A 115,343-nucleotide genomic window follows, 5' to 3' on the forward strand; every position below is an offset into this window, starting at 1 on the left:
CAACAGGGAGAAATGCGAGAATTGCCCTGTTGAATATTGCGAAATTGAAGATGCCAACAGTGAGAAATACTGGAATTTCACTGTTGAATATTGCAAAAACGAGAATATCAACAGTGAGAAATGCAGGTGTCTACCTGTTGGCTATTATGAAATCATTGGCCAAAATAAACGTTTCAATATTGAAGTAGCTTTACGGACATTAGAACCCGAAAAATGATGTGTACACGTAGAAATAATTGAATGTGTGAATGGCTTTACGGGCATAGAATCTCGGAAATCGATGTGTACACGTAGAAATAATTGAATGTGTGAATGGCTTTACGGGCATAGAATTCCGGAAATCGATTTATACCCGTAGAACTAAGCAAATGAGAGATGGATTTTACGGGGATAAAGTTTGCAATTGAATTTGAGTAACGTAGGGGAAGGTCAAAAAGAGTCTATTGGGATTATAAAGTTGTATCTCCGAGGGGGAATACAGCTCAAATGGGTATGTGCAAGACTAATTGCTACATTGCTTTATTTTGTGACTAAAATAGCTGAATTTATAATTATACATTCTTGAACATGAAGTTCAAGAATGCATCAACCAAGCCAATTTGAATCGACTTCGTCGATAGGGCTTGGTTGACTCCTGAATCATGTTCTCACGAAATCCGCAGCCAGTGCGGATTTCTGTAATTTCATTTAAGATGTCATACTTTACGCGAAATCAATAATTGCAACAGTGAGAAACGCAGGAAATTCCCTGTTGGTTATTGTGAAAACAATAATTCTAGCAGGGAAAAAGGGCTTGGCGACTGCGGAAAGAATGTTTTTACAATTCTGCGGTTTGGGGTTACTTTTTAACTATAGTGGTAAAAGGAAGATTATGTGACCGGAACGAAGAAGTGCGGAATGGCATGTGAGAATAAGCAGGTTTCATGAAAATGCATATAAGATATATACGTATGAACAAAGGAAGGTACAAATCCATGATAAATAATATTTCACTCAGAGCAATGCTCTGCCTAGTGGCTGTGCTGATCTGCGCGGGGCTTGCAGGGTGCGGGATAGAAAATAACAGGCTTGCGGGTGATGAGACGGCGGTTCTTGTGGCGACGATAAGTGAATGGAACGAATTTGGCGGAGATGATGCTGAGCCGCAGGAGCTTGTCCGGGTAAAAAAGGGAGATGTCATCTTTGAAAAATATAGTTACAAGCTTGTGGTAAAAAGCGTATCCTCTGAGAAAATCGTTATCAGCTCCGCAGGTGGAATTGTGGAGAAGGAAAAAGGCGGCGGAATAAATCTTAATAGCAAAGCGCCAAAGACAATAACGATAAACAAGGGCGAAGAGAAGTGCTTTGCAACTCAATCAATGGACGGAGGCGTGAATTTCGTATTTAGATATGAAATCAGGTAATGAGATGCTATTTGTGCTGTAATCCGATTCGAAATAAATATGTCTGCTATGATATTATCTATATAGAACCGCAGAACAAGCATCATAGGAAAGACAGGAACAGAATGACAACAATAATAAAGACTAAAAAAATAAAAATAATCGACACCGGCAAGCATTTGGAGCTGTCAAAAGAAGCAGAGCAAAAGATAAGAGACCACTGGAAAGAGCTTTTGGAAGTGCATCCGTGGCTGTTTAACGGACCTGTTTATTCGACGGTGAAGATGGAGAATAATGATGGGGAAGTGAGCCTTGAATGCGAGCTTTCCGATTATGCAAATTATAAATGCGGGCAGGTACAAGACCTGGGGCGCTATGCCTGCAAGAATACGTACGCGGGCGGGATTTTGAAATCGACGGACGGGAAGTTTTTTGTTTCACTGAACGGGAACGGCTCGGAGAATAAGGGGAAGATTCAGTTTATCGGCGGAGTTATCGATCCGGACGACAGGAATGAGAGCGGTGACCTTGATCCGATAAAGGCGGCGTTTAGAGAGTTTGAAGAGGAGGCGGGAAGCGCTATCAGGGACAGCATCGTTTCTACAGGCGATACGTACCTTATTACCGATGAAAAGAAATACGGCGTCCAGACAGTTTTTTTCTCAAGCATGAGTTCAGATGAGATTTTGGATGCATTTGAGGCGTTCAAGAACAGCTCTGACAATACCGAGATAGCGAGGATCATTTCTTTTGGAAAAGAAAATATAGAAGAGCTTAAAGAGTATTCGGAGAGGCATGATATAGGAGTTATAGATCTTTTGACGAATCTTATTACTGAAGAAAAATGACTAATACAACGAAAAAACAACCGGGGAGGCTTGAAATGGATAAATACTCTGATATAAAAGGCAGAATACTTGAAAGTGCAAAAAGCGATGATGATATCAGGGCGATAATTGCGATCGGCTCTACGACAAGGAGCGATGTTAAGGCCGATGAATATTCGGATCTGGATCTTTTTATAATAACGACGAATGTCGAGCCGTGGTATTCGGGCGAATATCCTGAAAAATTCGGGAATGTGGCGATTTCGTTTATTGAGGATACTTTGGGCGGCGGAAAAGAGAGAAGATGCATCTTTGATGAAGATAAGGATGTTGACATGATCGCACTGACTCCGGAGCAGTTTGAAACTGCGGTTAAGGAGGGTGTGGCGCAGTGGGTCATGAACAGAGGATATGAGATTCTGTATGATGAAATGAATTACGGGGATTTTCTGAGGGAGCACATAAAGCACAGTGTCACGGCGCCTTCTATGAGCGAGGATGAGTTTCTGAACATGATAAACGATTTCTTTTTCCATAATATCTGGGCGTATAAAAAGCTCAAGCGAGGCGAGATCTGGGCTGCCAAGATGAACGTCGACAACTATCACAAGGCGCATCTTTTGAAAGCGATAGAGCTGTATCGCTACAAAAAAGAAAGCGTGGATGTTTGGCACGAGGGGCGCTTTATAGATAAGTGGGCTGGCGACGAGATTGTTTCTGAACTATCGGAGTGCTTTGCACATTATGACAAAGAGGATATTTTGAGAGCGCTGAAAAAGACGCATGAACTGTTTGTAAGGATTACCAGAGAATTGGCGCAGATGGAAGGGTATAAGTATCCTGACGAGGCGGAGAGGTGTGCGAAGGCGTATCTTGGGATGTGATGAATCAGAGGTGATATAAAAATGGATGTAAATATAAAAGAAAACCATTACAGATGGATGTCGCTTAGGCTCATCGTTGTGACGTTTGCTTCGGTGGTGTTTGCGATAAATATCAAGTCTTTTGTCAGGACCGGAGGTATATTGCCGGGAGGCGCGACGGGACTTACATTGCTGTTTCAGGAAATTGCGGACAGATTCGTGGGAATCAAAGTTCCGTATACACCTATCAATGTTGCCATCAATTTGGTTCCTGTTTATATCGGCTTTAAGTTCATAGGAAAGAAGTTCACCTCGCTTTCGTGCATTGCTATCGTGCTGACGGGTATTCTGGCCGATCTGATTCCGGGATATGTGATAACCAACGACATTATACTGATAAGCATATTTGGAGGCATCATAAACGGAGTGGCGGTGAGTCTTTGCCTTCTGATGGATGCTACAAGCGGCGGAATCGACTTTATAGCGATCTATCTGTACAAGAAGGGCGCGGATGGCTTTAATGTGGCTTTATATGTCAATGCCTGCATCCTTATTACTGCGGGCGCGCTGTTTGGATGGGAAAGAGCTCTTTATTCCATAGTATTCCAATATGTGTCAACGACGGTAATCCATGTGCTATACCGCAAGTATCAGCAGACCACGTTGTTCATAGTGACGCAGTTTCCGGATGAGATCAGCGCTCTTATATACGACATGACAAATCACGGCTCTACGATAATCTATGGCCGTGGTGCCCACGAGGAGGAAAAAGAAAAATCGGTAGTATACTCGGTTATCTCTGCAACGCAGGTAACCAAAGCTATCAATGCCATAAAGATAAGAGATCCCGAGGCATTTGTGAATGTCTTTAAATCTGAGAGGATATCGGGGAAGTTTTATAGGATCCCGGAAGATTAGAGGGGAAATAGTTATATAGCAGGGGATTGTTATGCAGCAAAGAGTACTGAAAAAGATAATACTTATTGTGTTTTGCGTCTTTATTATAGCTGTAACATTATTTTTTATAATGAACTATCGGTATGAGGCGATATTAGAAAAAGCTTATAAGGCGGGTGAATCCGCGGAGTTCTCGGGGTATAGGAACTTTTTTGTAAAAGAGGGGCCTGTTACATATTTTTATAAACTGGGAATTGCAGATGTGAAATTTGTAAAATATGAAATTGTTGTTGAGGAACCTGATGTTGAAGTCAAAAAAGGAGAGCTTATTGTAAGTGTACAAAATAGAGATAAGAATGGTAAGCAAATTGAAGGCAGTTACCATGATAAACGAGTTGTAATAGAAGAGGATGGAACAGAAAAAGCTATGTATTCGGGCATGTTTTTTATAAGCAATAGAAATTTTGACAGATCATCTTTGGTTACTACCGGATGGATAGATGCTGAGCAGAAAGCGATTGAAGCATATGAAGCTGTTACGGGATATGTGCCTATAGAAGAATTAAAGCAATATTACAATCGTGCTTTAGAGATTCGCAATCAACTGAACGAATGATTGTAAAATAGAGGAATTTGAACATGGAAAGTATTAAAGATATTCTCAAAGCAATCGCTTTTATTATGGTGTTGCTTATTATTTTGGTTGTGATCAGGAATATTCCTGAACCTGCGCATAACATCAGTACATCGTATAAAGAGTGGACAGAGCAGATTGGCTTGAACGATACTGAGAATGTCAAAGTGTTTTGCTATGATGGTGATAATTCAATAACTGTAGGATTTGAAGATGAGAATGGTGTAGAAGGATATAAAGAGCTGTGCAATATTATTAATGCGCATAACAAATTCGTAGATGAAAATTCGGATTATTTTCCTGAAGGAATAAAGATTTCATTTGAAAATTCGGATGGCGACAATCATCCGACAAAAGCAGTTTTTTTTAATGACTGGAGTGAAAATTATGGAATTAGTGATTATTTAGGTGATTTAAATCGTCCGTACACTGCGAAGATACAGTATGCGTTTATTGATATGTCTTTCGCAGATACATCCTTAATAAAAAACGGGGTAGAGATAGATGTTCCAGTCATAATTTTACTTGCTGATTCTTATGCGCCCGGTGGAAGTTCGCTTGCATTTTTAAATAAATTCAAAAACGCTGAACAAGTTATAATGGATTTTCGAAGTGTAGACTATGATAAAGGTGAAATTTGCAAAGAAATAAAAGAATACAGCCCTAATATTGAAGTATATTCGGTTGGTTTTACGGGCGATAGATATTGTTTAGAAAAATGTCCATAATTAAACATATGGTGGTTCGGCCAGATCATGGGATTTGGCCGGGCTACTTTTTGCATATTTGTTTATTGTGGGGAGTATTGTGATGTGATAAAATGTTAATGGTTTGTTATATATGTGTTTGCAAATACGAGAAATAGCTTTTTATGACGAAAACAACAATGAAATATCGGCATATGCCGAAGAATACTGTGATGATGAATATTTATTAACTGTAGGATTTGTTTATGATGACAATGATAATGTGAAAGTTCTATATATAGGCCCTGGGCCGAATACTTAATAATCAATAATAAAAGACAGAAATAGAAACCCACAGGAGGTAAACGCAATGGCATTTAACATTGATAAGATTTTTGAGAGCATGGAATCTTTTAGCAAGATATCTACTAAGAAAGAGTATGAGGATAGGATGAATATGTTCTTGTCCGAGAGATATGGTGAGCTAAAAGAGCTGATTGAGGCTGAGGATACGGCAGCTGCTTCAAAGATTTTTTGCGATGGAGTGCATGAGGGATTTAAGAGGTTTGGAAAGGTTCGAATCGGGGATCTGATGTACCTTAACTATTTTCTCATTTACTACATTTTTCCTGCTATTCTTAAGAATGAGGGAGAAAGAGCTACGGAGATCTGTGACACACTCAAGGATACATGGAACAAGCGCTTTAAATGCACTATAAACTATACCGATTATGCGAGCCTTCGAAAGGGCTTCCAAAGCAGAATTTTGGGAATTCCGGTTGGAGACGACGAGTGACGGAAGAAAAGACATATTTGCTCCAATTGTCATAAAAAACTTGCAAAAGATCATCTGTAAAAATGTAAGAAAACTAAAAAGTTCGTCCGCAAAAATGTAAAAAACTCAAAAAGATCGTCCGTAAAAATGTAAAGAGGCTTGTTTTAGAAAGCTCGGAGGCAGCACGAACACTTGATTTAGCAATGAAACATAAATAACGCACTTATACAAGGAATAAAAACAATGTTTTGGTTTGGAAAGAAAAAAGACAACAATATAGAAAACACCGCAGCTCCCAACTTAGCCCAAGACCCCACCCCCATCACCTTCACCCTCATGAACAACTTCGATAACGATATCGAAGCCCCTTCCTGGGAGCAGATACAGCTCTATATAGGCAAGATGGCGGAGGATGCGCAGGAGTTTGTGACGCTTTCAGTAGACAGGCCGGTCGGGAAGGTGAGCTTTGTGCAGGCTGCACTTGACAATATGCATGACTTTGATCTTGAAGTGGGGCTTGGAGACGGCGTAAATAATAAGGTTATGCAAAAGAGAGCCGATATTGCCGAAGTGACGAAGACTTTGCTTGAGTTCTATAATACGGGTGATATCAGCGATACCAAGTCTTTTTGGAGAGAATTAAAGATGCTTCCTGCGGCAATCGGAATAGGCGCACTTGCTGATTGGGAAAAAGATAATTATGAAACAAGTCCCTGTGAGTACCTTGTCGCTATCGGCGGAGGCGGAGCATGCGGCGTTGGAGCAAGCGATAAGTTTTCGGCTTCGGTTCCGATATTGGGATACATTAATCTCACAACAGGCCAAAAGTGCGACGTAAGGTCAATGATGAAATTCGTTCCCACCAAAATAGAGCAGGAACACCGCGGGTATTTTGATGAGTTTAATAAGCTCACGGTATATAAGATAAAGGCTCTTGCGCCAAAGTATATAGAAAATGCAGAGCCCTGGGTTAATAATGAATTCAGGATGAGCGGTCTTTACGCGCTTTCGATGCTTTCTGTAAATGAGCCGGATGAGTTTCTTGACGGGCTTATTTTGAAGTACAAGGCGCCTGTTGTCATACATACCGAGAACTACGGTGAAATGACACTTGATAAAGACCTTGGCCACTTTGAGGGAGAATGTGACTGGCTTGGAGAAAAGGCCAAATTATTTCTTGAAGTGGAAGACGGGCAGGAAGATGCCGGTGAAGCACTGGCTCATATGGATTTCTTTTACAAGGATCTTGCTGAGCGGGATAAGAGTATGCGCGAATTTGCGGCAAAAGAGCTCACGGAACTTGCAAATGAGTGGCAGTCAAGTGACTGCGAGATTGATGAGGACGGCGAACCCATAAACTACACAGAATTAACAGAAGCTGATTTTGCACAGAAAATTTCGATAGACAGCATGTCGATGGACAGCGACGGCAATTTCTCGGTTTTTTATTATGACGGAGATCTTTTCTTCGGACATTCTGTAGTTGTGGAAGGAGATTTGGAAAACGGACTTGATTCTGCAACCATGCAGAGGTAAAAAATCTATGGAATTCCCTGGGATATGAAGAAAAATGCGTGCGACAGGTTTTCAGATGATATACTGGAAGTACTTGGGGAATTTGGGAGGTATGTAAATGGTTCTGACAAATGAAGAATTAAAAGAGATTTATTTTGGCGCATATGAATTTGGGGAGACAAAAGACGGATATCTTCAGGCTTTTCAGTATTCCAAAAAGCAGATTGAATATTTTGAAGGTGCTTTTGAAATGTGGTACGAAAGATGCACTGCATCGACAGCCAAAACGCTTGAGTTCACTACATCCGCAAATAAGCTTTCATTTGATTACAAGATCATATGGAAGGGATCGCCTGATTCTTTTGAGATTACCGTTGACGGACTGGTAACCGGTATTAAGTATGTAAAAGACATCATGGATGTCGGAACGATCGAATGGGAACTTCCGGAAGGCGAGAAGAATGTAGTGATTTATCTTCCTGCCGATGCAACGGCTCTTATAAAGAACTTTACGATAGATGGTAAGGTAGTACCCGCTGTCAAAGGGGAAAAAGTTTTGTGGCTCGGTGATTCGATAACTCAGGGCTACGGACCGCTTCGTTCATCAAATACATATGTGAGTGTAGCCAACAAGATTCTTAATTATGACATATTGAACCAGGGAATCGGCGGCTATGTGTATGACAAGAAGTCGCTAATGAAGATGGAAGGATATACTCCCGACAAGATAATCGTTGCACTTGGAACCAACCAGTACGGCGACGGCGATATGAGCGTAGTGGAAGAGTACTACGAGACTTTAATTGGAATTTATGGAAAAGAAATCCCGATCCTTTGCATAACACCTCTCTGGAGAGGCGATTCAGTCGACGGACTTCCCGTGCTCACAGATTTCTGCGAGAAAGTAAAAAAGATAGCAGAGAAGTATGAAAACGTAAAAGTCGTTGAAGGAATGAAACTGGTTCCTCACTTTTCTGAATATTTCCTTGACAATCTTCATCCCAATTGCCTTGGATGTGAGATATACGGAAGAAATCTTGTAGATGAGATAAAAAGAATAGGATTTTAAACAAAAAGAGCAATTTGCTATGATATAAAGAAGCACTCACTGCATTCATTTGAATTTGAATGAGGAGCGCTTCTTCTTTTTATCATATGCTGAAGATATCAGTTTTGTTCACAGGGAACGCCGAAGGCAAAGCAGTTTTCCTTGTCAAAGAAAACTCTTTTCGCTCTGCGTTCACTTACATATTCATCGGGCTCTTCTATAAAGTATCCGTCTTCGGTAACAGAATCTTCATAAGGTGAAAATGCAAGATAAGCATATACTTTGCCGCCCTGAGCCGACAGGATAACGCGGTATTCTTTGTCATTATCTGAGTATTCGTTATGTTCACCTATATAGAAGATGCATTCGTATATTCCGTCTGAGTTTAGATCGGCGTAAGTTGTTCCGTTTATTTCACCGTCGCCTTCATAATATTCGTATATCTGACCTTTGTCTAAGAGCTGACTGAAAGGTATTTCGCCCGGTGTTTTCATGAAACTGTCGAGTGATGCGGCGTTTACGGTGCCGCCTTCTTGCATCAGTTCGTTGTAGAATTCGGGATTATTATCAGGATAAGTATAGGCATCAGATGCGGCTTTGGCAGTTCCTTTAGAAAAATCTGCAATGACTTCATACTTTTCAATCGGATACGTGTTGTTATAGTCGTATTCCTCCAGATAATATGAACCCGGAACAACGTCGTTTATGTCTTTGGATTCTGCGTCTTCTCCGGACTCTGACTGTTCATTGATATCATCTTCGAACAATTCTTCATACTCAGCTTTTCCGTCTTTGAGCATTAGTTTGTAACAATCTATGACTCCCATGTGTCCCATATAAAAGAGGACTCCGTTTTCATCGGGAACTGAATGTAATGAAGTGTGCGACATGCCGGTTTCTTCTACAAGTTGTGCTTTGCCGTCTGCATAGGTATACAGCTTTCCGGTAAAAGAAGCTTCGCAATGACCAAATCTTATAAAAAGCTCAGGAATGTTATCCTTGTCGATGTCATATATAGTGTATGAGTCAATGCATTCCTCATATTCATCGGACTCAGGCGAAGTGGCAGCTATTTTTTCCGCTTCAGCTTCTATTAGTTCCTTATAAGCCTGCTTATAGCCTCCATCGGAAGATGATGCATCCGCGCTTTCCGAAGTAGAAGCCTCAGAAGAACTTACAGTATCCGCACCGGTATCACTTACGCCGCTTGACTGCTCAGTCGAAGCGCTGTTTGCGCAGGCGCTCAATAAAAAAGATGCAATGATCACCGGTAAAAGTGTTTTCTTTTTCATAACAGTACTCCATCTCTCTTTTCTTAATAGAAGCCTATTTTAGCATATAAAGAAAGGTATGCTCAACGATTGGTATGTGGTACATTTAAATACAGAGTTACTATTGCGAAAACGGAAGGAGTGAAATTATCGTGAAAGAAGCATATTTTGCAGGTGGATGCTTTTGGTGCGTCACACCTATTTATAAAATGTACGGAGTAGATGAGGTTATCTGCGGCTATGCCGGCGGAGATGAGAAGGATCCGACATATGAGCAGGTAAAGCACCAGGAAACAGGACACAGAGAGACAATAAAGCTTGTATACGATTCCGAAAAAGTATCTTACGACAAGCTCCTTGATATCTATTTTGCCAACGTGGATCCGTTCGATGCGGAAGGTCAATTTATCGACAAAGGCTTTTCCTACACGCTGGCCATCTTCTACATGTCCGATGACGAGAAAAAGACAGCTCTTGAAAAGATCGCCAAAATAGAGCAGGAATCAGGAAAGAAAGTTCAGGTCGAAGTCCTGCCGTTTAAGAATTTCTATGAGGCGGAGGAATACCATCAGGACTATTATCTCAAGAATCCTGAGGCGTTTGAGAAAGAGCTTATTGAGTCGGGGAGAAAAAAGAATTCGTAGAGGGAGCATATGAACATACAAGTAATAAGGGCAACGGAAACATGGCAGCAGGCAGGCGCGTACTACGTCCGTATACAAGGAATGGCGAAACAACACAATATCACACTAAGGCGCGAGTTTGATGAACATGATACTCCGGATACAAAATACATCGTTCTAACAGATGATGATTTTCCTGTAGCAACCTGCAGGTTGTATGGCATAGATGCGAAGTCGGCCGTAATTGGGCGCGTTGTCGTACTGCCTGAGTATCGCGGTAAGGGGCTTGGAAAGCAGGTTATGGGGGAAGCGGAGAAGTGGCTTGCGGAGCTTGAGTACACGAACGTGGTGATAGAGAGCAGGGATGTTGCGGTTGGTTTTTATGAGAAGCTTGGGTATGAAGTGACGGGGGAGAGTGTTGTGCATGGGGATACGTTTGATTGTGTGAGGATGGAGAAGGGGATAAGAGAATAAGAAGCAGGTATCATCATGAAAAAAAGTGATATTTTAAAACAAGTAAGAGGTTTGATGTATATTACATGTTCTAAAGGATTTGCACGACATAAGGAAGCATTGGATGATATTTTTGATAGATCCACTTGCTATGATTTACATTCTAAAATTGACTTTCGAGATGATGGATCAGCTGAGCTGTATACGCATGAACGTGGCAAGAAAATTGTATCTTATATTACCGATGATGAAAAAGTTGTTGTTTTCGTAATCCTTAGCAAACTTATATGGGAAGATGCTTACAAGATGCATGAAGATAGTAAACAAGAGTATTACGATAAGGCTTTTGAATTGATTGGAGAACCATATAATACATGGAATAAGCAGGGGATTAATATTTTTACTTTGGATAGGATTATTGATTAGAGCATTTTCTATAACAAAAGAGTTTCATGAAGAGTTTCTTTACGATGATTAAGGAAAAATATGAGCCTTGGCTATATTTGAAAACTGGCTGATCTCAATAATATGAGATCAGCTGAGGGAGAGTTTTACTGTTTCTTTTTATTAATGGTTGAGATAATCTAATACATTCTTGCGATAGCTCTCAACATTTCCGACATTATCATACATTTTGGCAATTCTGACGCTTTTTTCTAATTCAGTTCGTATTTCATCACTGAACAGATCTGGATTATGTTTTATTACTTCAGAGATGTAATTATTCAATTCTGCGGCATTTTCAAACTTATTTATATCTTTGATGATGCGGGACTTATCTAGATTATCAAAGTTGATAGGTGTAGCTTTGGGTACTTGAGTTACAGTTTTATCCGGTGATGGAGTAATAGAACTTGTTAAATGCTCCTGTGATAAAGATGATAGAGGCTGAATATATTCCATTTTGTTTTTGGTTTCATTTAATAATCTAATACTGTCAGATATTTCTGTAAGTTTATTCAGGATTTCACCTATAGCATAGATAAGAGTTGCACTTATGGCAACTGAAAAAAATATGCCGACGAATATGGCAAATCCAAATAAAGCACTGTGTGCGTCACTGCCTATACTTGCGGCTATTATAATGCTTCCAAGCGTTCCTAATATAAGAAGTTTTGATAATATGCTAGTAATCTGAGAGGTTTCCATAGAGAGTCTACTTTCTAATAGAAATACTTATTAAAATTATACTACTTATTTATTCGAGATTACCGGGCTTTTTTACGTGAAATTTATGCGGCTTTTAGTTGATGGTTACTGTGAATTGATGCAATATCTTAGGTTCTGTTGAACTGATTTAAATCTCGCATATTGGTTTTGATGGTATAATAATTAATGTAATAGCGATAATTACAAAATGACATTTTCGGACGATGTTAAGGAGTACCTATGGCCTCATTAACACATGTATACATGTGGTCGCCCATTGATCACTGCTGGAAGCCAATAACTGCAGAAGAAGCTTCAAAACTGTTTCCAACTAAGGTGTCGGCTAACAGTGCTCTTTTCATGTGCAGTTGTTGCAAGCAGTTTGTAACGCTCACTAATGGGAAAATACAGGCGAGGGCATTTAAGCATAGTAGAGGGGAAGCAGATAAAAGCTGTCCTGAGAGGCAAGAAGGCGCAAATTATTATTATGTATATAAAGCTAGCCAGTATGATCTTCCATTAAGAATTAGAAATATTACAAGTAATGATTTTTCTCTGGAGCTAGGACTTATAAGGATTCCTCAGGATATATTGGATGAACAAAATAACAAGAAAATAATAATAAGCACTGATTCAGAGCAATTTATATATTCTATTGAACGTATAAGAAATGATGCAGTAACATATTTGCCTGTGGGCGGAAATCCTTCAGTAGAATATAGGCTTAATACAACAGGAAAACTAATGTCATTTTGGCCTGAAACTAGCAAAGGGGTATCCTTCTATGTGGGCAGAACCAAAAGAAAAAGATACGATCTATATTAGTGAAGCATATCTTGATTATGCTAAGCCTCTGGCATTAAAGAGGATAACGGATACGTTTTAAGATATGTGTTCTTAGCATGAGCTGACAGGATAAATCAAATTCTCCATAGATTGACATAGAAAGGAAAGAAAATGTTTGCTATTGAAGCAGTTATTGAAGATTTGAGAAAAAGAAGGCCTGTATTTGTTTCGGAAGCTGATTTTCAGCTAGAGTTTGCATGGTCGATAAAAAGACTTTATCGTGACAGCTACGATATAAGGTTGGAATATACTCCATCTGATCTGGCTTTAAGTGGTCAATCCAAAATGCATATTGATATCTTGCTTAAGTCAATTGATACGGGTAAGTGGATTCCTATAGAGCTTAAGTACAAAACAAAAGCCTGTATTTTACAGCATAATGGTGAGGTGTTTGATTTGGCTAATCATGGAGCTAAGGACATTGGATGCTATTTATATTTGAATGATGTCCAGCGTATAGAAAAGATTAAGGCATCAAAAAGAGACGAATTTGAAAAAGGATATGCAGTCATGCTTACGAATGAACTGTCATATACAAAACCTCCTAGAAAGAATGATTGTGTTTATGCAGCTTTTTGTATTGATGAAGGCAGGATTAAGCATGGAACGATGGGCTGGAGTGTAGCGGCGAGCGCAGGAACAAAAAGAGGAATAGAGTCAGATATAGTATTGGATGGTTCTTATTTAATAAATTGGAAAGATTATTCAGAACTAGTTGATGGTACAGGAAAGATTATCCGGTTTAAATATTTAGTTTGTGAAGTATAACTGCCCTTTATATGATAAAGCGGCTAGCTTTTTAGGAATTGTAGTGAGCCAAAAGCATGTTGATAGAGGAATTTCTATTCTTATATTTCGTGGCACAGATGCGGATGAAAAGGAACCTAGACCGTCATGGTCGTTGGATTATAATGTTGCTGAAAAATTCAACCACGGCAAAATGATGAAAGCTAATATTTCCAAAGAAAGAATTATGGCTTATTTTGATACAGATGAACGAGAAATTTTGGTATGGTTGAATCAAGATGAGGTGGAAATAATATAAGGAATTTTGAGTTCTGGATATGTAGTGAAATTCATGTTTTGATAGATGGTTTCAGAAAGACGAAAAACGATGATGATATAGGATAATATATTTCGGGCGAATATATGAATGAGAGATATTTGGAATTGGTAAGCAGAGTACGTGCTTACTATAAGAATAATTATAGAGATAATGGTAATATCAGCTTGACATGGGTGTGATATAGATGCGGCTGACAATCTGTGTAGAGAAATCAATCTTTGGACTTACTGGCAGGGATGGCGGTATGCTGTAAGAGAAGATAAGACGAAGATTCTTTTGCTTGGACAAGATTGGGGGAATCCCAATAGTATGCAGAGTCTTAAGTTGTGTGAGAATATTAGAAAGATGAATGAAGGGATTGATGTTCCATATATGTTTGGGTGTCATCTTGAATCAAAGGTATCGCAGACTGATAGGAATCTTATTGCTTTATTTACAGAGATAGGTTATTCCAATATTGATGTAATCAGATATCCGGATTTGTTCTTTTGTTATTTTTCTCTTGGGTATAGAATCGGCGCGGACGCAGGCGGCATGACCGATGATTTGCTGGAATCTGATTCGGAATATATTTGTGTCAACGTTAAGTATTAAGTTTAACATAGCTGTTTTGGCGTAATTTAATTAGCAAAATAACACATTTGGCGCGATAATAGTATTAACTGATTTTTGAAATTATCAGGTTATAATAATGCAAATAGAACAATGTTTATGCTCTTTATGATGGACTTCTGACGGAAGAAAATATGCAATTGTTTGTGGAGAATTAATTAATGATTGATGATTTATCTTCGATTGATATTGAAAAATTACGAGAAGATATGAAGGACGATTGCCTGGGGGCTTATTTTGGTGGCGGATTCGGAGCTGCATTAATAGAGTCGTTTGATGTGGAAAAGGCTAGCTACGAAGAATTAGTGAAGATGGCGCAAAATAAAGGAATTGATTTACGAAGATATTGTCAATGATTTTAATGAGTGCAATGAGCCACGGAGGTGTAGAGCGTGCTTAAGATTGATTTAAATAAGGCAAACAAGGAAGAAGTGCTCGACTGTTTTTTTTCAGAATTATCGAAAATGTATTTGCATGCGATGGGCGTGTTGGAGGGAAGAGAATCAACATATGAGAGTGAAGATTATGCATTGATTGAGAAGGGGAAATTGATTCTAAAGGAACATATGAAAGTTAAGCATAGGAGTAACACAATCAGCATTGATACTTCTTCAACTGACGATATATGTTTTTGTATTGCAGGACAACTATTAAACCAGGATAGTTATTCGGACTGTTATGGGCATGATGAACAGAGCTCCATAAAGTATGCTCTTCAAACAGTATTGGAAAAAAATCCGGAAATTGTAATTAAAGGTGATTTTGAGGTTCAAGGTAGTAGCTATTTTTATACAGAGACTATTGAAACAAAGGGGAAGCTGGTATTTGTTTCTAGAGATGATGACGATGATATCGGCGAAAGGGAAGCCGAAGACAAGAGAAAAATATATGATGAAAAAGCTTTTTTGGCTGATGTGACCAATAAATATTCATATTCAAGATTTATGGAAACTTTCAGGGTAAACAAGCAATTTTCAGAGAAGATGTATAAAGAGTTTTTATTATCGAATTTTCTTTATAAGACTACAACTTTTTATAGAGAAGGTTATTCCTATGAAGATTTTAAAATGTATATATTCCTATGTGTTTTCGAAGATGAAAGCGTAGGAATAGGGGAGGATGATTATAAAAGGCTTTTTGGAGAATTTATAGTAAGTATCGGAGATATTAAGCAGTACGAGAAATGTACTTGATAAAATAATCGAAGAGTTTTGTAATGATTTAGCCCTTCCGTTATCGTTATAACAGAAGAATTTACACTTTTTATAAGGCACTCATAAAATATGTTTTAATAAGAGGATGTTCATATGAAGTTTTTACATTTAGGTGATTTACACTTGGGAAAAGCCTTAGGTGATTTTGACTTGATTTATGATCAGGAATATATTCTCAATCAGATATTAAACTTGATTGATGATGAATCAGTAGATGCAGTTTTAATTGCAGGGGATGTATATGACAAGGCCGTTCCTAGTGAGGCTGCGACGCGTTTATTGGATTCTTTCTTAAGCCAGCTTGCGGCTAAAGATGTGAAAACATTTATGATCAGTGGAAACCATGATTCGGATGACAGATTAAATTATGGCAGTACACTTTTTGCAAGTAATCAAATCTATATCTCCGCTATTTATGATGGGAATTTGGATAAGTATATTATTAGCGATGAAGATACAGATATCAATATTTACCTACTTCCGTTTGTGAAGGCTTCTCAGGTAAAACATTTTTTCCCGGAATCTGATATAGAATCATATGAAGATGCAGTAAGAGTAATACTTGAAAATGCTGATATTGATGAAGATGAAAATGAAAAGAACATATTAGTTGCTCATCAGTTTGTGGCCGGTAAAGGTGAAGATCCAGCTTTGGGCGGATCTGAAAGTGCCGGAACACAGAGTGTGGGCCTTGTAGAGAAAATAGGATATGATTTATTTAATATATTTGATTATGTTGCGCTGGGACATATTCATTCTCCTCAGAGAGTTGGGCGGGAAGAAGTGAGGTATTCAGGCTCGCCGCTTAAGTATTCATTAAGTGAGGTTAATAATGATAAATCAGTTCCTATAATTACAGTTGATAAGAATGGAGTAGCTATAGATTTAGTTCCTCTAAGACCGATGCGTGATATGCGCCACATAGTAGGCAAAATGGAAGAACTGTTAAATAAGGAAAATGTAAAAGCACCAGAGGATTTTATTTATGCGACATTGACGGATGAAGACATAATCAATGATGCAATGAGTATCTTCCAACAGGTGTACCCTAATACTGTGAAGATTGATTATGACAACTCCCATACAAGAGAAATTGAACAGGTTGATATATCAAAAATAGCACAAAATAAGTCGTTTTCAGAATTAATAGGAGACTTCTATAAACTTATATATAACAGTGAAATAAGCGATGAGGAAATGGAAGTAATGAGAATGGCTGCAAGAGAGGCAGGTGTTATTGATGAAACCAATTAAACTTATTATTAGTGCGTTTGGCCCATATGCAGACAAAATGCCTGAGATATGCTTTGACCAATTTGAAGAGAAAGGTTTGTTTCTGATTTCAGGAGACACAGGAGCAGGAAAGACCACTATTTTTGATGCGATATGCTTTGCACTCTACGGTACTACAAGCGGAACATATAGGGATACTAAAAATCTTCGTAGTGAATATGCTAAGCCTAATGTAGATAGCTTTGTTGATTTTTATTTTTCTCACCAGGGGCATGAGTATCATGTTTGGAGACAACCTGAGTATGAACGAAAAAAACAGCGTGGTGAAGGTGTAATTACAGAGAAACAAAAGGCTATATTGTATAAGGACGGAGTAACGCCTATTGAAGGTGTTATTCAAGTTAATAATGCAGTAAAGGAGCTTTTGCATATAGATGATAAGCAATTCAAGCAAATTGCTATGATTGCGCAGGGCGAATTCTGGGATTTGCTTAATGCAAAGACAGAGCAGAGAACAGAAATTCTTCGTACTATTTTTATGACTAGTGGGTATAAAAATATTGAATATAGGCTCAAGGATCGTATGGATGCTAACAAAGGTAAGAAAGTACACGCAGAGCAGAGTATTGTTCAATACTTTAATGATGTAACGGCGGATGAAGATGATGATATTTATGAGGAATTAAGAGAACTTCAGATAAGAGCACAGAGATCAAGTAGTGCGTGGAATCTGGATGAATTACTTGCTGTTATTAAAATAGTTATTGAACTTGATAAAGCAAAGAAAGTTGAGATTAAAAAAAAGCTGAAGGATGCGGAAGATAAACTAAACAAGAATAAAAATTCGCTTGCTATTGCTGAGACTAACAATAATTTTGTAGTTAGGTTGGCTAATCTTGAAAAAGAGCAAAATGAATTAAAAGAAAGAAAAAAAGAAGTTGATGAGTTGGAAGAGCTATTAAATCGTCAGAAAGTGGCAACTCATGATGTTAATCCAGCTTATGTGGCATGGAACAAAAAGGCTAAAGAAATATTGCGTACTGAAGACGGTATTAAGATTAAAAATGATAGAAAGGGTGAAGCGGAAAGAACTGCTAAGGAAGCAGAAAAACAACTGATGTATGCTGAAGAGCGGCGACCAGAATTAGAAAATCTTAAAATTACTATCAATAAGATTGCTGAAGAGGAACCAAAGTATAAGCAGAGAGATAACCTTCTATCAAATCTTGCTATTCTTGAGGATACTAAGACTTCAATTAAAGAAGAGGAATTGGAATTAAAAATCAGAGAAGAAGATTTAAAGAAAAAAATTACAGATTTAAAAAATACTGTAGCACAGCTTAGGGATAGACCTAGTGAGTTGCAAAAGATTCAGGCTGATGGCAGAGATATAGAGAATCTTAGGCGTGATATTGCTGATATTCTTGATACTCAGGTTAAAGAGCGTGCTAAAAGGAAGAAGACTTTTAGTGCAAAACAGGAGAAATTTCAAAATGCTTTTGCAGAATATGAGCAGGCAAACGCTGAAAGAATAAAAGCGGAGAAGATCTTAGACGGATGCAGAGCAGGTATATTGGCGCAAGGACTTTCTGATGGAGAGAAGTGTCCTGTTTGTGGATCAACACATCATCCGGAACTGGCCAAATTACCAGTTACTTCAATTTCTGAAGAGGATTTTGAGAAATTGAAAGTAGCTGAATCAGAAGCGTATGAAACTAAGTCTATTGCAAATACTGATGCAGAGAAAGCTAAAACTGCTCTGGAAGAATATGAAGATCAGATGAGAGTGGCTATTCTTGAATGTCTTGAGAATAGTATTCTTGGCATAGAGACAAAAGGTGAGAAGCTTGATGAACTCGTAAAAATACTTGAGAAAGCTAATGTAACTATAGGTAAGCAAATGGAAGAGAATACTCAGTTACAAAATGCAGTAACAAAAGATTGCAGATTACTTGAGAATGCATATAAAGAATTAGAAGAAGCTTCTGACTATGAAACTAAAAAAATAGAATCAGACAAAGAAGCGCTTCTCCATAAGAAAAACGATACGGAAGCACAAATTACTGCAAGCAAGGCTACTTTAAAGACATTAAAGGAATTGAGTTTTGATGATTGGGAAAAAGCATCTGCTGAAAAGGAAAAAGCAGAGAAACTAAAAAAAACTATTTCAGATTTACTTGAAGAATCATCAACTGCAAAAAATAATGCAGATAAAGCATTAGCGGAGATTAAGGCAGAAATAAAAACATTGGAAGACAGTTTGGAAATACAAAAAATAGATGAGAAGAACTTAAAAATAAATCTTGATAATAAACTTGAAGCAAAGAAGTTTAATAGCGCTGATGAGATGCTCGAGTTTGTTGCCTCTGAGGATGAACTGTCTAGGGCTGAAAAGAATATTAATGAATATAAGCAGGCTGTATCGACTAACGAAGCTCAATTGACTGAAGCAAAAGCTGATGCAAAAGGCAAGAAGATAGTTGATATTGATGCTCTTAAGGCTCTTTGCGATGAGCAGAATAAAAATGTAAGAGACATTAGAATTTCAGATAACACGGTTTCGAATCGTATTGCTAATAACACCGAAAAACAAAAGAATATTGTGGCTCAACGTGAGAATCTTGAAAGCGCTAGAAAAGAATTTAGTATTTGCAGTAAATTATACAATCTGGTTAAGGGAACTACCGGTAATGGAAAGATTACACTTGAGCAATATATCCAAGCTGCAGGGTTTGATGGAATTATTGCGGCAGCAAATAGGCGATTACGTCCAATGAGTGATAATCAATATGAATTGTATCGTCAGGAAGATTCTGTTGGAAGAAGGAGTAATACATTCCTTGATCTGGAAGTCCTTGACAATTATACAGGACACAGGAGGCCGGTAGGTAATCTATCAGGTGGAGAGAGCTTTAAGGCATCATTAAGTTTGGCTTTAGGATTGTCAGATACTGTAGCTACAAATCTCGGTGGCGTTCAAATGGATGCATTGTTCATAGATGAAGGATTTGGTACTCTTGATAGAAAATCTATTGATAGTGCAATGGATATTCTCATAAATCTATCAGGTGCAAACAAGCTTGTAGGTGTAATAAGCCATAGGGAAGAATTGATAGAAAATATTCCTCAACAGATAAAAGTTGAAAAGAAGAAAGATGGTAGCCATATGGAAATTGAACTTGGGATATAAGTAATTTGGATGAATAGATAAATGATGGATTATTTGATACGACCATATTATGAAGTGGCTAATGATATAGCAAAAAAATTTGGGCTTCAATAAATAAGAATTGTGGATTGGGAAAATAATAATTGATATTGCTTGAATCATTTCAAAAAAAGGAGTGAAAATCGATTATGGCATGTGAAAAAGTTAAAGAGGCACTTAAAACATTAACAAGTGAAGATATTTCTGCTGGGGTAGTAGCAACTATTCCTTTTTTTGCACAGATGGAACATGATCCAGAAAAGCAATTATTTTTCGTGTTGTGTGAAGATGGTAAATCTGTAAAGTACAAGATTTTTGATGCGATTGCAAATTACGCAGCGGAAGAGGGAGTTGCTATATATGAGGTTATTAGTAATCTTTTTCCAAATGACCAAACAGTCGTAAAACAGCTAAAGATTTCGAAAGAAGAAATAGATTTATGCTGTCTGCTTAAAATTGCATATGGGACAAATTGCAAAGATTTCTGTTGGAATGTTCAGCGATTTAAAATTATGAATGCATTATTGCACAGAGGAAAAATTGATCTGGACGCAGAACAAGCTGTTTCAAGAATGATGGAATGTGGGTTCTCTTCAGAAGAAGACTTGTGTTTGTTTTGGGAAAAAATGAAAGAGGCTGTTTTTCTTACATTCGAGCAGTTTGATTATTCACCTTCAGAATATAAAAGTAGAATAGAGCAATATAGGTCAGTGATTGAGGCAATAAAAAAGATAGTTACTGGAAAGGATTTCACTAGGACGGTTGAGAATGTTATTGGAGTGCTAAAACAATCTAATAATCTTTCCGATGAAAGCTCTATTGAAGAGTTAATTTCTGCTAAAAATAATGAGATTATCTATAAAAAGATGGTCTCTATGGCTGAAAATAATGATAAAAGCTCTATTACGATGGTGTTTGAAGCATTATGTAATTCTCGTGACTATGCTGAGATTGACGTTCGCCATTTTATAGACTTTATTGTTGATGAAGAGAAAGATCTCCCGATTTTCTTTGATGCTATCTTGTGTAGCAAGAGGGTAAGAGATACTATTTTTGAAAAGAAATTTATGTATAGCTCCAATAGATGGCTGATTCTTCATGCATTGTGCGGACAAGATAGTGAGCTAAAAGATGAAATTCAGGGCAGACTTGACGATTACTTGGTGAAGAATGCGGGAAAATATCTATGTAATCCTGAGGGAGTTGTAAATCAGTTATTTGGAATGATTAACAATAGGATTGAAAAATGGAATAAAAATGAAAATGTAAATGTTTTTAATTATGCTGAGGATGATGACTCAGAGTGGGAAGAAAACGTAGTGGGAACATATTCTGATGATTTTGTTAGTAAAAGGGAGCGGTTGAAGAAGTATTACTTAGCAGCCAAAGAGCTTGCAGACAAGCTGGGAGTTTCAAATTCTAGAAATGCAAGACAGCTTGAAAGGTTTTATAAGTAAAGTACACATAAATCAAGGAATGGCAGTTCTATGACTTTAACGCTCATAAAAGCTAAAATCCTGTATGAATATATTTGTAACAGGTGTCCTCTTGCAATGTAGAGATAATTGTAATGTTTTTTCCGGAGGTGCCATATGACTGTAGATGAAGCCAGGAAGATAGTTGCGGATTTTGATGAGAATCAGGGGATTACTGATGAAGATGAGTTTATGTTCATAGAAGCCATGAATTTCCTTATTGAGGAGGAAAAGAATCCGCAGGACATGATGTATCTTGGCGGTTATTACTATGAACAGAAGCACTTTGATCTGGCGCTTAAGTATTATGAGATGGCGGCGTCTATGGATCATGATGCGGCATATGAGTGTCTGGGATATATCTGGTACTATGGCAGGACCGGGGAGCGGGATTACAAGAAGGCTTTTGAGTATTTTTCCAAGCTGATGGATAAGGTGACATTGATGATGCAATAGGTCTTTATCTTAGCGCAAAGGACTGGCTGGCTCAGAGGATAAGGTATAATGCGTTCTTTGGGAATCTCAACATAATGAAATGGCTGATCGACGACTTGTATAAGCTTATCGAATTTGATGAAGAGATGTTTGATTTCTATGACATGTATTATCTTCTTAAGTCTCCGCACAAGATCAGATTTTTTTACAATAAAAAGGAACTGCAGCTTGAATCGGTGATGGAAGGCGATGAGTGCGTAGTGTGCTTTAATGACAAGTGGTATCACTCAAGAGATGATTTCTTTAAGGGAGCTATGGCAGACGGCGTGAAACTTACATCTGTCTATGACGAGCTTTATCGAAAGTTGCGGACTTTAGCGGATTTGCTATAATATAAGTGAGTATAATTTGTTTTTTTAACAGCTGAATATTTCCTTAAATGGGTTATCTTCTGGGATTTATGAGAACAAAAAGTACGTTATGAAAGGGAGATGATCCATGAGACAGAAAAAGTTTAAAGACCTGACTTTTGCGGATGATTTCATGTTTGCGAAGGTAATGCTTAATGAAAAGCTGTGTAAGCAGCTGCTTGAGATTATTCTTGAGGTAAAAATCAAGAGGTTGAGCTATCCGGAGGAACAAAAGGTTATTGATCCGTCATATGACAGCAAGAGCGTAAGACTTGATGTGTATGTGGATGATGAAAATGGCACGATTTATAATATTGAGATGCAGACAACCAATCCTGGCAATATTCCGAAGCGTGCGCGTTACTATCAGGCAATGATAGATCTGAATTTGATAGAGAAAGGCAAGGATTATTCACAACTTGCAAAGAGCTATGTAATATTTATCTGCACAAATGATATCTGCGAATTAGATAAACCTGTATACAGATTTGAGAATTACTGTAAAGATTATGATATTTCTCTTAATGACGAAACATACAAGGTTATTCTTAATGCAGATTGTAAAGAGCTTCAGAATACTGAGCTGGGAAATTTCCTAAAGTTTGTAAAGACCGGTGAGCCTATGGATGAATTTACAGATAGTCTACAAAACGAAGTAAATGTTGTTAAAGGCAATGAGAAATGGGAGGTGGAGTATATGACACTTCTAATGAGAGATAGAGAGAAAATTGAAGAAGGAAACAGGTATGGTGATGCTAGAAGACTTGTTCGTGCAGTTCGGAAAAATATGGAAAAATATCATGTTTCACTTGAAGATGCATGCGATGGTTGTGATGCAACTTTAGAAGAATATAATGCAGCCATTAAACTTCTTGAGGAAGAGGATGAGATTTAAAAGTCGATATCTATGACGCGAAAGATATAATATTAAAGCTTGAACAACAGCTTTTTCTGTATTTGCGGAAGAAGCTGTTTTTTATAGAATATGTAGGGGAATAAAAGACATAGAAAACATAGAGGTTTTACAATGATAAAGAACATAGTTAAGGATCCTTTTTTTCTCAGACAGAAGTCTGAACCTGCAACTGAAGCGGATGCACAGGTGGTGGAGGATCTTATTGATACGCTTGATGCCAACAGGGAGAGATGCGTTGGGATGGCGGCGAATATGATCGGGGTGAAGAAGAGGATTATAGTGGTGGCTATGGGACCTTTTCTTTTCCCTATGATAAATCCTGTTATTACTAAGAAGAGCGGGGAGTACCAGACGGAGGAAAGCTGCCTGTCGCTTGAAGGTGTCAGGCCGTGTACGCGGTATAGAGAAATCGAGGTTGATTATCTGGATCGTGACTTTAAGCCGCAGCATGGGAAGTACAAGGATTTTATAGCGCAGATCATCCAGCATGAGATAGATCATTTTGAAGGGATTTTAATCTGAAGCTTGCGTTTCAGAGTTTATGACTGGATGGTTTTGCTGTTGAAAATTATAACATAAAGGAGATTGGCTAAAAGTATGATGACAGTAGAGAAGGCTATGAAAGGAATGGACTTCATAAAAAGTGAGGTTTACAAAGAGTTTGCGCAAAGCGATGCGGATGAGATATGGAAAAATGCTACAGATAAACTTGAGAAGATAATGACAGAGCATTCGAATCTTCCCAAGGGTGTGGCAGCGCACACCGACAGAGTAATATTTCCCGCGGCAGCGCTATATCTTTCCATGAAGGAAAAAGATGCGGATAAAGCATTTGAAGTAATTAGAGTTGCTATGAAGAATAAAAGTGAGCAATCTGGAGCATCTTTGGCAAGGGCTGCCAAGTTCCCCGGATTTACAAGATTCTTTCTTGCTATGTGGGGACCGGTGGCTCGTAAAAGCTTTGGGGAAGCTTCGGGATTTAAAAATGTTTTTTATCCAAAGAAGAAAGGTGAGTTCTGCATGGATATAACACAGTGTCCATACCACACATATCTCACTGAACTTGGCTGCCCTGAGATAAATAAGCTGTTTTGTGATAACGATATCTATAATTACGGTAATATTCCGGGGCTTGAGTTTATAAGAACTAAGACAATCGGCAATGGAGACGAGCTGTGTGATTTCAGGCTAAGGCTTAAGTAAATATGATTATAGAATATGTAGGGAGAGATAGACACAAATGCTAGACAACATTGAAGTTTTTACTCAAAACAGCATAAGAATTAGGAGTGACAGCGGGACGATTTATGTGGATCCTTTTCGCATGAAGGAGGAGCCGCATGATGCGGATTATGTGCTGATCACGCATTCGCACTACGATCATTTTTCAATTGAGGATATCAGGAAGGTGGTAGGGAAAAAGACGCTGCTTGTTGTTCCTGAGAAGATGGAGGATGACGCCGGGGAGCTTCGTCCTGATGTAAAAGATATTGTGACGGTTAAGCCGGGCATTTACAAGGAGATAAACGGGCTGGAGCTTGAGACGGTTCCTGCTTACAACACGATTAAGCCGTTTCATCCAAAGCGCGCTGAGTGGGTTGGTTATATCCTTAGGCTTGATGGTAAGCGCATTTATATTGCGGGAGATACGGGAGCTACGAAGGAGGCAAGGCAGGTTAAGTGCGATATAGCTCTTTTGCCTATTGGAGGGACGTTTACGATGGACGCCAAGAAGGCTGCGGATCTTACAAATCTGATAAGGCCGGAGTATGCTATACCCGTTCATTACGGCAGTTCAGTCGGGAAAAAGAGTGACGGACAGACTTTTGCTTCGCTCGTAAAGGGACCGGTGAAGGTTGTGGAGAAGATACAGTATTTTGAGTAATTGCATGAAGAAAAAGATAAAGACAGCATTGGTGATATTGGCAGCAGCTTTTTTTATGGCCGGGTGCGGCGGTGAATCCACGGAGGATTTGACTGACAGCGAATTAAAAGAGTTTACTAATAGGTTTGACAGTAACGGAGAGCTTTTTGGATTTCTTTTGCCCGAGTACGAAAGTCCCGAAGAGATCAGGTGGGACCGGGTTGTGGCTTACAGATGGACTTATTATATATCTTACAAAGCCACGGGGGATGGGGAATATTTGACCGATGAAGAGAAGATGGAATTCTATGGTACTACGGAAAAGCAAGTGTTTTGGGAGGATTCTGTAGTACGAAGATCTAAGCTTGCAGAATATATCAAAAGGCATACGGGGCTTGATTATTGTCCTGAGCCCGAGGATGTACCATGCTGGAAGTATAACGAGAAATATGATTGTTATCTGGTAAGTGCGAATCTTTGGGAGACCTATTCGCCTATGTTTGGCGGTGAATTTGTATCAGGGACAAAGACGGGGGATCTGTGATCTTAAGGAGCCGGATGATCATAAGGTTGATTATGATGAGATTTATGATATGTATACTGTAATAGACGGCGAATTTAAGCATGTTTTTTCAGCATTCTCGGAAAGATATCGCTATTATCTGTGCGAAAATGGTGCGATAGCACATGAGAATTCCACATCCGCAGCTGATTCTTTATGGTTCTTTTACCGGTATCATGGAGGAAAATTGGATTTTATAGAAGGACTATATACGGCGCTTCGTAGTGAGGATGATAGTATGCGGTATTGCATGTTTTATCGCAAGGATGGCGCCGAAGAATATGAAGTGACCGATCCGAATGTTGAAATAGGTTCTTTTGATTCGCTTGATTTTGCCAAGTATAAGTATCAGAAGATTGATTATACGCCTTTTGCGGAGTGATTTGTGATTTTACGCATTAGGATTTCCTGAGAAAATTGTTTAATGTTTTATTAAAATAGGTTAACCATAAATTAAGAAATAGTGCTATAATAGAGTGCATGGGAGTTTTGGGACTTCCATGTGCTTTTTAATTTAACAGGGTAGAGGAGTAAAAAGAAATGAAGAAAAGAATTGTTTATTTAATTATGGCGGGAATGCTGACACTTACAGGATGTTCGGGACTTAGCGCGTTTGGTCTTGGGGATGAGGCAGCAGAGACAGCCGAAGTAGAAGAGGCAGAAGATGCAGATGATGCAGACGTTTCAGAGGCTGAAACAGCTTCTGAGGATGATGCACAGGCTTCTGATGCAGAGCAGGGAGGCGAAGCAGAACTTGATTTTATCCCAAGTTCATTTGTTGAGACTAATGCGGGAACGGATCAGTTTAAGAGCTATGATGATATAATCTCTAATCTTAAGAAGGGTGAAGGATATGCATATATCAAGGTTAAGGGTTACGACGGAGATCTTCTTGCAATCACGGAAACAGTTAACGCAAAGCATTCAATCGATGTAGCAATCTATGGTATGAAGGATGGAATGGCTAAGTGCTTCGGATGCGCTATCGGTGAGGAGGATAAATATCCGGTTGCAGTAGGAGACGGTATAGTTTATGTATGCTCTACAGATGCTTACGAATCTCTTTTCATGAATCCTGACGGAGATGGCCTTATGGTAAAAGATGACATCACGAAATCCGATGATACTTCATACGTGGGATTCCTTAGAGAAACCAACAGTTTTGATGACGCTGATACGAAGGAATTTGAAGGCGGAGAAAAAGAGTTTAACGAATACTGGAAGAAATATGAGGCTGCAACGCCGATTGAATTTACGGTTGTAGAGTGATATTGATGGCTCTTTGATACATAAATAACCTCTATCTCAAGATGATGGTATTATCAAAAGAGATAGAGGTTTAAATTATTAATTCTATTTTTTTAACGAGTCCTGACCGATAAGCATTCCTACGCGCAGCGCTTCCTGGGCTTCTTCTCTGGAAATGGCATCGTACATGTTAAGAAGACAGGCAAGAGTGTCGCATTGATCCAGGGTAAGCTCTCTTCTGAAAGCAGCAAAGAGGCTGTTGGCTGCTGAAACTTTTTGTCTGTATTTTTCTGAGCATAGGTAGGAATCCATAGCTTCGTCGTAAGATTCGGTAATATTCTGAGTTGTGACTGTAACATCCATTTTTTATCCTCCTGTCGTATTTTAATATGTCGATTCAATAGGTTAGTATTGGAAGGATATATTAAATCCGTCTTCGGAGGCACTTTTGTTGTGAGTTCCCTTTAAATACACATCCCGGATGCTTGAGCTGTTGTTCTCGTAGAAGGATAGCAGAGAGCTTATAAACGGGATGAGATTAAGGACAGTTGTTCTTGCCTGGGCGAGTATAATCCTGTTGTTTGAGTTTAGGCATTTTCTGATGAATCTTTTGATAGTGGAAAAGACATGCGATCTAAAGGAGCGCATGGTACCACGGATCACGCCCATCAGGATAGCAGCAACTTTGCGAATGGATTTCCGACAAGAGTCTATGGCGGGCTTAATAATCTTGTGAATGGTCCTGATTGCCCGGGACAGATCATGCTGCTTTATATTATAATGGATTTCTTTGGTAACAGTTGTGTTGATAATATCATTGCTGTCTATACTGTCATTGAAGTCTAAGCGTTCATCCAACATTTATAGTCTCACCTCTTTTCCCGGATAGATTCTTGTTACCAATTATATAAGATTGTGCTGCTATAAAGGTGCCGATAGTTCTTTTGGCACTAGAGCTCGACTCCCATTAGCGCATTTACCAGGTCGGCTTTCTGTTTGGGCGTCCAGTTCTTTGCATTTCGTGCGATGGCACGCTGAGTCCTATAGAACTCAAGCTCTGAGTCGGTGTCTTCATTGCTGATGCCAAGGAGGTACCCGGCGTCTACATGGAGGGCGGTAGCAAGGCTTGCTATAACAGGCCCCTTCGGAATACGGTCTCCGCTTATATATCTGGACATTGAGACATAGGTTATTCCGACTTTGTCGGCAAGTTCTTTCTGTGTGAGTCCATTTTGCTTCAATAAATCAGAGATACGCGTTCCTAATTCGTTACTCATAGTTTACATCCTCTCTAATTTTTGATTTTGCTGCGCCGCGGAAATCCGGGGACGAATCCTTGTTTGACGAAGCAATAATCTTATTTACCAAAAGTATAATACAAATTACCGTTTGTGTCAATGAGAGTGGGTGTTGTTTCCAAATGTTTAATTTGCGCGTGTGATTTTGCGTTGGGGCGTGTGTCGATAATAAATTTACGGTATAATGATTATATGGATGCAAACATTGAATATGCGATGTTATATCTGGAACTGAATGTCTTTTCTCTGATCCTGATATGGATAATCCTTCGCAAAACCCAGGGGTTATCCAAGATGGAGGCGCAGAGAAATTTTGTTATGTCCATTATTTCCGAGATGATTTTCTTTATTTCCGACACTTGGTTTTTGGTGGTGTTTACTAATGTCATCCCGGGTGATGGATGGATTCTTATTGCCTGTAAGACGGTCTATTTTTTCTCTACATCAAGTATGTGCTTTTTCTGGTTTCTTTATTTTGAACATGTACGTGAGACGAATTTTGTTAAGGATATTTGGAAGATTAGGTTTTCGTCTATACTCATGGTAATCATGGGTGTTTTGCTCATAGGAAATCTCTTTTTCAAATATCTGTTTTATTTAGGCGACGACGGAACATATCACAGGGGGCCGCTGTTTATACTTAATTATGTATTTTCGTATTCATATGTTGTACTGGCATGGATCAGAATCATCATAAATATCATCAAAAAAGACACCAAGAAGAGTAGGAAGCAGCTGATTAGATTAGCTTTTTTGCCTGTTGCGCCCGGTGTGGCGGGGATAATTCAGTTTATATATCCGAGACTCCCTGTGGCCTGCGTTGCTATGTCTCTGGCGACACTTATCCTGTATCTTGTGTGGGTGGATGAACTTATTTCTCTTGATCCGCTTACGGGGCTTAACAACAGGAAGCAGCTTAATCTGTCCTTTGAGCAGATTAAGAGGGGAAAGAGTGATCATGAAAAGATCTATCTCCTTTTGGTGGACGCGAATCATTTCAAAAATATCAATGACACTTATGGACATCTTCAAGGGGACAATGCGCTTAAGCTGATTGCCAGGGCGCTGCGCGAAGGCTGCAAGGTCTCAGGCCGCAGGACAATCATTGCAAGGTACGGCGGCGATGAATTTGTTATTCTTGTGTCTTCTGAAGGCGGCACATCCAACGAGGAGCTCAAGAACGCCATAAATACAAGGCTCGCCGAGCTTGTGAAGGAGGAGAAAATTCCATTTGAGCTGACAGTCAGTATCGGCGTCGCCACCCTTGAAGAGGACGATTCGCTGAAGGAACTGATAGTTAGGGCGGATGAGGCGATGTATGATGAGAAAAGAGAGCATGGGGGGAGATAAAGGGGAGATGTGATTATTATGCCTAAGGAGGAAGAAGTAACTCGCCTGAGGCAAATGATTCTTGGTTTTTAAGAAAATAACAGGAGAAAGTTGCGTTTTTACCCTGTTGGAAGTCTTGCTTTTCAAGAAAACAACAGGAGAAAGTTGCGTTTTTACCCTGTTGGAAGTCTTGCTTTTCAAGAAAACAACAGGAGAAAGTTGCGTTTTTACCCTGTTGGAAGTCTTGCTTTTCAAGAAAACAACAGGAGAAAGTTGCGTTTTTACCCTGTTGGAATTCTTGTTTTTCAAGAAAGCAATAGGAGAAAGCAACTTTTTTTGCCTGTTGGAATTCATACTCTTAAAATAATCAACAGGAGAACTTTGCACAATATGCATCGCAGAATCAACAGGCAAACGCTGCACAATGTGCCTTAGCGCACAGGTTCAACAGCTTTTATGGCAATAGTCCAGTGTTTGATATAGAATAAGTGGGGAAATAAAATTTTGCAGTTAGTATCAGACGAGATAATGGTTTATGAGATTTTGTGTATTGAACAGTGAAAGGCATGGGACATGCTATCATGAGTTGTATAAAGGGGAGTGGGACTCTGAGAAATTGGAGTTCTGGAGTGAGGATTCTTTGTATATTCATGATGATACTTTTTTGAACTATCCGGAACTGTTAAAGGCAATAATGAAGGTGGTTCCGGCATATGATAGCTACGGCGTGACGGTTATGACAAAGAGGTGCTGGGAAGAAATTGGAGCACTAATAGCAAATGCTAATCAAGACGCGCATGATTTTTATGATGAGATAGATGAATGGGCTAAGCCGGTGTTGGAGGCATATGGGATGTTTACGATGCTGGGGATTTGAGGAAGGAAAATATGGATTCAATTTTAATTAAAGACACTACAAGAGAAGAAAGAGAGCGCATTGTTGCTGAATCGATTGGCAATATCGACGGAAGTTGTGACGGTTGCAGTGCGGGACTGATCGAGATGTATCAGCCATACATAGATGGCGTTAAGGAAATTCGTGAGATAAATATGGAGTTTAGGGCGCATTACGAATCGGGAGTTGACGGACCTGTGAAGGCGGAGTGCGGATATAAGAGGTGACGAGTGTAGTGTGCTGACATGTTGACAATTAGATGAATTATTTCACTTCGCAATTGATCAAAAGTCAGCAAGACATCACACTTGCAAGGAGTTTACAATGCCTTTTCAGATTATTAGGAATGATATTACAAAAGTTAAAGCAGATGCCATAGTGAATACGGCTAATCCGGAGGTTGCTGTCGGAAGTGGCGTGGATACGGCTATATATGAAGCGGCGGGGAGGGATAAGCTCTTTTCCGCGAGGGAAAAAATTGGTCCTATTGCGCGCGGGGATGTCGTAATTACTCCGGCGTTTAACCTGAATGCAAAATATATTATTCATGCTGTCGGCTGCCCGTGGGAAGGCGGAGATAAGGGTGAAGCAGCTCTTTTACGAAGGTGCTATGACAAGGCGCTTGCGCTTGCTGCTAAGAAGAGATGCAAGTCTGTTGCGTTTCCTGTGATGGCTACCGGGAGTTATGGATTTCCTCAGAAAGTTGGAATGGAAGTTGCAGTTGCTGCTTTTACAGCTTTCCTTGAAGAGCATGACATGGAGATATACCTGGTTGTGTTTGATGGCGAAACTGTCAAAGTATCGGGGGAACTTGGGGAAGAAGTCCGCAGCTTTATTGACGATGAGTATGTTGCGGGTGCATTTGATCACGAGTATTCCGGCATTAGATCTCGGATTGAAACGTCTATGCTTAAAAGACCGTCATGGAATTACGACTTAGATCAAAGCGAGGCAGAAGAGTTAACGAATCTTTCCGCTGACGGACTGTTTCATGGAGCGACTTATGACGGGAAAAAGCTGAAGGATTTCAGATCGGAGTCTCTTGATGATGTGCTCAAAGGTATTTACACAGAGTCTTTTGAAAAGCATCTTCAGCAGATGATCAATAAGAAAGGCCTTAAGAATTCTGAGGTTTATGCTGCTGCAAATATTAACAAGCAGTATTTTTCCAAGCTCCTTAAGGGCAAGGTTAAGCCGTCAAAAGAAAAAGTGCTGGCCTTGGCAGTGGGGCTTCGCCTTAACATGGATGAAACGGTAGATTTCCTGAGCCTTGCGGGGTATGCGTTTTCGCCTATTTCACAGACTGACGCTGTGGTCAGATATTTCATTGAGCATGAGACTTACAATGTTATCAAGATAGACATGGTGCTCTTTGATTACGGACTTGATCCGCTTTCGAAGGAAGCAAAATGAGATTTTTTATGGTCGCCTTCCGTGCGACCTTTTTTCTTTTGCCCTAAAGTATTATTACCTTACAAACAAGAACAGCTCGGCCGCGGGAGCACATTTCAGGAAAGGTAAGGTAATTAGGATGAGCAAAGGATATACGGAGATTGTTTACATACTGGATAGATCGGGGTCTATGAGCGGGCTGGAGGCCGATACGATTGGGGGATTCAACTCTATGATGGAGAAGCAGAAAAAGACAGGGGAGAAGGCGGTTGTTTCGACAGTTCTTTTCGACGATGAGTGCGAGGTGATCCACGACAGGGTGCCGATTGAAAAAATCGAGAAGATGACCGACAAGCAGTATTATGTCAGAGGGTGCACGGCTCTTTTGGACGCTGTCGGCGGATCCATCGATCACATCGGAAACGTTCACAAATATGCCAGGGAAGAGGACAGACCTGCGAAGACTATTTTTGTAATTACTACAGACGGCATGGAAAACGCCAGCAAAAAGTATTCGCGGGGGAAGATTGCGAAGATGGTTAAGAGGCAGCAAAAGAAATACGGCTGGGAGTTTATCTTTATCGGCGCCAACATTGATGCTTACGCCGAAGCGCAGAAGTATGGGATTCGTAAGGACAGAGCCGTGAATTATGTCTGTGATGACATCGGCACTGCGAAGGTTTATGCAGGGGTATCTACGGCAGTTTGTTCCGTTATGATGGCCGAGAACGCCAAGGATGTTGAGGCGAAGATGCTCGGGTGCGGATGGGCTAATGCGATTAGGGACGATTTTAGGATGAGAGGAAGGAAGTGAAGAATATGGCAGTTAAAGGAGCGGTTTTAGGAGATATATTAGGATCACAGTATGAGTTTAATAGGCCAAGGGATTTGGATTGGAAGGCAGTTCCATTGATTTCAAGCCGTCGTCCGATAGGTTTTACTGATGACACGGTTATGACTTTGGCAATCAAAAAGGCGCTGGTAGAGGGAAAAAATCTCGTGGAAACTATGGTAGATATTGGAAGGAGATACCCTGATTGCGGATTTGGCGGAAGATTCTATGGATGGATTTTTGGATTCGACCATTCACCTTATAACAGTTGGGGGAATGGCTCAGCTATGCGAACGGCTTATATCGGCGAGGCTTTTGAAGATTATGATGAGATGCAGAAGATGGCTGCAGAGGTGGCAGCAGTATCTCATGACCATCCTGAAGGAATCAAGGGAGCAGTTGTTACTTCGACCTGTATCTGGATGGCTCGCCATGGCAAGACTAAGCAGGAAATTTACGATTATGTTCTGGAGCAGTATCCGGTAAAAGATTATGAGTACAGCATTGGTTATAGCCTTGACGAAATCAGACCGCGCTATACGTGGAATGAAAGCTGCCAGGGCTCTGTTCCAGCAGCTATGAGATGCTTTTACGAGAGCACGGATTATGAGTCGTTTATCAGGAATGTTTACAGCCTTAACTGTGACAGTGATACTTTCGGAGCTATCGCAGGGGGTGTGGCAGAGGAGTTCTATAACGGTTTTGGGGATGTTGAGGCGGATGAGATATTGAAGAAGTATTTGACGGAGGAGTTGGAAGGGATATTGGAGATGTGAGTTTGGAGATAGGGGGAAAAGATAATAGTCTATGAGACTTTTGTGTATTTAACAATGTGACAACCTCGGTTTATGCCGAGGTTTTTTTCACACTTATATTATCATTTTGAATTTAGAATTTATCCCAAGTTAAGAGCGATTTAAGTTTTCACTGATATCATTAAAATGGTTTCATTGTTAGAGTGAAAGGTTTTTTGATGAAGAAAGTGCATTCCTTGATAAACAAAGTACTTGCGATGGTTGTGCTTGTCGGCATAACTATGAATACACCCGGAATATCAATTAAGACGGTCAGTGCGGATGGTGGGATTCCTAAATATTCAGATAAGGCTTCGATTGTACTTAATGGCAATAGTCCGGCGTTTGATGTTGGTGAGCTGACAACGATTTCTTTTGAGCGTTACGGTAAACTTGATAGACTTGGCAGATGTACTACGGCAGAAGCATGTATTGGAAAAGACCTGATGCCTACAGAGGCACGTGGTTCTATTGGCTCTGTTAAACCTTCGGGTTGGAAACAGAATAAATATCCGGGACTTGTAGATTCGGAGCCGCCTTATCTTTATAACAGATGTCATATGATAGGTTATCAGCTTACAGGAGAGAATGCTAATGAGAAAAATCTGATAACCGGCACCAGGTACATGAATGTTGAGGGGATGCTTCCATATGAAAACATGGTTGCTTCTTATGTTCAGCGCACCGGGAATCATGTGATGTATAGGGTTACGCCGATTTTTTCCGGAAACAACTTGTTATGCGATGGAGTTCAGATGGAGGCGCTTTCCGTTGAGGACAATGGGAAAGGGATACGCTTTAATGTTTTTTGCTATAATGTGCAGCCCGGCGTGATTATAGACTATGCGGATGGAAGCAACTACGCCGATGAGAATTATGTTTTTTCACCGAAAACACAGGATTTTAAGATTACTTCAGATTCGGCGGATCAGAATATTGAGAGAAACGCGCCTTCTTCAAATAGTGGTGATGGACAGACAGTTACATATATAGCAAATAAGAATACGAAGAAGTTTCATTATCCTTCATGCACAAGTGTGGACGATATGAAGGAAAAGAATAAATTGTATCATTACGGGACAAGAGATGAGTTGATTGATAAGGGATATGTTCCCTGCAAAAAATGTAACCCATAAGATTTATAAGAATGAATTGAGAGCCTTGCGGTGGAGAGAGCCGCGAGGTTTTTTATTTGGCAGTGTAGACCATGCTTCTTATGCGGTACTTTTTTCATAAGGATTGATATAATAGAACAAAGGCTTACCATAGAATGAGTTGGAAGTATTGACCTGGAATTGAGATGACTATATGGATAAGAATAAATTACCTAAGTTTAAATACCATCCCAATGTTTATGAATGCGGAGAAGTAAAGTTTAGTAAGGGCATTTGTAATTGTTGTGGCAAGGAAGCAGACGCTTATGTTCAGCATATGTATACAAGGGCGCATGTAGACTGTATCTGCATGGATTGTGTTGCAAGTGGCAAAGCAACAGAAAAGTTTGATGGCTCTTTTATTCAGGATGCTGATCCTATAGATAATGAAGCTGCTACAGAAGAATTATTTTGCAGGACTCCGGGATATTTGAGTTGGCAAGGTGAAAACTGGGTGGCTTGTTGCAATGATTATTGCGAATATATTGGTACGGTGGGCACAAAAGAATTGGAAGAACTTGGTATTGCGGATGATTTTTTTGAAGCAGACGGCTCTTTTGATGGGTATGATTTTGCACGTGAATGTTTGGGAAAAGATGGAAGTCTTTGTGGTTATTTGTTTCGGTGTTTGCATTGCGGAAAATACTATTTGCGGGTAGATGCAGATTAAGGAGGTCAACTAATATGAAGAACATCCAAAATTACAATGCAGCTAAATATGGCACTGACGGCACAGGTAGTAGCGAGTATAAGCGAGTTGCAGATGGCGTCTTTGAGAAGGCAGACGCCGAAGAATACGCAGAGGTAGAAGATCAAACAGAGGATAAAGATATGGCTGCAACGCTTCTTTATCAGGGACACGGCAGTGTAAGGATCGTCACAGGCGAAGGGAAAGCAATCTATATCGATCCGTTTATGGGCGATGGCTACAATCTTCCGGCGGATCTTGTCCTCATGACACATGGGCATTATGATCATACGCAGGAAAATCTGATTACTTCGAAGAATGAGGGATGTACTGTTATAAAATGGTCGGATGCTCTCAAAGATGGGGAGTGTCAGAATTATGATCTTGGGTTTGTATCCGTTGAAACTGTGGAAGCCGGCTACAACAGTAATCATGACGTTTCGGAGTGTGTCGGGTTCATACTGACATTTTCTGACGGCGTAAAGGCATATTTCTCCGGAGATACGTCAACGACGCCTTCGATGTCCGGATTTGTGGAAAAGAAGCTTGATTATGCTTTTTTGTGCTGCGACGGAGTCTACAACATGGATGCCGCGGAGGCGTCTGAGTGTGCAAAGATTATTGGTGCCAAGCACACGATTCCTTACCATATGGAACCTGCGAAGGATAAAAGCGGCTTTGATATGAGCGTGGCTGAGAGCTTTGATGCGCCTGGGAAGATAATACTTAAGCCCGGGGAAGAGCTGGTTTTGGAGTGATAGAAAGGTCTGACATTATGTCGGATCTTTTTTCACTTTGATAACAAAAATAATCATTGAAGAAAATAAAAATTGTGATATGATAATAAAAAAAGATTTTGCAAAATGTAATTGTATAAAATCGATGTATCTGTGAACAATTGTAGTTGGAAATAGTAGCAAGAGGTAGTATTTATGAAGGAATTTGATATTCAGGAATATATGACACGCGGAGTCGAAAGGGTGGTTTCGGATGCGATAAAAGCTACGCTTAAGAATCCAAAAGAAAGTGCCTACATGGCGAAATTTGCCATGGCATCAAGAGCTGCGTCAAAGAAAAGAGCAAGGCTGGAAACAGAGGGTGAGCATATTCCGCCGTTTCTCATTGCAAGTATAACAAGCAGTTGTAACCTTCATTGTGCGGGCTGCTATTCCAGATGCAACAATGCTACGGAAGATACTGAGCCTGTTCAGCAGCTTACAGACGATGAGTGGCTTAAGGTATTTGACGAAGCCGACGATCTTGGAGTCAGTTTTATTCTTCTTGCAGGCGGAGAGCCGCTTCTTCGCAAAGGAGTGATAGAGGCTGCAGGTAAGAAGCAGAATATACTGTTCCCGATTTTTACGAACGGAACATACATGGCAGATAAGTTTTTTGACATGTTTGATAAAAACAGGAATCTTATCCCGATAATGAGCATTGAGGGCGAAAAGGAAGCTACGGACAAAAGACGTGGCGAGGGAGTCTATGACAAGCTCGTTTCCAATATGGATGAGCTGAACAAGCGCGGGCTTATTTACGGTGCTTCAGTGACTGTGACGACAGATAATCTTAGGGATGTCTCTTCGGAGAGCTTCATTGGCAAACTGTCTGATAAGGGGTGCAAAGCAGTGATCTTTGTTGAGTTTGTTCCGGTGACGGATGATTCGGCACATCTGGCGCCGGGAGATGAGGAGAGAGAATATCTGAAAAAAGAGATCATGCGACTTAGGCAGGAACATCCGGAGATGGTATTTGTATCTTTTCCCGGAGATGAGAAAAGCTCAGGCGGATGTATTGCGGCCGGAAGAGGCTTTTTTCATATAAATTCTCATGGTGGGGCTGAGCCGTGCCCTTTTTCACCGTATTCTGACATAAACGTAAAAGACACGTCTCTGAGGGAAGCCATGAACTCAAGTTTGTTCAAGGCGTTGCAGAAAGAAGGCGTGCTTATTGACGATCATGACGGCGGATGCGTTTTGTATGAGAAGAGACATGAAGTGGAAGCGATTCTTGGAGACTTTTTAATTTTGTAGAGAAGTAGTATCATAATTCAATAAAAGAACTGTTGGAGGTTGATAATGGCCTAATTGTTCGCAACCCCCGTCCTTAGGGCAATAGGACTTACCGGACACACCTTGTCCGGTGCCGAAAACACGGCATTTCTCGCTTTGTGTCGTGGTGGCCTGAGGACATTTTTTTTATACTTCAATTATCCAAGGAGAGGAGGAGAGCAAATAATTGGATCAGCAAAAGGCAGGCAGATTATTAAAAGAGTTAAGACATGAAAAGCAAATGACACAGGAACAGCTTGCACAGGTTTTTAATGTGAGCTCAAGGTCGGTTTCTAGATGGGAGAACGGAACCAATCTTCCTGATATTTCGTTGCTGGTTGAGATTGCGGATTTCTATGATGTGGATGTCAGAGAAATAATTGAAGGAGAGAGAAAAAGCGAGATGATGGATAATGAAGTAAGAGAAGTGGCAACCAAGATGGCAGATTATGCCAATGAAGAAAAGGGGAAGCTTTTAAGAAGTATACAGATAATAAGCTTTGTCGGGGTGTTGGTTTTACTCTTGTCTATTGTGATACAGACAGCAGGCAATGCCGATAAAAACGAGGTCAATTATGGCGTTTTGTTTACAACATCAGTCGCATTGATCATTATGGGCGTCATTACTTTATATGTCACAGGATTACTTGAAAAGATAGTTAAGCATAAAAGGCTGGTTCTTTTTATGAAGATATCGACAGTAGTCGGAATGATCGTTGCGTTTTGGCGGGTGATTGCACTGTTTGGGGTTTTGGTGGTGTTGATTGTGGAAGTCTTTTTATCGCCGATCGAAGTATATGATGACGTGACACATTACAATGAATATATGTCTTTTTCCCATAACGAAGCTCCGTTCAAAGATGAAGAAAATAAATGGGATAAGGAAATGGACGAACATATATGGCCGGATAAGATCACGGACGATATGAATGTCGCGGATTATAAAATGGTTTACTATAATCCGTGGGATGCGCAGTATCTGGGGTATTTGGTGGTGGATTATTCTGCGGATGACTATGCGGAAGAGATGAAGCGGTTAAAAGAGTATGAGTCTACGGAATATGTAGGATATTACTGCGTTGAAGAGGAAAAAACTTATGAACTTCTTGCAGTAAACGCGGATTCATATCATGGATTCGTATATGCCCTTACTGATGGAAATGGCAGAATTATTTATGGTGAGCAGATATTCTGCAATTATTTTATGGATCTTAAGTATAATAAGTACATTCCTAAGGAGTATCTGCTTGATGGATTTGATGCCACCATAGAGTCGGATTATCGTAAGAAAATGATGGAGGGCAGATAGGGCTCTTTACGTAATATGACAGCATTTGTTACTTATATCTTGCAAAGCTATTAACTTTTTGATAACATATTCTCGATATATTAATGTATTTCGAGGAGTATTATTATGAAAAAAAGAATGGTAACTATGCTGATGGTAGTTGCATTTGTATTTAGTTCAACAGCATGCGCAAAGGATACAGGCGAGACTGTAGAGGAAGAGGCAGTTGTGGAAGTAAGCATAGATGCAGATTTGGCAATCAATGTGGCTGCGGAAGAGGCGTCTGTGGAAGCAAGCGTTGAGGCATCTGGCGAGGATGAGGCCGTTGAGGAAGAGTCTGAGGAAGTCTCCGGGGAAATAGGCATTATAGAGAACATTGATGATATTGACCAGAGCAAAGTTTATAAGAATGATGAATTTGGTGTTGCTATCGTTATCGATGATGATATGAAATTTGAACCCGAAGATGAACTTGGCGAAGGCGGAGATTCATTGGGTGCAAACAGTGATAATGTAATGCTTGAGTCTTTTAGCTATTATAACAGCGTTTATGTGGCACAGGCAGAATCTGCCAGTAGCCATAAAATTATAGATGCGTTTGTAGCAGACTTGTCTGAAAAGATGAAATATTCTGAAGCTGCTTTTGTAGAAATGGTATCTGTGCGCCGTAAGATTGAATTTGAGAAAGAATACAGCGAGGTAGAGGTACATACAGAAGATGCGGAAATTATGGGAGTTAAACACCGTGTTGTTTGTGTCACGATTACAGAGAATGGCCGTAATGCCTACATGACAGAGGCATATCTGATTAAGGACGGACGTCTTATGACAGTTTCGGCTTTTTCTGCTGATAAGGAAACTGCAGATAAGCTTCTTGGAAATCTTAAGAGATTTAAATGATAAAGAATATAATGATGGTGGACAGCCTTTTCCGGTACATAGGAGGTTGTTTTTATTTGTTCCGAAACTGTTAATTTGTATGGAAATCAGAAGCTTAATTGAGTAAAATTATAAAAGCATTGTAAATCGACATAAATATTACAGGCAGAAAGGAAAAACAATGATGAAACTCAGAAACAAAATTATAAGCATTCTTTTGCCGCTGACACTTAGCATTTCAGGCTGCTTGGGCGTGAACGTTCAGACAGTACAGGCTAAAGAAGTAACAGAAACTACTAAAACTACTGATAGCAAATTCTCTTTTAACCCGCATGTATGCCCGGAAGGCTTTTACAAGGCGTACGGTGAGGAGTATTGGACATCGTTCTTTAATCTGTGCGATGCTCTCAGAGAGGGAAAAGATACGTTCAAATGCGCGAGCGGAGATGCGTATGTGTGGTGCATGGTGGGAGGAGCGTTACCGAATCTTTTCCCTGCCGAAAGAAATTGTACTGAGTATCTCGGCCTCTATGACGGATATTCCAATGGCGTTGGAAAGATTTCTTACTCCATTCCCAAGGAAGAGTTTGTAAAAAGAGAACGTGAATTTGAGAAGAAGATTGAAGACGTATTAAATGCAAATGTCAAAAAGAGCGACACGGATTTTGAGAAATGCGCTGCTCTCTATAAATATATAGTGGACAATTATGCATATGATCATGATTATTTTGATGGCATGACAGCCGGCACGGTAAATAACTGGGAGTATGGCATATATAGAACATTCATGACAGGTAAGGGTATCTGTGGTAATCTTAGCGGATTGTATAATTATCTGCTTCTTCAGTGCGGAGTGGACGCGTATGAGTTCAATGATGCAGGAAGGGTACATGCGTGGTCTTATGTTGTAGCAGATGGTGTTGGATATCACGTGGATCCCACATGGGGCTTTTCACTGGAAAACTTCATGACTCCGAGCAGCGTTCGCAAAAAGAGATTGGAAGAAGGTAATATCACAGGTGCACTTGAGCCAATGTATTATTTAGATGATGTGCCGCTTAAAAAAGCAGGCATAGATTTTTCTGCAAATGACGACAGATTCGCGCAGCTTCGCAAAGGCTGGAAGATATTGGAAGTAGACAGAGACAGGAAAGTCATAAAATATGATTCTGAAGACGGAGTTAAAGAGTTTGCGTATGGAAAGTTGAATAAATGATCCGGTAAAAATATAGGCCTTCTATGATAAAATAAAGTGTCATAAGGAGGCCTTTTATGATGGAAAAGGAGAATGAGAAATGATTAAAATACCGAATCTTATTGGGGATGAGAAGGCAGATGCAATTGTGTCGAGATTCATCAACGATAGACTTATAAGAATAATGGAAGACATAATCCTCGATGAGGTTGTCTGGAAGATGGCGGAGCGTGGAGAGCTTGATCCTGAGGCGGCGTCAAAGAGTTTTGATGAGCTTGTTGATATATCGAAGCTTATTCCGAATATGGACTTTGCGGAGATGGTTTCTACGGATTATTTGCCGGAAAACTACCCGATAGAGCAGGCAAATGAGGCGTTTTTGGGTGTTTATAAGTTGTTGAAGTCAGAGGAGGAGTATGTTCCGAACAAGCTAATGGAATTTGTTCTTTTTTGCATCATTAATAAAGAGGTTGGCGAAGTTGATCTGATAAATTCCGATATGCTTAGCGGGATGTTTGATGGTATCGATGTGGAGTTTGATGGCTTTGAGGACTTTGACGATGATATCGAGGATAATCTTATTGATGAAGATGATGTCGAAGAGATCACAACGATAGAGAGACTTCCCGAGGCGGACCGAATCATTGTAAAGAATGCTGTTTTGGAGTTACATAAGGGCGGGCACGAAGGCGAGGAGCTTGAGAGTTTTGCAGAGAACTCTGTTGAAAAATATGAGGATCTTCGGGCGTACTTTGATATCTGTTTCATAGATACGGATTGCCTGAAGCTTGGTGAGTACACGGAAGATGAGCTTAAGAGTTTGGAACTCAATTAATTGCCGGGAGTTTTATCGATGGATTTTATTGTAAAGCATTTTAGTGAGCTCAGCGTTGAGGAGCTCTATGAAATATTGAAGACGAGATTCGAGATCTTTGTAACAGAGCAGGAATGCATATATCAGGATCTTGATGATAAAGATAAGGATGCGCTGCATGTCTTTTGCCTGAACGAGTCGGGAAGAGTTGCAGGGTGTCTTCGCGTCTTTTGGAGAGATGAAAAAAACGGAGTGGCTCAGATCGGAAGGGTGGTCACTCTTGAACACGGTAAAGGCGTCGGAGGAGCGATGCTTAAAAAGGGCGTAGAGGTAGCGAAAGATGTCTTTTGTGCAAAAAAGATATACCTCGAAGCTCAGGTCTACGCTATCGGATATTATGCAAAAGAAGGTTTCAAGGTGGTATCCGATGAGTTCATGGAAGATGGGATTCCGCATGTGAGGATGGAGCTGCGCACTAATAAATAATTAGTGCGACAGCCCTTTTCTGTTTTGGCAGTTACTGCCTATTCTTGGAAGATTGCTATTTTTATAGGATGAGAGGACCATTTGCTGAGTAAGAGCAGAAGATTATTTAAAGAATGAAGTTTTTGTGAGGACAAGTTAATGCGATACGAAAAAGAGCTTATAGATGCTATTTCTTCCGAGGACTTTGGGTTAACAGAACAAGTGCTGGAAAATATTATCGAAGAAGATGATTCTATCGAGTATGTCAAAGTGATTCTAAATCATATGGAAAAGAATCTAAACGTTTATTATGGCATGCCGGGGCCGGCAGTTCATTATGCTGAACGGTTCTATTTGAATGGCTATGAGAAATTGTTATATGAATCGCTTAAGCGAAAGCCTACACAACATACATTATGGATGCTAAATAGAATTCTTAATTCGCCGCAATTGGATGATAAAGATAAATATCTTACGCTTCTAAACGATATAGCTTCAGGTGCTGGTATTGATGCGGCTGTCAGTGCAGAGGCCCGAAGCTTTTTGGAGTATCATAAGGGTATTAATGGAGATTTGAGATGATAGAAGAATTTATTGAATGGACACAAAATAATGGATGGGATATTGAATTATCCGAAAAAGAAAATGATTTTCCTGAAGAAGAAAGAGCGAGGTATGGGAAGATACCTGAACAATGGTTAAACTTTGCATCAAAGTTTAACTATATTTCAAATTCTGAGGGAAATATATGGTTCCTTACCTGCTTTGATTTTACGGATTTTTGTAATGATTTTGAGGATATGAGCCTTGAGGCTGCATCTGATGATGATGAATGGAAAAAAGAATTACGAATTTTTGGGATAAAACAATTCCCATTGTCATGAGTGTTGGCGGTGATTATTACTATTATGGTATAGATATTGAAACAGGAAAGATTGTTGTAGCATATGAACCTGAATTTGAAGAGGTAGTTGAAGTTGCAGATACATTTGATGTGTTTATTCGGAAAATCATTGCAGGTGAAATATTATTAGTGTAGATAGAGTTTAATAATTGGAGATTTTGAAGTGAGTAGAGTGCTTGTAATTCCGGACGTACATTTAAAGCCATGGATTTTTGACATGGCAGACAGAATAGATGAGAGCAGTTATGATGATATCGTCATTCTTGGAGACTTGGTAGATGATTGGGGAAAAGGAAATGATCTGGACGCATATAGACAGACCTTGGACAGGGCTGCAGAATTTGGAAAAAAGCATGATAGGTCTTTGTGGTGTTATGGCAATCATGATGTATCCTATCTTTGGGATGCGATGGAATCAGGATACTCGGTTCAGGCAAGAATAACAGCTATTGAAGGTATTACAATGCTGGAGAATGTCATAGGAGAAAGATACAGATTTGTGCATAGGATAGATGATGTGCTTTTTAGCCATGCCGGCCTTACTGAGAATTTTGTGTTTTACTCATGTGGGTATCATGTGAAGGAGATTGATGATATTCTTGCGAAAATAAATCGTATGGGACAAAGAGAATTATGGAGGGACAGCTCACCGATTTGGGCGAGACCTCAGGCTGATTTCTACAGGATGTTCAGAGACGATATCTTTTATCAGGTAGTAGGACATACTCCTGTAGAGGAACCTCTTGATGTAGGAGGTGTGCTGACGTTGGATCTTTTTTCCACATATTCAAATGGAGAGGCACATGGAAACCAAAAGCTTTATATCGTGGATACTGCAACTCGTAAATATGAAGAAGCATTGTTTTTATTAAAGAGTAAATAATGAAGGCGCTTTCAGAAAAGGATCCGACGTTGATTTTATCAAAAGAAATGATATCTATATCATTGTAATGCAGATGAGGTATGTGTAGGATATTTAGTGAAATAGAAAAGGTCTCCGTAAAATGCGGAGACCATAAATTAAATCTTTTCGAGTTTGACTTTATATCCTAAAGAATTAATTACTGCTATAAAAGTTTTGTAATTGATTTTTTCTGCAGTTTCAGTATTTCTAAGTTTCTGTATAACGGTAGGGGATACATCAGCTTTCTGTGCAAGTGATCTTACAGAGACGTTTTCTTCCTCCATTTTTTGTATTATGAACTCTGAAAGGAGGAATTCTTCATATTCCTTATCAAAAAGTTTCTTTTGTTCAGGGTTATCAGTTATAAATTGATCAAATGTAGATTTCATATTTAGGGGTGCTCCTTTCATTACACATTATCTTGAGATGAGTTGTAATTGGCCATGTTTTTTAATGCAGTATCTTTTTTACTTTTTGGAAGCTTGTCGGATTTTTTTTGAAATGCATTGGTAACTATTATTTTCTTTCCAACAAAGAAAAAACATAAATATCTGTCAGGTTGAGGTTTGAAAGCGTAAATACCGTCGCCTTCATTTCTGAATTTAGTCTTATCGAAAATTACTCCAAAATCTCCCATTTTTTTCACGAGCATAAGAAATTTTCGTTTTTGAGAATCTGATGATTCGAGGAAATATTCATATGCTTGACTATAACCTTTTTTGTCATAATACCATTCAATGGTGTGGGATTCACCTTAGTAAATTAAGCAATTATCTTTATTCATATATATAGCGTATCATAAATGTGGTACAAAGACAATATAAATATATTATGCGATGCAGGCCCCGTTTTTTGAGCAATATATTTATCTGAGAATCTCGTTCAAAACGCGACTAACTGTAATTAAGGATTATAGAACACAACTCATATATGCATGCATACATATTGTACCAATATGGCCAGAGCAGGAATGAATCCTAAGACGCTACAATATCTGATGGGGCATTCGGACATAAGCATCACGATGAACGTATACACCCATCTTGGGCTTAATGATGCAAAAGAAGAGATGATCAGGATGCAGGAGTTTAACATGGCAAGGGGAGAGCTAAGAAAAGAATCAAAGATACAACCACTTTCCCAGAAAGCGTTTAGAGTTGTGTGAGTGGGGAAGAAGGAAAAGATAAGGAAAAAAGGGGAAAGAAGATAGGTGGGTAAAGAAAAAAGGATAGGGAGGCAAAGCGGATAGCCAAGCAATGTATCAAATAGGCAGCCTTTTGGCGTGGGCAGGGAATTAAGCTCATTCCAGAGGCTGTTTTTTATTGCGATTTGCAATTATAAGAAAATGATTATTTCGCTTTAATTGGGGCTTAATAATTGACTGGTAGAATAAGGTAAGTAATTGTTTGTATTAAATAAAATTACATGCTGTTGAATACGTTAAAAGAGTAACATTGTATCGCTTTTTACTATATGATGTGCTTACATTGTGATTAAGATTTTGAAAAGGGGCAATAGTGCGGCTATGATAAGAAAGCTTTTAATAACCTTACTTATTATCACAATACCTGTAGTTTCTGGATGCAGCCAAAATACTGTAAAAACACAAGCTGTAAATGGGAATGAATCACAAATTACAGATGGATTTGAAAAGGCTGAGTATAGCAAATATAATTCTTTAGCTAGTGAAAACGGATTAGCAGGCGCGCACATATACATCGAAGGTAAAATCACAGAAATTAACTCTGAAAATGAATTTTTTATTGTTAATACTAGCGATGGTGATTGGATAGTAGCTTTTCCTGGTGCTGGGGATACCTTCCGTACTAAGTTGGATTCATTTGCAAATCATAATGTTAGAGTGTTGGGAGACTATTTGGGATTGCAGCTTCAAATGAAAATACCGGGAATTACGCTAGCAAATCAAAACGCCATGGTTGTAAGTTTAGATGGGAATGATGAAAAGATAACGGCAATTGATTATGCTGAAAGTGGAATTAAAGAGAACTGGACTTCTCCACAAATGGATAAAGAAAAAATAGTAGGAGACATAATATTTAAAGAACCATCTAATTGGAAAACTGAATCAAGCACTTCAGATGAAGGGGCGGAGAGAATATATTATTATCCATATGGCGATAATGCAGTTGGTTTAGTAATGGTCCAAATAGGTGACGATTCTGAAGATTTAAAATATGACTCTGTACTGACTGGGTTAGTAAAAAAAGATGAGGATAGGATTGAGAGCGAATTTACTACAATTTCTGGTCAAAAGGGATTTTATGTAAAATACAAAACTCAAATAAATGATAATCCCTATATTGTCAAATGTTATATGTTAAAAAGTGGAAAGAGTTTTTCAATGTTTTCCTTTGGCGAATTAAATACTTTATCTAAAAATATGGATAAGTTTTCAGATAAATTCGTTTCATGGATAACGATCAAAAACTCGTTGGAATATGTTAAGTCTCATATTACTGTGCTTGATGATGCTACCCCGGTGATCTTTTATAAGTGCAAATATGAGGAAGCAGACAGTAATGATTTCTTCTTCTCTGCGTCAGGCATAGTAAAAGATATTTCCATAATAGGAGATAAAGTATCGAGTTTTAAATTTTGTGAAGTTGATAATAGTGGAGAATTATATGAATCCACAGTTTTTGTTGAGGGAAATGAAATAGGTATATCAAGGATAAAAAAAGGAGCTTCATATGAGATAAAAGGTTATGTTGATGAAGAAAAAGAGTTACATGTCTATGCATTTCAAGATATAGAGCTTGACTACAAAAATGAAGATCTGGAGCAGGTTTATAAAAACAATTGCTCATCATATACGTATGAACAAATTGCGAGAAATCCAGATAAAGTGTTAGGAGAAAAAGCTAAGTTATCAGGACGAGTTGTTCAAGTAATGCAAAATGGAAAGAAATTTACATTAAGAGTAGCACTTAAGAATAACTATAATAATGTTATATATGTCGAGTATGAAAAAAAGTCCGATGACGAGGACAACATTTTAGAAGATGACAACGTTGTAATATATGGGGAACTTTATGGGACAGAAACATATACTTCTGTGTTACAGGCATCTATAACTATTCCAAAAGTCGAGGCGGAATATATAGAAATCAAATAATACAGTAATAATAAAGGGAGATTTATTTATGCCAAGAATCCACTATACAGTTTATAGAAACAGTTCACTTGCCACCACAATTGACGTCATCGGCTCTTTTTCTGCAGGCATAGGTTTACTCTCATTATTAAGGATGCTATTTAAATGGGGATCCTACTATTTTTTTTCGATACCTATTGATGTTCTGATTTTTATAACTATGTTATTTCTTGGAGTAGGTCTAAAATTTTTAGCATCAACTATTGCCAACAAGAAGCAGCGAAAAGAAATCGAAAAAATGAGAATTGCTGAACAAATGAAGCGAGCAGAACGACAGAAAAAGTTTCTAACTAATGATGAAAAATCAATACTACTTACAGATTTGCAACAGCCGGACAGATCATACCTTACTCATTCAAATATTATGAAAGAATCAGATGATGAATATATAATAATATTCAATAATCAAGGATGTTATAAAAAATATATTGAAAATGATTTTTCTCGTCAAACTATTGTAGATTATTTCAAAAGAAAACTTGGTAATGAGGTAAAGATATATTTTCGCTTTGAACAACAATATTAAGACATACGCAATAATAATGCACCAAATAGGCAGCCTTCTGAACTGGGCAGGGAATTAAGCTCATTCTGGAAGGCTGCTTTTTAAGAGTTATTTATATGGTTCAAAGTGTTGCATATACTTTTCACATTCTTGAGGAGAAGATCCTGTAACCATAATGTATCCAATGTAATTATCATTAAAAATTATATATTCATATTCATATAATGTGAGATGAGTATCAAAATTGATGGTTACAATGACACCTTTGTATTGTTTCTGACAAAAAATGCCAGAGATGTCGGATACGTTCACTTCTGTTGCATCAAGTTCTTTCTTTGTTTCTTCAGCGCTAACATAATCCAGTATGTTGAATTCATTAAAGATATCTTCGGTGAGTTTTCCGGTATATAGGATTCTGACAGAGATTGTAGTTAATCCGTCTTCTGATTTTGCTAACATTTCTGATCGAGCAATACCATTTTGGATATCTCTGCATAAATCGGAGTAGAAGTCTGAAGAAGAAACTCCATCAAATTCTATCATCTCATCTTTAGTATTGTATTTTAGGTTATTTGGTAATTTTAATTTTATATTTAATGAGTGACTTATGAAGGATTGGTCGTTATATTCTGGTTGTATATAATTAAAGTTAGAAGGAGAACTGTCTTTTGCGGAGTTGTTTATTTCAGTTGTAGATTCACTTGTGCCGGTTGGCGTATTATCTGAAATAATGGAGCTGGTTTCAGTTACAATATATGATTTGCTTGTTGGAATTAAAATACAGTAAGCAAAAGAACTTATGATTGAAGCAACCAATATGCTTATGGTAACATAGCTGTATTTTTTATTAGGAGTATTGAACAGTTGCTTTCGATGTCTAAAATAGATGGAATTTATTATGATATGTATTGTGCCTGCTAAAATTTTTGTTACAGCATTTGATTGGACACTATAGTCGGCATAGAAAAATAAAAGTTCATTCAATGCGACAACTACAGTTATAGCAAAAAAGAAAATTAAATATAAAGGGGAGGATTGGATATATTTTCTTAAGCCATAATGAATACAACCAATGAGGGCTATCAAAAATAGTGTCATTAGAGCATTAAAGTAATATGCTAACGGAGTATCAGGCGCTCCAAAGTATGATAATAAATCAAATAATTGTGGAAGGCTTACTAAAATACTTGCTGGAAGAAAAAAATAGATTAAAAATATGAACCAGCCCATTTTTTTTGAGTAAGGATTATCACATTGATATGTTGGAGTTGAAGAAAGCTTATTACGCTCTTCAGTTTTATAAGAGACTGATTCATTTGTAATAGAACTAATTGAAGCAGCTTTGTTATTATCGGCTCCTTCAGTGGGAAAGTCTGTGGCTGGGGGGACGGTAGTGGTTGGAGAGTTGATTTTTTCGTTGGTGGAAAAATATTTTGAAGAACAACCACAGTTTGGACAATAGTCGGCTCTAATCGAAATTTTTTTTCCACAATCGGGGCATCTGATTAAACTCATATTAGCTGTCTCCCTTCTATATTACTGTATCGAGATGTAGTGAATAGTAAAGAACACATCTAAGTAGTTTTTTGGATGAAGTTGCATTTTTATTATAATGCTTTTGGATTGTGTATGACGAAAAAGTTTTAAATGCAATGTGGATTTTAGTAAAAAAAACTTCTTGATAAGTTTATTTATGCCTGTACATAATCATGCAGCATGGGACAATGCAATCCTGTGCTGCTTTTTATTTGCTTTTTTGCCAAAATACGGCACAATCCCAACTCCGAATATCTCCGAATGGCGAACCCAGGGTGACTACTTTATGACTACCTTTCATGTCCATGATATTCCGAAATATTCCGTAATATTACACGATTGTGTTATTATTTTAATGTCGCGTGATAGAGTAAACACTTTTGTAATCCACCGGTGGTGCGCATTTCAGCGAATAACTCGGAATATCAAGGAGTAGGAATATATGATTAAGATACTATTCGTCTGCCACGGCATACCCCTCTAAAAACTCTTGAAACCTGCATGAATACTGAGTTTCGACTTTTGCGTGATATAGCTTTAACCCCCGTTTAACCCCTGTTTTTTAGGGTAAATAATCTCATTTTATAATTAAGAAAAAACGAAGAAACACATGATTTTTGCGCTACATAGAGCAGTTATTCGAATGGATAGCTGTTCATTTTTTTAAAACGGCATATGTTATGAGAAGATGTGACGCTATGAAAAGTGAGCTTACATAGAACAGCTATTTCGAAAAAGGTAGCTGTTCTTTTATTCTATGACCTTAAAGGATATGATAAAATCTGTTATTAGATAGTAGTGAAAAAAGAGGGTGCTAATACTTATGGAAAAGAACGATATAATTTTGAACACAAATAGAGATATAGCTAGCGAGGATACATATAAAGCAGTTCGCGGATATGTTGTTGATGCACAGAAACAGGTTACTGTAGCTGTAAACTCTGCGATGGTTATTGCATATTGGAATATTTGGTAAGCAAATTTATGAGGCTTGTGGCGAAAACGAACGTGCTGAGTATGGAAAACAGCTTCTCAAATACTTGTCGGATAAGTTGACGCGGGAATTCGGCAAGGGATTTGATGAAAGTAATTTACGTAATATGCGTCGTTTTTATAATATATTTCCAATTCGTGACGCATTGCGTCCTGAATTGAGTTGGACTCGTTATCGAAGCCTTATGCGTGTAGAAGATGAAGAAGCGCGTGCATTTTACTTTGATGAGGCTGTAAAGTGTGGTTGGAGTTCCAGACAGTTAGATAGACAGATTAATTCTTTTTATTATCAAAGAATTTTGGCAAGTAAAGATAAGAAGAGCGTTTCAGAAGAGATTAATGAATTAGAGCCAAAACCAGAATATGAAAAAATCATAAAAGATCCATACGTTCTAGAATTTTTAGATTTACCGGCAAATGAACATTTTTATGTTGAAGGACGTCATTTTTATATTGATTTGGTTTTCTACAATTATATTCTAAAGTGCTTTGTGCTCATAGATTTAAAAATTGGGGACTTGACTCATCAAGATTTAGGGCAAATGCAGATGTATGTAAATTATTACACTCGTAATATGATGAATGAAGGGGATAATCCTCCAATTGGAATTGTATTATGTGCAGATAAGAGCGACACACTTGTAGAATATACTTTGCCGGAAGACAATAAGCAGATTTTTGCTGCAAAGTATTTGCCGTACATGCCAACAAAAGATGAACTTAAACGTGAATTGAATATTGAGGATTTCGAGAAGAAAGACGTAGATTAATCAATTAAAATAGTCCCGATTACATAGAACAGTTATCTCAAAACTGAGGTATCGAGGATACGGAGTTCATAAGAAAAAACACCAGGATGGGAAAAGTTTATAAAGAAATGGGAAGGGTGAGAATTAAGTGAAGGTAAGTGAGAATCTGAATTTATTGGGAAAAATCATATTATTGTTTTTGCTGCTTTGTTGTACCTTTGGCCTTATCGGATGCGGTTATACTCCTGAGGAGATTGCAACAATCAATTCGTATAAGACTCAAGGGGAAAGAAATGCAATTAATTATATACAGCAAAAATATGGCTTTACTCCAACTGTTACAGAGGTGGAAAACCAATATGGTGAGGGCGGCCCAATCCCAGATTTTACACCCATGCCAAATGGTTCGGTATTGGTCACTATGAATTATAACGGTAAAGAGTTTAAAGTAGAGATTACCGGAGAACAGGAATCACTTGATGGTGCGGATGATTATCAAAAAGAAGAAATTCTCATTTATCTTAATGCTCATATTAAAGAAGACTATCCAATGGTTGAAGAGGCGGTGTTCTATTATTTTGAAAAAGACGACCACTTCTTTTCTCCACTTTTCACCGGTGATAATTTTTATGATTATGTAAAAGATTCGTATGTTGTTTTAAAAATATGTAATAAGCAGGTTACAGATTTTCCACTTAATGCCTTTGTGTCTGATGTACAGTGTGAATCGGTAAATATCATAGATTATAAGGATAAAGAGAAAATGCCGCTTATGTTTAATTCCGGTATATGTACTTTATCGAAAGGACCTGATATGGATACAATCTTACCTTATATCGATCAATATCTGTATTATGACAGATTTAATACTGAGGAGCCTTATGCAAAAAACGTTTACACCAAATATGATAAGGATTTTGTTGTTTGTACGCTTGAAGACGAAAATGTTATTGTCAGTGAAGAAAAAATGACTGCAGCTGATTTCGTAAAGAGAATTGGTTTAAGATATGTGTCGTCTTATAAAATACAGTCAAATGCTGAAGAAGTATATGTCTACATTCCTCATGATATGGTGAAGAATAATGAGAAAATTGTGGTCTACGCCGGAAAATATGAGACTTTATCGTATGAAAGCCTTGACTATACTTATTTTGATAATTTTGTGATCAAAAATGATCATGATAATTTTGAGACCTCTTTTACATTCAAGATTTATGCCAAGAAAGACAAATAATATTTTTTTCAAATCAGCCCTAACATGGTAAGACATATCTTGCCTTATTAGGGCTTTTTTATTGTAGATAATATTAGTGTTTAAAGGAGATAAATACCATGAAGTTGGGAATCGTTATTTGAAGTCCTATTTCATATATCTCCATAAAGAGCCATAAAACTCTATGAAACTGCATATTTACTGGGCTCGTGGTAATTTGTTCTCACATGTAACTTGTTATAAATTATTATAATTTATAGAAAAATGGTACTCCAGTGGTACTCGGTATGGTACTCGATATTCGGGAGACCAAGAAAAAATATCAACATTATTTCATTTTGTAACAAGCTATATTGAGACCCAAGTTAGCAGATAAAAAAACAGCATCGGATAGTCAAATTATGCTCATTCCGTAAGGCTGTTTTTATTGTGTATTTTTGGGAGGATTACCATTTTTATATTTGCATCCCCAGGGGATACAGGCTCTTGAAGAAAGATAATTTTTCGTGATAATATGTTAAAAGCATATTTATAATTGAAAAACGATTTACGGAAAATAGATAGGAGAAGAAGTAATTTGGGGACCAATAAAGAAGTTTTCATGGACACGCGAGTGTTTACAGACATTGTTAAAGATATAGGCGGCGCTGCATCTGCCTGCGTTCTTTCGAATGAACCGCTTTCAAAAGCCGATTTCTTGGATGATTCTGATGTCGGAAAAGAACTTCATTTTCTTTTAAAGGAAGCATATAAGATGACCGAGCTTCATCGAAAGGAAACATCAGAATCTTTACCAAGGGCACTTCTAAAACTTCGTGACAGTATGGTCACTGTAGATGATGTTCTTAGCAAGAGTCTTGTAGTAGAATCGCCCGGAGGGAGCAAAAGATAAGTATGGATCACGAGAGAATATCACATCTTAGACATAAGATCAGAGAGTATGAAGGATATATAGCTGAACTTGAGGAAGCATGCGCCGTTGTTGACAGAACAAGGGTGGAGATACGAAATGAGAATGAAGAACCTTTGAAGCAATTTGACATTTCATCAGCCGGAGCATGGGAAGGCGTGCTTGAAGATGAGGCTGAGGATCAAAGAAATGAGATTGTTTATAGCATTGAATTAAGCTTAGAACAAGCTTCAGATTTTATATCGGATGCACAAAGAATTATTGAAACGCTTAGAGACAGGATTTCAGATTTTGAAAGTGAGATAGAAAGTCTAGAATCGGTGCAGGATGAGTATTACGGATAAAAGATAGAGAGAGTATATGGGGAAAAAGTACGACGCAAGGAAAATGACCGAGCTATGCGACACAATAGGATATGTGGTCGAAAAGTATGCTTCACACGCAGAAATGCTCGAAAATGAGTATGAAATATATAACAGCAACAACACTTATAGGGGTGAAGCGGCTGATGCTTCGAAAGAGTTTGTATATAAAGGACAGGGGAGACTTACCAAAGAGCAGGTCAGAGTTCTGACAAGACTTAGCAGAAAGTTTAATGAAACGCAAAATTCTTTTAGCTCAATGGTCGATTCTTCGCCAAATGCCAAGATAGACACAGATGTCATCGAATACGATAGGAGGTATTTTGAGAGGCATAAAGAAAGCTTTGAAGAGAGAGCATATAAGCTTGAGCGTATTACGCGGGAAATGGCTGATAAGTTTGAGCGGTTTGGATACATTACAAGTATAAGCTGTGACAGGGCAAGGTACGGATTTGAAGATATGTGCGGCTATAGTGGCTTCATGAATAAGTGTCTGCGGAAGTTTGAAGAGTTTGATGAAGGTATAACGTCACATCTGAAAAGTTCCGGGATTGACAGTTACATGTATGATCTTGAAAAAGATACCAAAGCTACAATAAATGCTCTTGACGGAATGACGGTTTATAAACCTGATGTTGAAAAGATTACCGTCACTCCGATAGCTCAGATGGCTTCGAAGATGATGTACAGTGCAGGGCTTATACCTATACAGCAATCGGGGCAAAGTCAAACGGTTCTAACCGTCCCCAATTGGATAAAAGATATTTTGAGTGATAGCGAGATTCGTCAATATTTTAAATATACAGATGATGGTTTCTTTATTTGTACATTACCGATGGATAAGTTGTTTGAAAAAGCTGGATTGACAGACGCAATGCAAACAACTGTAGAGAGTTGGTATCTTATTGGAGTATACGATCCTGAAAAAAAACCTCCAGAAGTTACCTATGGAGCAGCAATAATAAATCAAAAGGGAAATCAGGGCTCAATAATTCCTTTTACAGCTATAAATATGGATTTGATGGAAGAAACAATTACGGCATATCAGAAGGGAGAATCGCTTGACATGGATAGCTTATATACTTCTATTGCACCAATATTACTTGCTGATGATGAAGAACAGTATTATAAGCACCCAAATGAAAAAATGATGAAATACTTTTGTGATGCAGGTAATGATGGGAGCATATTGGTTGCAGATCTTGTTGTACAGGACAACCTTAAGAGATTTTCATCATCTTCTTCGTTAACAGATACAACAGTTGTTGTAGAATTTGCCTACAAGTATGATGAGTACTGTTCACAAAGTCGTAATACTATCGATTCTTTGATAGACAAAAAAATTTGTACAAAGGATCCAGTAACAGGAACAATCACGATGACCATACAAGATTCTGATAATCTATCAATGGATGAATACAATGCTCTTTTGATGATGACAACTGACGATCCTGATATTTATGCTTATATAGCTGAAAACAATGCCCATGCCAAAGCCCTTAGTTTTAATTTTCAACCAAAGGAATCAATCCAATCTGATTGCTGGCCTGGAGAAAATGCTAATGCAGATGGTGATGGCAACCAATCGTCAAGTGGAAGTGAACATTCCTATAAAGATAAAGACGGAAGATATTATAAAAAGGCGGTAAAAGAGCATAAGGATCAATTTACAAATTAATGATTAGGAGTATGAAATACAGTGAATAAATTTATTAGAGCAATAGAAATAATCATGGTAGCCATAATAACAGATTATATTTTCCTTCTATCAGCTTTAACGTGTGGATTGAGGCCTATTTTCTATCTACTTCTTATCCTGCTTCCGTTTTTGTGCAGTATTTTGTTTTATATGATCATTCAGTTTCCGTCGTCAAAAGAGAAAGTGGCTTTCACTTTATTTAGGCTAATATTATTGCTTGCCTTGTTGAAATTTTTTGATATGAGATTTCTTGGAGGCGACGCAGATGTAATGTTCTTAAGTTTTGTTTTGATAATTATTTTCCTGGATGCAGTTTTATCTGTATTGATTTTTTATCTGATCGGATGGTGGATGACAAGAAAACAATTAAGTGTTTCCTTGGATATTCGTTGCAAAAGTGTCGTAGCGGTCTTGCTGACTTGTTTTATGATCATTACAATTCCAATTTTGCTAAAAAACTATTGGCATTGTTTTGATGGTTCGTGGTCGGCAACTTATGTTGGTAGATATAGTAATGATAAGGTGGTTCTTGATCAGCATTATTTTTGTTACAACGACGTAGTTGAAGCTGATTTTAAGGTTAGAGACGGTTTGATAGTATTGGATAAAGATTCTATTCGAATAAAAGAGAATTCATCAGATATTTATTCAGATTCTCAAAAGCAGCATATGTTAAACGAAATTATTTTCTTGGCTGAAAAAAATGACATTAGCCTGAGATCTTCGAATTCCGAAATGTGGTTTAACCATGACAGTATACATTTGGATTCTACCATTTTAGATCGAGTACGTGACACAGTTCCTGCCTTTAGCTATTTTGATGGCCCGTGGTCGGGGACTTATGTTTCTGATGATAGTAATAATAAGGTGATTCTTGATCAGTATTATTTTTGTTACAACGACGTAGTTGAAGCAGATTTTAAGTATGGAGACGGGGCGATAGTATTGGATATAGATTCTATTCGAATCAAAGAGAATTCATCAGATATTTATACAGAATCTCAAAAGCAGCAAATGTTAGATGAAATCATTTCCTTAGCAGAAAATAATGGCTTTCACCTGGCAACTTGGAAGGGGGAAGTGTGCTTATACTTATACCATCATAGCTTTACAAATTTTGACGTTTTGCATCGAGTAGTTGACTAAGTGCAAATGCGTCCAAGTAAAGAGGGTGTATTTGTAATACAGAATTGTTCTGCATCGATGATTGGCATAGGCGCTGCTTTGACATTTGGCACTATTGCAGAGATTGGTGCAGGAATATTAGGTTGGAAGAAATTAAGAGTTGGGTTGAACCAAGTGGAGTTAAATTCTTGGTATAAATGGTAAGAACTCTTCAGTTGCAGCATGGGACAATGCAATCCTGTGCTGCGTTTTCTTTGCTCTTTTTTGCCAAAATACGGCATAATCCCAACTCCGAATATCTCCGAATCACAAACCTCGCCTGACTACTTTTTGACTACTTTTGATGTCCATGATTTTCTTAGATATTCGTAGTTATTACACAAACTGTGATATTATAGGTTTGGCACCGTGATACATGAACACAATTTTTATCCCGCAACGGTGCGCATTACAGGGAATAACTGGGAATTATAAGGAGCCAAATTCAATGATAAGAATTTTATTCGTCTGCCACGGCAACATATGCCGTTCTCCCATGGCGGAGTTTGTTCTAAAAGATATGATAAAGAAGCGTGGACTTGAAGATGAGTTCTATATTGAGTCGGCTGCGACAAGTACTGAGGAGATATGGCACGGAGTTGGGAATCCGGTGTATCCTTCGGCTAAGGCGAAGCTTATGGAACATGGTATAGGGACTTCGGATAATGAACTTGGCGTGGGAGAGAAGAGAGCCAGGCAGACTGTGCGTGGTGATTATGAGAAGTTTGATTATATAATAGGTATGGATAGCGCCAATATCAGGAATATGCATAGGATATACGGCGGAGATCCGGATAATAAGGTGTACAAGATGCTTGATTTTGCGGGAAAAAGTGCAGATGTGGCAGATCCTTGGTATACAGGCAACTTTGATGCTACATGGAACGACGTTGTAGCCGGCTGTACCGGACTTATTTCCAAGATCACAGAAACATAATATTTTTTTATCTAAAAAATACATGCATTCTTGAACATAAAGTTCAAGAATGCATCAACCAAGCCAATTTGAATCGACTTTGTCGATGAGGCTTGGTTGACTCTTGAATCACTTTCTCACGAAATCCGCAGCTAGTGCGGATTTCTGTAATTTCATTTAAGATGTCATACTTATGAAAGAGGATGCTTGATGAAAAAGACCGGAAATACAGTTATAGATGAAAAAACACCGCTTCTGGTATTGGCGGGTCCCATGTTCTTGGAGCTCTTGCTGAATACAATGCTTCACAACGTCGATACTGTCATGCTGAGTCATTACAATGAATACGCTGTCGGAGCGGTTGGCAACGCAAATACCATCATGTTTATGATGATCATTCTTTTCAACATCATTGCTACGGCTACGAGCGTAGTTGTGGCGCAGTATCTTGGCGCAAAGATGTATGACCGGATGAACATGATATATACGCTTTCAATCGTTGTGAACCTGGTGTTTGGTATTGTGCTGAGTGCGGCTTTCTGTGCGGCAAATCCGTTTATAATGGAATTTCTTCACGTGTCACCTGAGATGCGCCCGTTCTCCATGATATATATTTATATTGTCGGAGGCGCAGGTTTTCTGATGGCTGTGTCCAATGTTATGCTCCAGATACTGCGCTGTAACGGATATACCAAGATAGGCATGTGGGTTACGTTTGGTATAAATATTGTCAACATCATAGGTAATTATTGCTTCTTATACGGTCCTCTTAAATTTATGAATATGGGTGTTGCCGGTGTGGCAATATCGACAGTTGTTGCAAGGCTTCTTGCTGTAATCGCGCTTATCAGTTTTTTCTATATGACAAAGACGGGAAAGATTTCCATTCGCTATTTAAGACCATTTCCGGGCAAATTGCTTTTTAAGATGATAAAGATAGGACTTCCGTCTGCGGGCGAGAATCTGACCTATAATCTTTATCAGACCACTTTGCTTTCTTTTATTAATGCGATGGGAAATGATGCGGTTAATGCAAGGGCGTACTGCAATACACTTATTTCTTTTGCGATGATCTTTTCAAACGCCTCTGCTATGTCCACCCAGATAATCACAGGGCATCTGGTAGGTGCGGGAAAGACTGAAGAGGCTTATAAAAGAGTATTTAAAACACTTAAGACTTCTATGCCGATTACGATAGCACTGGCTTGTATAAATGCGCTTCTTTGCGGATATACTCTGCAGATATTTACTGATAACTTCAATATAATTGCGCTTGGAAGGGCGATAATGGTCGTAGATATATTTGTTGAGGCGGGGCGGTGTCTTAATATGACTTTTGTAAGCAGTCTTAAAGCGGCAGGGGCATATATATTCCCGTTTATAGCAGGAGTTCTGTGTAACTGGGGCCTTGGCCTTACGGTGGGATATACTGTCGGAGTAGTGCTTGGGCTGGGAGTTGCCGGAATCTTTATAGGGACGGCTACTGACGAGTGTATCCGAGGATTGATCGTCATGTACTATTGGTATAAGGAGAAATGGCTCGGAAAGTCTGTGGTAGACAGTAAGGATATTCTGGTTGAATGATCAACCTTCTTCAAATTTTACATCAAGGATATCTTCGAATTTTATCTTGGTATTTACAATCTGAAGAATCCGGGATGTTTCGTCAAAGCGGGCAACCATGCCTGTTACCTTTAAGTATTCGTCCTTGTGAAAGTAGATACAGGTTATAATAGAACCTTTTTTGATATTGTGCATTTTCTTATCGAGTTCTTCGGCCATTTCGTCGGAGAGCTCGATTTTTGGTACTTTTATTTTTTCTTTTGCCAAAAGAGCTTCGTCAAGTCCCTTAACGGCCTGGAAAGGTAGAAACTGAGCGGCTCTTTTGTCCATTGACATTTTTTGTCTCATTTGTATGTCCTCGGATGAAAAATGAATTAAATATACATTCTTGAACATGAAGTTCAAGAATGCATCAACCAAGCCAATTAAAATCGACTTCGTCGATGGGGCTTGGTTGACTCTTGAATCACTTTCTCACGAAATCCGCAGCTAGTGCGGATTTCTGTAATTTCAGTTAAGATATCATGCCTTGTGGCCACCAATCTGATTGTTGCGGCCTCTTGTCGTTGCGCCGTCTTCGAAGTTAAGGCCCTTTAAAATTGCATTTTTGCCGAATTTGTTCTTTATCTCAAGGACGGCTTTCTGCATCCGCCTGTCGCGTTCAAGGTCGGCGGGAGATACGAAGAAGGAGTACTGCGTGTACTCTTCGGGGATGACGTTATTTGCAACTACGTACATCCTGCGTACGAGGTACGTGGGATTGACAATCTGTTTGTAGAGGTCGGCAATTCCGGGAATCAGAAGCATTGAAGCGTTGGTCTCCGTATCAAGTGAAAACGTGCCCTTCGCAGAGGGGATGGGCGAGCCTTTTGCATATCCGACCATAAGGGAAAAAGACTTACTTACAAGGCCTTTGTCGACCATATCAAGGCACATTATATCAATCATCTCTTTGGCTATAACTAGCCCTTTTTCATAGCTGTAATCGCTCATAAGAACCTGCCCCTGACTGAGCGAATGAGACGAAGAGTGGTATGCTCTGATATCGCTTATCGTAACGGGTTCACGTCCCCATGCATGATCTATAAGGAGCTCAGCATTTACACCAAACAATTTATAAAGAAGGTTCTCATCGCCGTTTGCGATATCTCGCATGGTGAGCATTCCGTAGGTTGCAAGACGGTTTGCGATACCTTTTCCGATACGCCAGAAATCAGTGAGCGGTCTGTGATCCCACAAGGTCTCGCGAAAGCTCTTTTCATCAAGTTCGCCTATGAAGTCGGGAGCGTGCTTGGCAGTGATATCGAGGGCAATCTTTGCCAGAAAAAGGTTACTTCCAATGCCGCAGGTAGCGCGCAGTTGCAAGGTTTTCTCTATATCATTCATTATCTGCTGACCGAGCTGTCTGGCAGTCATATGGTAGAGATTCAGATATTCGGTGACATCCATGAATGCTTCGTCGACTGAGTAGACGTGAATGTCATCTTTGGAAATATATTTAAGGTAGATTCCGTATACTTCGGCGGAACAATCAAGATATTTCTGCATTCTGGGAACTGCCATGATGTAGTCGATATTCTTGGGTATTTCAAAAACACGGCATCTGTTGTGGACGCCGAGGGCCTTCATTGCCGGTGAGACAGCAAGGCATATTGTCTTGTCGGAGCGCTCCGGATCGGCAACGACAAGGCGTGTTGTCATGACATCAAGGCCTCTTTCCGCGCATTCCACCGATGCGTAGAATGATTTCAGATCTATGCAGATGTAAGTTCTTTCTTTCCCTACCATGCGATAATGATATCGAACATGCGTTCTTTTGTCAAGCAATATATCAGATTAAAAACGATATACCGCTTTGTTTGTTAATATGAAGCCGAAAGGCTTGAAATAGGGATTTTGATTTGAGGTTCCATCGTGTTATAATAACCCAAATGGCCAATCGTAAAAACTGAAAATTTGTAAGTTAGGAGGGGACTATGTTAAAAGACGGAAAGATTTGGATTGCCAATACAGAAGATGGTAAAAACGTATTTCTTTTGCCCAAGATGGCTAACAGACATGGGCTTGTAGCGGGTGCTACCGGAACGGGAAAAACGGTCACGCTTAAAGTCTTGGCGGAATCCTTCAGCGACATGGGAGTTCCTGTATTTCTTGCAGATGTTAAGGGCGATCTCTCGGGAATGGTGTGTGAAGGCACGGATTCCGAGGATATGCAAAAGAGAATTCAGAAATTTGGGCTTGCGGAAGCGGGCTTTAAATATCAGAAATATCCGGCGACATTTTGGGATGTTTTTGGCGAGAAGGGAATACCGCTAAGGACAACGGTTTCTGAGATGGGACCGCTTCTTTTGTCCAGAATATTGGGACTTAACGACCTTCAGAGAGACATTTTATCTATTGCATTCAAGATTGCGGATGATAACAATCTTCTTTTGATAGATACAAAAGACCTCAAGGTGATGCTCAATTACATCTCGGAGAACAATAAAGAGTTTGCGGCTGATTACGGCAATATCAGTAAAGTTTCCGTTGCTGCGATCGTGAGAGCTATAGTATCGCTTGAGATTGCGGGTGCTGATAAGTTCTTCTTTGAGCCGGCGCTGAATATAAGAGATTGGTTCACGACGGGAAGTGACGGCAAGGGAATGATCAATATTCTCGACAGCACAAGTCTTATCAATAACGGTACTTTGTACGCTACGTTCCTTTTATGGATGCTTTCGGAGCTCTTTGAGACGCTTCCGGAAGTCGGAGACCTTGATAAGCCCAAGATGGTGTTCTTCTTTGATGAGGCACATCTTTTGTTTGCTGATACGCCCAAACTTCTTATGGATAAGATAGAGCAGGTGGTTAAGCTTATTCGTTCAAAAGGAGTGGGAATCTACTTTGTAACGCAGAATCCAAGGGACATTCCCGACGGTGTTCTTGCGCAACTTGGAAATAAGATTCAGCATGCGCTTCACGCATATACGCCGGCAGATATGAAGGCGGTGAAGGCTGCAGCTGATTCATTCAGGGAGAATCCGGCATTTAAGACCGCGGATGTGATCCAGGAGCTCGGAACGGGTGAAGCTGTGTGCTCATTCCTTTCGGAGGACGGAACACCTACTGTCTGCGAGAAGGTTAAGATTTTACCGCCTCAGAGTAAGTTTGGCGGAATAGATGATTCTGTCAGGGAAAAAGAGATCAAGGGTAGTATGCTTTACAGCAAGTATTATGAGCCCGAAGATCCCGATTCTGCTTATGAATTCCTTGAGCGCAAAGGCCTTGCCGATGCGGAGGAAGCAGCTAAATTAAAGGCTGAAGCAGAAGCTGCGAAGGCAAAAGAGAAAGAGGAAGCCGCTGCAGCGAAGGCAAAAGAAAAAGAAGAGGCCGCAGCAGCAAAGAAGAAGGAAAGAGAAGAAGCTGCCGCTGAAAGAAAGAGAAAGCAGACAGCTAAAACAATAGGTAATTCAGTGGTTGGAACTGTCGGAAGAGAAGTTGGTAAGACAGTCGGAGGAAAGTTCGGAAAATTCGGAAAGACTCTCGGCGGAAATCTTGGTGCCAGCCTTGGAAGAGGAATTCTTTCCACGTTGTTTAAATCTTAAGAATATGGTAGGAGCGTGAGCTCTTTAGGCTTTTGGAACTGACTCTTGGACAAAGATCTTTTTAAATAGAAAAAGCGCCTTTACAGGCGCCTGATATTTGGGAGGAGGGGTTGTCAGATGGGGAAATCTGACAACCCGTGTATGAAAAAAAGTATTGTTGGGGGTTCAGAAGGTATGTTCTTCTGATGGTTATATGTTACAACCCAACTGTAGACAAAATGTGTCAGAACTCTAAAAGAAATATAACCTATTATTAAATAAGTATTGGAGTAAAATAAAATGTCAGGAAATAATCGAAGAATAGACGGAAATATCCCCGGAGATCGTGACGGATACGGACACAGCGAAGAATATATGGCTATAGACAGATATGAAGACGAATTCAGAGATGATGAATACGGTGATGACTATAGGGATGGCTACAGAGACGACTACAGAGATGATTACAGAGACGATTATGATGATGTAGACAGAGACCGTGACCGTTACAGAGATGACTATGACGACAGAGATTACGATCGTTACAGAGATGATTATGACGACGCAGACAGAAATCGTGGTCGTTACAGAGACGATTACGATGATGTAGACAGAGGCAGAGATCGTGACCGTTACAGGGATGATGTCGATGACAGAGACCGCTATAGGGATGAAGACCGCGAGGAATATAGGAATCGCGGCAGTTATAGGAAGGAGGTAGGAAGTATAGATCGTTACAGAGATACAGACAGGAATCGCGACAGAGGAAGAGACCGTGGCGAGCCTGCCAAAAATACATATATTCCAAGAGACAGAAAAAGATTTGCTTTCGGTAGATTGATATTTACGCTTATGGCTATTTGTCTGTCTTTGATGCTTTTCGTTAAAGTCGCATTGCCTAAGATCATAAATAAAGCAAAAAAAGCCGCTGCAGATAAGGCAGTAGACATAATGTATGAGAATGTTGAAAAAATCGCGGGAGATAATCCCAAGGTAAAAAAGATACTGGAATCAATGTCTGAGGAAGACAAAGAGAAAGTAAGCGAGATCGTTGCAGAACACATGGATGCTGAGACGATGACCGATGTTATGGAATACGTGAATAAGAATGATCAGGCCGGACTCGTTGAATATGCTGCAGAGAATTTTACTCCGGAGGAGATGAGCGAGTTCAAGGACCTTTACGAAAAATATAGTAAATAATTCAGAAATGCGTAGTAAATGAGATTAAAAAAAGCTTGTATCGATTTATTATTTATCGATACAAGCTTTTTTGTCAGATAAAAAAATAAAATTAATCCTGATACGCAAAAACACCCACGGGGGGACGTGAGTGCCTGCGATTTTCTTATGAGGGGGAGATAGTGATTAGCTCTACAGATTAGAGCAAACTTACATCACTAACTTAATAATAACTATATACTAAAATTGTGTTCAAAAAGTGAAAAAATCAGACTTTTTTTAAAAAAATTTACAACCCAGTAACCATCGGGGCTTTCGCTATTTTTTAAATCATTATTTCATTTTTAATAGAAAATAACGGTAATTCTGTTTCAGTTTTACGAATTTATCATAGAATATGTATAGATTTTTTTTACGATGATGCTACTATAAAATCAAGTTATTGTTTTTTCGCTTATAAAAGGAGGTTAATATGAGTAGCATATCATCTGTTAGCGGGAGCGCAGGTTACTCGCCATACTCAGTGATATCAAATGGCGGGTCCTATGTCAGGGCTGCTCAAGGGGCTTCAGAACTTGCAATGCAGGAGAGAACCAAACAACAGGTAGGTGGACTCGAAGCAGGTTCTGAGAATCTTACATCCGCCGGATCGGCACTTAAGGTAAAAGACGGCGCGATGGAAGAAGTTACCGGGTATTTACAGTCAATCAGAGATCTTTCGGTTAAGGCAATGAACGGAACAATGTCAGACAGTGACAAGAAATCCATTCAGGATCAGATTGACCAGTACAAAAAAGGTATTGAAGATATTGCCAACAATACTTCATACAATGAAAAGAAACTTTTAAACGGGACAGCAAAGGATATGACTGTTGCATCCGATGCAAATGGTTCAAGGGAGACTATTTCGGGCAACAATATGACATTAGATGCACTTGGTATCAAGGACTATGACGTTACCAAGAATTTTGACCTTAAAGATGTAGACAAGGCACTTGATAAGGTTTCGAGTGCAAGGTCGGACACAGGTGCCAAGACAAATGCTGTAGATTATGCTCTTTCGTATAATTCTCATGCGGCACTTGAGCTTGATGGATTCCAGATGGACAAAGAGGAGAGAAACAGCGTAGATGCTTATCAGAAGCTTAAGACTAAGCAGGCGCTGGATGTCTATCAGAACACTCTTCAGAAGAAGAGGCAGGACGACGAAGAGCGCAAATCTATGATGCTTTTCGCATAATTTTGTGTTTACATAAATACAAAATCATAACATCTGTCCGCGTATTGCGGACAGATGTTTTTTTGTGAAGGATGCTTGATATATATTAATCACTTTTATTAAGTTTAGAGTGAATTTAATCAATCTACTTGACATAAGTTTGGTATTTATTTATCATAATTTTTGCTTGCACGTATTATTAACAATACGTGTATATCAAGGTGATAGAACGATACAATGGCGTACGGGCAAGTATGTCATTGTATTTTTTTTTGTGATTTAACGTGGTGCAGTGCTAATGTTATGAACGAAAAACATCTTGAGGGCAATTTACATATAATTTTTAATCATAGAGAGACAGGTTGGAGAGATTTATGAACACAAAGACACTGATGTACATTCTAAAGAGGATTTTGCTTGCAGTTGTTACAGTTTGGGTGGTTATAACAGTTACGTTTTTTGTAATGCATGCAGTTCCCGGTGGCCCATTCGTGGGAGAGAAAGCCGTAACCCCAGCGGTTCAGGCGGCAATGGAAGCCAAGTATGGTTTGGATAAGCCCCTTGGCGTACAGTATTTGACTTACTTGAAGGACATTACCAGATTTGACTTTGGTCCTTCACTGAAGCTCAGAGGTCGTAATATTACAGACATCATTGTTGACGGAATGAAAACTTCTATCAAACTTGGTGTTATCGCAGCTTTTATAGCACTTGCATTTGGAGTTGTATTCGGATCTATCGCGGCACTCAGAAGAAATAAGATTATTGACAGGATCATCATGATAATCACAACGGCATTTGTATCTATGCCATCTTTCATTATGGGATCTTTATTGCTTATCGTTTTTTCCACTAAGCTTGGTTGGTTACCGGCTAACGGTGCACAGAAGAACGGACTTATTCTTCCCGTTATCACATTGTCACTTTATCCGATGGCTTACATAACAAGACTTACAAGATCGTCAATGCTTGAAGTTCTTGGTCAGGACTATATCAGAACAGCTAAGGCCAAGGGTGTTTCAGGTGTGAAGATTATTTTTGGACATGCACTTAAAAATTCACTTATCCCGGTTATCACATATTTTGGACCGATGCTTGCATATATCGTTACGGGATCACTTGTTGTAGAGCAGATTTTTGCTGTTCCCGGTATCGGAAGAGCATTCGTAAACAGCATCACAGGTCGTGATTATCCGCTTGTTATGGGAACGACAATTGTACTTGCTACACTTATTGTTTTTATGAACCTTGTCGGCGACGTTATGTACAAGATTGTTGATCCTCGTATTACATTAGAATGATTGGAGAATTTTTGAGACATGGATAATAAGATATTAAGCGCACAGGTTAATATGGATGATTTTATTCCAGCAACCGAAGAAGAAAAAGAATATATGGTGCAGATGCGCCCTTCATCTACATTTTTTAAGGATAGTGTAAAGAGACTTCTTAAAAACAAGGTCGCAACTGCTTGCTTCTTTATTATAGTATTGATTACATTGGCCGCAATTTTTGTTCCTATGTTTTGGCCTTATAAATATGATCAGGCTCTTGGAATGGTTCCCGGAAAGCCTGTAGATAACACATTCAACGATCTTGCTCCGTTTGAATACGGAAGATCTGAGATCAAAAAAATGGATAACGGAGAGAAAGTTGTTCCTCATATTTTCGGAACAGACTCTCAGGGACGTGATTATTTCATAAGAGTAGTATATGGAACACGTATTTCACTTGCTGTAGGTTTCTTTGCAAGTATCATCGTTCTTATTATTGGTATGACGATCGGAGCTGTGGCAGGTTATGCCGGAGGCAAAGTCGACCTTATAATAATGAGAATAGTCGATATTATTTATTCACTTCCGGATATGCTGATGGTTATTTTGCTTTCATCGGTACTTAAGGTTGCTCTTGAGGGAACACTTGACGGAACTGTTCTTGCTAAGATTGGTTCAAATATTATAAGTTTGTTTATTGTCTTTGGACTTCTTTATTGGGTATCAATGGCAAGACTTATAAGAGGACAGATTTTGTCACTTAAGGAACAGGAATACGTTTTGGCTTCACAGGCAGCCGGAGCAAAAGGAAAGTGGATTATTTTAAAACATCTTATTCCCAACTGCTTTTCAGTTATTATAATTTCAACAGCGCTTCAGATTCCCAGTGCTATCTTTACTGAGAGTTTCCTTTCATTCTTGGGACTTGGAGTAAATGCACCGATGCCTTCATTGGGATCACTTGCTTCAGATGCGCTTAACGGAATTAGTTCATATCCTTACAGATTGGTATTTCCTGCGCTGGTTATTTCACTCATCGTTTTGTCTCTCAATCTATTCGGTGACGGACTTCGCGATGCGTTCGATCCTAAGCTTGATACTTGATGTGACTGATGGTTTTACAGTAGAACAATACAATTTGGAGATTTGAAAAGATGAGTTTATTAGAAGTTAAAGATCTGCATACCTCATTTTTTACCGACGCCGGAGAGGTTAAGGCAGTTAATGGCGTATCATTTTATTTAGACAGAGGAAAAGTCCTCGGAATAGTAGGAGAGTCAGGTTCAGGTAAGTCTGTAACGGCATATTCAATCATGCAGATTCTTGCCGGAGCCGGAAAAATCGTTTCGGGCTCAATAAAGCTTGACGGACAGGAGCTTGTAGGTGCAGGCGAGAAAGTCATGAAGACAGTACGTGGAAATAAGGTTTCTATCATTTTCCAGGATCCCATGACATCTCTTAATCCTACTTATACAATAGGACACCAGCTTATGGAGGCAATTCTTCTCCATACAAACAGAAACAGAGAGCAGGCTAAAGATCGTGCTATAGAAATGCTCAGACTTGTTAATGTTAATGAGCCTGAGAAGAGAATGAATCAGTATCCTTATGAGTTCTCAGGCGGAATGAGACAGCGTGTTATGATCGCTATGGCTCTTGCATGTGAACCGGATATTCTTATTGCGGATGAGCCTACTACAGCGCTTGATGTAACAATTCAGGCTCAGATTCTTGATCTTATGAAATCACTTCAGAAAGAACTTGGAATGGCTATTATCATGATCACACATGACCTTGGTGTAGTTGCCCAGATGTGTGATGAAGTAATTGTAATGTATGCCGGATCAATATGTGAGCAGGGAACTGCAGATGAGATTTTCTACAATCCTTGTCATGAATATACAAAAGGATTGCTTCGCTCAATCCCTACAGAGGGAAAAGAAGGCAAGAAGTTAGAGCCTATTACGGGAACACCTATCGACCTTCTCAATATGCCAAAAGGATGTCCTTTTGCACCAAGATGTGATGCTGCTATGAAGATCTGTCTTCGCGAGAGAGCAGAACGTATGCAGATTAATGATTTACATGCAGCGGGATGCTGGATGAATGTGAAGAAGCAGATGGAAGGCGGTGAACCGAAGTGAGCGAAAATTTAAATAACGAAAAAAATCTCGTTGAAATTAAACATTTAAAAGAGTACTTTAATATTAATGTAGGATTTTTTAAATCCAAATATTTAAAAGCCGTTGATGATGTTTCTTTTTCTATTAAAAAGGGTGAAACACTCGGACTTGTAGGTGAGTCCGGATGCGGTAAGACTACAGTTGGAAGAACAATATTAAATTTATATAAGCCGACAGACGGAGAAATTTGGTACGACGGAAAGCTTATCAAGACAAAGAACGATATTAAAGAGTTTAGAAAGAAAGCTACAATGGTATTCCAGGATCCTTATTCATCATTGAATCCCAGAATGACCGTTTCAGATATTATCGGCGAACCTCTTGATATACATAAGCTTTACAAGACAAAAGAAGAGAGAAGAGAGCGTATTCTTGAGCTCATGAGCTATGTTGGACTTAACAGTGAGCATGCTTCAAGATATGCGCATGAGTTCTCAGGCGGACAGAGACAGCGTATCGGTATAGCAAGATCTCTTTCTGTAAATCCGGAATTTATTGTGTGCGACGAGCCTGTATCTGCTTTGGATGTATCAATCCAGGCACAGGTTATCAATATGTTTGATGAACTTCAGGACAAACTTGGGCTTACATATTTGTTTATTGCCCATGACCTCTTGGTTGTAAGACATATCAGTGACAGAATAGCAGTTATGTACCTCGGTAAGATGGTTGAACTTGCAGATGCTGATGAGATTTATAATCATCCGCTGCATCCATACAGCAAGTCACTTCTTTCTGCGGTTCCTATTCCGGATCCTAAGATCGCAAGAGCAAATCAGAGAATCGTGCTTTCGGGTGATATTCCGAGCCCTCTTAATGCTCCTTCAGGTTGTCCTTTCCGCACCAGATGCCCTTATGCAAAGGCTGATTGTGCAGAGTGCATGCCTGAGTTCAAAGAAGTAAGTAAAGGTCACTTTGTTGCGTGTCATCATGTAGAAGACGCCAACTAAATGATATATAACATTCATAATTCATAAGGAGGAAAATTATGAAAAAGAAATTACTCTCAGTACTTCTTGCATCAAGTATGTTACTGAGCCTCGCTGCTTGCGGAAATAAAACTGACAACGCAGATCAGGCGGGGGCACAGACATCTGCTGCTACAGCAGATCAGGCAAATACAGAGGCAAAGCCTGCTGAAGAAGGAAAGAACATTGGTGTTATTAATGTTTGTTTGGCATCTGAACCTCAGTCACTTGATCCTGCAATTAACTCATCTGTTGACGGTGCTACACTTATCAGCCACCTTTTCTCAGGTCTCGCTAAATGGGGCGCTGATGCAAACGGTAAAGCTGAATTGCAGCCCGATTGCATAGAGGCATTTACTGAAGGCGTTAAGAATGATGATGGAACAGTTACATACACATATAAGCTTAAAGATGGTCTTACATGGTCAGACGGAAAGCCTGTAACAGCAGGTGATTTCGTATACTCATGGAACCGTGCTGCAGGTCAGGAGCTTGCTGCTGACTATGGCTACATGTTTGATGTAGTTGCTGGTTACGATGAGATGTGGGCAGATGATGCAAAGGGCGATGAGAAGCTCAATGTTGAAGCTCCCGATGACAAGACTATCATAGTTACTTTGAAGAATGATGTTCCTTATTGGAACGAGCTTCTTGCTTTCCCTGCTTACATGCCTGTTCGTGAGGATGTTGTAACAGACGAGAGCTGGGCTGCAGATCCTAAGACATACATCTGTAACGGTGCTTACACAATCAGCGATTGGCAGCACAACTCAGTTATCAAGCTTACAAAGAGAGAAGATTTCGTTAATGCAGCTGAAGTTACAATGAACGAGATCAACTTCTATCTTTCTGATGATGTAAACAACATGCTTGCTAACTTCGAGAACGGATCATGGGAGTTCATCGATGATGTTCCTACAAACGAGATCCCTTCACTTAAGGAGAAATATCCTACACAGTTCAAGATTGAAGGTCAGCTTGGAACATATTACATCTGCTGGAACATTAACCAGGGACTTCTTCCTGCATCTAAGAAGCTTACAGGTGTAGAGAAGGCAAACGCTGAGAGCGAGATTCGTAACGCATTCGCACTTCTTATCGATAGAAACTATATTGTAAACGACGTTGCTAAGGGTGGACAGATTCCTGCATCTTCATTCGTTGCTATGGGTCTTACAGATGCTGACGGTTCACAGTTCTATGAGAACGCAGGATCAGATCCTAACGTTGTAGGTTACTATGATGTTACTGAGCCCGCTTATGAAGATAACTGGGCAAAGGCTCTTGAGACACTTAAGAAGTACTACACATTTGATGAGACTAAGCAGGTATTCACAGATGTTCCTACACTTACATACCTTTACAACACAAACGAAGGCCACAAGGCTATCGCAGAAGCTGTTCAGGCTACATTCTCAGGTCTTGGAATTACAATGAACCTTGAGAACCAGGAGTGGGCTACATTCCTTGAGACACGTAAGAAGGGTGATTACTCTGTTGCACGTAACGGATGGCTCGGAGATTACAACGATCCTATTTCATTCCTTGATATGTGGCTTACAAACTCAGGTAACAACGATGTTCAGTTTGGAAAGGGCGCAAACGCTGATGTTAAGGCATACAGCATCGACCTTACAGACCTTGGATATGAGACAAAGGTTGAGAATGGAACATGGGCTGAGACTTACGATGTAATCGTAGGAGATATCAAGACATGTACAGATACAAAGACTCGTTATGAGCTTATGCACAGAGCTGAGGATCTCCTCATGTCTACAGGTTGCATCTGCCCTATCTACTACTACACAGATATCTACATGATCGATGATAGCGTAAGCGGATTCTTCTCAAGTCCTCTTGGATATAAGTTCTTCATGTATGCAAAAGTTAACAAGTAATTGAATACGTGATATAATATGAAACGCCGCCTCGGTAGATACTCGGGGCGACGTTTTTTGTGCAGAGCACTTAGCGCGGTTTTTTCGAGCTTAGTGCGAGCCATGGGTGAACACTTAACGAGCGACAGCGAGTTTAGTGAGAATCCCAATTGCAGAGCACAAAGTATCTTATTCAAGGGAGATTATTATGGAAAACGAAAAATTAAAACCCATGCTGTTCACCGTTATTAAGGGCTATAACGGAAAACAGTTCTCGCAGGATCTCATCTCGGGAATCATTGTTGCTATCATAGCGCTTCCACTTTCAATCGCGCTTGCACTTGCTTCCGGAGTGGGCCCCGAAGAAGGACTCTACACTGCAATAGTTGCGGGATTCATCATCTCGTTCCTTGGCGGTAGCAGAGTACAGATTGCGGGACCGACGGCTGCATTTGCGACTATAGTTGCGGGAATTGTTGCAAGTAAGGGAATGGAAGGACTTGCCCTTGCTACGATTTTTGCGGGTGTGATTCTTGTATTGATGGGTGTTTTCAAGCTTGGATCGCTGATTAAATTTATTCCGTACACTATTACCACAGGATTTACTGCAGGTATTGCGGTTACAATCTTTGTTGGACAGATCAAGGATTTCCTTGGCCTTACATATCCTGCAGGAACAACAACTGTTGAGACTGTAGAGAAGATTGAAGCTATCGGAAAAAATATCTCTACGATTAATTACAGCGCACTCATCGTGGGAATAATCTGTCTTGTTATCCAGATTGTCTGGCCTAAGATAAATAAGAAGATACCGGGATCTCTTATTGCGGTTATCGTCGGTATTTTAATGGTCAAATTCCTTAATATGAATGTTAATACCATTGGAGATCTTTATGAGATAAAGGGACAGCTCCCTGCACTCAGATTTCCTGCTTTCAGTTATAAGACACTTAAAGATGTTGCCGGAGACGGATTTACAATTGCAATCCTGGCTGCTATCGAATCTCTTTTATCCTGTGTTGTTGCTGACAGTATGATCGATTCCAAGCACAGATCAAATATGGAACTTGTTGCTCAGGGTGTCGGTAATATCGGTTCTGCTTTATTCGGAGGAATTCCTGCTACAGGTGCTATCGCGCGTACTGCAGCTAATATCAAGAACGGCGGAAGAACACCTATTGCAGGTATGATCCATTCTGTGTGCCTTGTTCTTGTACTTGTTGTACTTATGCCTTTTGCGGCACTTATTCCTATGCCGACAATTGCGGCAATCCTGTTCATGGTTGCATATAATATGTGTCAGTGGAGAACTTTCGTACATCTGTGTAAGACTGCTCCAAAGAGCGATATCCTTGTACTTGTTATGACATTCGTTCTTACGATCGTATTCGACCTTGTTGTTGCTATTGAGATCGGTATGGTTGCTGCATGTGTACTCTTCATGAAGAGAATGAGCGAAGAGTCTAGAGTAAAGGGATGGAAGTACTACGATCCCGAGGATGATCCGGACGGAACAGGTTTAAGAGATATTCCAAAGCACGTTCGCGTTTATGAGATTAGCGGACCTATGTTCTTTGGAGATGCTGAGCAGATAGCTGCAATCGGATTTAAGGAATTCACAAGAGTTCTTGTTATCCGTATGAGAGGTGTTCCGGCTATCGATGCGACAGCTATGCACTCTTTTGAAGAACTTTACAACAGATGCAAGAAGAATAATGTAACTCTTGTATTCTCACACGTAAACGAGCAGCCTATGAGCACAATGGAAAAAGACGGCTTCGTAGACCTTGTAGGACGTGAGAATTTCAGACCTCACATAGATGATGCTCTTGCCAGAGCTGCAGAGCTGTAAAATGATATAAAAAGATGTTTGGTTTTTGCTATATGTAATTGTTATGAAAAGCAGGAACCGGACATCTTTTTTTATTTGATAGATTGTTCTTTGATAGGAGATTGATATAAAATTGACAATATATAGTGCCTTTTTCAATAAAAAAGATAATACAAACACAAGATGTGGTATAATTATATTATGATACGGATGTCAATAGTATTAAAAGAGGCTTTTGGCATGCAGATACATGTATCATAAAAATAAAATAATGGGGAGGGCTCCGTATGAAGAAGATCTACGTACTGGACACCAATGTTTTGATTCAGGCACCACACGCCTTGAAGTGCTTTGAGGATAACGAGGTCGTTCTTCCACTGGTAGTCTTAGAAGAACTAGACGCCCATAAGCGTGATGAGGGCGAGAGAGGAGCTAATGTACGCGAAGCAATCAGGATCCTCGAGCAGATTCGGGGTACAGGCGATCTTGTTGCAGGGATTAAGCTTGATAACGGCGGAGTTCTGAGAGTTGAAAAGAACTTTAAGGATGTTGAGCTTCCCAAAGATCTGTCAGAACATAAGTCTGACAATCGAATTTTGAAAGTATGTAAAGGGCTTTCAGAGAGTAGGAAAGAGCAGGTAATTCTTGTAACTAAGGACATTCTCATGAGAATAAAGGCTCAGATTCTCAATATGAAATCTGAGGACTTTACGACTGAGCAAGTTGCGGGAGAAGGTGAGCAGTACAGCGGACGAGTGGATGTATATGCTCCCGAAGATGCATTTAAGGACTTTAAGAAAAAAGGCATAGCTGTAGATAAGGTCTATTGTTGCGATGAAAACGGCAAGAAATATTCGCCGGATCTTTATGAGAACGAGTTTGTTGTTGTGAGAGCGGATCAGTCCAATAACAAGACTCAGATGGGAAGAGTTTCGAACGGGTTTATCAAGAAGCTGGAATTTGAGAAGAGTCAGCCCTACGGCGTAAAGCCGAGAAATGCAGGTCAGTATTTCCTTCAGGAAGCACTTATGCAGCCTGCTGATGTTGCACCGCTTGTTATTGTTAAAGGAATGGCGGGAACTGCCAAGACTTTTTATTCGCTCGCGGTAGGTCTTGAGAAGATGCTCAACAGACCAACAGGTGAGTACAGAAGGATTCTTGTGTGCAGACCGAATTCACAGTTTGATGATGATATAGGTTTTTTGCCCGGAGATGAGCAGGAAAAAATATCACCTCTTATGCGACCTATAATCGATAACCTTGAGCAGCTCATTGATTCTAACGAAGAAGAGCGATACAAGGATGAAAAAGAGCTTACGGACAAGACGGACGAAGTCTTTGATCGCGGTATTATTCAGTGTGAAGCTTTGAATTTCATCAGAGGAAGATCGATTCTGAAAACGTATCTTATAATAGACGAAGCACAGAATATGACACCAACGCAGGCTAAAGGTATTATAACCAGAGCAGGCAAGGATACTAAGATAATTCTCCTTGGCGATCCAAACCAGATAGACAGACCGTTTCTTGATGAGCGGACAAATGGTCTTTCTTACGCGAGTGAGCATATGAAAGGAAGCCCGTTTTGTTGGCAGATTTCTCTTTCTGCATCTGAGTGTGAACGTAGCCGTCTTGCTATGGATGCTATTGAGCGTATGCGGGACAAAAAAGATATCTAAATAATTATTATGACGCGGCATTTTCTTCCCTCCCATTTTGGATTAAGGCAGAAAATGTCGCGTTTTTGACACTTTCAGTTTTTTCTAATAGAATACCCACTATGAGTAAAGCATATAGAGAAATTGAATATACGGTGACTGAAGCAGATGGAACGATCACTGCAGGAGAGGTTATGAGGGAGAGGCTCATGCTTTCAAGCAGGGAGGTGAGCAGGTGCAAGCTTTTTGAGGACGGTGTCATGTGTAAAGGCGTGCCCGTTAGGATAATCACAGAGCTTGATCCCGGAGATGTGCTGACCGTCAGGTTATATGAAGATATAGAGAACAGTTCTGTTATTGTGCCGAGTGATGAGCCGGTCAATATAGTCTATGAAGATGAGGACCTTATCCTGTTAAATAAAAGAGGCGATCAGGTGGTTCATCCTTCTTATGCTCATTACATGGACTCTCTTAGCAATGCACTTGCGGGATACTATGCGAAAACAGGGCAGGAGCATGTTATGCGTGTTATCGGAAGACTCGACAGAGAGACGTCCGGGCTTATCATCTTTGCCAAAAACAGGCACAGTGCATCGGTTCTTTCTCAAAAGAATGAGAATATGTCCCGAAGAAAAGAGTATCTGGCACTTTGCACCGGTATATTTAATGAAAAAGAAGGAACGGTTGATGCGCCCATAGAGAGGATTCCGGGGCAGAGAATGATAAGAGAAGTCAGAAGCGACGGGAAAAGAGCCGTGACTCATTACAAGATAGAAAAAGAGTTCCGGGATTTTTCCCTGGTAAGGCTACAGCTTGATACCGGAAGAACACACCAGATCAGAGTTCACATGGCATATCTCGGACATCCTTTACTTGGAGATAATCTTTATGGAAAAGATATTGAAGACAATAAGGGAATGACCAGAGCTGCGCTGCATGCGTGTCACCTTGAATTTGAACAGCCTATAACGGGAGAGAGGCTTTCTTTTGAAGCAGAACTTCCCGAAGATATGAAAACTGCGATAAGTAGCTGATATTACTTATCGCAGTTTTTATATGCGGCCTTTCTTTATTGTATCTTTTCCGAATTTAAGATTGATCTCGTCAGCCATCTTATTGAGCCTTTGGGTCCGTTCATCACTCTTGTTATTAAAAGAATCATCAAAAAGTGAGAGCTGCCTGTAAGAGCCGTCGTCCAGTTTACTTAAGCCGACACCGACGAGCCTTATTTTTTCTCCTTTTATAAAAAGGCCTTCCGTTCCAAGCAGCATCTTATCCGCAAGTTCCTTGGAATAAGTAAAAAGCTTGTCTGCATCATCGATGGAATTATCAAGCTGCATCTGGCAGGAGTGGCGCTTAAAATCCGTTGTTTTAACAGAGACTGTGACAGTTCGCCCAAATACGCCGTCACGCCGCAGTCTCCTTGATACGCTTTCCGATAAGTGCCTTAGTACAGGGATGATGTCGGCATCGTAATTATCTGACGAGAGGTCGGAAGATAATGTGGTTTCATTGGAATAACTCTTGGCTTCTTCATATTCGCCCGAAACTTCGGTACTTCCGTATCCGTTTGCACTGTAGTAAATATAATTTCCGATATTTTCCCCAAGTATATGAGATAACATCACGGGATCGGCATTGGCGGCATCGCCTATTGTCCTGATTCCAATGTTCATAAGCCTGTCAGCGGTTGCTTTGCCGCAGCCGTATAGGTCTCCGATAGGTAGTGGCCACATTTTCTTTTGAATCTCATAGGGAAAAAGAGTATGTATCCTGTCGGGCTTAGTGAAATCACTTGCCATCTTTGCAAGGAGCTTATTAACGGATATCCCGACATTTACCGTAAATCCCAGAGTGTCACGTATTTCATTCTTTATTTTATTTGCAACGCAGATAGGGAATGGCATATCGGGAGTTACAAGGTCTGCATATACGGCTTCCGTTCCCGTCATGTCCACATAGGCTTCATCGACCGATACCTGCTGGACACTGGGAGAGTACTTGTTCAGTATATTAATAAAAGCGTGAGAACACTCTCTGTAAGTTGCAAAATCAGCATGCACAAGAACGAGCTTTGGACATTTCTGAAGAGCCTTGACAACGGGCTCGCCTGTAACGATTCCGTATTTCTTGGCAGGGATTGATTTGGCTGTGATGATTCCGTGGCGCGTCTTCACATCGCCGCCCACTGCGGATGGGATGGTCCTAAGATCGACAGAATTCGGATCTTCTCGAAGCTGCTTGAGAGCTGACCAGGACAGGAAAGCTGAGTTTACATCTATATGAAATATGTAATTTGTATAATTGTACGAAAAAACGTTCAAATTAAAACCTCTTTATCGATAGAACGAAGATTAATTTTGATTAATTTTTTGTAATTATACTATACACCGAACATATATTCGAATCAACGGATAAAATTGTGAATTTTTGAAATCCAGTAGTCAAGGGCATTTGATGATACCAAACGAAATTTAGGTAAAAAAATTTCATAGAACAACTTATTTAAGTGAAATAATAGATATTTTTAACCCAAAAAATGTGATTAATTATATTGAACGATAAATAGAATTGCTTTAAAGTATATTTAGGTTATGAGAGGGTTATGTTGTACCTAAAATTTATGCTTATGCAGGAGAGATGGATATGAGAAATTTAAAAAAAGTTTTCGCTGTAATGTTTTCATGTGTGCTTGCTTTTACTGTTGTAGCTTGTGGCTCAACTAAGGAGGGTGCACTCGATGGTCAGGCTGCAACAAGAGGTGCTGGTGAAGGTGACGGACAGATTTATATTGATGATCAGGCAATTGCTCTTGCAGGATCTGCATCATCAAGTCAGGCAGCAATTGATGCTTGCGCCGGTGTTTTCAATCTTATGAATCAGCAGAGAGCTGCACAGGGACTTAGCCAGCTTGTATGGAGTGATGCTCTTACATCAGCTGCTCAGGTTAGAGCTAATGAGATCACAACTTCATTTTCACATACAAGACCCAATGGATCAGCTTTCTACACCGTAGATAGCAATGTTCAGTATGGTGAGAACCTTGCAAAATTGTATCAGTCAGCTGACGCAGTTTACACAGCATGGATGAATTCACCTACACACGCTGCCAACATTATGGATGCAGGATACAAGACAGTAGGTATCGCAGTATTCTTAGCATCAGATGGCAACTGGTACTGGGCACAGGAATTCGGATATTGATAAATTGATAATATAAACCAATACAACAGACAAACCCCATGAATAGAAGCCTTGAGAAACATATGATTTCTCAAGGCTCTTTTCATATTTATATTTATATATATTGCCGAAGTGGTCACGGCATAAACTTTTTCCTTAATCCCCCAACTAAAGGCACTACCTTAATTCTTCGCAGCATCCCCTTCAGTGTACTTCTCGTCGCAGTACTTGCAGCGGTATACTTCCTTTTTTTCGTCGGCGAGATAGAAGACCTGAGGAAGTCCCTGCTCGATGGATGAGATACATCTGGGGTTGTGGCAGCGGATGACGTTTGTGATCTCTTTGGGAAGAACGAGAGCACGCTTCTCGATGATCTTACCTGCCTTGATTACATTTACCGTGATGTTGTGATCGATAAATGCAAGGATATCGAGGTTAAGAGTATCGACATCGCATTCGACCTTTAAGATGTCTTTTTTGCCCATAACTTTACTCTTGGCATTCTTTATTATCGCTACCGTGGAATCGAGCTTATTGAGCCCCAAATGATTGTAAATCTGCATTCCTTTTCCGGCCTGGATATGATCAAGTACGAAACCTTCTTCAATTTTTCCGATATTTAACATGTATAACCTCTTTCTGTTTTTTATATCTTAGAATTTTCTCAGTAACCCTTCGTTCATATGCGCATCTGTCATATTTAGAAGTGTAAGGATAAGAGCCATTCTTACATACAGTCCGTACTGAACCTGCTTAAAGTATGCGGCTCTTGGATCTTTGTCTATTTCAACGGCAATCTCATTTACTCTCGGAAGAGGATGAAGGATATGCATTTTCTCTTTTGCAAGAGTCATCTTGGCTTCATCGAGAATATAGAAATTACGAAGTCTTATATAGTCTTCCTCGTTGAAGAAACGTTCCTTCTGAACACGTGTCATGTAGAGGAAATCGAGCTTTGGCATAACTTCTTCAAGCTTAATGACTTCTTCGTATTTAATGCCTTTGTTGTTGAGCATTTCTGTGATGTAATCGGGAACACGAAGTTCCTTGGGAGAAACGAAGATAAAATTGATACCTTCATATCTTGTAAGAGCATTTATTAAAGAATGGACTGTTCGACCGAATTTAAGGTCGCCACAAAGACCGATAGTGAAATCGCCTAATTTACCATGTAACGATCTGATCGTAAGAAGATCGGTAAGTGTCTGGGTAGGATGCTGATGACCACCGTCACCGGCGTTTATAACGGGAATTTCTGAGTTGGCAGCTGCTACCATCGGAGCGCCTTCCTTGGGATGACGCATGGCACATATGTCTGCGAAACAGGAGATAACACGAATTGTATCAGCAACACTTTCGCCCTTGGCTGCTGAAGAATTACTTGCATCGGCAAAACCTAAACATTTGCCGCCGAGTCTTAACATTGCTGTCTCAAAGCTGAGTCTCGTTCTGGTGCTGGGTTCATAGAAACATGTAGCAAGAAGTTTGCCGTCACATTTGTGAGCGTAGGCTTCCATATTGTTCTCGATATCGTTTGCTACATCGAAAAGTGCCTCCAATTCAGCAACGCTGAAGTCGAGGGGGTTCATCATGTGTCGCATATTATTCATACCGTCTCCTCAAAAAATAAAAATACAAAACATTTAAAAACTATAAACAGATCAATCGATCACTTCAAAATAAGTTGCATTGGATGATCCATTCAATGGCATATGATACATCACATCATCCGATCCGTAAACCATAAAATAAACATACTGTGATGACAGATTTATATTGTTTACGATGCCGCTAAAAAGCACTGTTGTGCCTGATCCGTCAAGGTTACATTTTTTTAGACAAGGATTGCTCGGATCGGAAAATGCGTAGTAAATTGAGTTATCATTCATGGCATAACAGTCGAGTCTCTCATCGATTATTTCCTGTTGTTCACCTGTTATAAGATTGGTGCGCCACAAATTATAATTGTCGTCTCCGTTCATGTAATAAATATATTCGCCCTGAATAACGGGATAGAAGTAGTTTCCTTCAAGAAATGTGGCATTTCCACCGTTTTCGGAAGCCTGCATAACGTGAATGTTGTGATCTTGCGTCACACCTGTGTAATAGATATTGCCGTTGTAGTAGCATACGGGAGAGATTTTCTCAGGAGCAACCAGGGAACGACCTTTCTGATCAACTCTGATCTTTTCAAGTGAACCGCCGTTTGTGTTGACCTGAAAATACAGATATTCTCCGCATAGCTGTACTTCACCGCAGAAGTCTCTCAAAAGACAGGTCTGGTTTCTTCCGTTTGCTTTACATCTATAGATGCCGTACTGATTGGTTACGGTTCCAAAACCTTTGATATTAGCGGATTTTTTGGTCGAATCCATATAGAAGTAGAGAAAACCGTTTGCTCCGTTAATATATTTGACACCCATGCTGGTGAGTCGCTTTGGATTGGCTTCATTGGGATCCATTGAATAAAGACAATTATTATCACTTGGATTGGAAAAAAAGACCTTGCCGTCCATTTCAAAGACAAGACCGGAATTGTGAAGGTTGCTTGCCGTATTGCCTTGATCTGATGGGAACATAGGTATATGCTGTTCTCTAATGTGGGCAGCAACAACAAATGCTATGATCAGAGTAATAATCGCGAAGGTAACCGCAGTTCGTTTGGTCATTTGTCTACCTCTTTCCATGCTTCAGTTATATTTATTATAGGCGTGTTATTTCTTGCTATCAAGAAGCATTTGTTCTAAAATTCTATTAGATTTAGTACTAGGAGGAATGCGCGAATTTATGGATCTGAAAGATTTAAGAAGCGAGATTGATGTCATAGACAGGCAGATTGTTGAGCTTTACGAAAAGAGAATGGAAGTGGCATCGCAGGTCGCTGATTATAAAATATCGGTTGGAAAAAAGGTTTTTGACAAGCAGAGAGAGGACGAGAAACTTAAGGCAGTTAAGGCACTTGCACATTCTGATTTTAACAGAACGGGCATTGAAGAGCTTTTTTCACAGCTGATGTCGATGAGCAGAAAGTTGCAGTATCAGAAACTTTCAGAAAAAGGTGCTTCGGGTAATCTTCCTTTTATAGAAAAGGACGGTATAGATAAGAAAAATTCAAGAGTATGCTTCCAGGGAGCGGCAGGCTCATATTCCGAAGAAGCAATGAAGAAGTTCTTTGGCGAAGAAGTAAACAGTACAGCGGTTGAGACATTTAGGGATGCGATGGCTCTTTTGGAAGAGGGAAGTGTTGACTATGCGGTTCTTCCTATTGAGAATTCAACGGCGGGAATCGTTAGTGAGATATACGATCTTCTTGCGGAATATGAACATTACATTGTAGGAGAGCAGATAATAGAGATAAAGCATTGTCTTTTGGGCGTGCCCGGAGCGAAGCTTGAAGATATCAGGACAGTTTACGCTCATCCCCAGGCTCTTATGCAGAGTGCCAAGTTCCTTTCGGACAACAGCAGCATTCAGCAGATAGGTATGAAGAACAATGCATTTGCAGCCAAGAAAGTTGCCGAGGAGAAAGATAAGTCCCAGGCTGCGATCGCAAGTGCAGGAGCTGCGGAAGTTTACGGACTTGAGGTGATAAAAGAAGGGATAAATCAGGCGGATTCCAATTCGACAAGATTTATCATAGTAACAAACCAGAAAGTATTTTTGAAGGATGCGAAAAAGATAAGCCTGTGCATGGAAATTCCGCATGAGGCAGGAGCTCTTTATCATATCATGTCACATTTTATATATAACAATCTCAATATGACCAAGATAGAATCAAGACCTATCGAGGACAGGAATTGGGAGTACAGATTCTTTATTGACTTCGATGGAAATCTCGGAGACAGTGCAGTTAAGAACGCTCTTCGCGGACTTCGCGAGGAAGCCAAAATGCTCAGAATACTCGGTAATTACTGATTGTAATACAGAATTAAACTATGAGGGGTTTAACTTATGACGGGTGAAGTATTTGCTGCGATTGACGTTGGTTCCTATGAGATATCGCTAAAGATTTTTGAACTGTCCATGAAGAATGGCGTAAGGGAGCTTGATCACGTGCGCCACCGCATGGATATTGGAAGTGAGACTTATGCTACGGGTAGGATATCCAGTTATCACGTGGATGAGATGATACGTATTTTGTCCGAGTTTAAAAAGATAATGAAGGAGTACGGTGTAACTCATTATCAGGCCTATGGAACGAGTGCGATAAGAGAGACCAAGGATATAGCCATTGTTCGCGACCTTATCGAGAACAGAACGGGCATACATATCGATGTTCTCAGTAATTCGGAACAGCGTTTCATAGATTACAAATCTATCGCTCTTAAATACGATCAGTTTGAAGAGGTAATCTCTAAGCCGACAGCAATCGCTGATATCGGCGGCGGAAGCATACAGATATCTCTTTTTGAAAAAGACACACTTGTTGTTACCCAGAATCTTATGACAGGTGTTCTTCGTCTGCATACAACCATGGAGCAGGTGCATGCATCAAGGCTTAAGTATGCGGAACTCGTCACGGAGCTTATCAATTCAAGGCTTTCCGTCTTTAGCAAGATGCATCTTAAGGACAAAAAAGTCGAGAATCTTATTATTATTGATGATTATGTTTCTCCCATAATGCAAAAGCTTAATCTCGGATCGGAGAGAGGCGGCTATGCGACATCGGAAGAATATCGGAAGTTTTTTAAGAAGTCATATAAAAAGAGCGATCTTGAACTTGCCAAGAAATTAAATATTCCCGAGGAGAATGTTCCTCTTTTCCACGTGGCCGGAGCTCTGGTCAAGTGTATTCTTGATGTGACCAATGCGGAGAATCTGTGGGCACCGGGAATCACGCTTTGTGACGGTATCGCTTACGAGTACGCTGAAAAGAAGAACTACATAAAGTCTCCTCATGATTTCGAGCAGGATATCATTGCATGTGCACAGAATATTTCCAAGAGATATATGGGAAGCAGATCGAGAAGAGAAACGCTTCAGAAGATAGCACTTACCATATTTGACAGCACCAAGGAACTTCATGGTCTGGGCGGCAGGGAGAGACTTCTTTTACAGATCGCTACGATACTTCATGATTGCGGCAAGTATATTAGCCTTGTATATCTAGGTGATTGCTCCTATAACATAATAATGTCGACGGAGATCATCGGTCTTTCACATGTTGAGAGGGCTATTGTTGCTAACGTTGTCAGGTTTAATCATGAGAACTTTGAATATTACAGTAGTGAGAGCAGGTTCTTTGACGGGCTTTCAAGGGAAGATTACCTTAGAATAGCCAAGCTAACGGCAATCATGCGAGCTGCGAACGGACTTGACAGAACGCACAAGCAAAAGTTCAAGGACGTTACGGTTGAGCTAAAAGAGAGAGAACTTATTATAAATGTAGATACTACGGCGGATATTACGCTTGAAAAAGGTCTTTTTACAAACAGAGCGGGATTTTTTGAAGAAGTGTTCGGAGTAAAGCCTGTGATAAGGCAGAAGAAGATGTTATGAGACATTCTTAGATTATGAGAGGGATATTATGACAAAGAACAAAACTTCGTTTGGTAAGCGTATTAATGTTGAAGATTCCAAATATTATACAAACAGGGAACTTAGCTGGATACAGTTTAATGAAAGAGTTCTTTCGGAGGCGGAGGATGAGTCCAATCCAATCCTGGAGAGAGTTAAGTTTCTTAGCATTTCAGCAAGCAATCTTGATGAGTTTTTTATGGTGCGCGTTGCTTCTTTAAAAGACATGATCAATGCGGAGTACAAAAAGCTCGATATTGCCGGAATGACTGCTGCTAAGCAGCTTGAGGCTGTACTTGATAAGCTTCACGATTTTACAAAGCATCAGTATGCGGTCTATAATGAGAATCTTTTGCCTCTCCTTGTGCAGAACGGCTTTATGATCTGCGATATAGGAGAACTTAAGGGAAAAGAGCTTGATTATGCGGAGAGATATTTCGATGAGGTTGTATTTCCCGTTCTGACGCCTATGGCGGTTGATTCGTCCAGACCTTTTCCTCTTATAAGGAATAAGACGCTCAATATCGGGGCGCTCCTTAAGAAGAAAGAGGGAAAAGATGATGTTGATTTTGCGACTGTTCAGGTGCCTGATGTTCTTCCGAGATTCCTTCACATTCCGGGAGATGGCGGGAACAAGTCAGGCAAGTTTGTCTTTCTTGAAGACCTGATAATGCATAATGTAGACAAGCTATATCTTAATTATGATGTGATAGTAAGTGCGCCTTACAGGGTTGAGAGAAATGCCGACCTTTCAATTGACGAGGATGAGGCGGAAGATCTTTTAAAAGAGATCGAGAAGCAGATTAAGAAACGTCAGTGGGGACAGGCGATAAGGCTTGAGGTTTCGGCTGATATAGACGCCAAGCTCTTAAATTTCATATCAAAAGAACTTGATGTCGATGATAATGAGATCTTTAAGGTGAACGGGCCTCTGGATCTTACTTTTTTGATGAAGCTGTATAAGCGTGAGGGATTCGATCATCTGAAAGAGCATGGATACAGACCTCCGAGCGCTGTGCCCGCATTTATCGGAGCAAAAGATATCTTCAGCGTTATAAGTAACGGCGATGTTCTTATGCACCATCCTTATGAGACATTTGAGAATGTCGTAAAGTTTGTCGAAGAGGCTGCGGTTGATCCGGGAGTTCTTGCGATAAAGCAGACTCTTTACAGAGTAAGCGGCAATTCGCCCATTATCGCTGCGCTTGCAAAGGCAGCGGATAACGGCAAGCAGGTAACTGTTCTTGTTGAGCTTAAGGCGAGATTTGATGAAGAGAATAATATCGTATGGGCGAAGATGCTTGAGAAAGCGGGATGCCATGTAATATACGGTCTCGTTGGTCTTAAGACACACTGCAAGATTACTCTTGTTGTCCGCAAGGAAGAGGACGGCATAAAGAGATATGTTCATCTTGCGACAGGAAACTATAACGATTCGACGGCAAAACAATATACCGATATAGGGCTTTTTACTTGTGCGCCCGCATTTGGTGAGGATGCGACCGCGGTATTTAATATGCTTTCGGGATATTCCGAGCCGCTTGGCTGGAATAAGCTGTCTCTTGCGCCTTTGTGGCTTAAGGACAGGATAATAGACCTTATCAGAAGGGAAAAAGAGCATGCTCTCAAGGGAGAGCCTGCAAGGATCGTTGCAAAGATGAATGCGATCTGTCACAAAGAGGTTATCGCGGAGCTTTATCTTGCGAGCTGTGCAGGCGTTAAGATCGATCTTATCGTAAGAGGAATCTGCTGCCTGAAAACCGGAATAAAAGGCGTTTCCGAGAATATAACCGTAAGATCTATTGTCGGTAATTTCCTTGAGCACAGCAGGATTTTCTGTTTTGAGAACGGAGGCAGCAGGGAGATCTATGCAAGCAGTGCGGACTGGATGCCGAGAAACCTTGAGAGGCGTGTGGAGATTCTTTTTCCTATTGAAAATGACGAACTTAAGAAAAATGTATGGCATATACTTGATCTTGAGCTCAGGGATACGGAGAAAGCGCATATCATGAATGACAAGGGAGAGTATGTCAAACCTGTTATTTCGGATGATACGCCGAGGATAAACTCGCAGAAGATAATGTGTGATGAGGCATATGAGAGGGCAAGAACCGTCAATGACCGCAACACAAGGATCTTTATTCCCGAGATGAATCCTAATATAAAATGATAAGAATTGAATAAAAAGTGAAAAATGTACTATTGTAAAGGAGTAGTTAGAGGTAATAAGATGAGATATATACTGGCATCGGGGTCACCCAGACGCAAAGAGCTTTTGGGAAAGGTGATCGACAACTATGAAATTCTCATTCCTGAGGGAGAAGAGATCGCTGACTCAAAGGAACCCGACAAGATTGTTATGGAGCTTTCATTCCGAAAAGCTTCAGAGATTTTTCATAAAATTTTAACGGAAGACGTGGTTGTAATAGGCGCTGACACAGTCGTATCATATAATCAGAAAGTGCTCGGGAAACCTTCTGATAAGAAAGATGCGAAGGATATGATCGGGCAGCTTCAGGGAAATACACATCAAGTATATACAGGGGTGACTTTGTTTTTCAGAAAAGACGGAAAAGAAGATCACGTAACATTCTGCGAAGAAACTAATGTGGATGTCGTGAAAATGACTGATGAAGAGATTGACGCTTATGTTGCAACAAACGAACCTGACGACAAAGCGGGTGCCTATGGGGTACAAGGCTTATTTGCCCGCTATATCAGCGGTATCAAGGGTGATTATTATAATGTCGTAGGTTTGCCTGTGGCAAGACTCTACACAGAGATGAAAGGGAAAGATTTGTTGTAATTTGGAGGTTTTTGTATGCACGAGTATGATGAAGCAGTATTAAGATGTTTTTTGGAGAATCAGGGACAGTTATTTCCTGAGGATGTAGCAGAAAACATGGAAGAAGCAGAAGCTTTTTTGGAGGATTCGATGGCAGTAGTTGTTGACAGTCCCGAAGAAGTTGAGGAGTACTTTGAGGAATCGGGTGTTGACACTGAAGGAAGCAATGTGCTTGAAGCTGATGAGGTTTTTGATATAGGTGACGGAAGATATTTGATTGTAGAAGCATAATATAAGGAGCTTTTTTGTGAAGAGAACAGATAGAAAAATTTTTTTCTTTGACCTGGACGGCACTCTTCTTACAAGTAAAAAAGATATTTCACCAAAGACGATGGATGCCCTTAAGAAGTTCACGCAAGCCGGTAATTATTTTTGTATAAATACCGGCAGGGCGATAGATAGTGCAAAAGCTGTCTATCGCGGATTGGAGCTGAACTTTAAGGGCTCTTTTTTATGTGGTTGTAATGGTGCTGAGATTTACAGTGTTGATGAAGATGAATATGTTTACAGGACGGGCGTTCCGCTTGAACTTGTGCCTATTATCATGGATATTGCAAATAAGTATGATATGCACTGTCATACTTACAATGACACTCATATAGTCAGTTCAATGAACGGAGAGTGTATGGAATATTACAGAAGGGTAATTAAGACGCCTCTTCTTATTACAGATGATGTGGTAAAAGAGCTGACATCCCCTCCGCCAAAGATGATAGCGATAGAGCTTCATGATACGTCGAAGCAGGAGAAATTCTATAAGGCGCTTGAAGATGCTGTGGGAGATAAGATCACTCTTTTGTATTCTAATCCGTATTATCTTGAGATTTTTCCAAAAGAAGCGGGAAAGGGCAATGCTGTTAAGAGGCTTGCGGAGATACTTGGAATACCGGTAGAAAATACCTATGCTGCAGGGGACCAGGAGAATGATATTTCCATGCTCGAGGCGGCAGGTGTTGGAGTTGCGATGCTCAATGCGACCGATGCGGTGAAAAGAGTTTGCGATATTGTGACAGATGAAGATAACGATCATGATGGACTTGCGGATGTAATTCTGAGAGCGATCCGGTAATCGCGAGGTTGTAACAACGATACTTAAAAACGAAAAAAAATAACGATAAAATAGGACGGTTTTTGTAAGAAAAAATCAGTATTTATCGCGATTGGCTTGAGTTCTGGGATTGCACTTGAAATGTGATAAAACGACTTAAAATATTTTAAAAAACATTTATATGTGCTATTGTTTTGTACAAAATAATATGCTATTGTATTTTTCCGTAAAAGGATAGGAGGCATGTTATGTCCAAAAAAATGTTTATTATTTTACTGTCAATTGTGTTTTCTTTTGGCGCACTTGCAGGATGTGGGGCAGGTAGTGTAGAGGAAAAAAGTGTTTCCGAAACGGAAAATGCCAATGAGGAAAATTCCGGTGAAGACGCTCTTCCTTCAGGAGATGTGACTCTTAGAGTTTGGGGATCTGAGGAAGATGATGAGCTTATTAATCAGATCATATCAAGTTTTATATCTGAGTATTCATCACAGGCAAACTTCAATATTATATTTGAGCCTCACAGTGAGTCCAGTGCTAAGGATGACATTCTTGGTGATGTTCTTAATGCGCCTGATGTATTTACTTTTGCAGATGATCAGTTAATGGCTTTGATTGCTTCGGGTGTACTTAAAAAAGTTCCCAATGAATCTGAAATTGCATCGAGAAATCTTGCTGCTTCAAGCGAAGCGGCTTCTTTTGGCGGAGCTTTATATGCATATCCTTTGACAGCAGATAATGGATATTTCCTTTTTTATGACAGTAAGTATTTGAACGAGGAAGATGTACAGACTTTGGACGGAATCCTGGCAGTTTGCGAACAGGAAGGCAAGAAGTTTTTCATGGAGATAGATTCCGGTTGGTACATGTATTCTTTCTTTGGAAATACAGATATGAAAATCGGGCTTAATGATGATGGTATTTCTACATTCTGTAACTGGAATGCCAAATATACCAAGATAAAAGGTGTTGATGTTGCACAGTCTTTGGTGGAGCTCGGGAAGAATCCGGCTTTTGTCAACGCGCCAAATGATGACTTTGCTATAGGTGCCGCAGACGGTACTTTTATTGCCGGTATCAGTGGAACATGGGATGAAGTTCAGATCAAAGATGCATGGGGCGATGGCTATGCCGCAACAAAACTTCCGACTTATACGGTTGCGGGACAGCAGCTTCAGATGTCAAGTTATGCGGGCTATAAGCTTGTCGGAGTAAATTCATATTCACCCAATTCTGCATGGGCAAATAAGTTTGCGGATTGGATGACAAATGAACAGAACCAGAGCCTTAGATTTTCAATGAGAGGTCAGGGCCCTTCAAATAAAGCGGCATCATCTTCAGGTGAAGTGGCTCAGTCAAAGGGACTTCAGGCACTTCAGAAACAGGCTGATTATGCAAGTCTTCAGCGTGTTGGAGGAACCTTCTGGGATCCTGCAACAAACTTTGGAACGATCATGAGCCAGGGAAATCCCGGAGGTAAGAATCTTCAGACTCTGTTAAATGAGATGGTTACAGATATTACAGGAACTGAATCAACAGGTGATCCGGAAGGCGTTGAGTCTACAGAAGAAACAGGTGAGGAAACTACTGAAGAAAATGCCGAGGGCGAATCGGATGTAGCAGAGGAAACAGCAGAAACCTCAGAGGAAGAAGCCTCTGATGAAAGCGCAGAAGCAGATTCTGCGGAAAGCGAATAATAGGAGGTTGGAACAATGAAGAAGAAATCAAGTATTCGTGTGATGATTATGGTTCCAGTCCTTCTATTGGGATTAGTTTCCATACTTTCAAATGTATTGTCATTAACGAACCTTAGAAAGGTAAACAATACAGCATCAACAATTGCAGATGATTATATGGTTGCAATTGGACAGTTGGATACCATAGGACAGACATCCAAAAACATTCATACGTTGGCTCTGTCACATATTGTTGCCACTGATTTTGAGACAATGACTTATGTTATTTCCGAGATTGAGGCAGAAGAGGCAATCCTTGATCAGACAATGTCTGATTACAAAAAATATGTTACCGAAGATAATACTGCAAGTTATGACAAGATGCTTGCCGATTACCAGAGCTTTAGAGAATCGGTTTTGATTCTTTTGGCACAGAGTGCTGCGCAGAAAACCAAGGATGCTTATGCAACTGCAAATGGTATTGTTGCTGAGAATTCAAAGCAGTTAAGCACGGACATTAATGAGATTATTGAAGCTTTTCACAGCAGCTCTGAAGTTGCAAGACAAGATTTCATTACAAGTTATAATATTGCAAGATTTTCGGGAATTGTTGTAATTATAATCAGTATTCTTGCAGTAATTATTGCCCTTTATATTGTACTTAGACATGTAATAAGACCTGTTATCAAAGCAGAAGCAGAGCTTAATGAGATTATTGAGGGTATCAACAGACGAGAAGGTGATCTTACAAAGCGTATTACTGTTCAGTCAAATGATGAGATCGGAGCTCTCAGTACAGGTATCAACTCCTTTATTGAACACCTTCAGAAGATCTTCATGACTATCACAAATAACTCATCTGCAATGGACAAGGTTGTAAGTGATGTTTTGGGAAGTGTTAAGACCTCAAACAGTAGTGCATCCGATCTGTCTGCACTGACAGAGGAACTTACCGCTACCATGGAGGAAGTTGCCGATAGTGCTGGTACAATAAATAAGAATACTGAAGCTGTAAGAGCCGAAGTTGAGGAAATGGCTGATAAGAGCCGTGAGATAAACGAATATTCAAAGACTATGAAAGAGCATGCAGATGCAATGGAACAGTCTGCGAGAACAACCATGGCGGAAACAAATGCTAAGGTTGAAGAAATTCTTGCATCTCTCAATCAGGCAATCGCTGACAGCCAGAGTGTTGATCAGGTTAATTCGCTTACCGCTGAGATCATGAGTATCGCAACCCAGACCAACCTTCTTTCTCTCAATGCTTCAATTGAAGCTGCAAGAGCGGGAGCTGCAGGAAAAGGCTTCGCTGTCGTTGCAGGCGAGATCGGTAATCTTGCCGAGAACAGTAAGAGAACTGCAGGAAACATTCAGGAGATCAACTCTGTTGTTGTTGATGCTGCGCATAATCTTTCAGAAAGTGCAAATGAACTTGTTGATTATCTTCAGAATTCAATCCTGCCTCAGTTTGAGAAGTTCGTTGAAGATGGTGAAAAGTATAAAAATAATGCTAATTACATTGAAGGTGTCATGGACGACTTCAGTAATAAGACAGAAGGATTTAAGTCAACATTCAATGATATAGCAGAGTCTATCAATAATATTACAACATCCATAGAAGACGGTGTTCGCGGCGTTTCATCAGCTGCCGAGAGCACTCAGACACTTGTCTCCGACATGGATAATATTTCAAAGCGTATGGATGAAAATAGCCGTATTGCAGGAGAACTTGATGAAGAGACAGCTATTTTTGCAAAGATTTAAATGATATAATTCTTTGGAACAAAGAGTTGCAAAGCAACTCTTTGCGCGCCGATGCGCGCAAGCTTTAGCTTGCATAATACTTCTGCGCATCGGTCGCATCCATAGCGGAGCGTTTTTTATTTGATAGGAATTTCCTATCAAATAAAAAAGCATTTATTAAGTGCGGACAACAGGAGATATGCATGAGGGCTATTGATCTACATACACATTCAAATAACTCTGACGGAACGTTTTCTGTAAAAGAGCTTATAGACAGAGCTCACGATAAGGGGCTTGCCGCTATAGCGCTTACAGATCATGATACTGTGGACGGTGTCGATGAAGCTATAGAATATGCCGCTTCAAAATATCCGGATCTTGAGGTGATTCCGGGTGTTGAACTGTCTACGGAAGGCGAAGGAAGAGAAGTACATATCGTGGGACTTTATATCGATAACCACGATAAGGAATTTGTAGAGGGGCTTAGCACTTTTATTGATTCAAGGACTACCAGAAATAAGAAGATGTGCAAAAAGCTCTCTGAGGAAGCGGGAATCCCCATTTCATATGAGACGCTCACAGAGGAGTTTCCGGACACCGTTATTACCAGGGCACATTTTGCCAAGTATATGGTGGACAGAGGCTATGTAAACAGCAGAGCTGAAGTTTTTGACAGATATATTGGTGATCACTGCCCGTACTATGTAGGCAGGGAGAAGATAACACCTGAAGATGCGATAAGAAGCATACTAAAAGCTAAAGGCGTTCCCGTTTTTGCCCATCCCATCTTGTGTAGATTTGGTGATGACAGACTGGATGAATTTGTCGGAAGGCTAAAAGGTGCCGGACTTGTCGGTATAGAAGCTGTTTACTCCACTTATGAAAGAAGAGATGAGATTCAGATAAAAGAGCTGGCAAAAAAATACGATCTTCTTGTCAGCGGCGGTTCTGATTTTCACGGAGCAAATAAACCTGATATCGACCTTGGAACGGGCTGCGGAAAGCTATTTGTTCCCGAGGATTTACTAATACCTATAAAGGCTGCAAGAGGTTGACATTGCAGTCTTTTTTGTGCTTTAATGGACTAAATTGCGAAAGTTAAGGGGGCTATGAAAATGAGTCAAAATAATATTCCTTATAAAATTTATTTGAGCGAAGATGAGATACCCAAGCAGTGGTACAACGTAAGGGCTGATATGAAGAATAAGCCTGCGCCGCTTCTTAATCCTGCTACAATGCAGCCGATGGGATTTGACGATCTTCGTCCTGTTTTTTGTGATGAACTTATTAAGCAGGAACTCGATGATACAACTGCTTATATCGATATTCCGGATGAGATCCGTAGCTTCTACAAGATGTACAGACCTTCTCCTTTGGTAAGAGCATACTGCCTTGAGAAAGCGCTCGGAACTCCCGCTAAGATTTACTACAAATTTGAAGGTAATAACACAAGCGGAAGCCACAAGCTTAATTCCGCTATTGTTCAGGCATATTATGCAAAACAGCAGGGACTTAAGGGCGTGACCACAGAGACAGGTGCCGGTCAGTGGGGAACAGCTCTTTCAATGGCATCTGCATATCTTGGAATTGATTGTAAAGTATACATGGTTAAGGTTTCATACGAGCAGAAGCCTTTCAGACGCGAAGTTATGCGTACATACGGAGCAAGTGTAACACCTTCTCCTTCAATGGATACAGAGATTGGAAGAAAGATCAACGCAGAACATCCCGGAACAACAGGTTCACTTGGATGTGCTATTTCCGAGGCTGTAGAAGTTGCTACCAAGACTGAAGGTTACAGATATGTTCTTGGAAGCGTGCTCAATCAGGTTCTCCTTCATCAAACTGTTATCGGTCTTGAGGCAAAGGCTGCACTTGATAAGTATGACATTACTCCCGATATCATCATCGGATGCGCAGGCGGCGGTTCAAACCTCGGCGGACTTATTTCTCCTTTCATGGGTGAGAAGCTTCGCGGAGAAAAAGATTATCAGATAATTGCTATTGAGCCTGCAAGCTGCCCGAGCTTTACAAGAGGTAAATTTGCATATGACTTCTGTGATACCGGAATGGTTTGTCCTCTTGCCAAGATGTATACACTTGGAAGCAACTTTATTCCTTCTGCAAACCACGCAGGCGGACTTAGATATCACGGCATGAGCCCGATTCTTTCACAGCTTTATCACGATGGCTACATGGAAGCAAGATCTGTTGAGCAGACATCAGTATTTGAGGCTGCAGAGCAGTTTGCCAGAGTTGAGGGAATTCTTCCCGCTCCCGAGAGTAGCCATGCTATCAGAGCAGCTATTGATGAAGCACTCAAGTGCAAGGAGACTGGTGAGGAGAAGACAATTCTCTTTGGTCTTACAGGAACAGGTTACTTCGATATGGTTGCATACCAGAAGTTCAATGACGGTGAGATGTCAGATTACATTCCTACAGACGAAGAGCTTGAGAAGAGCTTTGCGACACTTCCTAAGGTAAATCTTTGATTTTGGAGGTCTTATGGCTGCGTATAATGATGGAAAATACAGGAATGTATTTAGTGAGATTGGAAAAAGCGACGCTGAGATTGAGAAGAAGATTAAAGATGCGGTAGACACTTTTTTTTATGGTACTGAAGAAGAGAGAATTTATCATCCTGTGAGCGATGACATGGGATATCTTGAGGATACGGGTAATCATGACGCAAGGACTGAAGGTATGTCATACGGAATGATGATGTGCGTTCAGCTCGATATGAAGGAAGAGTTTGACCGTATCTGGAAGTGGTCCAAGACCTACATGTGGATGAATGAAGGCGAGAACGAAGGCTATTTTGCTTGGAGCTGCAATGTAGACGGTTCAAAGAATTCGAACGGCCCCGCACCTGACGGAGAAGAGTTCTATGCGATGGCTCTTTTCTTTGCATCACACAGATGGGGCGATGGAGAGGGAATCTTTAATTATTCCGCTGAGGCAAAAGAGATTTTAAGAGCCTGTGTTCATAAAGGCGAAAACGGCAGAGCCGGTGCACCTATGTGGAATAGGGACAATCATCTTGTCCTTTTTGTTCCGGGACATCCTTTCTCTGATCCTTCTTATCATCTGCCTCATTTCTATGAGCTTTTTGCAAAGTGGGCATATGAAGAGGACAAAGAGTTTTGGGAGACTGCTGCCAAGGAGAGCAGAAAATATCTTGTTAAGGCCTGCCATCCTGAGACAGGACTTAATCCCGAGTACGGCAACTTTGACGGATCGCCTGTGAACGATCCAATGCCTTGGGACGGAAGCATTCACGGAAGATTCTTTAGCGATGCGTACAGAACCGCTGCCAATATTGGTCTTGATGCAGAGTGGTTTGGTACAGATGAAGGTCAGATCTGCGTACCGCTTAAGATGATGAAGTTCTTCGGAACCGATATTGAGGCGATGAGATGCGTGTATGAAGTTGACGGAACAAGTCTTGAGATTCCTGTACTTCATCCCGTCGGACTTCTTGCAACTATGGCGCAGAGCGCGCTTTCTGTTCCTTACAGCGAAGCTGCGGGCAGTGATTTTGAGATTGCCTCAAAGTGGGTTGAATGGTTCTGGAATCAGCCGCTAAGACAAGGCAAGAGAAGATACTATGACAACTGCCTTTATATGTTTGCGCTTCTTGCGTTGTCCGGAAATTATAGAATCTGGTAATTTTTGGGAAGTTTATTTTAAAGAATATAATGAAAGTGCTGTAATTGCACTTCCGGTATAGAGTGTACAGAAAGCTTGATCTGAGCTTTTTTGTAGAGAATAAAAGGAATTTGAGCCCTGTTCTGCGGCATATAAGTGACCTGGTTTGCTTATAGGTCGTGGAATGGGGCTCTTTTTGCTGTTAATGGGAACTGGATGTACTTCAGGACGTCGGAAAATAGGACAGTTGAGGAGCGTTAGCGTAAGGAACTATACGGGCATAGATTTCTAGAAATCGATGTGTACACGTAGGAGTAAGTAAATGTAGGAGTGGCATTACGGGCATAGATTTCCAGAAATCAATTTGTCCACGTAGGAATAAGTGAATGTAGGAGTGGCATTACGGGTATAGATTTCCAGAAATCAATGTGTCCACGTAGAAATAAGTGAATATGGGAATGATTTTACGGACATAGAATCACGGAAATCGATGTGTCCACGTAGAAATAAGTGAATTCGAGATTGATTTTACGGGTATAAAGTTTGTAATTGAACTTGGGTAACGTAGGGGGAGGGGGCAAAAGAGCCTATTGGGATTACAAAGTTGTATCTCAGGGAATAAAGATACAGCTCGTTTTGTGCGTTGTAAGTGTTGCAATTGACTTTAGTTTTGGGGAACTTTATATGATATGAAGCGACAAACGCAGGTCTGTGTTGTGCTATTATATAATGAGTGTTATCTGTTCAGCTGGAATGCGGGTTTGAGCTCATAGATATATCGATGATGCAGATAAATTCATAGACATAGCATAGATATTGTTGGGATGCTTCTTTTTGTTCAGGTAGGGTACACGGATTTGGGGGATAAATGATACCCAAGAGCTTTGATTAGTCGAAGCTTTTGAGTTCTATATATTTGGAGGTTGTATGAAAAAAAATAAGATGATGATCATTGCGCTGATGTCAGTTTTTTGCATATTGTTGTGGGGAATCTTTTTTATGCTTGGAATCAAAACAATAGGCGCGGTTCTGGTTCCGATAGCTCTTTGCTTATTGTGTTGGGGCGCAGGAGTTGTGTATGAGAGGGTGATTGATAGAACAGGTGAGAGCAAAAAGGCAGCTGTAACAATGCTTTTGCTGGTTCTTTTGGGAATTCTTTCTGTTTTATTTCTTTCAGAAGGAAAGGATATAGCCGGAAAGGTAGTCAGTTTTATATTTCCCAGTGTATTGGGAGGCTCGATATTTGCAGGCGGCCGTGTTGGAGCCAAATGTAAGGAAGAATTTGATGAGAAAAAGCTTGCTTCTTATAAAGGAGGTGCATTAGGCATCGGTGTGGCGTCGCTTTTGCTATACGTATTTATTGTTTTAAACAGGCATGTTGTAGGAACGGTGAATGATGTTTGGCAGATGATTGTTTTTGCTGTGATCTTCTTTATCGCCGGATTTTACGAGAAAACTTCAGAATCTAAGAGTGAGGATTCGAATGAGGGCGCCGTAGAAAACGATGAGGAAAGCGTGGCGGAAACATCAATGGATAATTTGGAAGATATATCAGATGAGATCACATCAGAAACTACAGAGGATACTATAGAAGATACTATAGAAGCTAATTCGAAAGAAGCTACAGAGGATTATGCAGAAAAATCTATAGAAGATAATGGAGCAGAGGATATAGACGCTGTAGAAGCTATAGAAAATACGGCTGAAGAAAGTACAGAAGTTAAAGAAGATAGCGTAGAAGAAATTGCAGAAGCTAATCCGGAAGAAGTTTTAAAGGCTTAAACGATGCGAATGAAAAAGCGCATTTAGAGAAGTATGATTAGTGTAGTATAATGAAAAAAGTACCATAACAGAACTGTATCAAGTAGGCCGGTGCGAGGGCATGTCGGTGTGACGGTATGACAGACAAGACAGAGGAGGATAACCTGATGGTTAAACATGTGATCTTATGGACACTTAAAGAGGAGCTTTCTGCTGAAGAGAAAGAAAATGTAAAGCAGGGAATTAAAGAGGGATTGGAAGCATTAAAAGGAAAGGTTCCGGGAATAGTAGAGATAAAGGTGAATATAAACGGGCTTGCTTCTTCGAATGCTGATCTTATGCTGGATTCTACATTTGACAATGAGGAAGCACTTAAGAATTATGCAACACATCCCGAACATGTTGCCGTTGCAGATTCGAAGGTAAGACCTTATACAAAGATAAGAAGCTGCCTTGATTATGAAATATAAATGGTATCCGATATTATACCGTTTATTTGAAGGAAAAGAATATGAGCCAATATAAAACTGAGAAACATCAATAGCAAGTTCAGTTCGAAGTAAATTGCACAAAATAACCTCTATCCCATATCAATAGTGAGATAGAGGTTATATTTAGAATAACATACATTCTTGAACATGAAGTTCAAGAATGCATCAACCAAGCCAATTAAAATCGACTTCGTCGATAGGGCTTGGTTGACTCCTGAATCATGTTCTCACGAAATCCGCAGCCAGTGCGGATTTCTGTAATTTCATTTAAGATGTCATACACTTAGATCTTCAGATTTTTTCTATCATAGAAAATGCCGTATACAGATTCATTATGATAAATAGCATCAGTCCGACCAGAGTAAATGTGCGGAAGAAGGTGGATGGAGCAAAACTGTTCTCTTTAATATATTTAAGGATGTTCCGTCTTTTTTTGATGATAATAAAGACTCCTATTAAACAGCTAATGCCAAATATAGCATAGAAAATAACAGTGTTTACCTCGTCGCTGAGATTTTGGCCCAAATAATACAGCAGATCGGCCAGGCTGTTATTTATGACATGAAGCAGGATTGTCCAACGAATGGAATATTCTACAGCGACATATCCAAGAAGCAGGCCTACAATAAATGCATATACAGCTTGCGGGAGATTGCCGTGCATTATGCCAAACAATAATGCGGAAATGACGATCGCATATAATTTGCCGTATTTTTTTAGCGTAGATAAGACAAATCCTCTGTAGATCAGTTCCTCGACAAGTGGCGCCGCTATGGCTGAATAAGCGAGCATAGTTAATGTAAGAGCACCGCTTGAGGCATCATCCATGGAAGTTTCTATTGAGAATCCGATTTGATTAAAGGCATTTTCCATTGACTGAAATATAGGTTCGGTTATCCATTGTATTCCCAAAAATACGCATAATATCATGCCAAATGATGCGGGGAGCATTTTTTTATGGGATGAAAAAATCTCTTTTATGGAGATCTTTTTTCTAAAATATAAAAATAGAAAAATAATTCCGATCAGTACGGATACACAGGAGATCATGCCACCCGGACCAAGTTCAAAGAAATCATCAAAAAATGCTGAGTATTCTTCATCACTCATGCTTCTCCAATCGGTAGAACAGTTGTTGAGACCGATATATGTCATTATCGTAACGACGGCTTCTTCGATCAAAATATAGAGCAGTAGTCCCCAGCCCATATAGCCTACGGTTTTTCTGAAAGCCTTTTTTCGGGCTTTTTCATCAATTACAGTATTATCAATATTTATAGTTTCATTCATATTCTTTCCTCTTAAATTTTTTGCGTTATAGAAAGAGTATAAAGCTTTATGAGCAAAAAAAACAGGACTATCAATTTATGATAGTCCTGCAATCGTTATTGAAAATATTATCAAAGATTTGCTTTGATCTTGGCAATGATTTCTTCGTACTCAGCATCTGAGAGGAATTTCTCCTGAGGATTCATTGCAAATACGCCGCCCCATTCAAAGCCGTCCTTGTACTTGGGTACGAGGTGCATGTGAAGGTGGCAGAGAGTGTCGCTGTATGCACCGTAGTTAACCTTATCCGGATTGAATGCTGCGTGGATAGCTTTTGCAGCGCGATTGACATCAGCGAAGAATGCATTTCTTTCTTCATCTGAGATATCAACCATTTCATGAACGTGATCCTTGTATGCCACGATACATCTTCCGAGATGGCTCTGTTCCTTGAAGAGAACCAGCTGGCTTACGCCGAGGTCACAGATCTTGATTCCGAATTTGGCGAGGTTTTCACCGCCAGTGCAGTAAGGACAATTGTTGTCTTTCATGTTGCTATTTCCTTTCAAAAACGTCAAATTGTATCGCGTGCAGATTTTATGCTGCAGGCGACACCGATATCATACTATTATAGAGCTTTTTTGATTGCTTGTAAAAGGTCATTGTACTCTTCGTACGCAGGAAGCTCGGGATAATCAGCTTTGATCTTGTCTGTGGAGCGGAAGAGGAATCCGGCCTTTGATGCCTGGATCATTGCAAGATCGTTGTAGCTGTCGCCGCTTGCGATTGTCTCATAGCCGATTGACTGAAGCGCCTTAACGGTTGTGAGCTTGGAGTTCTCGATTCTCATCTTGAAGCCTGTGATCTCGCCGCTTTCTGCAACTTCAAGAGAATTGCAGAAGATTGTGGGCCATCCGAGTTTCTCCATGAGAGGAGTTGCAAACTGTGTGAAAGTATCACTGATAATGATAACCTGAGTTGTCTTTCTGAGCTCGTCAAGGAACTCTTTTGCACCCGGAAGAGGATCTATCTTGGCAATCGTGTCCTGGATTTCTTTAAGTCCAAGTCCGTGTTCTTTGAGAATGCCGATTCTCCATTTCATAAGCTTATCGTAATCGGGCTCGTCTCTTGTTGTTCTCTTAAGTTCGGGAATTCCGCTTGCCTCGGCAAATGCGATCCAAATCTCGGGAACGAGCACGCCTTCAAGGTCTAAACATACAATATTCATTATTTTATGCTCCTATTTCGAATTTTTTATCTTTGACGATTTTAACACATTAAAGCAATGCAGACAACTGGACAAAAAGCATATTAGGATTAAGATTAATTATAAGAGGTAAAAGAGTATGGCAAATCTTATAAATTATATAAAATGGCGCGGAGATCTGGATTTTGAGAAAGCGCCTTTAAATGAAATTGATAATCTGGCATTTTCGCTTGTTATATACAACGACTTAAACGGGATAGTTCCTGATAGCGAGACGGGCGGTGAGATCACGGTCAAAAAAGCTGCCGACATGTATTTCAGCACGCACCCTACAGATGGCCTTTCCAGGGTTGATTTTGACTGGGTTCTGCTTTATATGGCTAAGAGTGAGCGATTTGGTGAACTTACTTTTTCTGACTTTATCGACATAAATGATATGGACAAAGATATGCTGTTTACGGCGATGACTATTCATATGCCGGATGGAAGTCTTTTTGTATCATTTCGCGGAACTACCATGGATATTGATGATTGGCGCATGGATTTCAAGATAAGTTTTGAAGAGATCATGGCGCAAAAAGAAGCGGTTAACTATCTTGGGTATATCCTGTCCAAATATGCGGGAGATGTGTATGTTGGCGGTCATTCAAAGGGTGGTAATCTTGCTGTATATTCTGCCATGAATGTACCTTCGATTGTTCAGCCAAGGATAAAGCATGTCTACAGTTATGACGGCCCCGGAATATGTCCCGAACTTCTTGATGAAAAGAAATTTGAAAACGTTAAGTGGAAGCTCACTCATATAGTTCCTACATACAGCATAGTCGGAATGCTCTTTGAACTTGATGTTCCGCATAAGATTGTTGCAAGTGACGGCGAGAGGATGCTCCAACACTCGGGAATGACCTGGAAGGTTTCAGGTGATCATTTTGTGACAAAAAAACATCTGACTGAGGAAAGTTCTGCGCTTAACAGAGTGATCGACGACTGGATAGAGAACGCCACGATGGAACAGCGCGAGGCTTTTACGAGAGATATTTTTGATGCAATGAAATCAGGCGGCGCGGTTTCTTTATATGACATATCAAAAGGCGGATTCCATGACTTTGGAACGATTCTTTTGTCCGCGGCGCAGTCGGAGAGTAAGACAAAGATCATTCTCGGAAAGTTCTTCGGATCTCTATGGCGCGAATTTGAGAAAATAAGGGTTATGGAGGCGCTTAAGACTCAGCAGGGAATTATCGACGCATTCCTTATTCTTTTGGGAATCGTTTTCCTTGCAATTCCAAAAGCAATCTATAACATGATAGGCGGCGCAGTTGCGCTTACCTGCGCGCTTTTTAGCGCTACAAGGATACTAAAGGCAGGAACCAGAGACGAGAAGGCATTTATAAAAAGAGGCCGAATGCTTTTTCACATAATCGTGATGAGCTTTATGGTGTTTATCGTGTCCAATATCGAGCGAATCCCGAAGTGGACGAATGTATTTATTTCAATTGTCTTTTTTGCCATGGCAGCAGCCAGCGTTCAATATGTAATTAAGCATAAAAAGACAATAAAGCGGGCGGGGAGTTTCTGGATGATACTTATCGCAGTTGTTAACCTGAATATAGGAATTATTTCCCTTGCCACACCGCAGAGATTGACCTCTGTGAAGTCTCTTACGGTTGGAAGCTATCTTGTTCTTATAGGAATAGTGAGGCTTCTCATACAGATACTGTCCAAAAACCGCTCAACCAAGGATACCGGATATTCTTACGAAGATGTTGAATAAAAGTTAAAATACCGTTTACTTCATCCTCGAAATATTGTATAATCAGACGAATGATTTTTACTTAATATTTCGCGGATATGGTGTTGAGAACAAATATAATATGACTTAAACAGAAAAGTACCACCACCGGGAGTCTACCGCAGTGATGGTACTTTTATTTATTGTTTTTTCGGGAGGTTATTTAGCAGTTTTATCTTTGATAGATATATCGGAAAAAACAATGGGCGCTTTAGCGGTTTATATTTTTTTGAGAGATTGTTTAGAAATGTGAAATTATAGAATATTCACTTTCTTGGAGGATGAGTATGATATGCAATAATTGCGGTTGTGAAATAGAGGAAGGAAGCAACTTTTGCCCGTATTGTGGGGCAGGAGTATATTATGATACTCCAAATGTTCAGCAGCCGGTATATACAGACAATACGCAATATGATCAGCAGCCTGTCTATATGGATGATACGCAGAATTATCAAACGGAAGCAGCTGCTTGGAATGCGCAGAGTTATCAAAATGAAGCGGCTACAAGTAATACGCAGCAAAATTATACATATGCAACCAATGCATACGTACCAAAAAGAAAAAAGAGCGCTTTGAAGAATGCGTTCTTAATGATATCAATATTTAATTTTGTAAATCTCTTTTTGCATGTTTTCAGCTTCTTTAAGCCATTTATTTTCGCTGAACTTGATTACGGCTTTTATGCGTTGAAGATTATCGCTTATTTTGCTTTTTACAGATTTATTAAAAAGAACGTATATAAGGACTTTGTGGCTACAGCCAAATTTGTTAAAGCTACGATTATATTGGATGTTATCGAGGTGGCTATTTCCTTTGTGAATAGCTATGCGATTATTATGCCGTGGTTGTTATTGCTGACGATATTACTTAAGCTTGCGGTAAATATATTGATGTACGCAGATCTCGTATATATTGCAAAGGAAGACAGAAAATATAGAGATTATTATAAAGTTATGATGATTGCATTGGAAAAAAAGCCTGCTGCGCTACTTTACTGTAATATTTTTTGTGTCATTTTTATTGTATTAAGAGTACTAACCGGCAATTCTTTTTTTCTGTTATTAACAGCTGCTTTTATAAGCATAAGATTTGGTTGTGAGCTTGAAATTATTACAGATACAGTGGGAAATCTTGAGAAGTTTTACGGTCCCAATCCTGTTGTTTCGGATTTTTCTTTTTTTGGACGTATGCATCAACCCAATCCGGAAAAGAAAAAAAATTTGCCGGCTATCAAAATCTGCTTGGCATGTGCTTTTAGTGCAATCTTGATAACAGGGACATTTTTGTATTTTTCATTTGATGAAGATAAATATAACGACTATTTGAGCTACAAAGAGATGTTTGCTTCAGGCAAGAAATATGATAAAGATGTTACGGCGGATGATTATATTTTTGTATATCGTATTCCGAACAGATTGCCTGAATGGACCGGATTAAGAAGAGAAAAATCCGGCTTTATAAATAAGAAGACCGGGATGGATACTGGACCTCGTTATAAGGGGCTAATGATAGATGAGGTTGGTTTTGCATGGAATGGAAAAGATTTCCTTGATGTAGATGGGAATGTGCTTATTAAAGGGCCTTTTGCGGCAAGAGTAACCTTATCCAAAAGACAGAACTTTATAAGAGACCTTTTAAGCGGAAAAGGTGTTGATGATGATGTGAGGATTATCAGAAGTTTCGAAGATTGGGAGGTTACACCGCATCAACAATATGTCGAATTTCGGGAGTATAGGGATAATAAAAGGATATTTATAAATGGTATTACCAGATTTTATTGTGATCTAAATGAGAGTTACGGGTTACTACGTAATGATGGAACAGTTATTGTTAAACCTATATACGACTATTTACATATGTCTAGTAATCACAGGTTAATGCTTGCTGCTAACCGAACGAGAGATAAGGTGTATGCAATGAATGCTGACGGAAAAATCCTGGCTAGCTATGAAGGCTGGGGGGCTTCTGATCATATTATGATAACCCAAGGTGGAGTTGTGGAATATGAGGATGAAATAATTGAGGCAGATGAAACAAATGATTGGTTATATTATTTAATCGATGAATATGGCAATACGTTTGATGGGTTGTATAGTGATAGCTCGGATGGCATAAGTTTTCGTAAATATACAGGCGAAATATATGAATCAGATCATAGGTTAAGAGTTTCCGGCGGATATTCAATGGTCCTGGTCTGGAAAGGAAAGATTGTTTTTGAATCTGATAAGTATGAAAGAATTGAGATTGAAACGCGATTTTTTACAGGGGAAATAACTGAGATTGCCGGAATAACCAAGGATGGTAAAAGAGAAGTTCTGGATATAAAACTCAAATGAGATAAGAGAATTATAGTGGAAAGAGGCTTATCGGCCGGTATATCCGGCTGAGGAGGAATATTATGAAATGTAATAATTGTGGTAATGAAATAGAAAATGGAAGTAATTTTTGCCCGTACTGCGGAGCTCGTTTATCCGATGATTCGGTAAATAGGCAGCAATCTGTATATGTTGGAAATACATCGAACGGACAGATACAGCAACCAATAGGGAAGACTCAGTATAATCAGATGCCAAATAAAGCACCTGCGAGCAAGGGGAAAGAAAAAACTTTACTGATCGTTTTGGCTATTATTGTTTTTGTAATTTTTGCAAGCGTTGCTGGTTTTATTGGCATAAAAGTAATTAAGGTGATTTCGGAGGGTGCCGGCTTAGGAAGCAGTAATGAAAGCAGTTACGCGGTAAGTGACAATATTGAAACGGAAGAAACAGAGAGTGACGATGTTGCAAACAATACTGCAGAGAACGGAAATAACGGTACAGGTCAGGCTGGACAAAATATGGCTTCGGTTAATGGTATAATATGCAATTCTGCAGGTGCTATCAACGAGCAATTTAAAGGAAAACAAGAGTATGAGTTTTATACTGATCCCGAAGGCAAAGTAGGTGTGATATTTGTTGACGGAGAAGTATATCTTATCGATTCAAGTCTTAATGCAACTCTCATTGATAAGAGCTGCGTTGCTGTGGCCATGAACTATTCAGGTGAGTATATTTTTATTGCTGCTTCAGGGGAATCAAATCTTGGAAGTGGGTTATGTGTATATGACGTAGAAAAGAATGAGTATAGCCGGATAAAAGAGTGTAATATTACCGAATCGTTCTGTTTGGCTGTGTCACCTGACGGAAATACAGCGCTTGTTTCAAGGAGCGACGGCGTATTTATAATGGGGCTTGACGGAACCGATGAGAAAATTTACGAGCCAAATGATTATCCTTATCATGCACTTGGGGTATCTAATGACAGGTCTGTGGCATATTTTTATACGCATAATGGGTATGGATTGTTCTGTTTGAAAGATGGTGAAGTAACACAGATATATGATTCGCCATTCTATGGATCCGTTGCATTTACATCCGATTGTAAAAAAATGTTATTCAAAGCTACGACAGAAGGTCTCTATTACTTTGATCCGGCTACTATGAGCGAGGCAAAAGTTGTTTTGTCTTTTGATACTATATCTGCAAGATTTAAAGGAAAAGAGTTTGTATTTGCAGATACTAAATTGACATATTATCCTGATGCCGAGTCTTTTGAAGGAATGTACATAACGGCGGAAAAATACAGTTTTTGGTTAAATGCTGATATTGAAGCTGTATGCAGAGAAGATTATCGTGCAAATGCATGTTCAAGGCAGGAGCTCAAAGTTTATGATATTCATGACGGTGTGATATATGCAATTACATATAAAGACGGAGAAGCGCACAGAGAAGAAATTTATAAGGATGATTCCCGTGCTTATGATTTTACTGTAAGTGATGATGAAAGTATTTTGTGGATTGTTGCAGATGATAAGGTCATTATGTACAAGGACGGAGCGGTAGTAAAAGAGGTTTTAAATATTGATGGTGATGGTTTTTCCGTGGGATGTATAAAGAACGATCCTTTGAGTAATAATATTTACTGCTTTAGCGACAACGGAAAAGTATTTATGATTGATGAAAAGGGAGATACTTCCGAACTTGGTACATTAGATGGCGAGTTCTATTTCCATGAAGAATATTCGCACGGAAAAGAATTTGCTGTTGCTATAGGCGGAGAATCTGATAACGAATATGTATATCTTTTATTTGGCAGATTGATAAAGAAGGATTAAAAAACGGCTTATCCGCCGGTCCTGCCGGCTGTTGGGAGAAAAGAATGAAATGCAATAATTGCGGAAGTGAAATAGAAGAGGGAAAAGACTTTTGTCCGATCTGCGGAGTTCGTATATTAAATTATGATGTTGATGTCCTGAATTCCGGATGCATGGAAGAAAATGCAGTGAATGAGCAGGTGCAGATGCCTAATGAAAAAAATCCGAGTGGGCAGATGCAGCAACATATTGAGCCGGCGCCGGATAATAGGCTACCTGATAAAGAACATGAAAAAAAAGATATACCAAAAGCTTTATTGGTTGTTTTGGTTCTTTTAGTCTTTTCGGTTGTAGCAGGCGGTGTTTGCTTTATTGGATATACAGCATTCAAGACAATCTCTGAGAATGCCGATTTTGGAAGCGTTTTAGAAGGCGATGATGCAGAAAAAGACAAGGCAGAAGATGACATTGATAAATATGTCAATAAAGGAACAGGTCTTCCCGGAAAAAACATGATTTCTGTTAATGGCATAATATGCAATTCGGCAGGTGCTGTTAATGAGACTTTTAAAGGGACGATATCGTATGAATTTTATACGGATCCCGAAGGTGAAGTCGGAGTGCTCATTGATGACGGAGAAGCATACCTGATCGATTCGAGCCTCAATGTGACTCTTATTGATAAAGGCTGTACTGATGTGGTCATGAGCTATACAGGCGAATATATTTATATGGGTACCTCAGAGGAATCCAAGCTCGGAAAGGGCTTGTGCGTATATGACGTAGCAAAGAATGAGTATAGCCTGATAAAAGAATGCAATATTACCGAAACATTCTGTATTGCCGTGTCACCTGACGGAAAGACAGCGCTTGTTTCAAGGGATGATGGCGTTTTTATGATGGGGCTCGACGGATTGGATGAGAAAATTTACGATCCGAGGGATATTCCTTTTCACGTATATGGAGTATCGGATGACAGAACAATAGCATATTTTAGTGCATATTGTGAGCATGGTATCTACTGCTGGAATGAAGGCGAATTAGTAAAGGTATATAGTGCGATTTTAGATGGAGCTGTTGCATTTAATTCCGATTGTAAAAAAATATTATTCAAGCCGGAGGAAAAGGGATTATATTACTTTGATCCTGCTACGATGACCGAGAAAAAAGAAGTTTTTCCTTACAAATATATACTTGCGCGGTATAAAGGAAAAGAGTTTATTTGTGAAGATGAAGTGATCAATTACTTTCCTGAAGCCGAGTCTTTTGAAGGGATGTATTTAGTGGCAGATCAAGCCGGTTTTTGGCTGAATGCCGATATGGAAACTATACGCATGGATAATTCTATTGCGGAAGAATATTCGGGCGCGGATTTTACAGTTTATGACTATGATGTTGAAGCGCTAAATGCAATTACATACAAAGACGGAGAAACAAAGACAGAAGCGATTTATCAGGGGGATAGGTCTTTTTCTTGTTTTGCTGTAAGTGATGATGACAGTGTTGTGTGGATTTCTGTAGATGATACGCTTTTTATGTACAAGGATGGAGCTTTAATAAAAGAGGCATTACATACTACCGATGCGGGTATAGTGGAAGTAATGAATGATCCTTTGAGTGATAAGATTTACGCCATGGACAGTGACGGGAAATTATATATGATTGATGAAAATGGAGAAGCTACTGAACTTGCCATATTTAATGAGAGTTCTTCTTTATGGCAAAGAGTATATCACGGAAAAAGAATGATTTTTGTCAGCGATGGTACTGAGGAGATTGAATATGTAATTCTTATAAATGGTTGGTTAATAAAGAAAGATTGAAAGGTACAAGTTTATTTCCGGTGCAACCGGTTTGTGGAGAAGAAATATGAGATGTAATAATTGTGGTAATGAAATTGAAAATGGAAGTAATTTCTGTACGTATTGCGGAGCTCGTGTAGTGAATGGGCCTGTTAATGTTCAGCAGCCCGTTGGCAATATGCAGCAGCCTGTGAGCAATATACAACAACCCGTAAGTAATATGCAGAATAACGGGACATACATGGGACAGATGCCTGTAACACTGAATAAGGCTAATGTCAAAGCACCTCAAAACAGCAAGGATAATAAAGCATTATTGACCATTCTGGTAGTGTTTATTTTTTCGCTTGTAGTCGGAACTGTTTGTATTATCGGATATAAAGTGTTTAGTAAGTTTTCTGTACAGCGTGTCGGTGTCTTAGAGGATACAGATTCAGAACCTGGGGAACAGGAGAATTATGAACTTGAAAAAGATACGATCTATAGCGGAATGGATGAGAATATGGTAAGTGAAGATCTTATCGCATGGTTAAATGCAACTTATGCCATCCAGACAGATGCCAATGAACTTGATCTTACTGTTATAGGTGGAATGGATCCCGATGATAGTAACGTTGGGGCAATTGAAGAAGGACTTAAAGCCGGATGGGGAATAAATAATAAAGAGGATCTGGTACAGAAAGTCGGTAAACTCGTTGCCGATGACGGAGATCCTAGCGATGACGGCTGGGACTATTCACGTGCAGAGGAACTTTTGGCGCACGGATACTGCGTTGGCTGGTTTAATCTTGGAGAATATCTTGGATATGCTGTTCCAATCGGTAAAAAGATTCAGGATAGATTTGGAAGTTGGGATGAATTTGGAGATGATTACGTTACCAATTACATGTCCTGGGTTGCAAACGGAGGCATGGGCTTTGCCGGAGATATCAATCAAAGATGCACATCTCATCAAATTTTTGTGACCGGCGCGGAATACTATTATGGTCCTTATGCTGTTGATTTTGATATGCAACTTGGATCTTCTGCAATCGCTTCTTACTACGATTCAATGGATCGCAATAAGGAATTTCCCGATGCAAGTGACAAGATTTCGGAACATGTAAAAGGATATATTGCGCCGACAGAACTCGGAGTCAAGACAACAAGCGGAATTATTCAGATCGATGGCGATTTATATATGATGCCTGCTCCCGTAAAAGCATTTTTGGATAACGGATGGGAAATCGATGAAAGTGAGAAAAATGCAATGCTTTCATGGAATAAAGAAACAGAGCTTACTTTGAAGAGAAACGGAAGAGAGCTTGTACTTGGCGCATATACATTTGCCAATACCTCCGGGGCGGTAGAAAACGGTTATGTTGACAGGTTTGATATTGAAGCTAAAAATGGCATCGAATATGTATTGCCCGGAGGAATAACAACTTCAAGTACACATGATGAAGTTGTAGCTGCACTACGCGCCGAAAGTTCCAGAGAATTCAAAGAGGGAAACGGTGGTAGCATTGATATATCTCTTGCCGGAAGAGCGGAGCAATATACAACCAATGATATCAATTTCTGCTTTGACAATGATAAAAAGATAAGTGTGATCTTTTACAATTGCAATAGTTATTATGCGGATGACGCTGAATCAACTGTTCGAAACATTATCTTTGACATGTTGGATCAGAATATCGGTGATGCGAATAACAGAAAAGCTTATCTTGATGCCAAATACGGCGGTTCAGCCAAAAAGGAGCCTGTCATAGATGAGCTTAGTTGCACTGAATGTGTAATAGGTAATGAAATATATTCGATCAATAAGACTATTTCTGAATTATTTGATAGTGGCTGGGAACTGGATGATTCAAGTTATTCGGGAAATCTGCTTGTTCAACCAGGCGAGAGCAAAGTATTTTTTATGCATTATATGGGAATTGATGGAGCCGGAGCATATTATGGATATTATAATTATTCCGATTCACCTGTTAGGATAACAGACGCGAAGTTTAATATTCTTCATATAAAAGATTCTAATTGGAGAGTAACAAGTTATCTGCCTGTTAAAACTGCTAAAAAGATGACATTGGGTAATTCATATTCCGAGCTTGTAACATATTTTGGAGAAGCACAAATTCCCGATAATGTTGAGCAGGAAAGACAAGGCAGACATATGACCGCATACGACTATGATCTACAGGACGGTAAAGTACGTTTCATGATCTATGATGATGACAAGACTGTAGGAGATATCATCTTTTTGCAAGTGGACTAATGTCATTATTACGTATCAGTGTTGTTTTGGAATTAATTCTATTGCGGTATATTACCAAACAAATATGGAGATAGAATATGAATAGAAATAATAAATCAGGAAACATTTTAATACTACTTTTATTTCCGGTGATCTTGGTGGGTGTTTCAGTAATATCATACGTCTTATCATGCATCCTTGAAGCATTGAACGCCATAGGATCACTCCACGCCTTCTTTTCCTATCTTCCTTTATGGTTCTTCTTCTTTGCCCCGATTCCATGCGCCATCCTCGGCTTGGTAGGAGCCTTTAAAGCCAAGAAAGCCGGGATTAAAAGCCTATTTATAGCAGGACTGGCAGAAATGGCCGTTCTATTAGTCGTTGGCATCTGGTTTATAAGAGCATTATTTACAACCATATAGAAAGATTATGGGATGCAATTTTTGTTGCAGCGAATTCCATAAAAAAATAGGAGATCAGTAATCAGTAATCAGTAATAAGTAATAAGTAATAAGGACTACCCACAATATATCTGAGTGATATTCTTTCATAGACAGCCACGAAGGCATCTGCCCAAAAATGCTTGTTTTCGGACGAGCAAGATGATTTACAAATAAAAAAACTCCGGAAATACTGACTGTTCTGAGCAACGTCGAAAGGAAGTATTTCCGGAGTTTTTTTATTTAGTAAATCACTGCGCAGCCGTACACAAGCATTTTTGGGCAGATGCCTTCGTGGCGTCCCCATGAAAAAAGGCCACCACTATGTTGTGGCAGCCTTGATCTTTATGCGTTAAGTTCTGAACCTGTGAGGAGCTTGTAGGCTTCAAGGTACTTTGCGATAGTTTTGTCGATTACATCCTGAGGAAGATTGTAGTCACACTCCGGATTAGCCTTTAAGTAGTCGCGAACGAACTGCTTGTCAAATGAAGGCTGACCGTGTCCGGGCTCATAACCTTCAACAGGCCAGAAACGTGAGCTGTCAGGTGTGAGCATCTCGTCTGCAAGTACAACCTCGCCGTTCTCATCGATACCGAACTCAAACTTTGTGTCAGCAATGATGATGCCGCGAGTGAGAGCGTAGTCTGCACATTTCTTGTAAAGAGCAATTGTGTAATCCTTGATCTTTGTTGCGTATTCAAGACCTTTTCCGGGGAATGCCTTCTCAAGTACCTCTACGCTGCGGTCGAAGTCGATGTTCTCATCGTGATCGCCAATCTCAGCCTTTGTGCTGGGAGTGTAGATGGGTTCAGGGAGCTTGTCACACTCTTTAAGTCCTTCGGGAAGCTTGATTCCGCAAACAGTTCCGTTTTCTTTATAGCTGTTCCAGCCACTTCCTGTGATATATCCACGAACGATGCACTCAACGGGAACCATGTTGAGCTTTTTGCAAAGCATGCTGTTTCCTGTAAATTCCTCGCTTCTGAAAAATTCAGGCATATCGTTTGTATCAACGCTTACCATGTGGTTGTTTACGATGTCCTTGGTATAATCAAACCAGAACTTTGACATCTGGGTCAACACAGCACCCTTTTTGGTAACTTTGTTCTTGAGAATTACGTCGAAAGCGGAGATTCTGTCTGTTGCAACCATGATAAGGTTCTCTCCGATATCGTAAATTTCTCTTACTTTTCCTTCTTTTACGGGACTAAATGTCTGCATGCTATTGCTCCTCCTAATATAAATGCTTTAATCAGTCGTCTTCCTCTTCATCGGCAACTGTATTATAAACTGTACGTTTTCTGGCCATCTCATCACTCTCGAGATATTCGTCGTAAGTAGAACGCTTGTCGACAAGTGATCCGTCGGGGAGAATTTCCATTATTCTGTTTGCTGTTGTCTGAACAACCTGATGGTCACGGCAAGCGAAAAGTTCTACGCCGGGGAATTTGATCATTCCGTCGTTGAGAGCGGAGATTGATTCCATATCAAGGTGGTTTGTGGGCTCATCGAAGATAAGGCAGTTTGCGCCGCTTATCATCATCTTGGAAAGAAGGCAACGAACCTTTTCTCCTCCGGAAAGGACCTTAACCTTCTTTACACCGTCTTCGCCGGCGAAGAGCATACGTCCAAGGAAACCTCTTACGTAAGTTGCGTCCTTTATCTCGGAATAGCCTGTAAGCCACTCGGTAATGTTGTAGTCGTTATCAAACTCTTTTGTATTATCCTTGGGGAAGTAAGCCTGTGAAGTTGTTACGCCCCATTTGTATGTTCCCTCATCGGGTTCAAGTTCGCCTGTAAGAATCTGGAAGAGAGTAGTCTTGGCAAGCTCATTTCCGCCTACAAAAGCAATCTTGTCATCATGCTGTACAACGAATGAGATGTTATCAAGGATCTTCTCGCCGTTTATTGTCTTTGAAATTCCTGAAACAGTAAGAACTTCATTACCAATCTCACGCTCAGGTCTGAAATCTATATAAGGATATTTTCTGCTTGAAGGCTTGATCGTATCGAGCTCGATCTTCTCAAGAGCTTTCTTTCTTGAAGTAGCCTGCTTTGATTTACTTGCGTTAGCTGAGAAACGAGCGATGAACTCTTTAAGTTCCTTGATCTGTTCCTCTTTCTTCTTGTTGGCTTCCTTCATCTGACGGATCATGAGCTGTGATGATTCGTACCAGAAGTCGTAGTTACCGGCATAGAGCTGAATCTTGCCGTAGTCTATATCAGCAATGTAAGTGCAGACTTTGTTGAGGAAGTAACGGTCGTGAGATACAACGATGACTGTGTTCTCGAAATTGATAAGGAACTCCTCAAGCCATGCGATAGCATCAAGATCCAAGTGGTTGGTAGGCTCGTCGAGGAGCAGGATATCGGGGTTACCAAAAAGAGCTCTTGCAAGAAGAACCTTGACCTTCTGATTACCGTCAAGTTCTTTCATGAGCTTGTAGTGATTTTCTGTCTCGATACCAAGTCCGTTAAGGAGACTTTCTGCATCTGATTCAGCTTCCCATCCGTTCATCTCGGCAAATTCTGCCTCGAGCTCACTTGCACGGATTCCGTCCTCATCAGTGAAATCTTCCTTTGCATAAATAGCATCTTTTTCATTCTTAATCTCAAAAAGACGGGCATTTCCTGATATAACAGTATCAAGAACTACCTTATCGTCATATTTAAAGTGGTCCTGCTCAAGGAATGACAAACGCTGACCGTCAGTGATAACGACATCGCCGTTTGTTGTCTCAATCTGACCTGATAAGATCTTCAAAAAGGTAGATTTGCCGGCACCGTTGGCACCGATGATTCCGTAGCAGTTTCCTTCGGTAAATTTGATATTTACGTCTTCGAACAGAGCTTTTTTTCCAACTCTTAGTGTTACGTTATTAGCACTTATCATTAAAAATAGCCTCGCTTATAAATATAGAAATAGTCTTTGCAACATTTCGTATTATAGGAGAATCTACCATAAAATGCAATATGAACAAAAAATAGGAAGCCTGCATATCAAAATATAAGAAGTGAAATGCAGGCGTATGAAGTATATTTCAAGTTAGAGTCGGCTTAAGCTGAGAAACCGGCGCGATATTCGCTTGGTGACATATTTTTTTGCTCTTTAAAAACCCTGTTAAATGATGAGATACTTTGGAATCCTGACAACATGGCAATTTCAGTTAAGGACATTTTTTCGTTGGACATCAGTTCAGCGGCTTTTTCAACTCTTATAAGATTGAGCCATTTATTGTAATTTAGGCCGGTTATCTCCTTAAAAATGCGCGAAAAATAGTCTTTGCTTATGCCGGCTTTTTTTGCCATTTCCGACTGGGTAAGGCTATCGTCTGTCAGGTTGTTTTTTATATAGTCTGTGACCTTTATCATCTTGAAGTAGAGCTCATCGGTGACGGAAGAGTAGTTATCGGTAAGTTCTCCGCTAAGTTCCTGCTTGTGTTCGTCGAGTACGAGCATAAACTCGAAAATAAGCATGGTACACAGCATCTCTTTATTACTTTTGTTAGACAAATAGGTATCGCGCATTTTGCGGGCAAGTTCACCAAGTTTAAGTGCAAGTTCTCTGTGTGTATTTATGCAGATTACGTGTAAATTGTTATAATAGTGTATGATCCTTTTGAAATCAAAGACAGCATCAGCTATGGTGCTGCTAAATTGTAATATAATAGAGCACGTTCTGTCGGCATCGACGATCTCGTGCATTTCAAGCGGCCAGATGAGTACGATGTCACCTTCGACAAGGTTATAAATTTTCTGGCCTATCTTATATATATTCTTTTCGCCGGGACCAACGAGGATTATTTCGCCAAAGGAGTGCCAGTGTGACGGAAATGATCTTTCTTCGGATCCGGTTGCTAGATTAAACGCATGGGAAGCTTGAAACGGAAAAGTCTCATATTGGCTTAAATCCATGGTTATACCTCCGTTTTAGTATTTTTATGCATATAATTTAATTTTATACGATTATTATGAGGAAAGGAATGGACAAAAAATGGATAATTTCACTTTTTATTCGCCAACCTATTTTGTTTTCGGCAAAGACACCGAGAACAGCGCGGGGGAGTATGTAAAAAGATTTGGAGGAAGTAAAGTTCTCATTCATTACGGCGGCGGAAGCGTCATAAGAAGCGGACTTTTGGACAGGGTAAAAAAATCTCTTGAAAAAGAGGGAATTTCATATAAGGAACTTGGCGGAGTAAAGCCAAATCCAAGAAGCGGTCTTGTATATGAAGGAATTGAACTTTGTAAGAAAGAGAAGATTGACTTTGTTCTTGCCGTCGGAGGAGGAAGTACTATAGATTCATCAAAGGCTATCGCGGCAGGAACTCTGTACGACGGAGACTTCTGGGATTTCTATCAGGGCAAAAAGCCTATTGAGAAGGCGCTTCCCGTAGGAACAATTCTTACGATCGCAGCAGCGGGCAGTGAAGGAAGTCCGGATTCCGTTATAACAAAAGAAGAGGGAATGTTTAAGAGGGGCGTTGGCTCGGATGCTCTTCGCCCTAAGTTCAGTATTCTTAATCCCGCACTTACTCAGACACTCCCGCCTTATCAGACTGCTGCCGGTGCTACAGATATAATGGCACATCTCTACGAGAGATATCTTACAAATACCAAGGATGTTGAAGTTACTGACCGAATGATCGAGGCGCTTCTTCTTACAATGAAGCATGAGACACCGAGAGTAATCGAAGATCCGAACAACTACGAGGCAAGAGCAAATATCATGTGGGCAGGCATGATGGCACATAACAATTCCTGCGGCGTCGGAAGAAGTCAGGACTGGAACAGCCACAATATCGAGCATGAGCTTTCTGCGTTATATGACTGTGCACACGGCGCAGGGCTTGCTGTTACGATGCCTGCGGTATTTAACTATGTAATGGATCATGATGTTATGAGATTTGCAAAGGTCGCAACAAGAGTATGGGGATGTCAGATGGACTTTGATCATCCTGAAGTTACGGCAAAAGAAGGAATCGAAGCACTCAGAAACTTCCTGATATCTATAGGAATGCCAAAGAATTTTGAAGAGCTTGGCGCAAAGGAAGAAGATATTCCTAAGCTTGTCGAGGTTCTTTGCAGAGGCGACGGAAGAGACGGAAGCATAAGCGGTTTCGTGACTTTAAATGAAGATGATTGTACTAAGATTTATAAGATGATGATATAAAAAAATTCGTATAAATGCAGGGGGACTGTCTCATTTGGCAGTCTTCCTGTTTTATATTGCGTACTCTTCATATATAATATAATGAACAAAAGTTATATGGAGATACAGAAATGAAACTTAACTACAAGAGAACAATACTAATCGGATTTGCATTTCTTTCAATCTGCGCATTCTGGCAGTTTTACGACAACGAGATCCCAAAGATCTTAAAGTACAGCTTTGGACTCGGTGAGACTGCGACAGGTGTTGTAATGGCACTTGATAACGTGTTTGCGCTTTTTCTTTTGCCCCTATTCGGAAATCTGTCTGACAAGACGGACTGTAGGATCGGTAAAAGAATGCCATATATACTTATAGGAACAGTACTTTCGGTTTCTCTTTTGTACGCACTTATCGCGGTTGCAAGAGAGAGCGGAAATCTTCTGATGTTCATGTTTGGACTTCTTTTTATTCTGTTTGCAATGGGAATTTACAGGTCGCCGGCGGTTTCGCTTATGCCGGATTTAACTCCCGCGCCGCTTCGAAGTTCCGGAAATGCGATAATCAATCTCATGGGAACGGTTGGCGGAATCTTTGTTCTTGTAATGACCAAAGTTATGTTAAAAGAAGCTGACGATCCCGCAAAGACAGATTACATGCCTTTTGTCATCAGCATCATTATATGCATGGTACTGTCGGTCGGAGTTTTGTTTTTTACCATAAATGAAAAGAAAATAAAAAAAGAAATCGAAGATCAGGGTGGACTT

The 115,343-nt window shown here is 39.8% G+C and carries 116 protein-coding genes (1 of these 116 running past the window's edge); 96 read left to right on the plus strand and 20 right to left on the minus strand.

The window, feature by feature from the left end; genetic code table 11:
* The 10 genes from T356_RS21375 to T356_RS0115060 all read left to right on the plus strand — a co-directional run.
* A partial coding sequence (locus tag T356_RS21375; protein ID WP_207640528.1) for a hypothetical protein occupies positions 1–188 on the plus strand: 188 nt, incomplete at its 5' end.
* A 786-nt stretch (positions 189–974) separates the two neighbouring features.
* Positions 975–1,403, plus strand: coding sequence for a hypothetical protein (locus tag T356_RS0115020; protein WP_155839054.1), 429 nt, complete (start codon positions 975–977; stop codon positions 1,401–1,403).
* Positions 1,403–2,230 carry an NUDIX hydrolase gene (locus T356_RS0115025; protein WP_026515196.1) on the plus strand — a complete coding sequence of 276 codons (828 nt, stop codon included), beginning with the start codon at positions 1,403–1,405 and terminating at the stop codon, positions 2,228–2,230. The genes T356_RS0115020 and T356_RS0115025 overlap by 1 nt, the downstream gene beginning before the upstream one ends.
* Positions 2,231–2,265: 35 nt before the next feature.
* The gene (locus tag T356_RS0115030) at positions 2,266–3,093 is read left to right on the plus strand and encodes an aminoglycoside 6-adenylyltransferase (protein WP_026515197.1); all 828 of its coding nucleotides are present in this window, start codon (positions 2,266–2,268) and stop codon (positions 3,091–3,093) included.
* A 21-nt stretch (positions 3,094–3,114) separates the two neighbouring features.
* Entirely contained in the window at positions 3,115–3,990 is an 876-nt protein-coding gene (locus T356_RS0115035) for a YitT family protein (RefSeq protein ID WP_026515198.1), read from the plus strand.
* A 31-nt stretch (positions 3,991–4,021) separates the two neighbouring features.
* On the plus strand, positions 4,022–4,585 hold the full coding sequence (locus T356_RS0115040) for a hypothetical protein (protein ID WP_026515199.1): 564 nt from the start codon (positions 4,022–4,024) through the stop codon (positions 4,583–4,585).
* A 23-nt stretch (positions 4,586–4,608) separates the two neighbouring features.
* Complete coding sequence (locus T356_RS0115045; protein WP_026515200.1) at positions 4,609–5,331, plus strand: hypothetical protein; 723 nt, start codon at positions 4,609–4,611, stop codon at positions 5,329–5,331.
* A 328-nt stretch (positions 5,332–5,659) separates the two neighbouring features.
* Positions 5,660–6,085: a hypothetical protein gene (locus T356_RS20580; RefSeq protein ID WP_051563476.1), complete on the plus strand. Its 426-nt coding sequence runs from the start codon at positions 5,660–5,662 to the stop codon at positions 6,083–6,085.
* A gap of 222 nt (positions 6,086–6,307) precedes the next feature.
* A complete protein-coding gene (locus T356_RS20585) occupies positions 6,308–7,600 on the plus strand; it encodes a DUF2262 domain-containing protein (protein WP_051563477.1) in 1,293 nt (430 codons plus the stop codon).
* 97 nt (positions 7,601–7,697) lie between these two features.
* The gene (locus T356_RS0115060) at positions 7,698–8,648 is read left to right on the plus strand and encodes an SGNH/GDSL hydrolase family protein (protein WP_026515201.1); all 951 of its coding nucleotides are present in this window, start codon (positions 7,698–7,700) and stop codon (positions 8,646–8,648) included.
* Between the two features lie 98 nt (positions 8,649–8,746).
* Here T356_RS0115060 and T356_RS0115065 read toward each other — a convergent pair whose 3' ends face one another.
* Positions 8,747–9,919, minus strand: coding sequence for a hypothetical protein (locus tag T356_RS0115065; RefSeq protein ID WP_026515202.1), 1,173 nt, complete (start codon positions 9,917–9,919; stop codon positions 8,747–8,749).
* A 131-nt stretch (positions 9,920–10,050) separates the two neighbouring features.
* Here T356_RS0115065 and msrA point away from each other — a divergent pair, with 131 nt between their 5' ends.
* From msrA to T356_RS0115080, 3 genes are read left to right on the plus strand one after another with little or no spacing between them, the layout of a single operon-like run.
* Positions 10,051–10,542: a peptide-methionine (S)-S-oxide reductase MsrA gene (msrA, locus tag T356_RS0115070; RefSeq protein WP_242846625.1), complete on the plus strand. Its 492-nt coding sequence runs from the start codon at positions 10,051–10,053 to the stop codon at positions 10,540–10,542.
* Between the two features lie 9 nt (positions 10,543–10,551).
* Complete coding sequence (locus tag T356_RS0115075; protein ID WP_026515204.1) at positions 10,552–10,995, plus strand: GNAT family N-acetyltransferase; 444 nt, start codon at positions 10,552–10,554, stop codon at positions 10,993–10,995.
* A 15-nt stretch (positions 10,996–11,010) separates the two neighbouring features.
* Positions 11,011–11,400, plus strand: a complete 390-nt coding sequence (locus T356_RS0115080; RefSeq protein ID WP_026515205.1) for a hypothetical protein — start codon at positions 11,011–11,013, stop codon at positions 11,398–11,400.
* 141 nt (positions 11,401–11,541) lie between these two features.
* Here the strand turns inward: T356_RS0115080 and T356_RS0115085 are convergent, their stop codons facing one another.
* On the minus strand, positions 11,542–12,123 hold the full coding sequence (locus T356_RS0115085; RefSeq protein WP_026515206.1) for a hypothetical protein: 582 nt from the start codon (positions 12,121–12,123) through the stop codon (positions 11,542–11,544).
* A gap of 240 nt (positions 12,124–12,363) precedes the next feature.
* On the opposite strand from T356_RS0115085, the gene T356_RS0115090 reads away from it, so the two are divergent.
* The 18 genes from T356_RS0115090 (at position 12,364) to T356_RS0115175 (ending at position 27,233) form a co-directional block, all read left to right on the plus strand.
* The gene (locus T356_RS0115090) at positions 12,364–12,948 is read left to right on the plus strand and encodes a hypothetical protein (protein WP_026515207.1); all 585 of its coding nucleotides are present in this window, start codon (positions 12,364–12,366) and stop codon (positions 12,946–12,948) included.
* A 132-nt stretch (positions 12,949–13,080) separates the two neighbouring features.
* Entirely contained in the window at positions 13,081–13,737 is a 657-nt protein-coding gene (locus T356_RS0115095) for a hypothetical protein (RefSeq protein ID WP_051563478.1), read from the plus strand.
* Positions 13,738–13,780: 43 nt separating this feature from the next.
* Complete coding sequence (locus T356_RS0115100; RefSeq protein WP_155839055.1) at positions 13,781–14,014, plus strand: hypothetical protein; 234 nt, start codon at positions 13,781–13,783, stop codon at positions 14,012–14,014.
* A 330-nt stretch (positions 14,015–14,344) separates the two neighbouring features.
* A complete protein-coding gene (locus tag T356_RS0115105) occupies positions 14,345–14,629 on the plus strand; it encodes a hypothetical protein (RefSeq protein WP_026515210.1) in 285 nt (94 codons plus the stop codon).
* Between the two features lie 179 nt (positions 14,630–14,808).
* Positions 14,809–15,003, plus strand: coding sequence for a hypothetical protein (locus T356_RS0115110; RefSeq protein WP_026515211.1), 195 nt, complete (start codon positions 14,809–14,811; stop codon positions 15,001–15,003).
* A 36-nt stretch (positions 15,004–15,039) separates the two neighbouring features.
* A complete protein-coding gene (locus T356_RS0115115; protein WP_026515212.1) occupies positions 15,040–15,840 on the plus strand; it encodes a hypothetical protein in 801 nt (266 codons plus the stop codon).
* 114 nt (positions 15,841–15,954) lie between these two features.
* Positions 15,955–17,115: an exonuclease SbcCD subunit D gene (locus tag T356_RS0115120; RefSeq protein WP_026515213.1), complete on the plus strand. Its 1,161-nt coding sequence runs from the start codon at positions 15,955–15,957 to the stop codon at positions 17,113–17,115.
* Positions 17,102–20,284 (plus strand): AAA family ATPase, encoded by a 3,183-nt coding sequence (locus tag T356_RS0115125; protein ID WP_026515214.1) that lies wholly within the window; start codon positions 17,102–17,104, stop codon positions 20,282–20,284. Before T356_RS0115120 ends, T356_RS0115125 begins: the two co-directional genes overlap by 14 nt.
* 167 nt (positions 20,285–20,451) lie before the next feature.
* The gene (locus T356_RS0115130; RefSeq protein WP_026515215.1) at positions 20,452–21,759 is read left to right on the plus strand and encodes a hypothetical protein; all 1,308 of its coding nucleotides are present in this window, start codon (positions 20,452–20,454) and stop codon (positions 21,757–21,759) included.
* A gap of 135 nt (positions 21,760–21,894) precedes the next feature.
* A complete protein-coding gene (locus tag T356_RS0115135) occupies positions 21,895–22,233 on the plus strand; it encodes a sel1 repeat family protein (RefSeq protein WP_026515216.1) in 339 nt (112 codons plus the stop codon).
* Between the two features lie 74 nt (positions 22,234–22,307).
* Entirely contained in the window at positions 22,308–22,604 is a 297-nt protein-coding gene (locus T356_RS0115140) for a hypothetical protein (protein WP_026515217.1), read from the plus strand.
* A gap of 106 nt (positions 22,605–22,710) precedes the next feature.
* Positions 22,711–23,517 carry an Rpn family recombination-promoting nuclease/putative transposase gene (locus T356_RS19705; protein WP_051563479.1) on the plus strand — a complete coding sequence of 269 codons (807 nt, stop codon included), beginning with the start codon at positions 22,711–22,713 and terminating at the stop codon, positions 23,515–23,517.
* A gap of 132 nt (positions 23,518–23,649) precedes the next feature.
* Positions 23,650–24,060, plus strand: a complete 411-nt coding sequence (locus T356_RS0115150) for a peptide deformylase (RefSeq protein WP_026515218.1) — start codon at positions 23,650–23,652, stop codon at positions 24,058–24,060.
* A 75-nt stretch (positions 24,061–24,135) separates the two neighbouring features.
* Complete coding sequence (locus T356_RS0115155; protein ID WP_051563480.1) at positions 24,136–24,741, plus strand: L-2-amino-thiazoline-4-carboxylic acid hydrolase; 606 nt, start codon at positions 24,136–24,138, stop codon at positions 24,739–24,741.
* 37 nt (positions 24,742–24,778) lie between these two features.
* Positions 24,779–25,423, plus strand: coding sequence for an MBL fold metallo-hydrolase (locus tag T356_RS0115160; RefSeq protein WP_026515220.1), 645 nt, complete (start codon positions 24,779–24,781; stop codon positions 25,421–25,423).
* A gap of 4 nt (positions 25,424–25,427) precedes the next feature.
* Positions 25,428–25,946 (plus strand): hypothetical protein, encoded by a 519-nt coding sequence (locus T356_RS0115165; RefSeq protein WP_026515221.1) that lies wholly within the window; start codon positions 25,428–25,430, stop codon positions 25,944–25,946.
* Complete coding sequence (locus T356_RS0115170) at positions 25,915–26,346, plus strand: hypothetical protein (RefSeq protein ID WP_026515222.1); 432 nt, start codon at positions 25,915–25,917, stop codon at positions 26,344–26,346. Before T356_RS0115165 ends, T356_RS0115170 begins: the two co-directional genes overlap by 32 nt.
* A 158-nt stretch (positions 26,347–26,504) precedes the next feature.
* The gene (locus T356_RS0115175) at positions 26,505–27,233 is read left to right on the plus strand and encodes a hypothetical protein (protein ID WP_026515223.1); all 729 of its coding nucleotides are present in this window, start codon (positions 26,505–26,507) and stop codon (positions 27,231–27,233) included.
* Positions 27,234–27,317: 84 nt separating this feature from the next.
* On the opposite strand, the gene T356_RS0115180 is transcribed toward T356_RS0115175, so the two are convergent.
* On the minus strand, positions 27,318–27,575 hold the full coding sequence (locus tag T356_RS0115180) for a hypothetical protein (protein WP_026515224.1): 258 nt from the start codon (positions 27,573–27,575) through the stop codon (positions 27,318–27,320).
* Between the two features lie 264 nt (positions 27,576–27,839).
* Here T356_RS0115180 and T356_RS19710 point away from each other — a divergent pair, with 264 nt between their 5' ends.
* Complete coding sequence (locus tag T356_RS19710) at positions 27,840–28,058, plus strand: hypothetical protein (protein WP_035781343.1); 219 nt, start codon at positions 27,840–27,842, stop codon at positions 28,056–28,058.
* A gap of 104 nt (positions 28,059–28,162) precedes the next feature.
* Here the strand turns inward: T356_RS19710 and T356_RS0115190 are convergent, their stop codons facing one another.
* Entirely contained in the window at positions 28,163–28,489 is a 327-nt protein-coding gene (locus T356_RS0115190; RefSeq protein WP_026515226.1) for a helix-turn-helix domain-containing protein, read from the minus strand.
* 213 nt (positions 28,490–28,702) lie between these two features.
* On the opposite strand from T356_RS0115190, the gene T356_RS0115195 reads away from it, so the two are divergent.
* From T356_RS0115195 to T356_RS19725, 19 genes are all read left to right on the plus strand, one after another.
* On the plus strand, positions 28,703–29,860 hold the full coding sequence (locus tag T356_RS0115195; protein WP_197020929.1) for a GGDEF domain-containing protein: 1,158 nt from the start codon (positions 28,703–28,705) through the stop codon (positions 29,858–29,860).
* A 514-nt stretch (positions 29,861–30,374) separates the two neighbouring features.
* Positions 30,375–30,716, plus strand: coding sequence for a hypothetical protein (locus tag T356_RS0115205; RefSeq protein WP_026515229.1), 342 nt, complete (start codon positions 30,375–30,377; stop codon positions 30,714–30,716).
* An 11-nt stretch (positions 30,717–30,727) separates the two neighbouring features.
* Complete coding sequence (locus T356_RS0115210) at positions 30,728–30,961, plus strand: hypothetical protein (RefSeq protein WP_026515230.1); 234 nt, start codon at positions 30,728–30,730, stop codon at positions 30,959–30,961.
* A 97-nt stretch (positions 30,962–31,058) separates the two neighbouring features.
* The gene (locus T356_RS0115215; RefSeq protein WP_026515231.1) at positions 31,059–32,147 is read left to right on the plus strand and encodes a macro domain-containing protein; all 1,089 of its coding nucleotides are present in this window, start codon (positions 31,059–31,061) and stop codon (positions 32,145–32,147) included.
* Positions 32,148–32,265: 118 nt separating this feature from the next.
* Positions 32,266–32,940 (plus strand): vWA domain-containing protein, encoded by a 675-nt coding sequence (locus T356_RS0115220; protein WP_026515232.1) that lies wholly within the window; start codon positions 32,266–32,268, stop codon positions 32,938–32,940.
* Positions 32,941–32,945: 5 nt separating this feature from the next.
* Entirely contained in the window at positions 32,946–33,734 is a 789-nt protein-coding gene (locus T356_RS0115225) for an ADP-ribosylglycohydrolase family protein (protein ID WP_035781346.1), read from the plus strand.
* Positions 33,735–33,931: 197 nt separating this feature from the next.
* Positions 33,932–34,888, plus strand: coding sequence for a DNA/RNA non-specific endonuclease (locus T356_RS0115230; protein ID WP_026515234.1), 957 nt, complete (start codon positions 33,932–33,934; stop codon positions 34,886–34,888).
* Positions 34,889–35,060: 172 nt separating this feature from the next.
* Positions 35,061–35,576, plus strand: a complete 516-nt coding sequence (locus T356_RS0115235; protein WP_026515235.1) for a CbrC family protein — start codon at positions 35,061–35,063, stop codon at positions 35,574–35,576.
* A gap of 14 nt (positions 35,577–35,590) precedes the next feature.
* On the plus strand, positions 35,591–36,352 hold the full coding sequence (locus T356_RS0115240; protein ID WP_242846626.1) for an MBL fold metallo-hydrolase: 762 nt from the start codon (positions 35,591–35,593) through the stop codon (positions 36,350–36,352).
* A gap of 174 nt (positions 36,353–36,526) precedes the next feature.
* The gene (locus T356_RS0115245) at positions 36,527–37,627 is read left to right on the plus strand and encodes a radical SAM protein (protein WP_026515237.1); all 1,101 of its coding nucleotides are present in this window, start codon (positions 36,527–36,529) and stop codon (positions 37,625–37,627) included.
* Between the two features lie 205 nt (positions 37,628–37,832).
* A complete protein-coding gene (locus T356_RS20590) occupies positions 37,833–38,954 on the plus strand; it encodes a helix-turn-helix domain-containing protein (RefSeq protein ID WP_051563481.1) in 1,122 nt (373 codons plus the stop codon).
* Positions 38,955–39,059: 105 nt separating this feature from the next.
* Complete coding sequence (locus T356_RS0115255) at positions 39,060–39,833, plus strand: hypothetical protein (protein ID WP_026515238.1); 774 nt, start codon at positions 39,060–39,062, stop codon at positions 39,831–39,833.
* A 160-nt stretch (positions 39,834–39,993) separates the two neighbouring features.
* Positions 39,994–41,028, plus strand: a complete 1,035-nt coding sequence (locus T356_RS0115260; RefSeq protein ID WP_155839057.1) for a transglutaminase-like domain-containing protein — start codon at positions 39,994–39,996, stop codon at positions 41,026–41,028.
* Positions 41,029–41,107: 79 nt separating this feature from the next.
* Complete coding sequence (locus tag T356_RS0115265; RefSeq protein ID WP_026515240.1) at positions 41,108–41,842, plus strand: hypothetical protein; 735 nt, start codon at positions 41,108–41,110, stop codon at positions 41,840–41,842.
* An 18-nt stretch (positions 41,843–41,860) separates the two neighbouring features.
* A complete protein-coding gene (locus tag T356_RS0115270; RefSeq protein WP_026515241.1) occupies positions 41,861–42,307 on the plus strand; it encodes a GNAT family N-acetyltransferase in 447 nt (148 codons plus the stop codon).
* 138 nt (positions 42,308–42,445) lie between these two features.
* Complete coding sequence (locus T356_RS19720) at positions 42,446–42,868, plus strand: hypothetical protein (protein ID WP_051563482.1); 423 nt, start codon at positions 42,446–42,448, stop codon at positions 42,866–42,868.
* A complete protein-coding gene (locus T356_RS0115280; protein WP_026515242.1) occupies positions 42,865–43,170 on the plus strand; it encodes a hypothetical protein in 306 nt (101 codons plus the stop codon). Before T356_RS19720 ends, T356_RS0115280 begins: the two co-directional genes overlap by 4 nt.
* Positions 43,119–43,325 carry a hypothetical protein gene (locus tag T356_RS21185; protein WP_155839058.1) on the plus strand — a complete coding sequence of 69 codons (207 nt, stop codon included), beginning with the start codon at positions 43,119–43,121 and terminating at the stop codon, positions 43,323–43,325. The genes T356_RS0115280 and T356_RS21185 overlap by 52 nt, the downstream gene beginning before the upstream one ends.
* 28 nt (positions 43,326–43,353) lie before the next feature.
* Positions 43,354–44,073: a metallophosphoesterase family protein gene (locus tag T356_RS19725; RefSeq protein WP_051563483.1), complete on the plus strand. Its 720-nt coding sequence runs from the start codon at positions 43,354–43,356 to the stop codon at positions 44,071–44,073.
* A 137-nt stretch (positions 44,074–44,210) separates the two neighbouring features.
* On the opposite strand, the gene T356_RS0115295 is transcribed toward T356_RS19725, so the two are convergent.
* On the minus strand, positions 44,211–44,483 hold the full coding sequence (locus T356_RS0115295) for a hypothetical protein (RefSeq protein ID WP_026515244.1): 273 nt from the start codon (positions 44,481–44,483) through the stop codon (positions 44,211–44,213).
* A gap of 20 nt (positions 44,484–44,503) precedes the next feature.
* The gene (locus tag T356_RS21355) at positions 44,504–44,833 is read right to left on the minus strand and encodes a type II toxin-antitoxin system RelE/ParE family toxin (RefSeq protein WP_255346984.1); all 330 of its coding nucleotides are present in this window, start codon (positions 44,831–44,833) and stop codon (positions 44,504–44,506) included.
* Positions 44,834–45,064: 231 nt separating this feature from the next.
* Between T356_RS21355 and T356_RS0115305 the strand changes: the two genes are divergently transcribed.
* From T356_RS0115305 to T356_RS19740, 3 genes are all read left to right on the plus strand, one after another.
* Positions 45,065–45,259, plus strand: a complete 195-nt coding sequence (locus T356_RS0115305) for a tyrosine-type recombinase/integrase (RefSeq protein ID WP_026515245.1) — start codon at positions 45,065–45,067, stop codon at positions 45,257–45,259.
* 360 nt (positions 45,260–45,619) lie between these two features.
* A complete protein-coding gene (locus tag T356_RS20595) occupies positions 45,620–47,230 on the plus strand; it encodes a hypothetical protein (RefSeq protein WP_051563484.1) in 1,611 nt (536 codons plus the stop codon).
* A 28-nt stretch (positions 47,231–47,258) separates the two neighbouring features.
* Positions 47,259–47,795: a hypothetical protein gene (locus T356_RS19740; RefSeq protein ID WP_035781352.1), complete on the plus strand. Its 537-nt coding sequence runs from the start codon at positions 47,259–47,261 to the stop codon at positions 47,793–47,795.
* Positions 47,796–47,882: 87 nt separating this feature from the next.
* Here the strand turns inward: T356_RS19740 and T356_RS0115320 are convergent, their stop codons facing one another.
* Complete coding sequence (locus tag T356_RS0115320) at positions 47,883–49,289, minus strand: zinc ribbon domain-containing protein (RefSeq protein ID WP_026515246.1); 1,407 nt, start codon at positions 49,287–49,289, stop codon at positions 47,883–47,885.
* A gap of 844 nt (positions 49,290–50,133) precedes the next feature.
* On the opposite strand from T356_RS0115320, the gene T356_RS21660 reads away from it, so the two are divergent.
* The 7 genes from T356_RS21660 (at position 50,134) to T356_RS0115350 (ending at position 56,382) form a co-directional block, all read left to right on the plus strand.
* Positions 50,134–50,286 (plus strand): hypothetical protein, encoded by a 153-nt coding sequence (locus T356_RS21660; protein ID WP_255346982.1) that lies wholly within the window; start codon positions 50,134–50,136, stop codon positions 50,284–50,286.
* Positions 50,264–51,073: a PDDEXK nuclease domain-containing protein gene (locus tag T356_RS19745; RefSeq protein WP_255346983.1), complete on the plus strand. Its 810-nt coding sequence runs from the start codon at positions 50,264–50,266 to the stop codon at positions 51,071–51,073. The genes T356_RS21660 and T356_RS19745 overlap by 23 nt, the downstream gene beginning before the upstream one ends.
* Before the next feature lie 127 nt (positions 51,074–51,200).
* Complete coding sequence (locus T356_RS20600) at positions 51,201–52,286, plus strand: hypothetical protein (protein WP_026515247.1); 1,086 nt, start codon at positions 51,201–51,203, stop codon at positions 52,284–52,286.
* A 556-nt stretch (positions 52,287–52,842) separates the two neighbouring features.
* Positions 52,843–53,157: a hypothetical protein gene (locus T356_RS0115335; RefSeq protein WP_026515248.1), complete on the plus strand. Its 315-nt coding sequence runs from the start codon at positions 52,843–52,845 to the stop codon at positions 53,155–53,157.
* Positions 53,158–53,159: 2 nt separating this feature from the next.
* Complete coding sequence (locus T356_RS0115340; protein WP_026515249.1) at positions 53,160–53,519, plus strand: hypothetical protein; 360 nt, start codon at positions 53,160–53,162, stop codon at positions 53,517–53,519.
* A 16-nt stretch (positions 53,520–53,535) separates the two neighbouring features.
* Positions 53,536–55,215, plus strand: a complete 1,680-nt coding sequence (locus tag T356_RS0115345) for a T7SS effector LXG polymorphic toxin (protein WP_026515250.1) — start codon at positions 53,536–53,538, stop codon at positions 55,213–55,215.
* Between the two features lie 21 nt (positions 55,216–55,236).
* Complete coding sequence (locus T356_RS0115350; RefSeq protein WP_026515251.1) at positions 55,237–56,382, plus strand: hypothetical protein; 1,146 nt, start codon at positions 55,237–55,239, stop codon at positions 56,380–56,382.
* Here the strand turns inward: T356_RS0115350 and T356_RS21190 are convergent.
* On the minus strand, positions 56,379–56,642 hold the full coding sequence (locus tag T356_RS21190) for a hypothetical protein (protein ID WP_155839059.1): 264 nt from the start codon (positions 56,640–56,642) through the stop codon (positions 56,379–56,381). The genes T356_RS0115350 and T356_RS21190 overlap by 4 nt on opposite strands.
* A gap of 206 nt (positions 56,643–56,848) precedes the next feature.
* Here T356_RS21190 and T356_RS0115360 point away from each other — a divergent pair, with 206 nt between their 5' ends.
* Both T356_RS0115360 and T356_RS0115365 read left to right on the plus strand, forming a co-directional pair.
* Positions 56,849–57,337, plus strand: a complete 489-nt coding sequence (locus T356_RS0115360) for a low molecular weight protein-tyrosine-phosphatase (RefSeq protein WP_026515252.1) — start codon at positions 56,849–56,851, stop codon at positions 57,335–57,337.
* A 189-nt stretch (positions 57,338–57,526) separates the two neighbouring features.
* Positions 57,527–58,900, plus strand: coding sequence for an MATE family efflux transporter (locus tag T356_RS0115365; protein ID WP_026515253.1), 1,374 nt, complete (start codon positions 57,527–57,529; stop codon positions 58,898–58,900).
* Here the strand turns inward: T356_RS0115365 and T356_RS0115370 are convergent, their stop codons facing one another.
* Positions 58,901–59,227, minus strand: coding sequence for a YolD-like family protein (locus T356_RS0115370; RefSeq protein ID WP_026515254.1), 327 nt, complete (start codon positions 59,225–59,227; stop codon positions 58,901–58,903).
* Between the two features lie 174 nt (positions 59,228–59,401).
* Positions 59,402–60,667 carry a Y-family DNA polymerase gene (locus tag T356_RS0115375; protein ID WP_026515255.1) on the minus strand — a complete coding sequence of 422 codons (1,266 nt, stop codon included), beginning with the start codon at positions 60,665–60,667 and terminating at the stop codon, positions 59,402–59,404.
* A 188-nt stretch (positions 60,668–60,855) separates the two neighbouring features.
* Between T356_RS0115375 and T356_RS0115380 the strand changes: the two genes are divergently transcribed.
* The 11 genes from T356_RS0115380 (at position 60,856) to T356_RS0115430 (ending at position 75,671) form a co-directional block, all read left to right on the plus strand.
* A complete protein-coding gene (locus T356_RS0115380) occupies positions 60,856–62,466 on the plus strand; it encodes a helicase HerA-like domain-containing protein (protein WP_026515256.1) in 1,611 nt (536 codons plus the stop codon).
* A 279-nt stretch (positions 62,467–62,745) separates the two neighbouring features.
* The gene (locus T356_RS20605; protein WP_051563485.1) at positions 62,746–63,648 is read left to right on the plus strand and encodes a hypothetical protein; all 903 of its coding nucleotides are present in this window, start codon (positions 62,746–62,748) and stop codon (positions 63,646–63,648) included.
* 451 nt (positions 63,649–64,099) lie between these two features.
* The gene (locus T356_RS0115390; protein WP_026515257.1) at positions 64,100–64,867 is read left to right on the plus strand and encodes a flagellin; all 768 of its coding nucleotides are present in this window, start codon (positions 64,100–64,102) and stop codon (positions 64,865–64,867) included.
* Between the two features lie 353 nt (positions 64,868–65,220).
* On the plus strand, positions 65,221–66,147 hold the full coding sequence (locus T356_RS0115395) for an ABC transporter permease (protein WP_026515258.1): 927 nt from the start codon (positions 65,221–65,223) through the stop codon (positions 66,145–66,147).
* A gap of 18 nt (positions 66,148–66,165) precedes the next feature.
* Entirely contained in the window at positions 66,166–67,224 is a 1,059-nt protein-coding gene (locus tag T356_RS0115400; RefSeq protein ID WP_026515259.1) for an ABC transporter permease, read from the plus strand.
* Positions 67,225–67,274: 50 nt separating this feature from the next.
* Positions 67,275–68,264: an ABC transporter ATP-binding protein gene (locus T356_RS0115405; protein ID WP_026515260.1), complete on the plus strand. Its 990-nt coding sequence runs from the start codon at positions 67,275–67,277 to the stop codon at positions 68,262–68,264.
* Positions 68,261–69,253, plus strand: a complete 993-nt coding sequence (locus T356_RS0115410) for an ABC transporter ATP-binding protein (protein ID WP_026515261.1) — start codon at positions 68,261–68,263, stop codon at positions 69,251–69,253. The genes T356_RS0115405 and T356_RS0115410 overlap by 4 nt, the downstream gene beginning before the upstream one ends.
* A gap of 38 nt (positions 69,254–69,291) precedes the next feature.
* A complete protein-coding gene (locus T356_RS0115415) occupies positions 69,292–71,169 on the plus strand; it encodes a peptide ABC transporter substrate-binding protein (protein WP_026515262.1) in 1,878 nt (625 codons plus the stop codon).
* A gap of 187 nt (positions 71,170–71,356) precedes the next feature.
* Positions 71,357–73,000, plus strand: coding sequence for a SulP family inorganic anion transporter (locus T356_RS0115420; RefSeq protein WP_026515263.1), 1,644 nt, complete (start codon positions 71,357–71,359; stop codon positions 72,998–73,000).
* Positions 73,001–73,266: 266 nt separating this feature from the next.
* On the plus strand, positions 73,267–74,658 hold the full coding sequence (locus T356_RS0115425; protein WP_026515264.1) for a PhoH family protein: 1,392 nt from the start codon (positions 73,267–73,269) through the stop codon (positions 74,656–74,658).
* A gap of 101 nt (positions 74,659–74,759) precedes the next feature.
* Entirely contained in the window at positions 74,760–75,671 is a 912-nt protein-coding gene (locus tag T356_RS0115430) for an RluA family pseudouridine synthase (protein WP_026515265.1), read from the plus strand.
* Positions 75,672–75,689: 18 nt separating this feature from the next.
* Here T356_RS0115430 and T356_RS19760 read toward each other — a convergent pair whose 3' ends face one another.
* Positions 75,690–76,961, minus strand: coding sequence for a DNA polymerase Y family protein (locus T356_RS19760; protein WP_035781354.1), 1,272 nt, complete (start codon positions 76,959–76,961; stop codon positions 75,690–75,692).
* A 322-nt stretch (positions 76,962–77,283) separates the two neighbouring features.
* On the opposite strand from T356_RS19760, the gene T356_RS20610 reads away from it, so the two are divergent.
* Complete coding sequence (locus T356_RS20610; protein ID WP_051563486.1) at positions 77,284–77,841, plus strand: CAP domain-containing protein; 558 nt, start codon at positions 77,284–77,286, stop codon at positions 77,839–77,841.
* Positions 77,842–78,002: 161 nt separating this feature from the next.
* On the opposite strand, the gene T356_RS0115445 is transcribed toward T356_RS20610, so the two are convergent.
* From T356_RS0115445 to T356_RS0115455, 3 genes are read right to left on the minus strand one after another with little or no spacing between them, the layout of a single operon-like run.
* Positions 78,003–78,446 (minus strand): aspartate carbamoyltransferase regulatory subunit, encoded by a 444-nt coding sequence (locus tag T356_RS0115445; protein WP_026515266.1) that lies wholly within the window; start codon positions 78,444–78,446, stop codon positions 78,003–78,005.
* A gap of 27 nt (positions 78,447–78,473) precedes the next feature.
* Positions 78,474–79,421, minus strand: coding sequence for an aspartate carbamoyltransferase (gene pyrB / locus T356_RS0115450; protein WP_035781459.1), 948 nt, complete (start codon positions 79,419–79,421; stop codon positions 78,474–78,476).
* A gap of 60 nt (positions 79,422–79,481) precedes the next feature.
* Complete coding sequence (locus T356_RS0115455; RefSeq protein WP_026515268.1) at positions 79,482–80,489, minus strand: DUF5050 domain-containing protein; 1,008 nt, start codon at positions 80,487–80,489, stop codon at positions 79,482–79,484.
* A 118-nt stretch (positions 80,490–80,607) separates the two neighbouring features.
* Here T356_RS0115455 and pheA point away from each other — a divergent pair, with 118 nt between their 5' ends.
* The 13 genes from pheA to T356_RS0115520 all read left to right on the plus strand — a co-directional run bounded on the left by pheA (position 80,608) and on the right by T356_RS0115520 (position 96,525).
* Positions 80,608–81,735 carry a prephenate dehydratase gene (pheA, locus tag T356_RS0115460; RefSeq protein ID WP_026515269.1) on the plus strand — a complete coding sequence of 376 codons (1,128 nt, stop codon included), beginning with the start codon at positions 80,608–80,610 and terminating at the stop codon, positions 81,733–81,735.
* A 36-nt stretch (positions 81,736–81,771) separates the two neighbouring features.
* The gene (locus tag T356_RS0115465) at positions 81,772–83,319 is read left to right on the plus strand and encodes a Ppx/GppA phosphatase family protein (protein WP_026515270.1); all 1,548 of its coding nucleotides are present in this window, start codon (positions 81,772–81,774) and stop codon (positions 83,317–83,319) included.
* Positions 83,320–83,347: 28 nt separating this feature from the next.
* On the plus strand, positions 83,348–85,507 hold the full coding sequence (locus tag T356_RS0115470; RefSeq protein ID WP_051563487.1) for an RNA degradosome polyphosphate kinase: 2,160 nt from the start codon (positions 83,348–83,350) through the stop codon (positions 85,505–85,507).
* A 60-nt stretch (positions 85,508–85,567) separates the two neighbouring features.
* Positions 85,568–86,143 carry a Maf family protein gene (locus tag T356_RS0115475; RefSeq protein WP_026515272.1) on the plus strand — a complete coding sequence of 192 codons (576 nt, stop codon included), beginning with the start codon at positions 85,568–85,570 and terminating at the stop codon, positions 86,141–86,143.
* 15 nt (positions 86,144–86,158) lie between these two features.
* The gene (locus tag T356_RS0115480; protein ID WP_026515273.1) at positions 86,159–86,413 is read left to right on the plus strand and encodes a hypothetical protein; all 255 of its coding nucleotides are present in this window, start codon (positions 86,159–86,161) and stop codon (positions 86,411–86,413) included.
* Between the two features lie 16 nt (positions 86,414–86,429).
* Entirely contained in the window at positions 86,430–87,251 is an 822-nt protein-coding gene (locus tag T356_RS0115485) for a Cof-type HAD-IIB family hydrolase (protein WP_026515274.1), read from the plus strand.
* Positions 87,252–87,478: 227 nt separating this feature from the next.
* Entirely contained in the window at positions 87,479–88,924 is a 1,446-nt protein-coding gene (locus T356_RS19770; RefSeq protein ID WP_242846628.1) for an extracellular solute-binding protein, read from the plus strand.
* Positions 88,925–88,939: 15 nt separating this feature from the next.
* Complete coding sequence (locus T356_RS0115495) at positions 88,940–90,667, plus strand: methyl-accepting chemotaxis protein (protein ID WP_026515275.1); 1,728 nt, start codon at positions 88,940–88,942, stop codon at positions 90,665–90,667.
* Positions 90,668–90,849: 182 nt separating this feature from the next.
* Positions 90,850–91,701 (plus strand): PHP domain-containing protein, encoded by an 852-nt coding sequence (locus T356_RS0115500; RefSeq protein ID WP_026515276.1) that lies wholly within the window; start codon positions 90,850–90,852, stop codon positions 91,699–91,701.
* Positions 91,702–91,761: 60 nt separating this feature from the next.
* Entirely contained in the window at positions 91,762–93,138 is a 1,377-nt protein-coding gene (locus T356_RS0115505) for a TrpB-like pyridoxal phosphate-dependent enzyme (RefSeq protein WP_026515277.1), read from the plus strand.
* A 13-nt stretch (positions 93,139–93,151) separates the two neighbouring features.
* The gene (locus T356_RS0115510; protein WP_026515278.1) at positions 93,152–94,315 is read left to right on the plus strand and encodes a glycosyl hydrolase family 8; all 1,164 of its coding nucleotides are present in this window, start codon (positions 93,152–93,154) and stop codon (positions 94,313–94,315) included.
* A 906-nt stretch (positions 94,316–95,221) separates the two neighbouring features.
* Positions 95,222–96,076 carry a hypothetical protein gene (locus T356_RS0115515; RefSeq protein ID WP_026515279.1) on the plus strand — a complete coding sequence of 285 codons (855 nt, stop codon included), beginning with the start codon at positions 95,222–95,224 and terminating at the stop codon, positions 96,074–96,076.
* 146 nt (positions 96,077–96,222) lie between these two features.
* Positions 96,223–96,525: a Dabb family protein gene (locus tag T356_RS0115520; protein WP_026515280.1), complete on the plus strand. Its 303-nt coding sequence runs from the start codon at positions 96,223–96,225 to the stop codon at positions 96,523–96,525.
* Positions 96,526–96,837: 312 nt separating this feature from the next.
* On the opposite strand, the gene T356_RS0115525 is transcribed toward T356_RS0115520, so the two are convergent.
* The 3 genes from T356_RS0115525 to thrH form a co-directional block, all read right to left on the minus strand.
* Positions 96,838–97,836 (minus strand): CPBP family intramembrane glutamic endopeptidase, encoded by a 999-nt coding sequence (locus T356_RS0115525; RefSeq protein ID WP_026515281.1) that lies wholly within the window; start codon positions 97,834–97,836, stop codon positions 96,838–96,840.
* 110 nt (positions 97,837–97,946) lie between these two features.
* The gene (locus tag T356_RS0115530) at positions 97,947–98,366 is read right to left on the minus strand and encodes an HIT family protein (protein ID WP_026515282.1); all 420 of its coding nucleotides are present in this window, start codon (positions 98,364–98,366) and stop codon (positions 97,947–97,949) included.
* 77 nt (positions 98,367–98,443) lie between these two features.
* Entirely contained in the window at positions 98,444–99,043 is a 600-nt protein-coding gene (gene thrH / locus T356_RS0115535) for a bifunctional phosphoserine phosphatase/homoserine phosphotransferase ThrH (protein ID WP_026515283.1), read from the minus strand.
* 118 nt (positions 99,044–99,161) lie between these two features.
* On the opposite strand from thrH, the gene T356_RS0115540 reads away from it, so the two are divergent.
* From T356_RS0115540 to T356_RS0115565, 6 genes are all read left to right on the plus strand, one after another.
* Positions 99,162–100,796, plus strand: coding sequence for an Mbeg1-like protein (locus T356_RS0115540; RefSeq protein WP_026515284.1), 1,635 nt, complete (start codon positions 99,162–99,164; stop codon positions 100,794–100,796).
* Between the two features lie 305 nt (positions 100,797–101,101).
* Positions 101,102–103,150 carry a zinc ribbon domain-containing protein gene (locus T356_RS0115545; RefSeq protein ID WP_026515285.1) on the plus strand — a complete coding sequence of 683 codons (2,049 nt, stop codon included), beginning with the start codon at positions 101,102–101,104 and terminating at the stop codon, positions 103,148–103,150.
* 62 nt (positions 103,151–103,212) lie between these two features.
* Positions 103,213–104,967: a zinc ribbon domain-containing protein gene (locus T356_RS0115550; RefSeq protein WP_026515286.1), complete on the plus strand. Its 1,755-nt coding sequence runs from the start codon at positions 103,213–103,215 to the stop codon at positions 104,965–104,967.
* 44 nt (positions 104,968–105,011) lie between these two features.
* Positions 105,012–106,769, plus strand: coding sequence for a zinc ribbon domain-containing protein (locus tag T356_RS0115555; protein WP_026515287.1), 1,758 nt, complete (start codon positions 105,012–105,014; stop codon positions 106,767–106,769).
* 46 nt (positions 106,770–106,815) lie between these two features.
* Entirely contained in the window at positions 106,816–109,005 is a 2,190-nt protein-coding gene (locus T356_RS0115560) for a DUF1266 domain-containing protein (RefSeq protein ID WP_026515288.1), read from the plus strand.
* Positions 109,006–109,082: 77 nt separating this feature from the next.
* Complete coding sequence (locus T356_RS0115565) at positions 109,083–109,406, plus strand: hypothetical protein (RefSeq protein WP_026515289.1); 324 nt, start codon at positions 109,083–109,085, stop codon at positions 109,404–109,406.
* Between the two features lie 363 nt (positions 109,407–109,769).
* Here T356_RS0115565 and T356_RS0115570 read toward each other — a convergent pair whose 3' ends face one another.
* The 3 genes from T356_RS0115570 to T356_RS20615 all read right to left on the minus strand — a co-directional run bounded on the left by T356_RS0115570 (position 109,770) and on the right by T356_RS20615 (position 113,339).
* Entirely contained in the window at positions 109,770–110,645 is an 876-nt protein-coding gene (locus tag T356_RS0115570; protein ID WP_026515290.1) for a phosphoribosylaminoimidazolesuccinocarboxamide synthase, read from the minus strand.
* Between the two features lie 31 nt (positions 110,646–110,676).
* On the minus strand, positions 110,677–112,317 hold the full coding sequence (locus tag T356_RS0115575; protein WP_026515291.1) for an ABC-F family ATP-binding cassette domain-containing protein: 1,641 nt from the start codon (positions 112,315–112,317) through the stop codon (positions 110,677–110,679).
* Positions 112,318–112,481: 164 nt separating this feature from the next.
* Entirely contained in the window at positions 112,482–113,339 is an 858-nt protein-coding gene (locus T356_RS20615) for an AraC family transcriptional regulator (RefSeq protein WP_026515292.1), read from the minus strand.
* 79 nt (positions 113,340–113,418) lie between these two features.
* Here T356_RS20615 and T356_RS0115585 point away from each other — a divergent pair, with 79 nt between their 5' ends.
* Both T356_RS0115585 and T356_RS0115590 read left to right on the plus strand, forming a co-directional pair.
* Positions 113,419–114,597, plus strand: a complete 1,179-nt coding sequence (locus T356_RS0115585; protein WP_026515293.1) for an iron-containing alcohol dehydrogenase — start codon at positions 113,419–113,421, stop codon at positions 114,595–114,597.
* A 110-nt stretch (positions 114,598–114,707) separates the two neighbouring features.
* Positions 114,708–115,343 carry the 5' portion of an MFS transporter gene (locus tag T356_RS0115590; protein WP_026515294.1) on the plus strand. The gene runs 672 nt beyond the window's last position, so only the first 636 of its 1,308 coding nucleotides appear in the window; the start codon lies at positions 114,708–114,710; its stop codon lies beyond the right edge, outside the window.

The organism is Butyrivibrio sp. LB2008, assembly GCF_000621565.1.
Lineage (GTDB): Bacteria > Bacillota > Clostridia > Lachnospirales > Lachnospiraceae > Butyrivibrio.

What these genes read in the sequence shown, in the direction of transcription:
- T356_RS0115020 (WP_155839054.1), top strand. Translation starts at nt 975, where the DNA reads ATGATAAATAATATTTCACTCAGAGCAATGCTCTGCCTAGTGGCTGTG.
- T356_RS0115025 (WP_026515196.1), top strand. Translation starts at nt 1,403, where the DNA reads ATGAGATGCTATTTGTGCTGTAATCCGATTCGAAATAAATATGTCTGC.
- T356_RS0115030 (WP_026515197.1), top strand. Translation starts at nt 2,266, where the DNA reads ATGGATAAATACTCTGATATAAAAGGCAGAATACTTGAAAGTGCAAAA.
- T356_RS0115035 (WP_026515198.1), top strand. Translation starts at nt 3,115, where the DNA reads ATGGATGTAAATATAAAAGAAAACCATTACAGATGGATGTCGCTTAGG.
- T356_RS0115040 (WP_026515199.1), top strand. Translation starts at nt 4,022, where the DNA reads ATGCAGCAAAGAGTACTGAAAAAGATAATACTTATTGTGTTTTGCGTC.
- T356_RS0115045 (WP_026515200.1), top strand. Translation starts at nt 4,609, where the DNA reads ATGGAAAGTATTAAAGATATTCTCAAAGCAATCGCTTTTATTATGGTG.
- T356_RS20580 (WP_051563476.1), top strand. Translation starts at nt 5,660, where the DNA reads ATGGCATTTAACATTGATAAGATTTTTGAGAGCATGGAATCTTTTAGC.
- T356_RS20585 (WP_051563477.1), top strand. Translation starts at nt 6,308, where the DNA reads ATGTTTTGGTTTGGAAAGAAAAAAGACAACAATATAGAAAACACCGCA.
- T356_RS0115060 (WP_026515201.1), top strand. Translation starts at nt 7,698, where the DNA reads ATGGTTCTGACAAATGAAGAATTAAAAGAGATTTATTTTGGCGCATAT.
- T356_RS0115065 (WP_026515202.1), bottom strand. Translation starts at nt 9,919, where the DNA reads ATGAAAAAGAAAACACTTTTACCGGTGATCATTGCATCTTTTTTATTG.
- T356_RS0115075 (WP_026515204.1), top strand. Translation starts at nt 10,552, where the DNA reads ATGAACATACAAGTAATAAGGGCAACGGAAACATGGCAGCAGGCAGGC.
- T356_RS0115080 (WP_026515205.1), top strand. Translation starts at nt 11,011, where the DNA reads ATGAAAAAAAGTGATATTTTAAAACAAGTAAGAGGTTTGATGTATATT.
- T356_RS0115085 (WP_026515206.1), bottom strand. Translation starts at nt 12,123, where the DNA reads ATGGAAACCTCTCAGATTACTAGCATATTATCAAAACTTCTTATATTA.
- T356_RS0115090 (WP_026515207.1), top strand. Translation starts at nt 12,364, where the DNA reads ATGGCCTCATTAACACATGTATACATGTGGTCGCCCATTGATCACTGC.
- T356_RS0115095 (WP_051563478.1), top strand. Translation starts at nt 13,081, where the DNA reads ATGTTTGCTATTGAAGCAGTTATTGAAGATTTGAGAAAAAGAAGGCCT.
- T356_RS0115105 (WP_026515210.1), top strand. Translation starts at nt 14,345, where the DNA reads ATGCAGAGTCTTAAGTTGTGTGAGAATATTAGAAAGATGAATGAAGGG.
- T356_RS0115110 (WP_026515211.1), top strand. Translation starts at nt 14,809, where the DNA reads ATGATTGATGATTTATCTTCGATTGATATTGAAAAATTACGAGAAGAT.
- T356_RS0115120 (WP_026515213.1), top strand. Translation starts at nt 15,955, where the DNA reads ATGAAGTTTTTACATTTAGGTGATTTACACTTGGGAAAAGCCTTAGGT.
- T356_RS0115125 (WP_026515214.1), top strand. Translation starts at nt 17,102, where the DNA reads ATGAAACCAATTAAACTTATTATTAGTGCGTTTGGCCCATATGCAGAC.
- T356_RS0115130 (WP_026515215.1), top strand. Translation starts at nt 20,452, where the DNA reads ATGGCATGTGAAAAAGTTAAAGAGGCACTTAAAACATTAACAAGTGAA.
- T356_RS0115135 (WP_026515216.1), top strand. Translation starts at nt 21,895, where the DNA reads ATGACTGTAGATGAAGCCAGGAAGATAGTTGCGGATTTTGATGAGAAT.
- T356_RS0115140 (WP_026515217.1), top strand. Translation starts at nt 22,308, where the DNA reads ATGAAATGGCTGATCGACGACTTGTATAAGCTTATCGAATTTGATGAA.
- T356_RS19705 (WP_051563479.1), top strand. Translation starts at nt 22,711, where the DNA reads ATGAGACAGAAAAAGTTTAAAGACCTGACTTTTGCGGATGATTTCATG.
- T356_RS0115150 (WP_026515218.1), top strand. Translation starts at nt 23,650, where the DNA reads ATGATAAAGAACATAGTTAAGGATCCTTTTTTTCTCAGACAGAAGTCT.
- T356_RS0115155 (WP_051563480.1), top strand. Translation starts at nt 24,136, where the DNA reads ATGATGACAGTAGAGAAGGCTATGAAAGGAATGGACTTCATAAAAAGT.
- T356_RS0115160 (WP_026515220.1), top strand. Translation starts at nt 24,779, where the DNA reads ATGCTAGACAACATTGAAGTTTTTACTCAAAACAGCATAAGAATTAGG.
- T356_RS0115165 (WP_026515221.1), top strand. Translation starts at nt 25,428, where the DNA reads ATGAAGAAAAAGATAAAGACAGCATTGGTGATATTGGCAGCAGCTTTT.
- T356_RS0115175 (WP_026515223.1), top strand. Translation starts at nt 26,505, where the DNA reads ATGAAGAAAAGAATTGTTTATTTAATTATGGCGGGAATGCTGACACTT.
- T356_RS0115180 (WP_026515224.1), bottom strand. Translation starts at nt 27,575, where the DNA reads ATGGATGTTACAGTCACAACTCAGAATATTACCGAATCTTACGACGAA.
- T356_RS19710 (WP_035781343.1), top strand. Translation starts at nt 27,840, where the DNA reads ATGCGATCTAAAGGAGCGCATGGTACCACGGATCACGCCCATCAGGAT.
- T356_RS0115190 (WP_026515226.1), bottom strand. Translation starts at nt 28,489, where the DNA reads ATGAGTAACGAATTAGGAACGCGTATCTCTGATTTATTGAAGCAAAAT.
- T356_RS0115195 (WP_197020929.1), top strand. Translation starts at nt 28,703, where the DNA reads ATGGATGCAAACATTGAATATGCGATGTTATATCTGGAACTGAATGTC.
- T356_RS0115205 (WP_026515229.1), top strand. Translation starts at nt 30,375, where the DNA reads ATGAGATTTTGTGTATTGAACAGTGAAAGGCATGGGACATGCTATCAT.
- T356_RS0115210 (WP_026515230.1), top strand. Translation starts at nt 30,728, where the DNA reads ATGGATTCAATTTTAATTAAAGACACTACAAGAGAAGAAAGAGAGCGC.
- T356_RS0115215 (WP_026515231.1), top strand. Translation starts at nt 31,059, where the DNA reads ATGCCTTTTCAGATTATTAGGAATGATATTACAAAAGTTAAAGCAGAT.
- T356_RS0115220 (WP_026515232.1), top strand. Translation starts at nt 32,266, where the DNA reads ATGAGCAAAGGATATACGGAGATTGTTTACATACTGGATAGATCGGGG.
- T356_RS0115225 (WP_035781346.1), top strand. Translation starts at nt 32,946, where the DNA reads ATGGCAGTTAAAGGAGCGGTTTTAGGAGATATATTAGGATCACAGTAT.
- T356_RS0115230 (WP_026515234.1), top strand. Translation starts at nt 33,932, where the DNA reads ATGAAGAAAGTGCATTCCTTGATAAACAAAGTACTTGCGATGGTTGTG.
- T356_RS0115235 (WP_026515235.1), top strand. Translation starts at nt 35,061, where the DNA reads ATGGATAAGAATAAATTACCTAAGTTTAAATACCATCCCAATGTTTAT.
- T356_RS0115240 (WP_242846626.1), top strand. Translation starts at nt 35,591, where the DNA reads ATGAAGAACATCCAAAATTACAATGCAGCTAAATATGGCACTGACGGC.
- T356_RS0115245 (WP_026515237.1), top strand. Translation starts at nt 36,527, where the DNA reads ATGAAGGAATTTGATATTCAGGAATATATGACACGCGGAGTCGAAAGG.
- T356_RS0115255 (WP_026515238.1), top strand. Translation starts at nt 39,060, where the DNA reads ATGAAAAAAAGAATGGTAACTATGCTGATGGTAGTTGCATTTGTATTT.
- T356_RS0115260 (WP_155839057.1), top strand. Translation starts at nt 39,994, where the DNA reads ATGATGAAACTCAGAAACAAAATTATAAGCATTCTTTTGCCGCTGACA.
- T356_RS0115265 (WP_026515240.1), top strand. Translation starts at nt 41,108, where the DNA reads ATGATTAAAATACCGAATCTTATTGGGGATGAGAAGGCAGATGCAATT.
- T356_RS0115270 (WP_026515241.1), top strand. Translation starts at nt 41,861, where the DNA reads ATGGATTTTATTGTAAAGCATTTTAGTGAGCTCAGCGTTGAGGAGCTC.
- T356_RS19720 (WP_051563482.1), top strand. Translation starts at nt 42,446, where the DNA reads ATGCGATACGAAAAAGAGCTTATAGATGCTATTTCTTCCGAGGACTTT.
- T356_RS0115280 (WP_026515242.1), top strand. Translation starts at nt 42,865, where the DNA reads ATGATAGAAGAATTTATTGAATGGACACAAAATAATGGATGGGATATT.
- T356_RS21185 (WP_155839058.1), top strand. Translation starts at nt 43,119, where the DNA reads ATGGAAAAAAGAATTACGAATTTTTGGGATAAAACAATTCCCATTGTC.
- T356_RS0115295 (WP_026515244.1), bottom strand. Translation starts at nt 44,483, where the DNA reads ATGAAATCTACATTTGATCAATTTATAACTGATAACCCTGAACAAAAG.
- T356_RS0115305 (WP_026515245.1), top strand. Translation starts at nt 45,065, where the DNA reads ATGAATCCTAAGACGCTACAATATCTGATGGGGCATTCGGACATAAGC.
- T356_RS20595 (WP_051563484.1), top strand. Translation starts at nt 45,620, where the DNA reads ATGATAAGAAAGCTTTTAATAACCTTACTTATTATCACAATACCTGTA.
- T356_RS19740 (WP_035781352.1), top strand. Translation starts at nt 47,259, where the DNA reads ATGCCAAGAATCCACTATACAGTTTATAGAAACAGTTCACTTGCCACC.
- T356_RS0115320 (WP_026515246.1), bottom strand. Translation starts at nt 49,289, where the DNA reads ATGAGTTTAATCAGATGCCCCGATTGTGGAAAAAAAATTTCGATTAGA.
- T356_RS21660 (WP_255346982.1), top strand. Translation starts at nt 50,134, where the DNA reads ATGGAAAAGAACGATATAATTTTGAACACAAATAGAGATATAGCTAGC.
- T356_RS0115340 (WP_026515249.1), top strand. Translation starts at nt 53,160, where the DNA reads ATGGATCACGAGAGAATATCACATCTTAGACATAAGATCAGAGAGTAT.
- T356_RS0115345 (WP_026515250.1), top strand. Translation starts at nt 53,536, where the DNA reads ATGGGGAAAAAGTACGACGCAAGGAAAATGACCGAGCTATGCGACACA.
- T356_RS21190 (WP_155839059.1), bottom strand. Translation starts at nt 56,642, where the DNA reads ATGCCGTATTTTGGCAAAAAAGAGCAAAGAAAACGCAGCACAGGATTG.
- T356_RS0115360 (WP_026515252.1), top strand. Translation starts at nt 56,849, where the DNA reads ATGATAAGAATTTTATTCGTCTGCCACGGCAACATATGCCGTTCTCCC.
- T356_RS0115365 (WP_026515253.1), top strand. Translation starts at nt 57,527, where the DNA reads ATGAAAAAGACCGGAAATACAGTTATAGATGAAAAAACACCGCTTCTG.
- T356_RS0115370 (WP_026515254.1), bottom strand. Translation starts at nt 59,227, where the DNA reads ATGAGACAAAAAATGTCAATGGACAAAAGAGCCGCTCAGTTTCTACCT.
- T356_RS0115375 (WP_026515255.1), bottom strand. Translation starts at nt 60,667, where the DNA reads ATGGTAGGGAAAGAAAGAACTTACATCTGCATAGATCTGAAATCATTC.
- T356_RS0115380 (WP_026515256.1), top strand. Translation starts at nt 60,856, where the DNA reads ATGTTAAAAGACGGAAAGATTTGGATTGCCAATACAGAAGATGGTAAA.
- T356_RS20605 (WP_051563485.1), top strand. Translation starts at nt 62,746, where the DNA reads ATGTCAGGAAATAATCGAAGAATAGACGGAAATATCCCCGGAGATCGT.
- T356_RS0115390 (WP_026515257.1), top strand. Translation starts at nt 64,100, where the DNA reads ATGAGTAGCATATCATCTGTTAGCGGGAGCGCAGGTTACTCGCCATAC.
- T356_RS0115395 (WP_026515258.1), top strand. Translation starts at nt 65,221, where the DNA reads ATGAACACAAAGACACTGATGTACATTCTAAAGAGGATTTTGCTTGCA.
- T356_RS0115400 (WP_026515259.1), top strand. Translation starts at nt 66,166, where the DNA reads ATGGATAATAAGATATTAAGCGCACAGGTTAATATGGATGATTTTATT.
- T356_RS0115405 (WP_026515260.1), top strand. Translation starts at nt 67,275, where the DNA reads ATGAGTTTATTAGAAGTTAAAGATCTGCATACCTCATTTTTTACCGAC.
- T356_RS0115415 (WP_026515262.1), top strand. Translation starts at nt 69,292, where the DNA reads ATGAAAAAGAAATTACTCTCAGTACTTCTTGCATCAAGTATGTTACTG.
- T356_RS0115420 (WP_026515263.1), top strand. Translation starts at nt 71,357, where the DNA reads ATGGAAAACGAAAAATTAAAACCCATGCTGTTCACCGTTATTAAGGGC.
- T356_RS0115425 (WP_026515264.1), top strand. Translation starts at nt 73,267, where the DNA reads ATGAAGAAGATCTACGTACTGGACACCAATGTTTTGATTCAGGCACCA.
- T356_RS0115430 (WP_026515265.1), top strand. Translation starts at nt 74,760, where the DNA reads ATGAGTAAAGCATATAGAGAAATTGAATATACGGTGACTGAAGCAGAT.
- T356_RS20610 (WP_051563486.1), top strand. Translation starts at nt 77,284, where the DNA reads ATGAGAAATTTAAAAAAAGTTTTCGCTGTAATGTTTTCATGTGTGCTT.
- T356_RS0115445 (WP_026515266.1), bottom strand. Translation starts at nt 78,446, where the DNA reads ATGTTAAATATCGGAAAAATTGAAGAAGGTTTCGTACTTGATCATATC.
- pyrB (WP_035781459.1), bottom strand. Translation starts at nt 79,421, where the DNA reads ATGCGACACATGATGAACCCCCTCGACTTCAGCGTTGCTGAATTGGAG.
- T356_RS0115455 (WP_026515268.1), bottom strand. Translation starts at nt 80,489, where the DNA reads ATGACCAAACGAACTGCGGTTACCTTCGCGATTATTACTCTGATCATA.
- pheA (WP_026515269.1), top strand. Translation starts at nt 80,608, where the DNA reads ATGGATCTGAAAGATTTAAGAAGCGAGATTGATGTCATAGACAGGCAG.
- T356_RS0115465 (WP_026515270.1), top strand. Translation starts at nt 81,772, where the DNA reads ATGACGGGTGAAGTATTTGCTGCGATTGACGTTGGTTCCTATGAGATA.
- T356_RS0115470 (WP_051563487.1), top strand. Translation starts at nt 83,348, where the DNA reads ATGACAAAGAACAAAACTTCGTTTGGTAAGCGTATTAATGTTGAAGAT.
- T356_RS0115475 (WP_026515272.1), top strand. Translation starts at nt 85,568, where the DNA reads ATGAGATATATACTGGCATCGGGGTCACCCAGACGCAAAGAGCTTTTG.
- T356_RS0115480 (WP_026515273.1), top strand. Translation starts at nt 86,159, where the DNA reads ATGCACGAGTATGATGAAGCAGTATTAAGATGTTTTTTGGAGAATCAG.
- T356_RS19770 (WP_242846628.1), top strand. Translation starts at nt 87,479, where the DNA reads ATGTCCAAAAAAATGTTTATTATTTTACTGTCAATTGTGTTTTCTTTT.
- T356_RS0115495 (WP_026515275.1), top strand. Translation starts at nt 88,940, where the DNA reads ATGAAGAAGAAATCAAGTATTCGTGTGATGATTATGGTTCCAGTCCTT.
- T356_RS0115500 (WP_026515276.1), top strand. Translation starts at nt 90,850, where the DNA reads ATGAGGGCTATTGATCTACATACACATTCAAATAACTCTGACGGAACG.
- T356_RS0115505 (WP_026515277.1), top strand. Translation starts at nt 91,762, where the DNA reads ATGAGTCAAAATAATATTCCTTATAAAATTTATTTGAGCGAAGATGAG.
- T356_RS0115510 (WP_026515278.1), top strand. Translation starts at nt 93,152, where the DNA reads ATGGCTGCGTATAATGATGGAAAATACAGGAATGTATTTAGTGAGATT.
- T356_RS0115515 (WP_026515279.1), top strand. Translation starts at nt 95,222, where the DNA reads ATGAAAAAAAATAAGATGATGATCATTGCGCTGATGTCAGTTTTTTGC.
- T356_RS0115520 (WP_026515280.1), top strand. Translation starts at nt 96,223, where the DNA reads ATGGTTAAACATGTGATCTTATGGACACTTAAAGAGGAGCTTTCTGCT.
- T356_RS0115525 (WP_026515281.1), bottom strand. Translation starts at nt 97,836, where the DNA reads ATGAATGAAACTATAAATATTGATAATACTGTAATTGATGAAAAAGCC.
- T356_RS0115530 (WP_026515282.1), bottom strand. Translation starts at nt 98,366, where the DNA reads ATGAAAGACAACAATTGTCCTTACTGCACTGGCGGTGAAAACCTCGCC.
- thrH (WP_026515283.1), bottom strand. Translation starts at nt 99,043, where the DNA reads ATGAATATTGTATGTTTAGACCTTGAAGGCGTGCTCGTTCCCGAGATT.
- T356_RS0115540 (WP_026515284.1), top strand. Translation starts at nt 99,162, where the DNA reads ATGGCAAATCTTATAAATTATATAAAATGGCGCGGAGATCTGGATTTT.
- T356_RS0115545 (WP_026515285.1), top strand. Translation starts at nt 101,102, where the DNA reads ATGATATGCAATAATTGCGGTTGTGAAATAGAGGAAGGAAGCAACTTT.
- T356_RS0115550 (WP_026515286.1), top strand. Translation starts at nt 103,213, where the DNA reads ATGAAATGTAATAATTGTGGTAATGAAATAGAAAATGGAAGTAATTTT.
- T356_RS0115555 (WP_026515287.1), top strand. Translation starts at nt 105,012, where the DNA reads ATGAAATGCAATAATTGCGGAAGTGAAATAGAAGAGGGAAAAGACTTT.
- T356_RS0115560 (WP_026515288.1), top strand. Translation starts at nt 106,816, where the DNA reads ATGAGATGTAATAATTGTGGTAATGAAATTGAAAATGGAAGTAATTTC.
- T356_RS0115565 (WP_026515289.1), top strand. Translation starts at nt 109,083, where the DNA reads ATGAATAGAAATAATAAATCAGGAAACATTTTAATACTACTTTTATTT.
- T356_RS0115570 (WP_026515290.1), bottom strand. Translation starts at nt 110,645, where the DNA reads ATGCAGACATTTAGTCCCGTAAAAGAAGGAAAAGTAAGAGAAATTTAC.
- T356_RS0115575 (WP_026515291.1), bottom strand. Translation starts at nt 112,317, where the DNA reads ATGATAAGTGCTAATAACGTAACACTAAGAGTTGGAAAAAAAGCTCTG.
- T356_RS20615 (WP_026515292.1), bottom strand. Translation starts at nt 113,339, where the DNA reads ATGGATTTAAGCCAATATGAGACTTTTCCGTTTCAAGCTTCCCATGCG.
- T356_RS0115585 (WP_026515293.1), top strand. Translation starts at nt 113,419, where the DNA reads ATGGATAATTTCACTTTTTATTCGCCAACCTATTTTGTTTTCGGCAAA.